The sequence below is a fragment of the Anabaena sp. CA = ATCC 33047 genome (assembly GCF_963870205.1).
Taxonomy (GTDB): domain Bacteria; phylum Cyanobacteriota; class Cyanobacteriia; order Cyanobacteriales; family Nostocaceae; genus Trichormus.
The window spans coordinates 13,339-128,681 of the sequence record NZ_CAWMSA010000047.1 but is presented as its reverse complement, the minus strand read 5'-3'; the positions used below and the strand labels follow the sequence as shown (position 1 = coordinate 128,681).

General features: G+C 41.4%; 111 protein-coding genes and 2 tRNA genes. 59 read left to right on the top strand and 54 right to left on the bottom strand.

Annotated features, from left to right (window positions below; all coding sequences use genetic code 11):
* The first annotated feature begins 289 nt into the window (after positions 1 to 289).
* A complete protein-coding gene (locus AACS98_RS16120) occupies positions 290 to 421 on the top strand; it encodes a hypothetical protein (RefSeq protein WP_255362910.1) in 132 nt (43 codons plus the stop codon).
* Between the two features lie 100 nt (positions 422 to 521).
* On the opposite strand, the gene AACS98_RS16115 is transcribed toward AACS98_RS16120, so the two are convergent.
* From AACS98_RS16115 to AACS98_RS16105, 3 genes are all read right to left on the bottom strand, one after another.
* Positions 522 to 2,132, bottom strand: a complete 1,611-nt coding sequence (locus AACS98_RS16115) for a caspase, EACC1-associated type (RefSeq protein WP_066381639.1) — start codon at positions 2,130 to 2,132, stop codon at positions 522 to 524.
* A complete protein-coding gene (locus tag AACS98_RS16110; protein WP_066381637.1) occupies positions 2,125 to 2,520 on the bottom strand; it encodes a hypothetical protein in 396 nt (131 codons plus the stop codon). The genes AACS98_RS16115 and AACS98_RS16110 overlap by 8 nt, the downstream gene beginning before the upstream one ends.
* Before the next feature lie 289 nt (positions 2,521 to 2,809).
* A complete protein-coding gene (locus AACS98_RS16105; protein WP_066381635.1) occupies positions 2,810 to 4,318 on the bottom strand; it encodes a phytoene desaturase family protein in 1,509 nt (502 codons plus the stop codon).
* Between the two features lie 125 nt (positions 4,319 to 4,443).
* Here AACS98_RS16105 and AACS98_RS16100 point away from each other — a divergent pair, with 125 nt between their 5' ends.
* Positions 4,444 to 5,226: an ABC transporter ATP-binding protein gene (locus tag AACS98_RS16100; RefSeq protein ID WP_066381633.1), complete on the top strand. Its 783-nt coding sequence runs from the start codon at positions 4,444 to 4,446 to the stop codon at positions 5,224 to 5,226.
* 17 nt (positions 5,227 to 5,243) lie between these two features.
* Complete coding sequence (locus tag AACS98_RS16095) at positions 5,244 to 6,662, top strand: MlaD family protein (RefSeq protein WP_066381630.1); 1,419 nt, start codon at positions 5,244 to 5,246, stop codon at positions 6,660 to 6,662.
* 153 nt (positions 6,663 to 6,815) lie between these two features.
* On the opposite strand, the gene AACS98_RS16090 is transcribed toward AACS98_RS16095, so the two are convergent.
* Positions 6,816 to 7,112, bottom strand: coding sequence for a DUF3288 family protein (locus AACS98_RS16090; protein ID WP_066381628.1), 297 nt, complete (start codon positions 7,110 to 7,112; stop codon positions 6,816 to 6,818).
* 230 nt (positions 7,113 to 7,342) lie between these two features.
* On the opposite strand from AACS98_RS16090, the gene AACS98_RS16085 reads away from it, so the two are divergent.
* Both AACS98_RS16085 and AACS98_RS16080 read left to right on the top strand, forming a co-directional pair.
* The gene (locus AACS98_RS16085; RefSeq protein ID WP_066381626.1) at positions 7,343 to 9,793 is read left to right on the top strand and encodes an ATP-dependent Clp protease ATP-binding subunit; all 2,451 of its coding nucleotides are present in this window, start codon (positions 7,343 to 7,345) and stop codon (positions 9,791 to 9,793) included.
* Between the two features lie 492 nt (positions 9,794 to 10,285).
* Positions 10,286 to 10,522: a hypothetical protein gene (locus AACS98_RS16080; protein ID WP_066381624.1), complete on the top strand. Its 237-nt coding sequence runs from the start codon at positions 10,286 to 10,288 to the stop codon at positions 10,520 to 10,522.
* Positions 10,523 to 10,742: 220 nt separating this feature from the next.
* Here the strand turns inward: AACS98_RS16080 and AACS98_RS16075 are convergent, their stop codons facing one another.
* Together AACS98_RS16075 and AACS98_RS16070 are read right to left on the bottom strand one after the other, a co-directional pair.
* Positions 10,743 to 11,639 carry a pentapeptide repeat-containing protein gene (locus AACS98_RS16075; protein ID WP_157087527.1) on the bottom strand — a complete coding sequence of 299 codons (897 nt, stop codon included), beginning with the start codon at positions 11,637 to 11,639 and terminating at the stop codon, positions 10,743 to 10,745.
* Between the two features lie 263 nt (positions 11,640 to 11,902).
* On the bottom strand, positions 11,903 to 12,640 hold the full coding sequence (locus tag AACS98_RS16070; RefSeq protein WP_066381619.1) for a 2-phosphosulfolactate phosphatase family protein: 738 nt from the start codon (positions 12,638 to 12,640) through the stop codon (positions 11,903 to 11,905).
* A 291-nt stretch (positions 12,641 to 12,931) separates the two neighbouring features.
* Between AACS98_RS16070 and AACS98_RS16065 the strand changes: the two genes are divergently transcribed.
* The 4 genes from AACS98_RS16065 to AACS98_RS16050 all read left to right on the top strand — a co-directional run bounded on the left by AACS98_RS16065 (position 12,932) and on the right by AACS98_RS16050 (position 16,051).
* Positions 12,932 to 13,351 carry a BlaI/MecI/CopY family transcriptional regulator gene (locus AACS98_RS16065; protein ID WP_066381618.1) on the top strand — a complete coding sequence of 140 codons (420 nt, stop codon included), beginning with the start codon at positions 12,932 to 12,934 and terminating at the stop codon, positions 13,349 to 13,351.
* The gene (locus AACS98_RS16060) at positions 13,351 to 14,214 is read left to right on the top strand and encodes a M56 family metallopeptidase (protein WP_066381617.1); all 864 of its coding nucleotides are present in this window, start codon (positions 13,351 to 13,353) and stop codon (positions 14,212 to 14,214) included. The genes AACS98_RS16065 and AACS98_RS16060 overlap by 1 nt, the downstream gene beginning before the upstream one ends.
* A gap of 164 nt (positions 14,215 to 14,378) precedes the next feature.
* Positions 14,379 to 15,152 (top strand): MlaE family ABC transporter permease, encoded by a 774-nt coding sequence (locus tag AACS98_RS16055; protein WP_066381616.1) that lies wholly within the window; start codon positions 14,379 to 14,381, stop codon positions 15,150 to 15,152.
* Between the two features lie 113 nt (positions 15,153 to 15,265).
* Positions 15,266 to 16,051, top strand: coding sequence for a hypothetical protein (locus AACS98_RS16050; RefSeq protein WP_066381615.1), 786 nt, complete (start codon positions 15,266 to 15,268; stop codon positions 16,049 to 16,051).
* Here AACS98_RS16050 and AACS98_RS16045 read toward each other — a convergent pair.
* The 6 genes from AACS98_RS16045 to prfC form a co-directional block, all read right to left on the bottom strand.
* Positions 16,041 to 16,400: a hypothetical protein gene (locus AACS98_RS16045; RefSeq protein ID WP_066381609.1), complete on the bottom strand. Its 360-nt coding sequence runs from the start codon at positions 16,398 to 16,400 to the stop codon at positions 16,041 to 16,043. The genes AACS98_RS16050 and AACS98_RS16045 overlap by 11 nt on opposite strands.
* 318 nt (positions 16,401 to 16,718) lie before the next feature.
* Positions 16,719 to 17,900, bottom strand: a complete 1,182-nt coding sequence (locus tag AACS98_RS16040) for an aminotransferase class V-fold PLP-dependent enzyme (RefSeq protein WP_232317160.1) — start codon at positions 17,898 to 17,900, stop codon at positions 16,719 to 16,721.
* A gap of 307 nt (positions 17,901 to 18,207) precedes the next feature.
* On the bottom strand, positions 18,208 to 19,476 hold the full coding sequence (locus AACS98_RS16035) for a glycosyltransferase family 4 protein (protein ID WP_066381606.1): 1,269 nt from the start codon (positions 19,474 to 19,476) through the stop codon (positions 18,208 to 18,210).
* Between the two features lie 1,363 nt (positions 19,477 to 20,839).
* Positions 20,840 to 21,331: an RNA recognition motif domain-containing protein gene (locus AACS98_RS16030; protein ID WP_066381601.1), complete on the bottom strand. Its 492-nt coding sequence runs from the start codon at positions 21,329 to 21,331 to the stop codon at positions 20,840 to 20,842.
* Between the two features lie 637 nt (positions 21,332 to 21,968).
* Positions 21,969 to 24,194, bottom strand: a complete 2,226-nt coding sequence (locus tag AACS98_RS16025; protein WP_066381599.1) for a M48 family metalloprotease — start codon at positions 24,192 to 24,194, stop codon at positions 21,969 to 21,971.
* Between the two features lie 292 nt (positions 24,195 to 24,486).
* Positions 24,487 to 26,115 carry a peptide chain release factor 3 gene (prfC, locus tag AACS98_RS16020; RefSeq protein WP_066381598.1) on the bottom strand — a complete coding sequence of 543 codons (1,629 nt, stop codon included), beginning with the start codon at positions 26,113 to 26,115 and terminating at the stop codon, positions 24,487 to 24,489.
* A 687-nt stretch (positions 26,116 to 26,802) separates the two neighbouring features.
* On the opposite strand from prfC, the gene hemB reads away from it, so the two are divergent.
* From hemB to AACS98_RS15985, 7 genes are all read left to right on the top strand, one after another.
* On the top strand, positions 26,803 to 27,792 hold the full coding sequence (hemB, locus tag AACS98_RS16015) for a porphobilinogen synthase (protein WP_066381596.1): 990 nt from the start codon (positions 26,803 to 26,805) through the stop codon (positions 27,790 to 27,792).
* 345 nt (positions 27,793 to 28,137) lie between these two features.
* A complete protein-coding gene (locus AACS98_RS16010; RefSeq protein ID WP_066381594.1) occupies positions 28,138 to 28,428 on the top strand; it encodes a helix-turn-helix domain-containing protein in 291 nt (96 codons plus the stop codon).
* 194 nt (positions 28,429 to 28,622) lie between these two features.
* The gene (locus tag AACS98_RS16005) at positions 28,623 to 29,606 is read left to right on the top strand and encodes an alpha-ketoacid dehydrogenase subunit beta (RefSeq protein ID WP_066381592.1); all 984 of its coding nucleotides are present in this window, start codon (positions 28,623 to 28,625) and stop codon (positions 29,604 to 29,606) included.
* 164 nt (positions 29,607 to 29,770) lie between these two features.
* On the top strand, positions 29,771 to 31,195 hold the full coding sequence (gene secD, locus AACS98_RS16000) for a protein translocase subunit SecD (RefSeq protein ID WP_066381591.1): 1,425 nt from the start codon (positions 29,771 to 29,773) through the stop codon (positions 31,193 to 31,195).
* A complete protein-coding gene (gene secF, locus AACS98_RS15995; RefSeq protein ID WP_066381590.1) occupies positions 31,192 to 32,175 on the top strand; it encodes a protein translocase subunit SecF in 984 nt (327 codons plus the stop codon). Before secD ends, secF begins: the two co-directional genes overlap by 4 nt.
* A gap of 79 nt (positions 32,176 to 32,254) precedes the next feature.
* Entirely contained in the window at positions 32,255 to 32,656 is a 402-nt protein-coding gene (locus AACS98_RS15990) for a hypothetical protein (RefSeq protein WP_066381589.1), read from the top strand.
* A gap of 175 nt (positions 32,657 to 32,831) precedes the next feature.
* Positions 32,832 to 33,299: a GNAT family N-acetyltransferase gene (locus AACS98_RS15985; RefSeq protein WP_066381587.1), complete on the top strand. Its 468-nt coding sequence runs from the start codon at positions 32,832 to 32,834 to the stop codon at positions 33,297 to 33,299.
* On the opposite strand, the gene AACS98_RS15980 is transcribed toward AACS98_RS15985, so the two are convergent.
* From AACS98_RS15980 to AACS98_RS15955, 6 genes are all read right to left on the bottom strand, one after another.
* On the bottom strand, positions 33,259 to 34,179 hold the full coding sequence (locus AACS98_RS15980; protein WP_066381585.1) for a sensor histidine kinase: 921 nt from the start codon (positions 34,177 to 34,179) through the stop codon (positions 33,259 to 33,261). The genes AACS98_RS15985 and AACS98_RS15980 overlap by 41 nt on opposite strands.
* 143 nt (positions 34,180 to 34,322) lie before the next feature.
* Positions 34,323 to 34,931 carry an L-threonylcarbamoyladenylate synthase gene (locus AACS98_RS15975; protein ID WP_066381581.1) on the bottom strand — a complete coding sequence of 203 codons (609 nt, stop codon included), beginning with the start codon at positions 34,929 to 34,931 and terminating at the stop codon, positions 34,323 to 34,325.
* Between the two features lie 60 nt (positions 34,932 to 34,991).
* Positions 34,992 to 35,915 carry a peptide chain release factor N(5)-glutamine methyltransferase gene (prmC, locus tag AACS98_RS15970; RefSeq protein WP_066381579.1) on the bottom strand — a complete coding sequence of 308 codons (924 nt, stop codon included), beginning with the start codon at positions 35,913 to 35,915 and terminating at the stop codon, positions 34,992 to 34,994.
* A 5-nt stretch (positions 35,916 to 35,920) separates the two neighbouring features.
* Positions 35,921 to 36,748, bottom strand: a complete 828-nt coding sequence (locus AACS98_RS15965) for a Tic22 family protein (protein WP_066381577.1) — start codon at positions 36,746 to 36,748, stop codon at positions 35,921 to 35,923.
* A 679-nt stretch (positions 36,749 to 37,427) separates the two neighbouring features.
* Positions 37,428 to 37,501, bottom strand: a tRNA-Pro gene (locus AACS98_RS15960).
* A 190-nt stretch (positions 37,502 to 37,691) separates the two neighbouring features.
* Complete coding sequence (locus tag AACS98_RS15955) at positions 37,692 to 38,243, bottom strand: GNAT family N-acetyltransferase (protein WP_066381575.1); 552 nt, start codon at positions 38,241 to 38,243, stop codon at positions 37,692 to 37,694.
* A gap of 537 nt (positions 38,244 to 38,780) precedes the next feature.
* Here AACS98_RS15955 and AACS98_RS15950 point away from each other — a divergent pair.
* Together AACS98_RS15950 and AACS98_RS15945 are read left to right on the top strand one after the other, a co-directional pair.
* A complete protein-coding gene (locus AACS98_RS15950) occupies positions 38,781 to 39,500 on the top strand; it encodes a hypothetical protein (RefSeq protein ID WP_066381573.1) in 720 nt (239 codons plus the stop codon).
* A 154-nt stretch (positions 39,501 to 39,654) separates the two neighbouring features.
* The gene (locus tag AACS98_RS15945) at positions 39,655 to 40,587 is read left to right on the top strand and encodes an alpha/beta fold hydrolase (RefSeq protein WP_066381572.1); all 933 of its coding nucleotides are present in this window, start codon (positions 39,655 to 39,657) and stop codon (positions 40,585 to 40,587) included.
* A gap of 99 nt (positions 40,588 to 40,686) precedes the next feature.
* On the opposite strand, the gene tsaD is transcribed toward AACS98_RS15945, so the two are convergent.
* Positions 40,687 to 41,736: a tRNA (adenosine(37)-N6)-threonylcarbamoyltransferase complex transferase subunit TsaD gene (tsaD, locus tag AACS98_RS15940; RefSeq protein ID WP_066381570.1), complete on the bottom strand. Its 1,050-nt coding sequence runs from the start codon at positions 41,734 to 41,736 to the stop codon at positions 40,687 to 40,689.
* Between the two features lie 177 nt (positions 41,737 to 41,913).
* Between tsaD and AACS98_RS15935 the strand changes: the two genes are divergently transcribed.
* From AACS98_RS15935 to AACS98_RS15925, 3 genes are all read left to right on the top strand, one after another.
* Entirely contained in the window at positions 41,914 to 42,408 is a 495-nt protein-coding gene (locus tag AACS98_RS15935) for a Photosystem I reaction center subunit III (protein ID WP_066381568.1), read from the top strand.
* A gap of 38 nt (positions 42,409 to 42,446) precedes the next feature.
* The gene (gene psaJ / locus AACS98_RS15930; protein ID WP_006276004.1) at positions 42,447 to 42,596 is read left to right on the top strand and encodes a photosystem I reaction center subunit IX; all 150 of its coding nucleotides are present in this window, start codon (positions 42,447 to 42,449) and stop codon (positions 42,594 to 42,596) included.
* 271 nt (positions 42,597 to 42,867) lie between these two features.
* The gene (locus AACS98_RS15925; protein WP_066381566.1) at positions 42,868 to 43,386 is read left to right on the top strand and encodes a photosystem I reaction center protein subunit XI; all 519 of its coding nucleotides are present in this window, start codon (positions 42,868 to 42,870) and stop codon (positions 43,384 to 43,386) included.
* A 262-nt stretch (positions 43,387 to 43,648) separates the two neighbouring features.
* Here AACS98_RS15925 and gmk read toward each other — a convergent pair whose 3' ends face one another.
* From gmk to hetZ, 5 genes are all read right to left on the bottom strand, one after another.
* Entirely contained in the window at positions 43,649 to 44,251 is a 603-nt protein-coding gene (gene gmk, locus AACS98_RS15920) for a guanylate kinase (RefSeq protein WP_066381564.1), read from the bottom strand.
* A gap of 168 nt (positions 44,252 to 44,419) precedes the next feature.
* Complete coding sequence (gene remA / locus AACS98_RS15915) at positions 44,420 to 44,686, bottom strand: extracellular matrix/biofilm regulator RemA (protein WP_066381562.1); 267 nt, start codon at positions 44,684 to 44,686, stop codon at positions 44,420 to 44,422.
* Between the two features lie 309 nt (positions 44,687 to 44,995).
* Positions 44,996 to 47,320 carry a transglutaminase TgpA family protein gene (locus AACS98_RS15910; protein ID WP_197480080.1) on the bottom strand — a complete coding sequence of 775 codons (2,325 nt, stop codon included), beginning with the start codon at positions 47,318 to 47,320 and terminating at the stop codon, positions 44,996 to 44,998.
* 256 nt (positions 47,321 to 47,576) lie between these two features.
* On the bottom strand, positions 47,577 to 48,353 hold the full coding sequence (locus tag AACS98_RS15905) for a PatU (RefSeq protein ID WP_066381558.1): 777 nt from the start codon (positions 48,351 to 48,353) through the stop codon (positions 47,577 to 47,579).
* A 193-nt stretch (positions 48,354 to 48,546) separates the two neighbouring features.
* Entirely contained in the window at positions 48,547 to 49,752 is a 1,206-nt protein-coding gene (gene hetZ, locus AACS98_RS15900) for a heterocyst differentiation protein HetZ (protein ID WP_066381556.1), read from the bottom strand.
* A 206-nt stretch (positions 49,753 to 49,958) separates the two neighbouring features.
* On the opposite strand from hetZ, the gene AACS98_RS15895 reads away from it, so the two are divergent.
* Positions 49,959 to 50,432, top strand: coding sequence for a hypothetical protein (locus tag AACS98_RS15895; protein ID WP_066381555.1), 474 nt, complete (start codon positions 49,959 to 49,961; stop codon positions 50,430 to 50,432).
* Positions 50,433 to 50,926: 494 nt separating this feature from the next.
* On the opposite strand, the gene sds is transcribed toward AACS98_RS15895, so the two are convergent.
* On the bottom strand, positions 50,927 to 51,898 hold the full coding sequence (sds, locus tag AACS98_RS15890) for a solanesyl diphosphate synthase (protein WP_066381554.1): 972 nt from the start codon (positions 51,896 to 51,898) through the stop codon (positions 50,927 to 50,929).
* Between the two features lie 1,017 nt (positions 51,899 to 52,915).
* Here sds and AACS98_RS15885 point away from each other — a divergent pair.
* The gene (locus AACS98_RS15885; protein WP_156481554.1) at positions 52,916 to 53,113 is read left to right on the top strand and encodes a hypothetical protein; all 198 of its coding nucleotides are present in this window, start codon (positions 52,916 to 52,918) and stop codon (positions 53,111 to 53,113) included.
* 125 nt (positions 53,114 to 53,238) lie between these two features.
* Here the strand turns inward: AACS98_RS15885 and murI are convergent, their stop codons facing one another.
* From murI to AACS98_RS23635, 4 genes are all read right to left on the bottom strand, one after another.
* Positions 53,239 to 54,102 (bottom strand): glutamate racemase, encoded by an 864-nt coding sequence (gene murI / locus AACS98_RS15880; RefSeq protein ID WP_066381553.1) that lies wholly within the window; start codon positions 54,100 to 54,102, stop codon positions 53,239 to 53,241.
* A gap of 156 nt (positions 54,103 to 54,258) precedes the next feature.
* Positions 54,259 to 56,121 carry an N-acetylmuramoyl-L-alanine amidase gene (locus AACS98_RS15875; RefSeq protein ID WP_066381547.1) on the bottom strand — a complete coding sequence of 621 codons (1,863 nt, stop codon included), beginning with the start codon at positions 56,119 to 56,121 and terminating at the stop codon, positions 54,259 to 54,261.
* 261 nt (positions 56,122 to 56,382) lie between these two features.
* A complete protein-coding gene (locus tag AACS98_RS15870; protein WP_066381545.1) occupies positions 56,383 to 58,227 on the bottom strand; it encodes an N-acetylmuramoyl-L-alanine amidase in 1,845 nt (614 codons plus the stop codon).
* 524 nt (positions 58,228 to 58,751) lie between these two features.
* Positions 58,752 to 59,084: a hypothetical protein gene (locus AACS98_RS23635; RefSeq protein WP_066381543.1), complete on the bottom strand. Its 333-nt coding sequence runs from the start codon at positions 59,082 to 59,084 to the stop codon at positions 58,752 to 58,754.
* 318 nt (positions 59,085 to 59,402) lie between these two features.
* Here AACS98_RS23635 and AACS98_RS15860 point away from each other — a divergent pair, with 318 nt between their 5' ends.
* The gene (locus AACS98_RS15860) at positions 59,403 to 60,149 is read left to right on the top strand and encodes an SIMPL domain-containing protein (RefSeq protein WP_066381541.1); all 747 of its coding nucleotides are present in this window, start codon (positions 59,403 to 59,405) and stop codon (positions 60,147 to 60,149) included.
* Positions 60,150 to 60,203: 54 nt separating this feature from the next.
* Here the strand turns inward: AACS98_RS15860 and AACS98_RS15855 are convergent, their stop codons facing one another.
* Complete coding sequence (locus tag AACS98_RS15855; RefSeq protein ID WP_066381539.1) at positions 60,204 to 60,563, bottom strand: single-stranded DNA-binding protein; 360 nt, start codon at positions 60,561 to 60,563, stop codon at positions 60,204 to 60,206.
* 373 nt (positions 60,564 to 60,936) lie between these two features.
* Here AACS98_RS15855 and AACS98_RS15850 point away from each other — a divergent pair, with 373 nt between their 5' ends.
* The 4 genes from AACS98_RS15850 to ribD all read left to right on the top strand — a co-directional run bounded on the left by AACS98_RS15850 (position 60,937) and on the right by ribD (position 65,031).
* Positions 60,937 to 61,944: a rod shape-determining protein gene (locus AACS98_RS15850; RefSeq protein WP_066381537.1), complete on the top strand. Its 1,008-nt coding sequence runs from the start codon at positions 60,937 to 60,939 to the stop codon at positions 61,942 to 61,944.
* A 92-nt stretch (positions 61,945 to 62,036) separates the two neighbouring features.
* Entirely contained in the window at positions 62,037 to 62,858 is an 822-nt protein-coding gene (mreC, locus tag AACS98_RS15845) for a rod shape-determining protein MreC (protein WP_066381535.1), read from the top strand.
* Positions 62,859 to 62,875: 17 nt separating this feature from the next.
* A complete protein-coding gene (gene mreD / locus AACS98_RS15840) occupies positions 62,876 to 63,481 on the top strand; it encodes a rod shape-determining protein MreD (protein WP_066381533.1) in 606 nt (201 codons plus the stop codon).
* Positions 63,482 to 63,825: 344 nt separating this feature from the next.
* Positions 63,826 to 65,031 carry a bifunctional diaminohydroxyphosphoribosylaminopyrimidine deaminase/5-amino-6-(5-phosphoribosylamino)uracil reductase RibD gene (gene ribD, locus AACS98_RS15835; RefSeq protein WP_066381764.1) on the top strand — a complete coding sequence of 402 codons (1,206 nt, stop codon included), beginning with the start codon at positions 63,826 to 63,828 and terminating at the stop codon, positions 65,029 to 65,031.
* A 69-nt stretch (positions 65,032 to 65,100) separates the two neighbouring features.
* Here the strand turns inward: ribD and AACS98_RS15830 are convergent, their stop codons facing one another.
* The 4 genes from AACS98_RS15830 to AACS98_RS15815 all read right to left on the bottom strand — a co-directional run bounded on the left by AACS98_RS15830 (position 65,101) and on the right by AACS98_RS15815 (position 66,966).
* Positions 65,101 to 65,316, bottom strand: coding sequence for a hypothetical protein (locus AACS98_RS15830; RefSeq protein ID WP_066381529.1), 216 nt, complete (start codon positions 65,314 to 65,316; stop codon positions 65,101 to 65,103).
* Positions 65,317 to 65,841: 525 nt separating this feature from the next.
* Positions 65,842 to 66,228, bottom strand: a complete 387-nt coding sequence (locus AACS98_RS15825) for a 6-pyruvoyl trahydropterin synthase family protein (RefSeq protein WP_066381527.1) — start codon at positions 66,226 to 66,228, stop codon at positions 65,842 to 65,844.
* 475 nt (positions 66,229 to 66,703) lie between these two features.
* Positions 66,704 to 66,919, bottom strand: a complete 216-nt coding sequence (locus AACS98_RS15820; protein WP_339373710.1) for a DUF433 domain-containing protein — start codon at positions 66,917 to 66,919, stop codon at positions 66,704 to 66,706.
* Positions 66,895 to 66,966: transfer RNA gene (locus AACS98_RS15815), tRNA-Gly, on the bottom strand. Before AACS98_RS15815 ends, AACS98_RS15820 begins: the two co-directional genes overlap by 25 nt.
* Positions 66,967 to 67,266: 300 nt before the next feature.
* On the opposite strand from AACS98_RS15815, the gene AACS98_RS15810 reads away from it, so the two are divergent.
* From AACS98_RS15810 to ureG, 11 genes are all read left to right on the top strand, one after another.
* Positions 67,267 to 67,479, top strand: coding sequence for a hypothetical protein (locus tag AACS98_RS15810; protein WP_066423749.1), 213 nt, complete (start codon positions 67,267 to 67,269; stop codon positions 67,477 to 67,479).
* A 137-nt stretch (positions 67,480 to 67,616) separates the two neighbouring features.
* Positions 67,617 to 68,492: an Npun_R2479 family HD domain-containing metalloprotein gene (locus AACS98_RS15805; RefSeq protein ID WP_066381524.1), complete on the top strand. Its 876-nt coding sequence runs from the start codon at positions 67,617 to 67,619 to the stop codon at positions 68,490 to 68,492.
* 122 nt (positions 68,493 to 68,614) lie between these two features.
* Entirely contained in the window at positions 68,615 to 69,733 is a 1,119-nt protein-coding gene (locus AACS98_RS15800; RefSeq protein WP_066381522.1) for an ABC transporter permease, read from the top strand.
* Between the two features lie 270 nt (positions 69,734 to 70,003).
* On the top strand, positions 70,004 to 70,435 hold the full coding sequence (locus AACS98_RS15795; protein ID WP_066381520.1) for an arsenate reductase ArsC: 432 nt from the start codon (positions 70,004 to 70,006) through the stop codon (positions 70,433 to 70,435).
* Between the two features lie 23 nt (positions 70,436 to 70,458).
* Positions 70,459 to 72,267, top strand: coding sequence for a PAS domain-containing sensor histidine kinase (locus AACS98_RS15790; protein WP_066381762.1), 1,809 nt, complete (start codon positions 70,459 to 70,461; stop codon positions 72,265 to 72,267).
* A 105-nt stretch (positions 72,268 to 72,372) separates the two neighbouring features.
* Complete coding sequence (locus AACS98_RS15785) at positions 72,373 to 73,188, top strand: radical SAM protein (protein ID WP_066381512.1); 816 nt, start codon at positions 72,373 to 72,375, stop codon at positions 73,186 to 73,188.
* 26 nt (positions 73,189 to 73,214) lie between these two features.
* Positions 73,215 to 73,838 (top strand): 4Fe-4S single cluster domain-containing protein, encoded by a 624-nt coding sequence (locus AACS98_RS15780; protein WP_066381510.1) that lies wholly within the window; start codon positions 73,215 to 73,217, stop codon positions 73,836 to 73,838.
* A gap of 199 nt (positions 73,839 to 74,037) precedes the next feature.
* Entirely contained in the window at positions 74,038 to 74,481 is a 444-nt protein-coding gene (ureE, locus tag AACS98_RS15775) for an urease accessory protein UreE (protein WP_066381508.1), read from the top strand.
* A complete protein-coding gene (locus tag AACS98_RS15770) occupies positions 74,459 to 75,148 on the top strand; it encodes an urease accessory protein UreF (protein ID WP_066381506.1) in 690 nt (229 codons plus the stop codon). Before ureE ends, AACS98_RS15770 begins: the two co-directional genes overlap by 23 nt.
* A gap of 24 nt (positions 75,149 to 75,172) precedes the next feature.
* Complete coding sequence (locus AACS98_RS23630) at positions 75,173 to 75,259, top strand: DUF6888 family protein (RefSeq protein ID WP_445206786.1); 87 nt, start codon at positions 75,173 to 75,175, stop codon at positions 75,257 to 75,259.
* A gap of 48 nt (positions 75,260 to 75,307) precedes the next feature.
* Positions 75,308 to 75,928, top strand: coding sequence for an urease accessory protein UreG (gene ureG / locus AACS98_RS15765; RefSeq protein WP_066381504.1), 621 nt, complete (start codon positions 75,308 to 75,310; stop codon positions 75,926 to 75,928).
* On the opposite strand, the gene AACS98_RS15760 is transcribed toward ureG, so the two are convergent.
* The 5 genes from AACS98_RS15760 to pstS form a co-directional block, all read right to left on the bottom strand.
* Positions 75,925 to 76,716 carry a phosphate ABC transporter ATP-binding protein gene (locus AACS98_RS15760; protein ID WP_066381502.1) on the bottom strand — a complete coding sequence of 264 codons (792 nt, stop codon included), beginning with the start codon at positions 76,714 to 76,716 and terminating at the stop codon, positions 75,925 to 75,927. The genes ureG and AACS98_RS15760 overlap by 4 nt on opposite strands.
* Positions 76,717 to 77,452: 736 nt before the next feature.
* Positions 77,453 to 78,235 (bottom strand): phosphate ABC transporter ATP-binding protein PstB, encoded by a 783-nt coding sequence (pstB, locus tag AACS98_RS15755; protein WP_197480082.1) that lies wholly within the window; start codon positions 78,233 to 78,235, stop codon positions 77,453 to 77,455.
* 44 nt (positions 78,236 to 78,279) lie between these two features.
* Positions 78,280 to 79,161 carry a phosphate ABC transporter permease PstA gene (pstA, locus tag AACS98_RS15750; RefSeq protein ID WP_066381498.1) on the bottom strand — a complete coding sequence of 294 codons (882 nt, stop codon included), beginning with the start codon at positions 79,159 to 79,161 and terminating at the stop codon, positions 78,280 to 78,282.
* A gap of 59 nt (positions 79,162 to 79,220) precedes the next feature.
* Entirely contained in the window at positions 79,221 to 80,222 is a 1,002-nt protein-coding gene (pstC, locus tag AACS98_RS15745; protein WP_066381759.1) for a phosphate ABC transporter permease subunit PstC, read from the bottom strand.
* Positions 80,223 to 80,318: 96 nt separating this feature from the next.
* Positions 80,319 to 81,362 (bottom strand): phosphate ABC transporter substrate-binding protein PstS, encoded by a 1,044-nt coding sequence (gene pstS / locus AACS98_RS15740; protein ID WP_066381493.1) that lies wholly within the window; start codon positions 81,360 to 81,362, stop codon positions 80,319 to 80,321.
* 1,042 nt (positions 81,363 to 82,404) lie between these two features.
* On the opposite strand from pstS, the gene AACS98_RS15735 reads away from it, so the two are divergent.
* From AACS98_RS15735 to AACS98_RS15690, 10 genes are all read left to right on the top strand, one after another.
* A complete protein-coding gene (locus AACS98_RS15735; RefSeq protein ID WP_066381491.1) occupies positions 82,405 to 83,913 on the top strand; it encodes a UbiD family decarboxylase in 1,509 nt (502 codons plus the stop codon).
* A 338-nt stretch (positions 83,914 to 84,251) separates the two neighbouring features.
* Entirely contained in the window at positions 84,252 to 84,740 is a 489-nt protein-coding gene (locus AACS98_RS15730; protein WP_066381489.1) for a hypothetical protein, read from the top strand.
* 556 nt (positions 84,741 to 85,296) lie between these two features.
* On the top strand, positions 85,297 to 86,319 hold the full coding sequence (locus tag AACS98_RS15725; protein WP_066381488.1) for a DUF2235 domain-containing protein: 1,023 nt from the start codon (positions 85,297 to 85,299) through the stop codon (positions 86,317 to 86,319).
* Between the two features lie 310 nt (positions 86,320 to 86,629).
* Complete coding sequence (locus AACS98_RS15720; RefSeq protein WP_066381486.1) at positions 86,630 to 87,970, top strand: cytochrome P450; 1,341 nt, start codon at positions 86,630 to 86,632, stop codon at positions 87,968 to 87,970.
* A gap of 81 nt (positions 87,971 to 88,051) precedes the next feature.
* On the top strand, positions 88,052 to 90,046 hold the full coding sequence (locus AACS98_RS15715; protein WP_198161143.1) for a lipoxygenase family protein: 1,995 nt from the start codon (positions 88,052 to 88,054) through the stop codon (positions 90,044 to 90,046).
* 182 nt (positions 90,047 to 90,228) lie between these two features.
* Complete coding sequence (locus AACS98_RS15710) at positions 90,229 to 91,440, top strand: hypothetical protein (RefSeq protein WP_156481553.1); 1,212 nt, start codon at positions 90,229 to 90,231, stop codon at positions 91,438 to 91,440.
* 65 nt (positions 91,441 to 91,505) lie between these two features.
* Positions 91,506 to 91,637 carry a hypothetical protein gene (locus AACS98_RS15705; protein WP_255362906.1) on the top strand — a complete coding sequence of 44 codons (132 nt, stop codon included), beginning with the start codon at positions 91,506 to 91,508 and terminating at the stop codon, positions 91,635 to 91,637.
* 383 nt (positions 91,638 to 92,020) lie between these two features.
* Entirely contained in the window at positions 92,021 to 92,203 is a 183-nt protein-coding gene (locus AACS98_RS15700) for a CsbD family protein (protein ID WP_066381483.1), read from the top strand.
* A 296-nt stretch (positions 92,204 to 92,499) separates the two neighbouring features.
* Entirely contained in the window at positions 92,500 to 92,940 is a 441-nt protein-coding gene (locus tag AACS98_RS15695) for a hypothetical protein (RefSeq protein WP_066381481.1), read from the top strand.
* 99 nt (positions 92,941 to 93,039) lie between these two features.
* A complete protein-coding gene (locus AACS98_RS15690) occupies positions 93,040 to 93,561 on the top strand; it encodes a hypothetical protein (protein WP_066381752.1) in 522 nt (173 codons plus the stop codon).
* Positions 93,562 to 93,653: 92 nt separating this feature from the next.
* Here the strand turns inward: AACS98_RS15690 and gatC are convergent, their stop codons facing one another.
* The 3 genes from gatC to AACS98_RS15675 form a co-directional block, all read right to left on the bottom strand.
* Entirely contained in the window at positions 93,654 to 93,944 is a 291-nt protein-coding gene (gatC, locus tag AACS98_RS15685; RefSeq protein WP_066381479.1) for an Asp-tRNA(Asn)/Glu-tRNA(Gln) amidotransferase subunit GatC, read from the bottom strand.
* Positions 93,945 to 94,062: 118 nt separating this feature from the next.
* Positions 94,063 to 94,584: a photosystem I assembly protein Ycf3 gene (locus tag AACS98_RS15680; RefSeq protein ID WP_066381477.1), complete on the bottom strand. Its 522-nt coding sequence runs from the start codon at positions 94,582 to 94,584 to the stop codon at positions 94,063 to 94,065.
* 101 nt (positions 94,585 to 94,685) lie between these two features.
* A complete protein-coding gene (locus tag AACS98_RS15675) occupies positions 94,686 to 95,411 on the bottom strand; it encodes an SOS response-associated peptidase (RefSeq protein ID WP_066381475.1) in 726 nt (241 codons plus the stop codon).
* 199 nt (positions 95,412 to 95,610) lie between these two features.
* Between AACS98_RS15675 and AACS98_RS15670 the strand changes: the two genes are divergently transcribed.
* Positions 95,611 to 96,243 (top strand): glutathione S-transferase family protein, encoded by a 633-nt coding sequence (locus AACS98_RS15670; RefSeq protein ID WP_066381472.1) that lies wholly within the window; start codon positions 95,611 to 95,613, stop codon positions 96,241 to 96,243.
* Between the two features lie 218 nt (positions 96,244 to 96,461).
* Here AACS98_RS15670 and AACS98_RS15665 read toward each other — a convergent pair whose 3' ends face one another.
* From AACS98_RS15665 to AACS98_RS15650, 4 genes are read right to left on the bottom strand one after another with little or no spacing between them, the layout of a single operon-like run.
* On the bottom strand, positions 96,462 to 96,689 hold the full coding sequence (locus tag AACS98_RS15665; protein ID WP_066381470.1) for a DUF167 domain-containing protein: 228 nt from the start codon (positions 96,687 to 96,689) through the stop codon (positions 96,462 to 96,464).
* Positions 96,673 to 97,083, bottom strand: coding sequence for a ribosomal maturation YjgA family protein (locus tag AACS98_RS15660; RefSeq protein WP_066381469.1), 411 nt, complete (start codon positions 97,081 to 97,083; stop codon positions 96,673 to 96,675). Before AACS98_RS15660 ends, AACS98_RS15665 begins: the two co-directional genes overlap by 17 nt.
* A 56-nt stretch (positions 97,084 to 97,139) precedes the next feature.
* A complete protein-coding gene (locus AACS98_RS15655) occupies positions 97,140 to 97,700 on the bottom strand; it encodes a DUF2231 domain-containing protein (RefSeq protein WP_066381751.1) in 561 nt (186 codons plus the stop codon).
* Positions 97,701 to 97,710: 10 nt separating this feature from the next.
* Positions 97,711 to 98,457: an LmeA family phospholipid-binding protein gene (locus AACS98_RS15650; protein ID WP_066381467.1), complete on the bottom strand. Its 747-nt coding sequence runs from the start codon at positions 98,455 to 98,457 to the stop codon at positions 97,711 to 97,713.
* Between the two features lie 257 nt (positions 98,458 to 98,714).
* Between AACS98_RS15650 and AACS98_RS15645 the strand changes: the two genes are divergently transcribed.
* Positions 98,715 to 99,770 carry a hemerythrin domain-containing protein gene (locus AACS98_RS15645; protein ID WP_066381465.1) on the top strand — a complete coding sequence of 352 codons (1,056 nt, stop codon included), beginning with the start codon at positions 98,715 to 98,717 and terminating at the stop codon, positions 99,768 to 99,770.
* Between the two features lie 76 nt (positions 99,771 to 99,846).
* Here the strand turns inward: AACS98_RS15645 and AACS98_RS15640 are convergent, their stop codons facing one another.
* A complete protein-coding gene (locus AACS98_RS15640) occupies positions 99,847 to 100,053 on the bottom strand; it encodes a hypothetical protein (protein ID WP_066381463.1) in 207 nt (68 codons plus the stop codon).
* A 643-nt stretch (positions 100,054 to 100,696) separates the two neighbouring features.
* Between AACS98_RS15640 and mgtE the strand changes: the two genes are divergently transcribed.
* Together mgtE and AACS98_RS15630 are read left to right on the top strand one after the other, a co-directional pair.
* The gene (gene mgtE / locus AACS98_RS15635) at positions 100,697 to 102,049 is read left to right on the top strand and encodes a magnesium transporter (RefSeq protein ID WP_066381461.1); all 1,353 of its coding nucleotides are present in this window, start codon (positions 100,697 to 100,699) and stop codon (positions 102,047 to 102,049) included.
* Positions 102,050 to 102,250: 201 nt separating this feature from the next.
* On the top strand, positions 102,251 to 103,255 hold the full coding sequence (locus AACS98_RS15630) for an aspartate carbamoyltransferase catalytic subunit (protein WP_066381459.1): 1,005 nt from the start codon (positions 102,251 to 102,253) through the stop codon (positions 103,253 to 103,255).
* A 358-nt stretch (positions 103,256 to 103,613) separates the two neighbouring features.
* Here AACS98_RS15630 and AACS98_RS15625 read toward each other — a convergent pair whose 3' ends face one another.
* Entirely contained in the window at positions 103,614 to 104,075 is a 462-nt protein-coding gene (locus tag AACS98_RS15625) for a peroxiredoxin (protein ID WP_066381457.1), read from the bottom strand.
* A 156-nt stretch (positions 104,076 to 104,231) separates the two neighbouring features.
* On the opposite strand from AACS98_RS15625, the gene AACS98_RS15620 reads away from it, so the two are divergent.
* On the top strand, positions 104,232 to 105,359 hold the full coding sequence (locus tag AACS98_RS15620) for an acyltransferase family protein (protein WP_066381455.1): 1,128 nt from the start codon (positions 104,232 to 104,234) through the stop codon (positions 105,357 to 105,359).
* Between the two features lie 169 nt (positions 105,360 to 105,528).
* Here AACS98_RS15620 and obgE read toward each other — a convergent pair whose 3' ends face one another.
* The 3 genes from obgE to AACS98_RS15605 form a co-directional block, all read right to left on the bottom strand.
* Positions 105,529 to 106,557 carry a GTPase ObgE gene (gene obgE, locus AACS98_RS15615; RefSeq protein ID WP_066381453.1) on the bottom strand — a complete coding sequence of 343 codons (1,029 nt, stop codon included), beginning with the start codon at positions 106,555 to 106,557 and terminating at the stop codon, positions 105,529 to 105,531.
* Between the two features lie 204 nt (positions 106,558 to 106,761).
* Positions 106,762 to 107,436 (bottom strand): Mo-dependent nitrogenase C-terminal domain-containing protein, encoded by a 675-nt coding sequence (locus AACS98_RS15610; protein WP_066381451.1) that lies wholly within the window; start codon positions 107,434 to 107,436, stop codon positions 106,762 to 106,764.
* Between the two features lie 100 nt (positions 107,437 to 107,536).
* Positions 107,537 to 108,121, bottom strand: coding sequence for a Uma2 family endonuclease (locus tag AACS98_RS15605; protein WP_066381449.1), 585 nt, complete (start codon positions 108,119 to 108,121; stop codon positions 107,537 to 107,539).
* Positions 108,122 to 108,278: 157 nt separating this feature from the next.
* Here AACS98_RS15605 and AACS98_RS15600 point away from each other — a divergent pair, with 157 nt between their 5' ends.
* Positions 108,279 to 109,607: a hypothetical protein gene (locus AACS98_RS15600; protein ID WP_066381447.1), complete on the top strand. Its 1,329-nt coding sequence runs from the start codon at positions 108,279 to 108,281 to the stop codon at positions 109,605 to 109,607.
* 523 nt (positions 109,608 to 110,130) lie between these two features.
* Here the strand turns inward: AACS98_RS15600 and AACS98_RS15595 are convergent.
* Complete coding sequence (locus tag AACS98_RS15595) at positions 110,131 to 111,495, bottom strand: DUF3370 domain-containing protein (protein WP_066381445.1); 1,365 nt, start codon at positions 111,493 to 111,495, stop codon at positions 110,131 to 110,133.
* A 185-nt stretch (positions 111,496 to 111,680) separates the two neighbouring features.
* Entirely contained in the window at positions 111,681 to 112,193 is a 513-nt protein-coding gene (locus AACS98_RS15590; RefSeq protein ID WP_066381443.1) for a pyroglutamyl-peptidase I family protein, read from the bottom strand.
* 59 nt (positions 112,194 to 112,252) lie between these two features.
* Here AACS98_RS15590 and hisH point away from each other — a divergent pair, with 59 nt between their 5' ends.
* Together hisH and rsmD are read left to right on the top strand one after the other, a co-directional pair.
* Complete coding sequence (hisH, locus tag AACS98_RS15585; protein WP_066381441.1) at positions 112,253 to 112,888, top strand: imidazole glycerol phosphate synthase subunit HisH; 636 nt, start codon at positions 112,253 to 112,255, stop codon at positions 112,886 to 112,888.
* Positions 112,889 to 112,992: 104 nt separating this feature from the next.
* On the top strand, positions 112,993 to 113,547 hold the full coding sequence (rsmD, locus tag AACS98_RS15580; RefSeq protein WP_066381749.1) for a 16S rRNA (guanine(966)-N(2))-methyltransferase RsmD: 555 nt from the start codon (positions 112,993 to 112,995) through the stop codon (positions 113,545 to 113,547).
* A 104-nt stretch (positions 113,548 to 113,651) separates the two neighbouring features.
* On the opposite strand, the gene petG is transcribed toward rsmD, so the two are convergent.
* Positions 113,652 to 113,765: a cytochrome b6-f complex subunit V gene (petG, locus tag AACS98_RS15575; protein ID WP_066381439.1), complete on the bottom strand. Its 114-nt coding sequence runs from the start codon at positions 113,763 to 113,765 to the stop codon at positions 113,652 to 113,654.
* Between the two features lie 209 nt (positions 113,766 to 113,974).
* On the opposite strand from petG, the gene AACS98_RS15570 reads away from it, so the two are divergent.
* Entirely contained in the window at positions 113,975 to 114,349 is a 375-nt protein-coding gene (locus AACS98_RS15570) for a c-type cytochrome (protein ID WP_066381437.1), read from the top strand.
* 342 nt (positions 114,350 to 114,691) lie between these two features.
* A partial coding sequence (locus AACS98_RS15565; protein ID WP_066381436.1) for a peptidylprolyl isomerase occupies positions 114,692 to 115,343 on the top strand: 652 nt, incomplete at its 3' end.

Below are 115,343 nucleotides of genomic sequence, written 5' to 3'. Positions count from 1 at the left end.
CAGCCCCCCTTCCCTACAAGGGAATGGGGATTTTAAAGCCTCTCTCCTTGCAGGGGAGAGGTTTGGAGAGGGGTTTTTGTAGGGGCGGGTTCACAAGTTAATCTGTAGGTAGACCGAATTTTTCATAAACCCGCCCCTACTTTGCGGCTTGACAAATATTCTTTAATAGCACAAGTTTTTGTAAAAAATATCGCCCTCAATCTAAACCAGAAAAGCGCAACCACTGGGGAAGCAAATTATTAGCAGGGTTGAAGAAAAAGGGAAAGGGAAAAAAACTTCACCTGGACAAATGAGACTACCTTGGGATGAGTGGGAAGCGACTAATGAAGAAGTAGAACAAGTAGCATCAAAGTTTATCTTGGCTAACTGTTATAACCCGCAAGTTGCTGGCAGCATACTACAAGAAAAACAACAAGAGTAGAAAAAGCCACAGTGCCAGGTATCGGAAACGTAGAACCCGCAAGACTTCGTAGGAAATGGCTTATTTAGAAATGTTTACAATTTTGTGTAAGCCTTGTATGTTACAGCTTACAAGTCTCGACGCGAGAGAAGAGACTTGACCACCATGACCTACCCTTCCAACCCCGCCGCACCAAAGCGGGGATATTCCCCTGGGGTGCTTTCAGGTTGAATGTCAGATCATTATACATTAACCATTCTTCCTCTTCTCGCCAGCCTACGCGATCGCCGAACTTGCACCAAGTGTCATAATCTGCATAGGGATTGCCTCCGACACTTTCCCAAATACGCTTTTGGACACTAAACCCAAAGCGTCCACTGCTATATTTTACCCACAATTGGTCAATAGTGCGTAGATCAGTGCAGGGAAAGTTTTCGATTGATTTGACATTAAGCCAGCCTTCTTTTTCTCTACCAGCAACTTTTAGCATCACTTGCAGAGTTTCTTGATCTGCTTCTTGCCACTGTCCTGTTTTGAGTAAGTCGCGCAAGCGTGTATAGTCTACACCTTTCTCAGAACTCAGATCATCTGTTTCCGGTGTTGGTGTAGTGGTTGTTTTGTTTGGTTCTTCTCTTTGTTGCTGTATCTGCTGAAGCTGTTGTTGATATTCCGCTTCTCTGACAGATGTAATCTCTTTCTCTATCTCCCTTACATCTTCATCCCTCAGTCCTAAAACATCTTGCTGATAAACCTTCAATAACTTCAAAGTATGCTCATTGAGAGGATATTGTTGCTTAACTGCCTTTTCATAAGCTTGTTTGTAAAGTTCAAGATTTGCCAGCCGCCTACGATAAGGTTCTAGAACTTCGTTTTCTATTTCCTCCGCTTTTTCATCTGTGAGTCCAAATGTTTGGCGTTTTGGCTTCAAGACTAAGTAGGCAAGTTCACTGAGTTCACCATTTTGGGCATATTGTTCAACAAGCTTGCGATACTCTGCTTCTGAACTCTTTGGCGCATTGGCTATGATAATATTAAAGCCTTCCCTATCCAGAATGATGGCTGGTGTCATATTCGGCTTGACTTCTTGAACTTTCGCCTGGGCGTAATCATGCAGTTCTTGAATCAGAATATGACCATTTTTGTCTTTGTCTGCTGCCCCAGTTTCAATTCCCTCAACTAAATATTGCGTGTAAAGCGAAAGGGTTGAGCCTTCTTGCTCAAAAGATTTTTGAGTTGCACTGGAAGAAGTGAGAACAACCCGCCCTACAGCACCTAGTTGTTGTTTAATATCCTCTACACCAACACTTTTTGGCCGCCAAGTTCCAGCGAAAGCACCGCTATAGCAAGCATCGAGAATTACAACTTGCCGTTTAGCATAGCAACTGTTGGATCTTCCTTGGATATAACTTGCGTCTACAGCAGTAGCTTCAAAGTCATCTTTAGCTGTAATCCGAGTTGCTAAATAGAGATGCCCTTCATCATTAGTAATACCATGACCAGAGAAAAATAATAATACTAAATCATCTTTCTTAGCTTCCTTAAACAGCTTGTGAATTGCCTTTCGCATTGCAACTGCATCGGGGTTAAGCAGTTGTTCAACCTGCTCAAACCCCCCCAAGTTTGGGTTTTGCAAAACTCGCTGCATAGCTGCCACATCATTGAGTGCTGCTGAGAGGGGAGGGATACCTTCACCATACTCACTGACTCCAATCAGTAGTGCTATCTTAGCCATTCCCGCCACCCATTTTGTCTAACAATTCTTTGGCTAATCTCTCACTTTCTAGTAGCTCTTGTCGGCTTTTAGCTTTAATGCTGACTTCTTTATCGCCAACTTTTACACTAACTTCCAGGTTCTTATCTTGCAGGCGATCGCCCAAAAAACTCAAAAAGCTTTTAAAATTCTTCATGCTTACCTCAGCCGTAAGCACGCCTATCAAAGTAGCAAACCCTGGCTTACTTCCCGCTTCTGGGTTCAAATCTTCAGCACGATCCGCCTTCTCCACCTCATCCAAATCCCGAATATCCTCCAGCAACTTTATAGCTATTTCTCGCCGTCTTTCATCATCTAATTCTGGGTCATCAATGGCAAAAGTGAATTGAATTATGGGTTCGCCTGTCATTTTAACCTCCAGAGTCCCGTTATCTACACGGCAATAGTCTAAACAGTAAAATTCTTGGATTTACTATCTAAAAAATATAACCTAAAGCCGATATGTAAGTAATTAAATTTCGAGGGTTTTTAAACTCTGCTCAGACAAAAAATATCTGTCATTTTTGCAGAAACTTTTACTAAAAAAATACAGTCGTTTGTCACAAAATGCTCAATATTTACCCAGATTCTAGCCGTCTTTAGTCTAATGAGATAAAAATTTATCTGCGTTTATCTGCGTGCATCTGCGTTTAATTTTGTCACTTGAATAACTCCGCCATCTGCGATAGTGAAACCAAACTATTCGCGCATAAAATACCAGAAGCAGCCACAGCAGGGACACCAATTCCCGGCATAGTGCTATCACCCACACGATACAAACCCTGTATAGGCGTATGTGTACTAGGAAACATCCCCTTACCCGCCGGAATAGCAGGGCCGTAAGTTCCCTGATAACGTCGGAGATAATGAGCATGAGTTAACGGTGTGCCAATCAATTCCAAGACTACACGCCCTCGAATATCAGGTATAATTTTTTCTACAGCACGGTATAAAGATTCTGCTTTTTCTCGCTTCTTCGCCTCATAACCATCATCCCTTACCCATCCCGCGAAAGGTTCAAGGGTGTAAGCATGAACTACATGATGTCCCTCTGGTGCGAGATTTTTATCCCACACACTCGGAATAGATATCATGCAAGTATTCCCTGGTTTACTAATATCTTCGCTAGAGTCATGCACTACCACATGATGTCCGGTTAAATTATCCAACCCCTCAGCCCGAATACCTAAGTGCAAGTGCATGAAACTTTCTACGGCTGGAGTCTGTAAAGCAGTTTGACGGTAAGCCGTCGGTAAATCTTCAGGACGTAGTAACTGATTGTAAGTATCCCACATTGTGGCGTTAGAAATCACAATTGGGGCTGACAAAATCTCACCATTTCGCAACCGCACACCTGTAACTTTGCCAGACTCTACCAAAATTTGCTCAACGTGACATCCTAAACGTAACTTCCCACCCCAACGTTCTAACCCCCGCACCAAAGCGTTGACAATTGCTGCACTTCCCCCCACAGGATACTCAACCCCAGCACGAGAACGTTCACCTAGCATAAATGCTACCTCTGGGGTAATTGTACCTTGTGCTTTTAAGCCAGATAGTAAGAAACATTCTAAGTCAATCAGTCGCCGCACCCAAGGGTCTTTGACAGTAGCATCCATGACATCGCCGACAGAAGACTGTACCAAGGTTAAATAGGGGAGCATTTTCGCCAAAGATGGCAAATAACGTTGCAACAAGACTAAAATTACCTGCCAATCTGCCCTGAGTGCTAGGGTAGGAATATCCTTCATCGCCTCATATAGTCCTAACAGGCGGCGTTCAAATTGCTGGAGTTCCTTTGCACCTTGGGGTGTGATTTTTGCTATTTCCTGACGGTAGCGTTCAGCATTGCTGTAGACTGGAAAATCACCTTCAGGAAAGTGGTAGTGTCCCAGAGGATCATAAGGTATAACTTGGATGGATTCACCTAAAGAATCAAGCACCTGTTTGAGAGGATTTAAACTCTGAGTACCAGTTAAACCGCAATAAAAGGAGGGGCCTGAATCAAATTCAAACCCTCGTCGTCTAAAACTATGGGCTGCACCGCCAGGAATTGTATGACTTTCACAGACAATTACACGCTTACCATAACGCGCCAACAACGCCGACGTACATAAACCACCGATACCGCTACCGATGACGATGATATCTGGGGACTGGGGACACATAAATTCAAAATTCAAAATTCAAAATTCAAAAATGTTTGAGGAATGGGGGTGTAGGGGAGGGGTGCAGAGAAAATTTTACCTCAATCCCCAATGACTAATAACTAATGACTAATAACTAATAACCAATGACTGAACCACTAATTGAACTAAAAGGTGTTTCTAAAGCCTTTGGGAATAATCGGGTTTTAGATAATGTAGATTTGACGATTTATCGGGGTGAAGCTTTAGGCATTATAGGCCCTTCGGGGACGGGTAAATCGACGATTTTACGCATAATTGCTGGGTTACTTAATCCTGATGAGGGGGAAGTTTATGTGCAGGGTGTGAAACGAGAGGGGTTGATTGAAGATGGTGATGACCCGGTTGGTATTAGTATGGTATTTCAACAGGCGGCTTTGTTTGATTCGCTGACTGTAGATGAAAATGTAGGTTTTTTGCTGTATCAGAATTCTAATTTACCGCGATCGCGCATCCGCGATTTAGTCAAAGAAAAATTAGACATGGTTGGTTTACCGGGTATCAGTCATCTCTATCCCTCGGAACTTTCTGGAGGTATGCGTAAACGGGTAAGTTTTGCCCGTGCAATTATGTCTAACCCCGATAACCCAGCAGAGGGGGCTGAAGTTTTACTCTACGATGAACCTACAGCCGGACTTGATCCCATTGCTTCCACTGTCATAGAAGATTTAATCCGTGACTTGCAAAAAACTCAAGGTGTATGCAGTACCTATGCTATTGTCACTCACCAAGACAGTACAATTCGACGCACAACTGATAAACTGGTATTCCTCTATCAAGGTAAAGTACAGTGGCAAGGTACAGTTAGTGAGTTAGACAATACAAACCATCCACTAATCAAACAATTTATGAGTGGAAGTGTACAAGGGCCTATTCAGGTTGTGGGTTAATCGGGTAGACAAACAATATGCGAGATTTCATTACCAGCCGTTTCGCATCGAAGCGAACTTTAAGAGAGGGTTCAGTAGGATTATTAATCTTTTTCGGACTAGGGGCATTTGTCGTTATTATCTTATGGTTAAATAGATTCACTGCGGCTCGCAGTTCCTATAAAGCAATTGTGGAATTTGCCAATGCTGGCGGGATGCAAAGAGGTGCGCCTGTTCGCTATCGAGGTGTGAAAGTTGGTAATATTGCTCGCATTCAACCAGGGCCAAATGCGGTAGAAGTAGAGATTGAAATCCTCCAATCTGATTTAATTATCCCCCGTGATGTGGTGGTGGAAGCTAATCAGAGTGGATTAATTAGCGAAAGTATTATTGATATCACACCAAAAACATCATTACCATCTGGGGAAAATATAGCTAAACCTCTAGATAAAAATTGCAACCCCAGCCTTATAGTTTGTAATGGTTCTCGTCTCAAAGGTCAAATTGGTATCAGTCTAGATGAATTGATTCGTAGCACTACTGAGTTAGCTACTGTTTACAATAATCCCCAATTTTATCAACGGGTAAATAAACTTTTAGAAACCTCATCAGAAGCTGCTACCAGTGTTGCCGCACTCAGCAAAGATATCCGCAGCTTGAGCAGAAGTTTTCAAGGACAGTTAGGTACATTTGCTTCTACTGCTACTTCGGTGCAGAGAGCAACCAATGCACTAACAGCTTCGACTACAAAAACTGTAGACCAATTGGGTGTCACCGCTAGTCAATTCAGCACAACTGCAACTCAAGCTAGTAAATTACTCACTGACTTAGATAACCTTGTCAACACCAATCGTTCTGTACTGGTTGGGACTCTGAATAATATTTCCGAAACCAGTAACCAGCTACGGGTTACAGTCTCTAGTCTATCACCTGCCTTGAATCGGTTAACCCAAGGGGAGTTACTGAAAAATTTAGAAAGTCTTTCGGCAAATGCGGCTCAAGCCTCAGCTAATTTGCGAGATGCTACCAAAGCCTTAAATGATCCTAAAAATGCCGTGCTGTTGCAACAAACCCTAGACTCAGCTAGGGTGACATTTGAAAATACCCAAAAAATAACTTCTGATTTGGATGAGTTAACAGGTGATCCGAATTTCCGGCAAAATTTACGGCAATTAGTCAATGGTTTAAGCAGCTTAGTGTCATCCACAGACCAAATGCAAGAACAAGTCAAAGTAGCTGCCACCTTAGAGTCAGCGAAAGTAGCCATCAAATCAGATGTAGCAATTTCCCCACCACCAACACCAAAACAAAAGGCTCTCACCATTAAGCCTACACCTGTAGTAGTTGAAAGTTCGGTTAACCCCCCTCAAGCATCGGTAAGTCCTTCCCCTGTGAATTCATCTCAAGAGCAACTATTGCAGCAATTACGGGAGTATCGGGAGAGTAGGGACAAGTAAATTCAAAATTCAAAATTCAAAATTCAAAATTCAAAATTGAATAAATTCTGCCCCTACCTTCTTACCTAATCCCCAGTCCCCAATCCCCAATCCCCAGTCCCCAATCCCCAATCCCCAATCCCCAATCCCCAGTCCCCAATCCCCAGTCCCCAACTAATTCCAATCTTGCTCTTCTCGTTTGCCACGACTTTTATAAATTCCTCCCACATCGTGTAACTGGCGGGTTCTTTCAAATAGTTGGGTTTCCGTTAATCCCCATTGTTGCAAAACTTTATCCAAGTCCTGTTGTATGTCCCTTGCGCCTGGGAAGCCTTGATAACGTATTTTCAGCCTGGCTAATTCTGCTAAGTTGTAGTCTGTCGCCTCTTGAGTTAGTAAAATATCAATAAGAGGGCGATCGCGGTTGTAAAGTGGGTGTTGTTGGTCTTTACTACCGTGTTGTTCTGTCATGTTTTATACTTTTTCTAGATGATAAATTCATTTTAAGTCTAGAGCTAAAATCGTCCTAACGCGCGATAATTAAAGATGACGGCAACCACACCTGAGCTAATACGGCTCTCACCACTGTCACTACATAATAAATAAAGATACATTGTCTTTAAGAAAATACAAAAAAGTTAAGAAAAGGGTGAATTTTTAGATCGCCCAAAGTCCAAGCAGCAAGGGAGCAAGAACCCGCTATGTTTGAACACTTCACTTCCGAAGCCATCAAGGTTATCATGCTCGCTCAGGAGGAAGCACGTCGCCTGGGACACAACTTCGTAGGAACTGAACAAATTCTCCTGGGTTTGATGGGAGAAGGAACTGGGGTTGCTGCCAAAGTGCTGACTGAGTTGGGTGTAACTCTCAAAGACGCACGTCGGGAAGTCGAAAAAATTATCGGTCGGGGTACTGGTTTCGTTCCACCAGAAATTCCTTTTACCCCCAAAGTTAAAAGTCTATTTGAGCAGTCATTTAGAGAAGCTCACAGTCTGGGACATAACTATATCAACACAGAACACTTACTTTTAGGTTTAACTGAAGCAGGTGAAGGTGTCGCCGCTAAAGTATTGCAAAATCTGGGAGTTGACCTGAAAACGGTTCGCACAGGTGTAATTCGGCGTATAGGTGAAGACCCGGCGGTGGTTGGTAGTGGTTTTAGCCCCAGACGCAGCCAAAAAACACTAACTACAGAAGAATTTGGCAGAAATCTCACTAAATTAGCCCAAGAAGGTAAACTAGACCCGGTAGTTGGTCGTGAAAAAGAAATTGAGCGAGCAATTCAAATTCTCGGTCGTCGGACTAAGAATAACCCGGTGTTAATTGGTGAACCAGGGGTAGGTAAAACGGCGATCGCTGAAGGTTTGGCACAGCGTATCATAAATCAAGATGTCCCCGAACTGTTGCAAGATAAGCAAGTCATCAGTCTCGATATGGGGTTATTAGTCTCTGGAACACGTTTCCGGGGAGACTTTGAAGAACGCATCAAGAAAATCATTGATGAAGTCCGCAGTGCGGGTAATATCATCCTGGTAATTGATGAAATTCACACCCTAGTCGGTGCTGGTGGTACAGAAGGCGGCTTAGACGCTGCTAACATCCTCAAACCAGCTTTGGCACGGGGTGAACTCCAATGTATTGGTGCTACCACATTAGATGAATATCGTCAACATATCGAACGGGATGCAGCCTTAGAGCGTCGTTTCCAACCGATTTTAGTCGGTGAACCTTCCGTAGAAGAAACCATTGAAATACTTTATGGTTTGCGGGGAGTTTACGAACAGCACCATAAAGTGCTAATTTCCGATGAGGCGGTGGTGGCTGCTGCTGAGTTGTCAGATAGGTATATAAGCGATCGCTTCTTACCAGATAAAGCCATAGACTTGATAGATGAAGCTGGTTCTCGTGTGCGGTTGCGTCACTCCCACATTTCAGCCGATAAAGAACTCAAGCGTAAACTCGCGGGAGTCACCAAAGCCAAAAACGAAGCCGTCAGACTGCAAAACTTTGATACAGCTGGAGAACTGCGCGACCAAGAAATCGCCCTAGAAGCAGAACTACAAGCAGCTTCAGCAGAAAAAGCCATTCACCCCATCGCCGTAGATGAGGAAGACATCGCCCAAATCGTCGCTTCGTGGACAGGCGTACCAGTCAACAAACTCACAGAATCTGAGTCTGAATTACTGCTGCACCTAGAAGACACTCTCCACGAACGACTCATCGGCCAAGAACAAGCAGTTACGGCTGTGTCTCGTGCCATCCGTCGCGCTAGAGTCGGCTTAAAGAACCCCAACCGACCCATAGCCAGCTTTATCTTCTCCGGCCCCACAGGCGTTGGTAAGACCGAATTAGCCAAAGCCTTGGCGACTTACTTCTTCGGTGCGGAAGATGCAATGATTCGGCTGGATATGTCTGAGTACATGGAAAGCCATACAGTATCTAAACTGATTGGTTCGCCTCCTGGTTACGTCGGCTACGACGAAGGCGGACAACTCACCGAAGCCGTGCGCCGCAGACCTTACACCGTGTTGCTATTCGACGAAATCGAAAAAGCACACCCGGATGTCTTCAATATGCTGCTGCAAATTCTCGACGACGGACACCTCACCGATGCTAAAGGTCGGAAAGTGGACTTCAAGAACACCTTGATTATCTTAACCTCGAACATTGGTTCTAAGGTAATTGAAAAAGGTGGTGGCGGTTTAGGCTTTGAATTCGACAACCAACCCGAAGCTAGTTACCAACGCATTCGTAACTTAGTCAACGAAGAACTGAAGAATTACTTCCGTCCTGAGTTCCTCAACCGGGTAGATGAAATTATCGTCTTCAGTCAACTGTCTAAGGATGAAGTCAAGCAAATTGCTGACATCATGCTGCGTGAAGTAGCTAGTCGCCTGACTGAAAAAGGTATTAACTTAGAAGTTACGGAACGGTTCAAAGACTTAGTAGTAACTGAAGGTTATAACCCCAGCTACGGTGCTAGACCATTACGCCGTGCAATTATGCGTCTGTTAGAAGATTCTTTAGCGGAAGCTTTGCTTGCTGGCGAACTCAGCGAAGGTTGCACTGCCGTTGTGGATGTTAATGATGATGGTCAAGTACAGGTACTTCAGTCAGAAAAACGCGAGTTACTTTTGGCGAATGCTGGTTAATGTTGCAGCCGTTTGTCTATTAGTTAATCCTGTGAAATAGGATTGCATAATTTTACCTCTGGTGTATGCTACCAGAGGTTTTTGATTTATGAGGTTTGTGAGATGATAAGCATATCAATACAGGAAACTATAGCGGTTTTCAATGGGAGTGAGAAGAAAAATAATTGAACGCAGATGAACGCAGATGGACGCGGATGAATCTGCATTGTTGACTGGGAGATTCGCTAATGTCTAGTAAATCGCAACAACTCTCTTGAATTTTGGATTATTTTTTAGTTTGCAATGTTAATGCTGGTGAAAGATTTACTCCCTTTCCACCAGAAGAATATCGATTGAATGAACCACGAAGACACGAAGGACACGAAGGAAGAAAAGAAGAAGATAGCTAATCTTACACCGGGAAGGGAGTATATTTAAAAGCATATTTTTACTCACGCAGTAAAAAATAGGTGATATATTTGATTTAGCTAAAAGTTGTTGATTGAAAGAGCTATGACACCTGTAACACCAACAATAAATCCTATTATTGTCCCCGAAAAGCTATCTTTTCTGGAGTCAATATGTTGGCAAACAGCAGATGTCTATCGGTTTACTCCAGAAGAAATGCTCAGTCGTTATGAGCGTGGTTGGCGATATCACAACTTATTTAATAATCTTGAGGGTGAAGAACTGGATTTTCTTAAGCAACTTGCTATAAGGTATAAATCCTGGTTACAAGCTGCGTTATGACCTTCAGGCTAGAACATCATCATAAAATCCTTACAATTCTTGAGTTTTTAGATTCTGAGGTACTAGAGAAGGGTTCTGCTTACTTCTGCTTTTTGTCATATCTTGCACCATTCTCAATAAGCTTAAGGTGGGCATTGCCAACAACTTAAAACTAAGGGTCTTAGCAACTAGCAAGCAATGCCCAACCTACAACTCTAAGGATAACTAAAAATTATCTGTGTTATCTCCAATGTTTGGGTTTTTCAATTTTGTTAGGTAAGGTAGTTTCATTATCACCTTTAGCTAATTCAATTTGTTTTTGTAATTCTTTTTGTTCTGTTTCAAGCTCTAGTATAATCTCGGAGAGTTTGGCCCCTCTAAGGTCGGCTTCTGAAAGGTTTGCTCCTTTAAGGTCGGCTTTTTTAAATTCGGCTTTTCTAAGGTCGGCGTTGAAAAGATTAGCTCCGCTAAGGTTGGCGTTGAAAAGATTAGCTCCTTGAAGGTTGGCGTTTGAAAGATTAGCTTCTTTAAGGTTTGTATTACTAAGAAGAGCGTTTGTAAAATTTGCGTTTGAAAAATTAACTCCTTGAAGGTCAGCTTCGGAAAGATTTAATTTTGAAAAATTAGCTCCTTCAAAGTTTGCTTCTTTTAAATACACCTTGGGTTTATCCTTTTTAATAAGAGAGCAATTATAGAGAACTACTAAAATTGTAGCTTTGCGCCTTTCATCTCCATCTAAATCTTGTAATATTGATAAAGTCATGTTGCGGATCAAATCTAATATATTTGAATAATGTTCAGTAGAATAATTATTTTCTTGATCATTATCAATTGCTTGATTTAGATTTAGTATTGAATTGACTATATACTGTTGATAATTTATCACAGCAGATTCACGTTGTTTCTCTTCAATTTGTTTTTGTGCATATTCTTCTTTCTCTTGTTGTATGTTTTCTTGTATAATCTGAAAAATCAAACCAATAATAGCTAATACAAATGGAGCAATTAATATACCCATCCAATCCCATAAGGTTTTGGCTGGCTCATATTTAGTTGTAGTGCTTGTTGTCACAATTTTACCTTTTATTATTTCTGTAGTTTCTATGGTTTTTAAATATATATCTGAACTTTCAGCCATGCCAAACTTATCGTTTTTAGGTGGTGATAACGTAAGATACAAAACCACAATAGGTATGAGAAAAATTAAAAATATGGATGTGAATATTCGGCGCATGGCTTTTGAGTGTTTAATCTTTTGTTTTTGATGCTGGGTAATTCTGAATTTATTTTTCATAAGCAAAATTTTGAATTTTGAATTAGTATTAGTCCCTTGGCTAGTTTTGCCGAGACGGGGCAAATAAACAAGACAAGGGGAGCTATTCAGCTATTGATTTTGCATATTTAAGTTTGACTTTTAAATACACCTGGTTCTTGCTGTGTGGGCAGGACAGCTAAAATATCGGTTTGGGAACAATATTTCAGGTCTTCATGGCCATCTAGGCGTAACAACCTTTTGCCGTGACTAGCGTGGTGGAATAATCCCAGGAGGTTGTCTTGCCACTGGGAGTATAGCGCGATCGCACTCATAACTTCGTCGTTACCAGCTAATTCTGCGGCTGGTAATTGGGATTTCTCGATCACACTGTGAGCGATCGCACCAGCACAGGCTGTATCCTCTAAAGAAAAACTGCCTTCCCAACCTGAACCCACAATCCACACTGTCTCAGGTTGCTTGTCAATCAAATATTGTACTACTGCGGCTCGGTTAATAAAAGCGGCTGTCATCACCGTGGGTGATTCCTGTACCCGTTTTAAAGCGCGAGTGCCATTAGTGGTACTAATAAACAAGCGTCGCCCATTCACTAATTCGGGTGTACAGTCAAGGGGAGAATTACCTAATTCAAAACCAGCAACTTTTGCACCTCCCCGTTCTCCGGCTCGTAGCCGTTTCTGTTGAGGCCATTTTTCACTGACTTCGATCAGTTGATCTAAATCGCTGAAGACTTGCACAGCTTCGCCACCAGCCGACAACACAGTTGCAATGGTGCTAGTGGCTCGCAAGACATCGACTGCGATCGCGCAGTCTGGAACTTGAACTTCGGGGGTTAATTCCGGGGTGTGATATACAAATAGCTTCACGCGCGGGTTACACCTGCTTTAAATACTACTGCCGAGATTACATTCTAATTGGTGTCAATCACCATAATCACAGGAAAAATTAGAGTATTTCTTATGGTTATGCCAGACTATTTTTTATTGTGTCGGAGTAGCTAGGGGCTAAACGCGAGAGGTTGGAGGCTAGAGAAGAGAGGTTTTCAGCCCATAGTTTCTAGCTAGAGTGTAAATCACGGTAATCTGAAAGAACGTAGGGGTAGAAGGTAGGAAACAACCCCCCAATCCCCAATCCCCAGTCCCTAATCCCCAATTTCTATGGCACCTTTACCCGATTATCGCCCCAAACAATTGTCTGTAGGCCCTTTGGAAGCAGAAATTTTAAATATCGTTTGGGAACTGGGTTCAGCTACAGTTAAAGATGTGCATGATCGCATTCTGGCTGACCCTAACCGCGAATTAGCTTACACCTCTGTCACCACAGTTTTACGTCGCCTGACTGAAAAAGGTTGGCTAGCCTGTGATAAAAAAGGCAAAGCTTTCTATTGGCGACCTTTAATCACAAAGCAGCAAGCCCAAGTTATCAAAGCTCATGACCAATTACAACGGTTTTTAGCCGTAGGTAATCCTGATGTGGTTGCGGCTTTTGCTGATAGTCTGGATGAGGCGGCTAGTGAACAAATCGCAGCGATCGCTAAACGTATTCAAGCAGCACGCCAAGCCAGGGAGGAACAATAATGCACCTATTAATGATTTTGGCTGCTTTGGCAGTTTCTGGAATTTTAAGACAATCTTGGACTCATACCCCAGGTAGTTGGGAACTACGCTGGCAAAGAACCCTGTTTTTCTTTCTCTTTCCACCGTTGCTGTTAATCATGACAGCGATCGCTGTGCTGTGCATGGGTACTCAAGGTCAAATGGTCGGTATGGACACAGGATCATTAAGTTATGTACTAGCTTTAATTATCCTGACTATTTTTTCTTGTTTGTGCTTGCAACTAGCTATCCAAGGTTATCAGTCCCTACAATCAGCCCGCAATTGTCCTCTAGTAAATGTTGAAGGTGAGCGAGTCAGATTACTCAGCACACCAGCCTTATTTGCCGGACAAATTGGTTTTTGGCATCCTGAATTAGTAGTCAGCGAAGGATTGCTACAAACACTCTCCGCAGATCATGTTAAAAGTGTCTTAGCCCACGAACAAGGACATCACCACTACAAAGATACATTTTGGTTTTTCTGGTTGGGTTGGATACGTTCCTGTACAGCTTGGTTGCCCAACACAGAACCATTGTGGCAAGAACTTTTAATCTTGCGAGAACTACGTGCTGACAGTTATGCAGCATCCCAGGTAGACCCCCTATTACTCGCAGAATCACTGTTGTTAGTAGTAAGTAATGCTACAGCATTCACAGACTCAGAAATTTGTTGTGCTGCTCTAGGTTCTAGTGTAGGCGATACCTACAACGGCAAGCTACGCTTAGAACAGAGAATAGAAGCTTTATTAGCACCACCACAACCAATCTCAAAACCTCAATTTCAGTTGTGGAATAGCTTGATATTGGCATTTCTCCCCCTAATCACTATCATATTTCACACCTAATTGTCAAGCTTTCTTTGTATAAATAATCAGTGGTTATTTACAACTTCAACTAATGACTGATTATTCTTATTTCTCAACAATAGATAAATCCAAAATCCTCCTGTAGAGACGCGATAAACCGCGTCTTTTTCATCAGGTTTCTAGAGTATTAAAAGGAGGTAAAATTGCAACAACCAAAAAATTTAGAACATTTATTTACTGTCCGTTGTTTCGCCACAGTGCTACTCTTTGGTCAAGTCTGGCTACATTTCCTACAAGGAAAAACTTACTACCGTAAAATTTTAGAACATACTGTAACTGCGGGGCCTGGTTGTGTCTCTCCAGTTTTGCTTGTGAGTATTTTTTCTGGCATGATTTTTACTATTCAAACCGCTAGAGAATTAATACAATTTGGTGCTGAGAACACCATCGGCGGAGCTTTTGCATTAGCTTTTTGTCGGGAATTAGCTCCTATTTTGACTGCTAGTATTATTGCTGGACAAGTAGGTTCTGCTTTCGCCGCCGAAATCGGTGCAATGCGTGTCACTGAACAAATTGATGCGCTTTATATGCTCAAAACTAACCCTATTGATTATCTAGTGCTTCCCAGAGTCATTGCTTGCTGTTTAATGATGCCCATTATGATGATTTTCGCTTTAGTCATGGGTATCAGTGGCGGAATTTTTGCGGCTGCACAATTTTATCAAATTCCTCCAGAGATATTCTTAGAGTCAGTCAGAAGTTTTTTAGAGACATCAGATGTATTTATTATTTTGTTGAAAGGGTTAATTTTCGGGCTGATAGTATCTATTAATGGCTGTAGTTGGGGACTGACTACTAGAGGTGGTGCCAGAGAAGTAGGAGAATCAGCAACTACCGCAGTTGTCACGACTTGGGTAGCAATTTTTATTATGGATTTTATTCTATCTTTACTATTATTTGAAATTCCCAGTTTTTGACATTATTTTTTTCAATAGATGCGATTAATATATCATCTATAAAAGAGTAGAGATTGGGCGGCGTAAACACCAATTTCATCCTAGGGTTTAAATTCTTATATTTTGTTATAACCATGCAAGTTCGGATTTTAGAAAAAACACCAACTTTCTTAAAACTACAATTCAAACCACAAGCCATTTTTTACTGGCTGTTTGGGGGAATATTCGCCGCAGGTGGTATTTTTTTTATAGCTACACTCGGAAAAGTCACTACTTTTACTTGTAATCGCATTGAAAACCAACCAGCTAGTTGTCAGTTAATTAGCAACAGTTTTTTAAAATCTCAAACTCACACTTGGAATCTCTTAGAGATAAAAGGCGCAAAACTAGATACTAGCACTACTGATGAATGGGGTAGTTATCCTTTTTTACTGCTAACAAATCAAGGTAGTTTTCCTATTAATTTAATAAATGCAGATAGAACTAAAAAAGAAACCTATGCAACCCAAATCAACGATTTTCTGAAAAACTCGCCAGCTACAACTTTAACTATTCAGGAAGATAGCCGCTTTTGGACTTATCCTCTAGGTTTATTACTAATTGCTGCTGGTGGTGGTTGCATTATCTATATGCAAATGAATGCTAAAATTGTCTGTAGTTTCGATAAAGTTCTGGGTAAAGCAACTATTAACCGTCAAGGTTGGTTTAGTCAAGCGGTTACTGAAGTTAAATTAAAAGAAATTTTAGGAATTAATATTGATGCTGCTACTGTAGGGAGAGGAACAAATTACTATGTTCTGCTAAATTTAGACAATGAGGAGCAGATTTATTTGGCTTCTGGCCCCATGTTTACAGCTAAAAGTGCAGCACAAACCGTTGAGGCTATCGCTAGTTTTCTCAAATTACAAACTAATGTATAATCTCACTATCTTGATTCATGAATTTTTGTGAATTATCACTATTAACATCACCGGGAATAACCTGATGATTTTCTAATGGTAATAACTGTTGTTGTACCTGCATGACTTCAGGATTAATTTGCAGTAATTTTTCTGGTAACAGACTATCTTTCATCATTAACACTTTCATTTCATGCTCAAACTGCTCTTGCCCTTCACGGAAAAAGTCTATTCCTCTAGGGTTAATTAAAGCATTAGTAATCTGCTGATTTTCATTAGCAGCTACTGGTACAGTGATTAATAAAGCTGCTAATACCACTGTTGCAGTTATAGCCAGTCTGGAGAATATATTGTATAAAGTATTTTTCATTTTAGCCCCCTTTGCACAGGGCAATTTCTACTCAAACAGCCAGATTAATTGACAGGAATATTGGCTTTTTGGGAGTATTACTGTTATACTAATTTTGACTGTTTTTTTCTATGAGTTTACAGTACATTCCTTGAGATTATGCTCTTATTATATGCGATATTCAGAAATAAGTAGCACGGCGTAAATAAATTAAGGTTTGTAGTAAGGACTTAAGTCCTTACTACGAACTCAACTTTGATTATGTTACATTACTTAATATACTTTGATTTATTTCTGTCTGGAATGGCTGCATAAGTAAAGACTTTTTATGCAATACTTTTAAAGTTCTGTGAGTGCTTTTGCTAAATATTCGTACTGCTCTAGGGTATTGTAAATCTGTGCGGAAATTCTCAGCAACAATCGCGGTGATTCTGTCCAAGGAACTATCTGTACTTGAATGCCATACTGATCAAATAATTGGTCATGCACAGACATGAAATCACGATTTTCTAATCTAGCTGGCATTGGTACAACTGCCATCGCGCCAATCATGTCTTCAGGACAAGGTGGTGACACTTGCAAAGCTTGACAAAGTAACTGTCTGGCAGCTAATATCATTTGATGATTATGCTGGATCAATCCTTGCCAACCGCCGGGTAACAACGAACCCATGAAAGCGATCGCCTCTGGTACACACATATAAGCTGTATAATCATCTGTACCAGTCCAGTCAAATTCTAACTGAAAGCGTGTTTTATCGGTGCGTGGTGAATTTGCACCGTGGCTAATTGTCAAAGGTCGAATTTCTGGCTGTTTATCTCGACGCACATACAAGAATGCCGCACCCTTGGGCGCAGACAGCCATTTATGACAGTTTCCGGTATAGTAAGTTGCGCCAATTTCTCGCAAATTTAAAGGTATCATTCCCGGTGCGTGTGCGCCATCAATTAAGGTATCTACACCCCGTAGTTGTAATTCCTGTATTAATTCCTGAATGGGAAAAATTAACCCAGTTTGGCTAGTCACATGATCTAATAGTGCTAACTTGGTTTTTGATGTGACTTGCTCCAAAACTGCTGTTATTACTTGTTGTGGCGACTTTATCGGAAAGGGAATTTTTGCCACGACTACCCGCGCACCTGTGCGACTGGCGATAAAATCCAGCGCATTGCGACAAGCATTATACTCGTGGTTGGTGGTCAAAATTTCGTCCTCTGCTGTAAAAGTCAGGGAACGCAACACGGAATTTACACCTGTCGTAGCATTGTTAACGAATACCAAATCTTGAACATCAGCGTTCACAAATGCGGCTAGTTTGCTTCTCGCATCATCTAGCAGTGGTTCCCACTCTCTACCAAAAAAGCGTAGCGGTTCTTGTTCTAATTGCGATCGCAATCTTTGCTGTATTGCCAACACTGCTTGTGGACAAGCACCAAATGAACCATGATTGAGAAAAGTTACAGATGGGTCAAGTGTCCACAATTTATGTAATTCCGAAGGATGAGGCATGAAGTCTGACATTCTATCCTTCATACTCTAGTTTTTGCAGCATTTATAATATTTTTTAATATAACTAACCTTTGGCTAAATTATTTTAAATAAATAAGTTATCTCAAAGGGTAAAAAGTAAAAGGGAAAAGGTGAGTATCACCCAATTTTCCTAATGCAGTCAAGCAGAAATATATCTCCGGTTAGTTTAACTCACAAGCAGAGAAAACTCAAGGTTTCTCACTTGTGAATTCTGACGGATGGCTTTAGATACCTTCTTCCTTCTTGCTTCCAAATATTACCAATTCCCTCATACCTATTACCAAGGATGTTGATAGTGTTATTGAGTAACTAATGCCGGTTCTGGAACTTTAGTTGTTAAAATTTGGGTATATAGTTCGCTCAGACGCGCAGCCACACCCAGCCAACTAAAAATAGACTCCATCTGTTTTCTAGCAGTTTGACCTAATTCATCCCGCCATTGTGGATTCATCAAAATTCTATCAATCGCTACAGAAAAAGCAGCTACATCTTTTGGTGGTACTAATAAACCTGTTTTTTCTGAGATGACTGTGAATTGCAACCCACCAACATCACTTGCTACTACTGGTGTACCACAAGCCATCGCTTCAATTGCTACGAGTCCAAAAGGTTCGTAATGACTGGGAACAACACAAACATCAGCCGCAGCGTAGTATGTAGGCAGTATATCTTGGCTGAGGCGACCGGGAAGACTTGTAAAGTCGCTCATACCTAATTCTGCCACAATTCCCGCAATGCGATCGCGCTCTCTGCCGTCGCTGTTACCTGGGGTATAACCACCGCCAATAATTAGTTTGAGTTTACCAGAATCCCGTAACTGTGACTCGTTGACTGCACGCACCAAAGTTTCTATACCTTTGCGCGAATCAAAACGTCCTACATACAAGATGACTTTGGCATCTGGTGCAATTCCTAATTCGGCTCTAGCTGTTTCTCTGTTTACTGAGCCAAACTTGGCGATATCTGTACCACAAGGAATTACATCAATATAACCTTTTGTGGACACGAGCGATCGCATGTGTTGCTGTTCTTGGGGACTTGTCGCCACGATTCTGTCTGCTGTTTCTAATACTTGTTTTTCCACAGCTAACCGCTTAGTGGCAATTAAAGGTATTGTATCTACAGCTTTGTATTTGACTGCGCCTAAAGAGTGATAAGTATGAACTTGTTTGCTGCCTTGGATTGCTTTTAATTGCATTCCTACCCAACTAGACAGCCAGTAGTTTGTATGCACCAACGGATAAATAATTTGGTTTTCTTTTTGGAATTGCAGCAATTGTTGGACAAACTCTGGTAAGTGTTTAAAACCATTATCTCTGGGGACAAATTCCTCTGGCCCTGCTGTTAACCGAATTGTCCGACAAAGTGGGCTGTGCTGAACAATTGTTTCTTGTTCAGGGCTGACTCGGCGGCTAAACATATCAACTTGCCATCCTAATTCGGCTAATGCTTTACCTACTTCACGCACGTAAACATTTTGCCCTCCAGCTTCTTCTTTCCCGATTTCAATTGCTGGATCTCCATGAACTGAAATTAAAGCTATCCGTTTTTCAGTGTTCGAGTTCATAGTTTGTGTGTGTTGCTGATTGTGGTTCAGTCGGCGGAAGTTTCAAGTGTGCTGTCTGCACAATTACTTGAATTTGTGAGTAACTGTGAGTATTTTTTATTTTAATTTAATATGCCAAGATTTTTTATATATTTCTTCCTGATTTTTTGCTGTTTTTATTCATTATTTCTATTTGTTTTTTTTATATCTAATTTGCCATATTTATATCTAATACTTTTAATAGATTTATTTCTATTTTTGACTCTATAAACATACAAAAACACTGGTCGCAATCCAGTAAATAAATCAGGTTATGACCTAAAAATTTACTGGTTTTTGGATCAGTTTTACAATATTTGTATATTTTTAGTAAAACTATTAGCAGCAGTATTTTCACTTAATTCATTTAACTGAATTTTTGTGAATTTACAATTTATTTCAACTACTGAAACAAAAAAAGTAAGTCATTAATTACGTTGAATTAAATTGCTTTACTTTGCTATTAATAAGTAGAGTATTTAATATTACTAATATTGCTATGAAAATTTTGTATCTTATAATACAATACACTTTAGTTAAAGGTAATTTTTGTATACCTTCCAAAAAATACTGTTGAAGATTGATTGAAGATTGTTGACTCTTAAAGAATTTTTACCTTGTCTACCTTGTCTACCTCATTCCCCTCATCTTCCAACCTTCGGGTAGGCTTACACCTCCGTACCCCTCCGAGGAAGCAAGCTACGCTTTAGCGTTGCATAGTAAAGAAAAGCTAACGCTACATCTCCCTCTGCTGCCTCCACTTCCTCTACTTCCCTAGATTCCGTGTTTCTTGAAAGCCTCCAACTAGCGGCTTTAGGGAACACCGAAAAATAAATTATCCAAACTGACTGTTAGTAGGGTGCGTCAGAATGAATATTTTCTTGGTATGGCTAGGGTGTCTCGTACTGACGCACCCTACATTTTGGATGTTTTTTGATCTGGAATCCCTGACAGCCAGCATCCGCCAGCTAGATAAAAAGTCAAAACCCCTTCAGCCTAAATTCAGAGTGTAGTGAGACTGAGGGGTTGAAATATATTTACTTAATACGAATTGTTTCCAGTTGAGAGTGTTTCCTTGCCCTCATCCTGGCGGTTGGGACTCTGGAAGAATCAGACACGCTTAACTTAGATGAATAAGTGCGATCGCAACTCTAGGCAAAACTTTGTTTGACTTCATTGACAATCTATAGCCAATTTGGACAAACACATTCAGTTAATCGGTATATTATACCCAACAGTAGCGATCGCACCGTCAACAATAGCCACAATTAGCTCTTGGGTAAAAATTAAAAATTAAAAATCAACAATTCCTGACTTTTAATTCTTAATCTTTTACCTTTGTGATTTAATTGGTGGTTTGTGCTGCTAGCATTTGCTTGAGCTTTTCTAATTCAGAAGCCCAACGAGGATCAGGACGAATAGCGTCTGTATCGGCTGTAGACGCAGCAGTGTTTTCGCGTCCACCACCACCGCGACGAGATTTCTTAGAACCTTTTTCACGGCGGTTGCTTTCTTTGTTAGCTTTAGGTACAGGCGCACCACCTGCTGGTGTTGCTGCTGCTTGCTCATCACCCTCATCACCTTTAGTACGGGGTAATGCTTTCTCTAACTTAATGGGGGTTTCTTTGAACAATTGACCGTTATACTTTTCAATAATTTGGTCTGCTTGTTCATCATTATTGACTGTCAGAAACCCAAAACCGCGACACTTCCCAGTTTTACGGTCTTTGATCAGCTTAGTCGTCACAGCATCGCCTTCAGCAGCAAACACTGCTTGTAGCTCTTGACGATCTATTTCTTCTTTTGGCAAATTGCCTATATATAGGCGAACGGACATGAACTATACCTCCAGAGTTGAATGAACATGGCCAGGCAAGAAAACAATGGCTTGGCTTTAACTTTTAAATGCTATTGACCAAGACTGCCATAAACCAATTTTTTTACTCCAAACTGTCAACCTATACAATACAGTTTTTGTTGGGATAAAACTTTTTGATTGAAAAAGCGTACAAACCGCTCCACTAATACCACCTTAATTTTAAAGGTTTTAAACTTGTTTTTTGCTGCTTCTTGCTATCAGCATTTTTTTAATGCCTTTGCCCGCAGAAATAAATACCATTCCCTACATTACCACGGTATTTTCTACGTAGCTAGTTCAGCATAGACTTTTCTAGCAATAGTTTTTAGTCATATATTAATCTATCGTAACATAAAATACACATTTATTCAAGTGTAAATATTTGGAAACAAAAACCAGCCTGTGGCTGGTCGATTTACTGCTGTGTTGGGAGGATAAACAAAGATAGATTGGCGCAAGCAGCCACTGGTAGTCACCTAGCTGGAACGCTTGTTATTTCATTTATCTGATATTTTGTAAATAAATGTAACACTTGACGACAACATTTGCAATGTTTGTTTACATTCTGCTGGGTGTAGGGATAAAATCCAATGCCCAATGACTAATGACTAACAAACTAGCCAGTCAAGAAAATATAAGCACCCCAAGCTTGGGCGGCAACTGCTAAGACTGTAGACCAAATGGGATGATGGCTATAGATAGTTTTACCGCTTTGAGTTTGTAAGCTTTGGATGTCAATCCAGGGTGTTGCACCTCGGCGAAACCAACCTGTAACTGTTACTTGTCTACCAATTAAATCTTGATGAGCCATTGATTTTCCCAACCAGGAAACATGATGGAGTTTCACTAAGCCTTGGCTGGATTGTAATATTAAATCTTGGGCTAAAGAATTATTAATACCTTGGCGGCCTAGTAGCTTACCGACAAAACGCACCTTGATGCTATCACTAGGAATGCTTGAGGGATTGGCTAACAGGGAAGGTAACTGTTGTTCAGTTTGTATGTTATGGGCTTTGATATCGGGAAAAAAGGAGTTCATTCGCAACACTATACCAATGCTGATGCAGATGAGTAGGCAACCTGTAACAAATGACCAATCGTCGTAAATCCATTTGAGGTTTAAAATTTTCAAGGCGAAAGCAGTTTGCCACAGTAGCCAAATTAAACCCGCAAACACAAAACCTAAAGGAATCCCTAAAAATGGCGCGATTTGCAGCCAGAAAGTCTGACGAGTCAGATTTAGTATTTGTTGACTCAGGGCTTGTTGGTTAGTAAAGTGCAGTTCGGGGTCTATATGCCAGTGTCGAGCTATCTGGCATAATCGGTGAAGGCGATCGCCCATTAAAGGATGAGTGTTATTCATCGTAAACCAACGTCGATAGGGGTTGACATGATCCCACATCAACATGGATTCAAAGGTGAGATAACCTGCCACACTACCGAAACTAATACTTTGTTGATAACTGACTGGCAGTAAAAGATTTAAACTTTCTAATTGTCCTGTAGTCTGTTCTTGTCTTTGAATATCAGCAGCAATGCCAATAGTGATTTTCAGCAAGGCACGAATTAAGCCGTTGGGATTTCCGGTGATTTCCGCAGCTAGGCGATCGCTATAGTAAAGGCGTATGCGAGAATACAGTAAAGCTGTACCACTCAGGACACACCACAACCCATAGAGCAAACTGGATACAATAGTAAATGGCCAATGCCATATCCCGCGTGATTTCTGATCACCCCAAATTGCTACCTGCTGATAGAGTTGATAAATTGGCAACGTTATTAGCAGCAGTAAAGACATCAGGATAAAATCTCTGTGGGTAATCTCCCCTAGCTGCATGGCATAAATGGTAGCAATTTCATCATCTGCTAGTTGATCTAACAGCCCTTGACTGACTACAATCCGGGCATTGCGGGGTAAGTTGCCATAAGTTAGGGCTATTGGTGCGGCTATTGGTAAAATTCGTAGTTGGGGTGCTGGCCAATGTCGCTGTTGACAATAGCGATGTAGCACCCGCAGCGTTTCCCGACTGTGGTTGTGTAGGACATCTTTAGATAATTCTCGCTGTCCATACAACTGGGCTAACAACCAGTCTAATACCCAAGGTGAGATGGCGATCGCTATCAACAAAACTGTCAACAACGCTGGGGTAGGATCACGATACAACAACTGTACTGGTTGTAAGTAGGGCAATTTCACTAAAGTCCAATTAATTGTACCCATTGTGAACTTCAGGATAGCTTGCAACACCCAAAACAATGCTATGAATGTGCCACCTGCTAACAGTTGTAAGGGTATCCAACTGGGTTTTTGTAAAGGCTGCCAAACTTTGGCGCGTTTTGCTTGTCGCCAATAAATGCCAAATTCCTTAGTTGTGGCGTAACTTGTCACGCCAAATAAATTATGATTCGCTAAATTAGGTCTTTCTATAAATTGTGTTGGCAAACCCACAGAGGGCAACGTGGATGAATAATGAGATTTTGTTTTGGCTACGGCTGGTTTTGATTTGGCAGTAACCTCAGCATTATTTGCCCTGCTATTGGCATAATTTGGTTTTTTTTGGCGTTTTGTCTGATTTTTTGTCAAATGAACTAGCGCAACTTCTGCCCACTCTTTCACCTTTGGGTTTTGGCTGTCAGTGAGAGTTTGACACAGGGCGATCGCCTTACGGACTTCGCCACTGCGTGCATAAGCCATGACTAACCCTACCCTAGCTTGCAAGCTAGCAGTACCATTACCGTGATAGCTGGCTAAGGGTTCTAGTTGCGCGATCGCTGTTTGGTAATTACCCTGCTTGAGGGCAATTAAACCAGCCTCCAAAGACGATTTAGCGTGTGAAGGCATAGAAATTTTAGCACTCCCATCTGTGTAAATTGAGCCACGGTGATACAAAAGCGCGCATCACAAGGGATGCCGTGGACATCAACTTCACCAGTCATCTCCAGCTAGAGTGATATCAATTCGCAATTCGCAATTCGCAATTAACCAAGTCAGATGTTATTTGGGTTTTACGGTTTGCATCTGTGACTGGATTTTAGAGAATTGGTATAATTTGTAATTCCTAATTCTGAATTCAAAAATCCACTCACTCTGAAAGTCTTAATTTTGAATTTTGAATTTTGAATTTTGAATTGTATTACTCCTCAACTGGTTTTTGAGCGGAAAAGACTGGGGCGATCGCGCTTAATTTCAACTCTGGATGATCACCCTGTAACTGTTGACAATTCCATTCATTGCGGAATAGTAAAACTGGACGACCCATATTGTCTTTGACTGTGGTGGTATTAAATATGCGTCCCACCTTGTTCAAAGCTTCCCAGCCACCTTCTACCCACCGGGCAACACTATAAGGTAGTAGTTCTAGCAGGGTTTCTACACCATACTCGTTTTGTAAGCGAAATTGCACCACCTCAAACTGTAACTGACCCACAGCTGCCATAATCGGGTCGCGTTTAGCTTCATCAGTTGAGTACATGATTTGTACTGCACCCTCTTCTCGTAATTCGGAGATGCCTTTTTGGAATTGCTTAAACTTTGAGGGGTTGGGGTTGCGAAGAATCGCAAACAGTTCCGGCGAAAAATACGGAATTCCCTCATATTCCAGCTTCTGCCCTGTGTAAATTGTATCGCCGATAGCAAAAACACCTGGATTATTTAAACCGATGACATCGCCTGGATAAGCTACATCAATCGATTCTCGCTCTTGAGCAAAGAGTTTTTGTGGTCTTGATAACCGGACAACTTTGCCTGTGCGAGCATGATTAACTGTCATATCTTTTTCAAACTTACCAGTGCAGACCCGGACAAAAGCAACGCGATCGCGATGTTTTGGATCCATATTGGCTTGCAGTTTGAAGACAAACCCTGAAAACTCTGGATATGTAGGGGGTACTTCACCGACGCTGCTATGATGAACACCTGGTTTTAGTGCATAGTCAAGGAAGCACTTAAGAAATAACTCTACCCCAAAGTTGGTCATTGCGCTACCAAAGAACACAGGGGTCATTTTGCCTTGATGCACCAAATCTAAATCTAGTTCTGGCCCTACGCCTTCTAACAGTTCTAAATCATTTTTGAGTTGGTAGTACAGGTCTTGTTCTAGGAGTTCTTCAATTCTCGGATCGCCCAAGTCCACAATTGTATCGCGGGCTTCTTTACTGCCGTGGGCGGTACGTTCAAACAGGTGGATTTGTTGCTGCATTCTATCAAATACACCTTTAAAGCGATCGCCCATCCCAATCGGCCAGTTAACCGCATAGGTTTGCAGTCCCAATTCTTGCTCAATCTCGTCCAATAATTCCAAAGCTTCCCTACCCGGACGGTCGAGTTTGTTAACAAATGTAAAAATTGGTAAACCCCGCAATTTACATACCTCAAACAACTTGCGAGTTTGGGGTTCCAAACCTTTAGCAGCATCAATCAACATCACCGCATTATCAGCCGCCGCTAAGGTGCGATAAGTATCTTCACTAAAATCCTGGTGTCCTGGTGTATCAAGTAAATTAATTTGACAGTTTTTGTATTCAAACTGTAACACTGTAGAGGTGATAGAAATACCCCGTTGTTGTTCCATCGCCATCCAGTCGGATGTAGCTTTGCGTTGCGCCCGGCGAGCCTTCACAGCACCAGCTTCGTGAATTGCACCCCCGTAGAGTAGTAGCTTTTCTGTCAGCGTAGTTTTACCAGCATCCGGGTGAGAGATAATTGCAAAGTTGCGGCGACTTTCAACTGCTTGACTAAGTTCTGTCTTCAGTTCAGTTGACATAAACTCTCTTGACTTCCTTGTTACGTAACTTAATTTTTCTACTTTAGCGAGTCCTTTCATCTTAAAACAACGATGCTCGTGATAGGCTCATGCTAGGTAGGTCAAAATTTAAAATGCCAAAAATTGATCACAGACAACCCGATGCTTTGGTGTCTGGATGAAGTTCCTGTGTTTTGTCAATCTACCAGGTATTGATGAACATATATTCAACTATTGGCTGTTGATGTTGATAATTTTTAATAAAAATTATTATAAAAGCATCTCGAAAATTGAGAACTTAGAAATAGATGATGAAGCGTTAATTAATATCTCAGATATTGAGATTTATTCATGAAAAAATTGCTCAGATTTGTCTTTTTTTGTGCTGTAAAGAGAGATCAACTTATTCTAAATTTGGGATGAGCAATCTCAAATCCGCGATCGCCAGTGTAACTGAGCAAGGTGAGTCAGGGCTAGAGTCATCAAAAAAATTGCGGCAGAGTACCGTCAGCAACCAGAAAAGTCTTTCGCCCCTGCCCCTTGTCCCCTGCCTCCTGTAGAATACAAAATTGCCCCACAGCTTGAGCAGGAGTAGGGCAAAGGACAGTTAAGCACTGTCTTTAGTGTCACTGAAAATAGCGAAGTTTCGTCCTACTTTTGTGACGCTTTGTTTTTTGTCCATTTTATTGTATTTATTGACGAAAGTTTATGTACCCCAATCATCGCCCTCGTCGTTTGCGTACTCATCCCCAACTGCGGCGGATGGTACGAGAAACAGTCTTAACCACTAATGATTTAATTTATCCATTGTTCGCCGTACCTGGTGAGGGTGTTGCCAATGAAGTTAAATCTATGCCTGGAGTCTACCAACTTTCGGTAGATAAAATTGTCGAAGAGGCGAAAGAGGTTTATGATTTAGGCATTCCGGCAATTATTTTGTTTGGGATTCCTGAAGATAAAGATGCAGATGCTACCGGTGCTTGGCATGATTGCGGTATTGTACAAAAAGCAGCAACGGCTGTGAAAGCAGCATTACCGGATTTGATTGTGATTGCCGACACTTGTTTATGTGAGTATACCAGTCACGGTCACTGTGGTTATTTAGAAATTGGTGACTTAACAGGGCGAGTTCTCAATGATCCTACCTTGGAACTATTGAAGAAAACCGCCGTATCTCAAGCTCAAGCCGGTGCGGATATCATCGCGCCTTCTGGGATGATGGATGGTTTTGTGCAGGCAATTCGTACAGCTTTGGATGAAGCTGGATTTCAAGACACGCCGATTTTATCTTATGCTGCTAAGTATGCTTCAGCTTACTATGGCCCATTCCGGGATGCAGCCGAGTCTACACCCCAATTTGGTGACAGAAGAACTTACCAAATGGATCCAGGTAACGCCCGTGAAGCCATCAAAGAGATTGAGTTAGATATTGCTGAGGGGGCTGATATGCTCATGGTCAAGCCAGCTTTAGCATACATGGATATCATCTGGCGTGTCAAGGAAGCCAGTAACTTACCTGTGGCTGCTTATAACGTCTCTGGTGAGTATTCAATGGTGAAAGCTGCGGCGTTGAATGGCTGGATTGATGAAGAGCGTGTAGTCATGGAAACTTTAACCAGTTTTAAACGTGCTGGTGCAGACTTAATTTTAACCTATCATGCTAAAGATGCGGCTAGATGGTTGCAAAAATCTGCATGATGTGGAGACATCACCAAAAATATTAGAGAGACGTAGTAATGTTACGTCTCTTTTTTGGTTTGATGTTGCACAGTCTTGTAGGGTGCGTCAGACTGCTTAAATGCTGTCAATAAACAGATGGTTGATATCTGACGCACCCTACTATGATGCCAGTTGCGTAAGTCCTGTTGATGTTGCATAGAAGATTTTGTATGGGATGTTACAGAAATTAGTAGCTACATTTGCCAAAGAGGGAGGCGATCGCGATAAAATAGTATAGATAACAAACTTTTAATCACCGTTATTGACATCTAATGTCAATTGATTTAATAAAAAAGTCAACATTTTTCCACAGGAGCATGAAATATGGATATGCAAGTCCTGAGAGAACGAGCAGGCCTCAGCCGTGCAGAAGTTGCCTTCAGGCTTGCAATCAGTGAAACCAGCGTTCGCAATTGGGAGGCTGGGCGCACTGAACCGACAATGACACCGAAAAAATATTTGGCAGCTTTACACCTCTTCCAATGTACACCGGAAGAACTGGCAAATGCCAGCGAAAAGTCGGTTAATCAGCGACATAAACGCAAGCCAGGAAGACCAAGAAGGTTTCCAGACAATCAGGTAACGCAGGTGACTGATTCGCCAGTTTGCAGCTGATACCCTGACTAGATAAAAATTCATAATTACTCATGCAAGGCAACAATCAAGCGATTACCCATCAAAGACAAAAACAGCGCACAAAGCAGGTGGAAATTTTTAATTTCCTGTGGTGGTAGTAGTGCGATCGCTCACGGTATTGGTGACACTAGCGCGATAAGATTCTAAAACGATAGTCGTAAAAAAAGGTCTAAATGGCAGAAACACTATTCTTCAACGCTCTGCGGGAAGCCATTGATGAAGAAATGGCTCGTGATTCCAGTGTATTTGTTCTTGGTGAAGACGTAGGACACTATGGCGGTTCTTATAAAGTCACCAAAGACCTATACAAAAAATATGGTGATTTGAGAGTCTTAGATACTCCCATCGCTGAAAACAGCTTTACTGGTATAGCAGTAGGCGCAGCAATGACTGGATTGCGGCCAATCATAGAAGGTATGAATATGGGCTTTTTGCTCCTCGCCTTCAACCAAATCTCTAACAACGCTGGGATGTTACGTTACACCTCCGGCGGTAACTTTAAAATTCCAATGGTAATTCGTGGGCCTGGTGGTGTAGGTAGACAACTAGGTGCAGAACACTCACAACGCCTAGAAGCTTACTTCCAAGCCGTACCAGGATTGAAGATTGTCGCCTGCTCCACCCCTTACAACGCCAAAGGACTGCTAAAATCTGCTATCCGTGATGATAATCCAGTATTGTTCTTTGAACACGTTTTACTTTACAATTTAAAAGAAAATCTGCCAGAGGAAGAATACATACTACCCTTGGATAAAGCAGAAGTTGTGCGTCGCGGGAAAGATGTCACAATTTTGACCTACTCACGGATGCGTCACCATGTTATGCAAGCCGTCAAAGCTTTAGAAAAACAAGGTTACGACCCAGAAGTAATTGATTTAATATCCCTAAAACCATTAGATTTTGATACTATTGGTGCATCCGTGCGTAAAACCCATCGCGTGATTATAGTAGAAGAATGTATGCGAACTGGGGGTATTGGTGCAGAATTAACCGCTTCGATAAACGATCGCCTGTTTGATGAATTAGACGCACCAGTGCTAAGGCTATCATCTCAAGATATTCCCACACCATACAACGGCACTCTAGAACGCCTGACAATCGTACAGCCAGAGCAAATTGTGGAAGCTGTACAGAAAATGGTGGCGATGAGAGTCTAGGGACTGGAAGGGACTCTTGACTGGGGAGGATGAGGGGGATGAGGTAGAAATTCTTGAACAGTCAACAATCAACAGTCAACAATCTTGATTTGTCCCCAATCCCCATTGACTCAAAACTGATGCAAAGAGCGTTATTATAGCCTTTGTCAGTTGCGAGTGATGGTATGCAGAGACAGCGATCGCTATTAGCTTTAATTTTTGTATTGGTAATCGCCGCCATTGCGACGATTGCCTTAATTCCCATCCCCTTGGGGCTAGACTTACGAGGCGGATCACAACTTACAATTCAGGTGAACACCACAGCAGAGATTAAGCAAATCACCGAACGTGAATTAGATGCGGTGAAAAAAGTTGTGGAAGGCCGAATTAATGGGCTTGGTGTTTCCGAACCAGTCATCCAAACTGTCGGTACAGATAAAATCCTTGTGCAGTTACCAGGGGTGAATGATCCAGAACAAGCAGAACGAGTCTTGGGTGGTACAGCACAGCTAGAATTTCGCCTACAAAAACCCAATACAGAAACTCAATTATTTGCTTTTCAAGCATCAAGGGCAGAACTAAAAGCCAAGCAAGACGAATTCAGAAAAAGTAACGATCAAGCCGCAATTAATCAAAATTTAGAAGAATTACAAAAAAATAATCAAGCGATCGCTGAATTATTTGAAAGCACCAACCCACCGCTTGATGGTAAATATCTTCAAGATGCCTATGGCGAACCCACCCAACAAGGTGGTAACTGGAATGTTGCCATTCGTTTCGATCAAAAAGGTGGAGAACTATTTGCCGTACTCACCAAAAACCTCGCAGGTACAGGACGCAGCATCGGTATATTTCTAGATAATGAACTCATCAGTTCACCCGTGGTTGGGCCAGAATTCGCCGCAACCGGAATTACAGGTGGTTCTGCAATCATTACAGGTAGGTTTACCGCACAACAAGCCAATGATTTAGGCGTACAACTGCGCGGTGGTGCTTTACCCGTACCAGTGGAAATTGCTGAAATCCGCACCGTTGGCGCAACCTTGGGTAAAGACAGTATCACCAGCAGCATCTATGCTGGTATGGGTGGTCTGATTTTAGTATTAATCTTTATGGTGGTGTACTATAGACTACCAGGATTAATTGCGGATTTAGCTTTAATCGTCTACGCCATCTTGACTTGGGCTACCTTTGCTCTACTAGGTGTAACTCTCACCTTGCCGGGAATCGCTGGTTTTATTCTCAGTATCGGTATGGCAGTAGACGCAAACGTACTAATTTTTGAACGCACCAGAGAAGAGTTAAGAGCCGGTAAATCGCTGTATCGTTCTGTAGAATCTGGTTTTTATCGCGCCTTTTCTAGTATCCTAGACGGCAACTTGACAACATTGATTGCCTGTGCCGCCCTATTTTGGCTCGGTGCTGGTTTAGTCAAAGGCTTTGCTTTAACTCTGGCTTTGGGTGTAGCTGTGAGTATGTTTACCGCTATTACCTGTAGTCGCAGTTTAATGTTTGTTGCAATTTCCATTCCCTCACTACGGAAAGCAGAACTGTTTTGTCCAAACCTGCCAGCATCAGGTGCATCTAATAAGGCAGAGGTAGCTAAATGAAACTCAGTATTAACAAATCGCGATCGCTGTGGTGGACTATTTCTAGTGCCATTATCTTGGTTGGTATCATCTCAATGGTGATTTCTTGGCAAAACCCCAACATTCGCGCCCCCCTACGTCCAAGTTTGGATTTCGTCGGTGGCACAAGATTACAATTGGAACGAGATTGTACTCAACCCGGAAACTGTGATCAGCCCATAGATATTAACGAGGTGCGCGAAGTCGCTAAAGCACAGGGACTTGGTGATAGCAGCATCCAAATCATCGCTGACAAAGAAACACGCCAAGAAAATGGTATCTTAATTCGCACAAAAAATTTAGATCGTGAACAGCGTATTCAATTACAAACGGCTTTAAGCGAAAAAGTCGGTACTTTTGACGAGCAAAAAAATCAAATTGACACCGTAGGGCCTACCTTGGGGCGAGAATTGTTTACCTCTGGTATCATTGCTCTGATTGTGTCTTTTTTGGGCATCGTTCTTTATTTAACCTTCAGGTTTCAGCTAGACTATGCCATCTTCGCAATTATTGCCCTGTTTCACGATGTACTCGTCACCCTAGGAATTTTCTCAATTTTCGGTCTGGTGTTCGGTACAGAAGTAGATAGTCTGTTTATTGTGGCTCTACTGACAATTACAGGTTTCTCCGTCAACGATACAGTAGTAATTTATGACCGCATTCGCGAAACATTAAAAGCAACTCCCAACCGACGGGTTACTGAAATTGTTGATGATGCCGTTAATCAAACTTTAGGCAGATCAATCAATACAACTCTCACTACTATGCTGCCATTGTTAGCTATCTTTATATTTGGTGGCGAAACCCTGAAAAACTTTGCTTTAGCCCTGATTTTTGGCTTTCTAGCAGGAGCTTATTCTAGTATTTTTGTTGCTAGCACCCTCTTAACTTGGTGGCGAGAACGAACAGGTCAATCTACAGTAGTAGCAAGTGCTGGAGTAGCTGATACATCTGTTGAGTAGTCATTAGTCATTAGTCATTAGTCATTAGTCATTAGTCATTAGTCAACAATCAACACTCAACAATTAACACTATTGCATAATGGCTCAATCCGAAGAACCTAACATTTATACCAATGACCAATCTTTAGCTCAACAAGTTCAAAGGCTACACCAGTTGACTGTATATGGGCGTTGGCTGTTTGTTGGCTTTTTGTGGTTGACAATTGCGCCTATCTGTGTATGGAATATGCGGGGGGAAATTGCACTATGGCAACAATACTTTACTTGGGTAGCAGTGCGCTATGGACTGTTCTACCACCCCCTGTCTGCCATCGGTTTAGCATTTTGTATAGGTATGACTGCTAGTGTTTTAGTGTGGCAAAGTCGCAACATTTTGCTGGGCTTGCCACAGCATGAAAAGCAACGTTTAGAAAAACAAGTATTTCAAATCCGTAAACAAGGCAGCACTCACCCCTTATGGAAGTGGGTGATTAACAATTAACAGGGAACGGGGAACAGGGAACAGGGAACGGGGAACAGGGAACAGGGAACAGGGAATGAGGAAAGAGCCGATTATTTTTTTTAATGAGTTGCGTATAGATACACTAATTCAGTAATTTCATGCACAATTATGATTAAAAGACAGTAACAATGCTGCCACATCGGAGTGCCTATACATGAACCAGCCTCAGATTCAATTTTGTCATCACCAGTCTAAAGTAGACCTTCACCAACTCCAAGAACTATTTAATCTTGCAGCATTCTGGGCAAAAGGACGCAGTATTGAGGATTTGAGTACAGCTATTGCTAATAGTGATCCGGTAATTTCTGTATGGGATGGAGAAAGATTGATTGGTTTTGCTAGAGCAACTTCTGATGGTATATATCGAGGTACAATCTGGGATGTTGTGATTCACCCAGATTATCGTGGCACAGGATTAGGAAGCAAATTAGTAGAAACTGTTTTGAGTCATCCCCGGATGCAGGTTGAGCGCGTATATTTGATGACTACCCATCAACAAAGTTTCTACGAAAAAATTGGTTTCCAAGCTAATTACACTACAACTATGGTGTTATGCAACCAATCAGAAATTAGCACTCTGACTACTGGGGAAGTTCAGCTTCAAGAGTCGCTAGGGGCATAGATACCTGTAATCTCGTCAACTGCTCTGTTTCTCCAGAATTGGGTGATGGTAGGATTTCTAGTTTACCTCCCATCACTGCTAACAGATTTTGATTGAGTAATAGCTTCATTCCTGGAGACAGAGCAGTTTTCTCTGGCTCAATCTCCACAGATTTGTGTTCTGATTTGAGTAAATCTATTGACTCATGGCTGAGTAATGCGTGAGTTGGGACATCTAGCCAAATATTGACAAAATCACTTGTTGATGCTCTGCCAGTGGAAATATAAATACTGCCTTCTTTCATTTGAGAAAGTGCAGTATCTACTAAATTTAGTAATATTTGACGTAACCACTTTTGATCTGCCAAAACATAAATCTCTGACTCTGGCGGTAATATTCGCAACTTGAAATTGCGATCTACCGCCAACATATAAATTAAATTATGAACTTCCTGTAAAACATTAGCTAAAGGCTGGGGCTGAATATCTAATTTATTAGTGCCGTGTTCTGTCTTGGCGACAGTGAGAATTTCATCCATCAGATGTAAAAGCTTTAAAGCACGCTCGTGAGCTTGGGCTATAAATTCGCGCTCTTCTGCCGGATTTTCACACAAATCTGACAAAATTAGCTGATGTAAGCCAATCAGTCCATTTAGAGGCGATCGCAATTCATGGGTAGTCCGCGCCAAAAAACCGGCTTTAAACTGGCTCATTTCCTCAGCCATCTGATACGCCAGTTGTGTGTTTTTTAACTCTTCTAATATTTGTGGTGTGTGCTGTGGCTGTGTCAACTCTACTGGGGATTGGTTGGAGTTAGCCTTTGCAGTTCTCGCCCATAACCAACGAGAACTTATCCCCATTACCAATCCGGTTCCTAGATATATCCAGTTACTCCAATTCATAATTTCGCAGCTATCAACTTGTTAATTATGCACAAAGCTGTCAAATCAGTTTTCCAAATTCCCTAGTTCATTGGTTATCTGTAAGTATGTCACTAAAATTACAGGAAGTCACTGCTATATTAGTAATAACACCATTTGCTGCTCTAGCTTCCCGCCTGTAAATCTAAATTTACTCCCCCTTGCCGTAAGATTTGCCAATTTATCCCTGTCCATTTAGCAACAGTTGAAGGGAGACTAATTTCAGTATTGTCACCAAAAGAGTTGATAGCGGTGGGTTCTAATGTCAGAACTTCGGGGAATTGAGCATCAATTTCTGCCATTGTTTGTAAAGGTGGCTGTCCTGAAAAATTTGCGCTAGTGGTGGCAAGCGGCCCTGTTTGCGCCAAAATAGTTTGAGCGATCGCACTGTTCGGGACTCGAATCCCAATAGTTGTGGGATCAGTGGGATTCATCGCTGGTGGAATGCGATCGCTAGCAGGTAACACCAATGTTAATGCTCCCGGCCAATACTGAGTTACGACTTGTTGCCAAATCTTATACTCTTGTTCACTACCTTGGACATAAGGCCATAAATCCTCTGCACTAGCCCCCATCAAAATCAAAGGCTTGTCTTGACTGCGCTTTTTAGCAGCAAAAATCAACGCCGCTTGTGCTGGCAAAGCTGCTAATGCGGGAACGGTATCAGTAGGAAAACTAACTACAGCACCAGCACGAACACCAGCTATTAAACCCTCTAATGAAACTTTGGTCATACTTACAGTTATGAGTTCTTTGAATGATCACTTCACTACTCATAACTCAAAACTCCGCACTCAGCACTCATCTTTGATATAAGCTAAGGCAAAACGTTCAATACCCTCTAAATCAGTATGAATTTGAATATTGCTATAGCTACCTTGTTGGTGTAAAAGCGTTGCCACTGTCTGGGCTTGTCCTGCCATCATTTCAATTAGCCACACGCCACCAGGACGCAAATAGCTAGGTGAGATTGCTATCAACTGGCGAATGTCATCTAAGCCATCAAAGCCACCATCTAAAGCTAAATGTGGTTCATGCTTGACTACTTCTGGTTGCAGTGTCGGCAAAATGTGACTAGGAATATAAGGCGGGTTAGATACCATACCGCTAAACTGGCCTTTGAGGGCAGTTAATGGCTGCCACCATGAACCCTGATAAAATCGCATCCGGTCGGCTAAACCTAAATTCTGGGCGTTTTCTTGAGCGATCGCCAAAGCTTCTAAACTGTAATCCACAGCATGAATTGTGGCCTTGGGAAAGGCATCTGTCAATCCCAAGGCGATCGCACCACTCCCAGTCCCTAAGTCTACCCAATGTCCTTGTTCTAGCTGTGTTGCTAATGGACTTTTAGCAGCAGCAGCCACAGCTAAATCAATCAAGCACTCTGTTTCAGGTCTGGGTATTAAAACTGCGCTGGACACCTTTAGCTGAAAATTTCGCCAAGGTGTAGTTCCCGCAATGTATTGTACTGGTAAGCGTTCATTTAAGCGTCTTTGCCACCAATGTTCTAAGTCTTCTAAAGACAAACTCATGGCAATCTCAGCTTGGTTTTTAAAAGATGCCAAACGCAAGGACAAGCGGTCTAAGCCAGCTATTTCTTGCAGCAGCCAATCAACTTCCGCTACTGAAATCTGATGAGCGATCGCCCCTTCAATAGCTCTGTTGCGCCATTGCCAAACTTGTAAACCAGAAACTACATTTAGCTTATTATTCGCCATCCTTGTTAATTGGACTTTTTCGCCGGACTGGCGTTGTTATTTCGATTCGCCGGAGATTTAGCCCCATTTTCTTTTGGTAGTGTTCTAATATATTCTCTTGATTCTGGGGATGGGATCAAGACAACTTGGTTGAGCCAAGGGTCATTTTTCTCCTGTAGTGTCTTGATAACTCCATCTACATCTATTACCTGAATATCAGCTTTAGGAAACTTTGGCTTAACTTGGTTTAATAAACCTAGTGCATCTCGTTTACTAAAAAACAAAGGTACAACTTGTTCTTTTTCAGAACCTAGTTGAATTGGTACATAACCTTGATCTGGCGCAAATCTCACAGCAAAAATCGGTACACTCGTAAATTGATCTACCTTCTGCCCGCTTTGACGCAATAAATCCATCGCCCCCTTAATTTCCTGATCTACAGGTTTAAATGCAAATAAAAGACGATTTGGATCTGATTTAGTTTGTTGTAATTGCTGATAAATTACCCCCAAAGGTACGGGTGTCACTTGTAGGCTTTTGACAATTTCTGCCATTTTTGGGTCTTTACCTTGGGCATTCCGCAAATCGTTAATAAAAGCTTGCGCCTCTTGCCGACTTAAATAAGCCCCTGTCACCGAACCACCGGGTTTTTGTCCGTTTTGTCCTGCTGGTAAAGGACGGCTCAAAGGTAAACCCTTGTCATTTGTAACTAGATATACAGGTATAACATCTAATTTTTCTTTAATTTGTTGTTCTGACAATGCCAATACTGGGATATTTCCTACAAAAACTGATCCCAGCAATGTACTTCCAACTAAACCCAATGTTGCGCCCCAGCGAACCAATGCTTTCATGATGACTCCTTAAGTCAATATGTCAATTCAGTTTAGACAAATAGTTTGATCTGCACAGCACCAATTTGGTACCAACTTTTATCAGTTATATAGCAATCCATTTGAGATGGGAAAAACTGATGAGCATAGTTTCATCTTCACAATCTACTCTTCAAACATGATATTTTCCCATCCATCAGGATTCCATTGATGACATTGTTACCTGTTGACACTACTAGAGTGAGATTTTTTTCGGCTGACTTGTATTATTCACTACGCATTAATGTAGATGCTGATTATATCTAGCTTATTTTTGAGTTCGCCAATGCCATTCTATTGTCCTTACTCGATTTTGAGTGACGTTATGCAGTCGAAAATCGTTCCACCTAGTTTGGAGATGTTAAATAATTCCTGTTCTACACAAAATTTATCTGCTGTGTATTGTTCTTTCAAGAAAAATTTTTTTCTTATTGACATAAATTAAACTATGCTGCTGAACAAATAATTAGTATCTTACGCAAAAACACAGTTTAATTTAGTATTTTTTTGATAAATTTAATTTTCCGTGCTACTTAGCCGTAATTTGAATAATCACCTCCAAGTCAAAATGTCCTCATCTATGATTCGACTGCTACACCTGCCTATAGAAAAACCCCATATCTTTTAACAGATTGGGGTTTTTTCAATTCAGATTTTAATATCGGGATGACAGGATTTGAACCTGCGGCATCCTGCTCCCAAAGCAGGCGCGCTACCAAGCTGCGCTACATCCCGATGAATAGGTTAATCTTGACTTATTTTAACACAAAAACTACTAATTGCTAGATGAAAGCATTTAATTGTAGTTTTTTCTAAAATTGACAAGCATTCTAGCTTAAACTTAACCGGAAATTAATCTAGGTTAAACACATCATATCTATTATAGCTGACTTTTTTGTAGTCAGCTATATTTTTTTTGGGAAATTTAATGAGGATACCAAAACATCCCTTTGATACCTTCGGGATCTGGCATAAAGCCCATAGAGCGATAGAAATCAACCACATGAGGGTCGGCAAAAAGAGTTACATTACTAATCTCTTCGCTTCTAAGTTTTTTGAGTACATATTTCATCAATGCCTTACCCAGTCCTTTACCTTGAAAGTCTGGGTGAACAACCACATCCCAAATAGTGGCATTAAAAGCATGATCTGAGGTAGCACGGGCGAAGCCAATGAGCCGTCTGTGGTTTCCTCGCACCTGCCACATTGAGGCCACAAGAAAACTATGTTCAATAGCTTTCTTGACTTTTCTCAAAGGACGACGCGACCAACCAACAGCATCACACAGTTCTTCTAGTTCATACAGATCGATGTCTCGCTCTGTGCTGAAAACAATACGTTCTGTAATCCTTGTAGAACCGGAGTTATCGCTATTAGCGTTAGAGTTGCCCGTAGCGTCTAGGGTATCCTCTCCAAAAGAGGAGTTTCTACTAGTCGCAGATTCAGAAGCACTAAACCAAGTTTTCCAAAAACCCATGCCAACGTGGTTCGGGTAGTATAACTGAATTGATTTCCACTTTGACATTCCCACGGCTAGCAGCGCGTGGGATTCTTCAGAGGAGTTGAAAAGTGTTAATTTACGTCTGACAGTGCAGTACCATTTTTTTAGCCTTACCCTCAAAATTATGGGGGTGTTTTCGGAATGATCAATAGTAACAGGCAGTGAAGACGTGTTTCACACAAATCCTTGTCAAAAAAATTAGTAATAATAGCAAATAACTAATAATTACTAATCTGAATCGGTCGTGTCTCCAGGTTTATGACCTTTTACCGTACCAATGGCATTGTACCATAAACTCGGTATTTTGCTTACCTTACCTCAACTGCGTTATAGCTAGGGACTGCGCTCAACATTTTTGTTCAACTTATCCCTTATCCCTTATAAATGAAGGGATTAGTTAATGGGTAGTTGGGCATGGTGAAATTACTGAGTTGCCATTGACAACAGCCCCACAGGGAATGATCAGTTCCCCAGTATTCAGGAAACAAAAGCAAGTGAGTCTTACCCCCAACGATGGCTTCTGGTTTAAAATCTTCCACACTGGAACTTCTCAAACGCTTTAATCGAGCGTTTCCCCAGTTTTATGAGCAATTTGTCAGCAGTGAGATTCAGCTGCAAAATTTGCGGCTAGCCTATCGCCTTTATAAAACCAAGCGTGCCGTAATTGAGTTGAAGCCGGAAGGTAGTAAAAGTGCCTTACATTTTGCCTACCGCAATCAATCATTTCTCCTGAGTGATATTTTTGGTGTGTTGGCTGCTTATGGTCTGACTATCCACAGTCTGAGTCTCTACGGACAGATTCGCCCACCAATGTTAGTATTTATCAAACTGTTGGTTTCTCGTGGTAGCAAAGCTTTGACAGAGAAAACCGCAGAAAATGTCTGTCGTGCCATTCGTGAGGCTTTGGGAGGACGGTTTGAGGTAGAAGAAATGCTGGCAGTAGAATTTAACCTGGATGTAGGTATAGAACAGGTACAAACTGAGTTCTATGTTGATCCGGTGTTTCATCTCCCGGCTTTAGTGATTGAGGCTGATAATCAAGCGGGATTATTTTATAAAGTTATGTATGCCATTTGGCAAGAAGACCTTTTGGTTGTCAATGCCAATTTGTTGGTTTGGCGGGGACGTACACGGTTAATTCTTTACTTGTTGGGGCCTAACGAAAGTTTGATTCCTGAGTACCTAGGACACAAAATTGCTGAAGGAATGCGTCAGAGATTGTTGGGTAATTAGTCAATTACTCATGAAAATTCACAGAAGATCGGTAATTGTGTAGGCATCGAACCCTCTTGCCCCATTCCCGATTTTCACCACAAATTGTGAATTTTTCACAGCTCTGTCTGGGTTTGTATTTGGTCGCACCCACCCTTGAGGGTACGATATAAATATGGCAACTATTGAAATCTTGGGCGTTCCACACGCATACCAGCTAACAGCTCCCACATCCTGTCCCGATGCGTTAGTTTTCATCCACGGTTGGCTCAATAGTCGTGGATACTGGCAACCTGTAATTTCCCGCTTGTCAGGTGATTTGCAGTGTCTGTCTTATGATTTACGAGGCTTTGGCGAGTCTCAGTCGCCGCTAGAAACTGACTCTAGTCAAGCTGAACGTTCTGTCAGTTTGTCTGCGAATTCAATTCGGGCAATGAGTTCATCGTTGGAGTCTCTCCACACACCAGCTGCCTATGCTCAGGATTTAACAATTCTTTTGCAACAACTAAATATCAATAGTGCTTGGCTAGTTGGTCACTCTTTGGGAGGAACGATCGCTCTCTGGGCAGCTGCTCAAATGCCGGCAATTGTCAAGGGTGTCATCTGTATCAATGCTGGTGGCGGTATTTACCTCAAAGAAGCTTTTGAGCAGTTTCGTACCGCAGGACAGCGATTTTTACAAGTCCGTCCCCGTTGGTTATCCCAAGTACCTTTGATTGATTTATTATTCACCAGAGCTACTGTCTCTCAACCTTTAGATCGTTATTGGGCGCGTCAGCGAGTGATTGATTTTGTCGTGGCTGATCCCGAAGCGGCTTTGGGAGCATTGTTAGAGTCTACCACTGAGGAAGAAGTCAACCGTTTACCCAAGTTAGTCTCTCAGTTACAACAGCCAGTGTATTTTTTAGCTGGTGCTGATGATAAGGTGATGGAACCTAAATATGTTCGTCATTTAGCTAGTTTCCATAAGCTTTTTCAATACTGTGGCTACAATGTGATTGAAATTCCTAATTGTGGACATCTGGCAATGCTGGAACAGCCTGATGCGGTTGCTAATCATATTCGGGCGATTGTGACACAACAGGAATTAGTGGGTAATAGTCATTAGTCATTAGTCATTGGTCATTAGTCATTGGTCATTAGTCATTGGTCATTGGTCATTAGTTTTTCTCCCCTGCTCCTCTGCTCCGAAAGCTCTCCTGTTTCCTTAAGACTCTGGTTGATATAACTTCATAACTTGAGTCAATGGTAGCCGCGACTCTACGCCTAAGTTTAGGGGGGATGTGTGACCACGAGATAAGTGATCGGCGGCGGCGCAGGCAATCATCGCGGCGTTATCGGTACAAAATTTTAAGGGGGGAAACAGCACTTGCAGGTTATGTTGAGTCCCTGCGGCTTGTAGGTGTTTTCTTAAGCCACTGTTTGCTGCTACTCCACCACCGACAGCAATTGTATCTAAGCCGTGATCGATAGCACAGGCGATCGCTCTTTTGGTTAAGGCTCTGGCTACGGTTTCCTGAAAACTCGCCGCTACGTTTTCTACTGGTACTTGTCCCTGCTCTTTTTCTAGTTGCTGTACTAAACGCAGTACCGCCGTCTTTAACCCGCTAAAACTCGCATCATAAGGGTGAAATCCACCCTGCGGTAAGGAGACTTTCCCTTCTGGCAATGTAAAAGCTTGGGGATCACCCATTTGCGCCAGTTGATCAATGATTGGCCCACCAGGATAACCCAATTTTAACAGCCTAGCCACTTTATCATAGGCTTCCCCGGCAGCATCATCACGAGTTTCGCCCAAGGTTTCGTATCTACCACAATCTTTAACATAAATCAAGCTTGTATGTCCCCCGGAAACCAGTAAGCTAAGAAAAGGGGGATCTAAAGTTGGCTCACTCAAATAAGTGGCGTAAATGTGACCTTCGAGGTGATGAACTCCCAAAAATGGTTTATTGTACAAGATTGCCAAAGTTTTGGCGGCGGTTAATCCCACTAATAAAGCTCCCACCAGTCCAGGGGCGCAAGTGGCGGCGATGCCATCAATGTTTTCCCAATCTAATTGGGCTTGCTCTAAGGCTTGAGCGATCGCTCGATTTATTGTTTCCAAATGTTGACGCGAGGCTACTTCAGGTACTACCCCACCATACTGCTGATGTACTGGGATTTGCGAGGCGATGACGCTGCTGCAAACTTGACGATTCTTAACAATTGCCACGGCAGTTTCATCACAGCTAGTTTCTATTGCTAAAACAGTTGCCATTTCCGGGGTCTACCACAAACGAGACTTGTTTGAGAAGCTTTAACTTTTATTTACTTTAACTTTACTCGATTCCCGGCCAAGAGTATGATGACTTGCTAGTTAAGCAAATAAAGACTGTACAAGCCGCTTCGTTTTGTACAAGTAACTTTTTCTTTTGTAATAAAAGGAAACATATCCATGCAAAGATTGTTTGCTTTGATTTTAGTGATTTGTCTTTCATTCAGTTTCGCCCCTCCTGCGAAAGCCCTAGGAGCGAACCTCACCCCCTGTAAAGACAATCCTGCATTTCAAGCATTGGCACAAAATGCCCGTAATACTACAGCCGATCCCGAATCTGGTAAAAAGCGTTTTGAACGTTATTCTCAGGCACTATGCGGCCCCGAAGGCTATCCTCACTTGATTGTGGATGGTCGTTTAGACCGGGCTGGCGACTTCCTGATTCCTAGCATTCTGTTCTTGTACATTGCTGGTTGGATTGGCTGGGTAGGTCGCGCTTACTTACAAGCTATCCAAAAAGCATCTGACACCGAGCAGAAAGAAATCCAAATCGATTTGGGTTTAGCACTGCCTATCATTGCTACAGGCTTTGCTTGGCCAGCCGCAGCAGTCAAAGAGTTGCTGTCTGGCGAGTTAACTGCTAAAGACTCAGAAATCACTGTTTCTCCCCGTTAATTCAGCTTAGTTCACTCACTTGTTTTGGAGGCTCAATCATGGCGGATAAATCTGACCAAAGCAGCTATTTGATTAAATTCATTTCCACCGCACCTGTTGCAGCTACTATCTGGCTGACAATCACAGCAGGCATTTTAATTGAATTTAATCGCTTTTTCCCTGACTTACTTTTCCATCCCCTACCATAGTTTCAAACCGGGATTTTAAAACAGTTTAATCTGTTGCTTTATGCCTAAAACTGTGTGGTTAATTTGCTTAATCTCATTAAGTAAATAATCGCTCAGATAGGCAGCAAAATTAGTTTTTTCAACCTCGTAATGCTGTTACAGCTTACGAGTTTTATATTTTTTCAATTATTAAATTAAGTTTTCTAAACTTGCCTAGCAAAAAACATCTTTGGCTACAATGATTATTAATATAAAAATGCCAACATTCTAATTTGAGAGGCAAACAGAAAATATGGTGCAAGCAGTAGACGCATCCAAAAATCTTGCTAGCGATCCTCGAAATCGGGAAGTTGTTTTTCCCGCCGGACGCGATCCACAAATTGGGAACCTGGAAACTCCAGTTAATGCTTATCCCTTAGTTAAGTGGTTCATTAACAACTTACCTGCCTATCGCCCTGGTTTAACTCCTTTTAGACGCGGACTGGAAGTTGGGATGGCTCATGGCTACCTGCTGTTTGGCCCCTTCGCTAAATTAGGCCCACTGCGTAATGCCACTAATGCGAACTTAGCTGGATTGCTGGCATCGATTGGCTTGGTGGTAATTCTCACAGCTTGTCTATCTCTATATGCCAACAGCAACCCCCCCAAAGCACTTGCTAGTGTAACAGTACCCAATCCTCCAGACGCTTTTAGCTCCAAAGAAGGCTGGAACAACTTCGCCAGTGCTTTCTTAATTGGTGGTATTGGTGGTGCAGTAGTAGCTTACTTCTTAACCAGCAATTTAGCGATTATTCAAGGTTTCTTAGGCTAAGAAGTTGTTAGTAATTGGGCATTGGTGATTGTCTCTCATTTTTGACTAATACCGATGCCTGATTACTAAACTTTTTCAGTATCTCCCTTCTCTACCAGAGGCTGCGCTCACAGGTTTGCAGTTCTGACAGCTTTGGCAACATTCGCAACGAACTGCTGAGGGTGTCTGTGTCGTCCAAAATCGCTTCGGAAACACAAAGACACAAGATTCATGCTCTCAGAGATTTGGCAGTCAAAATGCTGGGCTGTGATTGTCAACAGCTCTATGATCCAAAAACTGCCGTTTCAATGGCATGGAGAGCAGTTTCAAAATCGTCATTGACGATTTGGATATCAAATTCATCAGCCGCTTGAATTTCTGCGTGGGCGCGTTGTAGACGACGGGCGATCGCTTCTTCCGAGTCTTGTCCCCGTCCCCGGATGCGTTTCTCTAACTCCTCAAAGGAAGGCGGCAAAATAAAAATGCTCAAAGCTTCCGGGAAAGAAGCACGAATTTGTCTTGCTCCTTCTAGTTCAATCTCTAGTACCACTTTTTGGCCGGACTGAACTTGATTCAGCACTGCCTCACGGGGAGTACCGTAGTAGTTACCAGCAAATTCTGCCCATTCTAAGAATTCGCTTTGAGCAACTAATTGTTCAAACTTACTACGACTAATGAAGTAATAATTTTTGCCATCAGTCTCCCCTGGACGGGGGGCGCGAGTTGTCGCGGATACAGAGTAATACAGTTCCGGATGACGCTGTAAGAGCGATCGCATTAAAGTTCCTTTACCTACCCCACTAGGCCCAGTGATCACAATTAACTTGCCTGACAACGGTGTTTCTTTGGTAGTAGCACAACTCTGGATTGGTAAAACTTGCATCATCCGATCAACCTGTGAATTAATCAAAAAACATCATTCGTAAATTAGTAATTTAATCTGGTGTGGGTTGCCAGAGCAATCCTTAACTGACGAATTTGTAGCAGGAGTGACAGAAACCTGATCTAATTCACATGGTACTGCTGATGAGGTGTCAATAGAGAAGACACCTGATCAATTCTCTACCGTATGATGATCCCGCGAAATCACGAAGCGATTCGCTACCGTTTCTGGTTGAATCGCTGACAAAATTACGTGACTGGAATCGGTGATGATCACAGCCCTGGTGCGGCGACCATAGGTCGCATCAACTAGCTGTCCTCTGTCCCTGGCATCGGTAATAATCCGCTTAATCGGGGCAGACTCTGGACTAACAATGGCAACGACTCGATTGGCTGAGACAATGTTACCAAACCCAATGTTAATTAACTGTACATCCATAAAAAAACTGACACCCTATGTGGTGTACTAAGCTAGTAAGGAATTTATTCCCATGTTATCCCTAAAAAATGGCAGTTACAACGCATTCCATCTAGCTAGATTGAGTTTTTTAATAAGAGCCGCTTTTTTTAAGAGTTTCTACTTTAAATAGCCGCAAAATATGTCTTAAGAGACAGGAAAAACTATACCAATTAGCGGTAGTGCTACGTTGAATTACTAATAGTATCAAAAAGTTATTTGCTCTTAGCGTCATCTTCCCCAAGATATGAATATTTTGGGGAAGTTTATCAGCATGATTTAATCAAGTTATTATCTATGATTGTCGCGAGACTTTTTCATCTGCTGCCATTTTTGCCACAGTTGATCTAAGTTCGGAGTATGACCGCCATAACGCCAACTAACGTAAGCTTGGCAAATCTCATTGATTACCTGAGCATTTGCCGGGGTATGATGCTGTGATGATATTTGGGCATACTCTAAAGGTGTCTGTGCTGGATGCTTACCTAGACCTTTTTGATCTGCCCATTGCAGCATTTGTTGATAGAGACGTTCCATTGGGGGTAATTTACGCCAGCGACGACGATTTACTGACTCTCGCCACTGTACCCAACCTAGCCAACCTAAAAAAGCGGTGCTAGTGGACAAAATTAAGCCTGTTAAGATACCTACCCAACCTTGAGTAAATAACGCGAAAAACCAAGCGATCGCTTTACCAAACCAGCTAAATATTGTGCCAAATACGGTGTTAAGAAAACCTGTCACCGGTGAAGGTAGCCACCCCGCCACCCAATGCCAAAATTGACGTAATACACTAAAAGTCTGAGTTTCTTCAATTGATGGCGGTATCAGGGGATGATTGGGAATCGGGTCAAAGGTAAACCAGCCATATTTGGGGAAATAAACTTCTGTCATGGCGTAAGCGTCTGTATTCTTCACCACATACATCCCTGTAAACGGATTAAATTCCCCTGCACCAAACCCAGCTACTAGCCGCGCCGGGATACCAATGGAACGCAGCATGACTGTGAGAACTGTTGAGAAGTGGTCTGGATAGCCGCCTTTATGTTTGAATAAAAACGCTGTTACCAAGTCTTCGTCTTCTGCCAAATACGGTAAATCTAAAGGATTGTCAGGGATGGAATAATTTTGCTTGATGTATTGAGCTAAATACAAAGCTTTTTCGTAGGTTGAATCTAAGGATTTCTCTGATTTTCCGACTCGTTCCCGATTGTAGTTAGCTAAAATTTCTTCGGTGCGCTGCTTAACTTTGGCGGCAATTTCTGGGGGAATTTGCAGGTAATACTTTTCGATATTGCGAGGATAATTTGTCCCGGCTTTTCCTAATAATGTGCGATCGCGGTATGGTACGTCAGAAATGACTGTATAAGTCAAGTCTTCTGATAATCCCACAGGCGATCGCAAGCCATTTTCCTTGTCAACGGCGATCATCGGTGTGGGAAAATAAATCTCCCTGGGATACGACATCGCCGGAATCAGGTTAGGTAAGTCTGATACTATAGTGTATGTTTGTACTACTTCCCTGGATTTACCAGAAATCGGTGGCGGTGATAAATAAATTTGATAAGACCAAGGCGATCGCCTGATGGTGGTGACATCATCATTGCGGGACACCTCCCAACCTTTACCTGTATAGCGGTCAAAAGCCAACACCCGCCAAAATCCCTCAGCTTGCGATCGCACCCGCATCACCACCTTGGGTGTCATTTCTCCCCGCAGGTTTTGGTTAATCTTGCTATTAAAACCGTAATAAAAGCCGCTATCTACTTGTCCTGGCTGACCATTGTCACTTGCTTCTCCACTATTACCATTACCTTGATTGTCAGCATTACCTTGGCGGACATAACCAGGATTAATAATCGTGCGACCAGTAAAACCGCCTTTTACCTCAATCGGAGAACTTACCGGAAAAGTCCGCAGTTGATAGCCAGGGAAACGGGGTAAAAACGCAAATACTACCAACCCCAACCCCAAAACTACGGTAAACAGTAACAAATAAGCAGGTAAACGTGAAGATAATTGAAATTTGCTTGACTTTTGGCGTTTGACCTTTACCTGTTCTAAGCCTAACTGTGAACGGTAATTAACAACTAAAGTCGGGAGAGCGATCGCTAAAAATAATAATAATATGGGTGCGAATGCTAACGTTTGACTCAGCGTTGCCGCCACACCCAATAAAATTAAACCAATAATTATGGAATAGCCCAAGTTTCTGCGTCGAGGCGCATCAAAACTATGGAGGATTTGCAATTGAATTAACAACTCCGCCAAAGCCAAGCGCGTATCATTTAATTCCCCAAATAACCGTCCAAAGAAAGCACCCAAGGCCATTAACATCCCAATGGCAATGCAAAACTTGACGGTGACATTAGGTTGACGACGACGGTAATAACTCCAAGCTGCCCCCAAAAAACTCAGTGGTACTGCCCACAGACTAAATGAAGTATCGGCGGCGACATCCATCGCCAAAATACCTGTGATTACCAACGCTAGCACTAATACCCGCAAGGAAATAGAGTCTTCCACTTCCTCCAACGGCGAACCCTGGTAATAACGTCGCCAGTTCAAACTTACAGGTAGATGCCAAAATCGATTCAACCTGGTGAAATTAAACATTTCCAATGACAGTAAAGCGATAGAGTAGATGCTTATACAGACAAACTTTCGGGAAGTTCCTATGAGAAAACAGGAACTCCCCGAAAGCAGCCTTTGGGAGTAATAGATTGCTTGTTAATTTTCATTCTCGTTGCGGGTAATTATTGTAGAAGCCCTAATGACCGCTTGTTGAGAAAAATTTCAGATGCAAAACCAAGATAATTTTCTTATCTATTGGCGTTGATCAATCATCTTGTGCTAGCGATGGTAATCTCAGCTAGACTTGAGGATTAATCACGAACAACAAGGGTAGCGGATCGATGTCTGGACACTCAACTTCTAAAGTATAAGTTGGGTGTAGTTGCTTGCAGGATATTTCTACACTCAAGCTACCAGGATTTAATGACTGTGCCATTGCAATAGAATCATTACCCCGCAGTGTCAAGATTCCTTGAGCAGGTAAATCACCATGAACACGCAACTGTGTCATGTCACCTTGGGAGTAGTGTTCCACTCTCAAAGTTAAAGCACCTGCGCTGGTCAGCCAAATTCTTTCTACTACTGGATTAATTGGTGAGACTGTGAGGGTGAGATTATCTAGTATTTGTTTAGCAGCCATTAAGGACAACGCCATTTGTTGACGCGACCCTAAGTCTGAATAATCACTCTGAATATTGGGCATGGTATCCAGAGTAGACACAGACCTATAGCTGCTGCGTAACACCAGACCAGCGATATCGTTGAGTGTGTGGGATTCGTTGGGAAACAAACCTTCCACCACTTGGACTAATTTTACCCCTGTTGGTAGCGAAGATGCCACTATTTGTTGACATCTGGCTAATAATTCTTGAAATACTTTCTCTGGTAGGGGAATAGGCAGATTCAGCTTTGATTGCTGTGCCATCCACCCCCAGTTAGGGGTAATAGCCAGTGATGGCTCATCAAAAGTATCTGGGTAGTCTACTATTTGTGTTTCCCAAGGGAACAAAGGTGGGTGATTTTCGATGTGAATTTTTAACCGTTGTTTGATCACGGTTTGAAAACGTTCTTGCACAGTAGGAATTTCTCCCTATAAAAAGGTTTGGGGTTGCCTTTTCAACATTTGGCTTGCCACCTTTTACTGTGGAGCTTGGTTGAAAAGGATTTATCCCTCGTAGACTGCCTCATAATCTACCAAATAAGTCTCATGTTTATTCACACGATTGGCAAATAAACCGAGTAGGTAGCACAGTAAGCATTCTGAGTTACTATTCATGAGTAGATGCACTTGATCCGGACACTAAAGAATTACGTATTTCCCAAGCTTGTTCTAAAATTTTAAACCAACGTTTTTGTAGTTGTGCCATTGATAGACCTAAAGTTTTAGCAATTTTGTCGTCGGGTTGTCCTTGCTGCTTCAACTGTAGTAAAGCCCTTTGTTTCTCATCTAATTGGGCGTTGTAGGCTTGCCATTGCTGAGGAGTTAAGCCTAAATTTGTTTGCAGCGAAGCTTCCAGCCACTCATGTACTAATTCCCAACGGTGTAGTAAAGCAAACCGAATCAAATGATACTTAAAGCGTTGTTGTAAATAGTCTCGCTGACGTGGTGTTAAACCTAGAGCATTTTCAATTTCCTGGGCTGACATATCTTGGAGGCGCAACGAAAAGTAGTCAGCACAGTCTGATTGTTGCCGTTGTTCTAGGTAGCTCATTAATTCTGTAATCACTACAGACCGTAGAGTGTCTTCTTCTGGTTCGGGTTCGGGTTGGGTAGCCATTGCGGAACGCAACTGCTGTACTGCTGGTTCTTCCCAAGAACCATCGCCTTCATTGCTGCTACCTTCTGCTGCTTGCTCAATGTCTACGCTAGTTTCTGGGGGTTGCTGTTGAGAGAAGGTTTGAGCGCGCAGAATAATCAACTGTTGTTGACGACCTGGCAGGGGAATCCGGCGTTTTGCGTAACGTTCTGTGAATGCCATATATTCCGCCAGTTCCAGCAGAGTTTGAGGACGATAGGTGGGGCCGAGTTGGTTTTCGCGACGGAAGGCGTTTAAGGCTTCTAAATAAAAACTTTGTAGGAAATCTTCAATGATAGTCAGCCGCCCTTGATAACTTAATTGGCGTTGGGGAGGATTAATGTAACGATAAATAATTGCACTTAGTGTACTATGTAATTCAACCCGACCTCGGTTGGAACCTAACTGATAGTATCTCAAACACTGTTGTAGTCGGTGTTTAGCCAGGTTCATCGCCGAACTTTCCACAGCCCCGGAAGCTTGAATACGTTTACTTTCGTGGCAAATCCGGTATACTTCGGTGGTGATGCGTCCTGCTACATCGCGGCAATTCTGATCTGAAGCCTTGGTGAATTGTTGAAATTCGTTATAGGCAAGTTGAAAGATTGCCTCGACACCGATAGAGTTTTCTCCCAGAAAGTTTGCGGTTGGAATAGTTGCTGTTGCGGCTGAATTCATAGTCTTGGTACTCAAAAGACCCTATAGATAAGTTAAATAGAAGCGGCGACAACTGTGGGTATTGGCTGTGTGGTTTTGCGTATAAGCTAAACGCATACCCATCCTTGGTTAAGGATATGGTGGATTTGATTATTCCCGAATTAAATGGGATTAATTATTTGCGATAAATGTTGTTGCCATTACCCAACAGACGTTAACAAGTCATGATGGATTTAGAAGCACAAATTCAATTGCTGATTAACAATGCACCCAAAGATGGTGTAACACCAAATCTTATTGCAGCAATTGCTCCTACGCTTGTGGCGATCGCTCAACGATTACGCTACTCCCAATACTATATTCTCCAAAATTCGGAGGGTAGTTGGGTGTTAACTACATTGAGCCATCGTGCCAACCCCGGAATTGAAAAGCGTATTGTTTATGCTTTTCCTACCATACAAGATGTCACCCTAATCTCACCTGCTGGGCTAGACCCTCACATCACCCCCAAAATTGTCCCTGTGACCCATATTTTGTTCCAATTGGTGGCATTAGAACCCGTAGATAGTATCGTTTTTTTGGAAACGCCGGGTACGACCACTCACTCCTATGAAGTACAGCGTTCTGAGTTCCAAAAACTCATACAAAAACAGTTGCAACAGCAGCGTCCCAGTAAAAACATACCCCCTAATATTGCTTAAAAAAATTTTGGATGTTGGATTTTTTCAATACATTCCAACATCCAAAATTTTCCGTCTCCAAAATTTCCGAAATTTTTGACTGCAAATCGCAAATTTTAAGATTACCACACAAATGGGTTGAAAGCCCTCTCCTATAAGGAGGGTTGTTTATGTTATGATATTTTCCCGCCGATAGCAATAGTCACGCCGAACTAAATTCCAAGTTTGATTGCACTGGCGAAAAATAATTGAACTATTGACGTTAAAAAATCCCTGTCAATGAGAACCCACTTTTATTAGTACGGGTTGATCTTCGACAGAGATGGCAATGCTGCTACTAATATCTTGAATTTAGCCTGAAGTACCGTAGGGCATACGAGAAATTGGAACTGTGATCCGAACGCTACGGAAGATGCAACCGTTGATTAACCTCTACTTTGTCTGAAGGAATCCTGTCAAAGCCAGTAGGGTTGATGAGCGAAGCATCCCCTAGCCTTGAGCCAGGGGAGGGTCAACTAATATAACCGGCTCAGTGCATATTCAGCGATATTGATCAACGCCTGGTGAGATTCTGAGGGCGGGAGAACAGCTAGATTGTCAATTGCTAGCTTAGTATGATGAGCTGCTAAATCCCGCGCTTGCTGTATTCCTTGACTATCTTCAACCAAGGACAAGGCTTGTTCTATATCTCCTTCTTGAGCGAATTCTCGCTCTATCAGCACCTCTAGGTGTGGTTTTTCCCCTAGGGCAAACAATACAGGTGCCGTGAGATTACCGCTTTTTAAATCCGATCCTACTGGTTTACCCAAGGTGTCGGCGGTGCTAGTGAAATCCAAAATGTCATCGACAATCTGAAAGGCTATACCCAAATGACGACCATAGGCATACAAATGTTCGGCAACTTCTGAGGAAACTTCACTCAGTATTCCCGCCGCTTTTGAGCTGTTGGCAATCAGCGAGGCGGTTTTGTAATAGCTTTTCTGGAGATAGGTATCCAGTGAGATGCTAGTGTCAAAGCGATTCATTCCTTGCTGAATCTCTCCAGTAGCCAGATCCATAATCACTTCTGAAAGTAGTTTGACTACTTCCAAGTTGTCTAGGTTCGCTAAGTACCAGGAAGATTGAGCAAACAGAAAATCTCCGGCTAAGATGGCAATGCGATTGCCAAACAAGCTATGCACCGTAGGCACGCCTCGCCGGACTTCTGATTCATCTACTACATCGTCATGTACTAAACTGGCAGTGTGAATCATTTCTGTAATTTCTGCCAGGCGGCGGTGACGTTGTGTAATCTCTTGATCTAACATTGTCGCCCGCGATATCAACAGCACGATTGCTGGTCTGATACGCTTTCCCCCAGCCCCGAATAAATGTTCGGCGGCTGCAAACAGAATGGGGTGGCGATTTCCAACTAGCTGTTTGAGGTTATCTGCTAGTATTTGCAGGTCTCCTTCCACAGGGGTAAACAGGGAGGTGGCTGGGGTCATGGATGGGCGGACTCTGACTTTAGTTACGAAAATTTACATATTCTAATAATCATTTTAAAATAACGCCGTGCCAGCGCAAAGTTTTGCTCATCAGAATACTCTCGAATTTAAGCCATAAAATGCTCACTCTTGCACGAGGGTGTAAGGGTATCAGGGTATAGGAGTGTCAGGTTTTTGAACACTCCACCCGAAAGATAAGTATTTTATATGTATTTGTCCGTCTTTTGCAGCTAATTCACTGCCAGTCTGATGATGAATATGTTTTAAATTTCAAAAATAACAAACGTAAATATGATCGGCAGTTTTCTGATATCGAAGGTTATTGTCGAATGAGCGAGTATTTTGTCAAGTTACTTACTATTTTTTATACTCAATTAATAAGAAAAATTTATTTTATTTTTTGAAAAATCACATATTAATTATTTTTATGAAATAATTCAGTTTTTTGTTTTTGTGTCACCCTCTAGAAAATTGGAAATTTTGCCTCAAAATTGGCTTGGTTGTGTTAGGCTATAACCTAGGAATTTAAAAATTTTCAGGTATTCACCCCACAACAGTAGTCGCTCTCTTTTTGAGTGACATGACTATTTTGGTGTTGTGAGCCATAAATATCATTCGTCAAAGCCAAATTTCAGCAAGTATTTTCTGGAATCTGCCCCAGGACGAAAAAATCTTAGTTAGGAGCTTGGCGATTTTCTTGAGAAAATTTGCCATTAAACTTCATATTGCGTTGAGCGTGAGTATGGCTCCTAGTGTCAAGATGTCAACAAAAATCAAGCAGACTAGGTAGGCTGCTGAGGAGTGCGGTATTGAGTTGCTGTTTAGCAATTTAATACCTGTCATCGGATGTATGGTCTGCAAATAATCCCATAGGAAATTCTTTGTCATTAGAGAATTATATCTCTATGGCAGAGTTTGGCGTAGAAAAGTATAGCCACCAAGATGGTATTTGGTTGGTTGACTTTTTGCTAATTTTATGCAATTTGATTATGGATTTAAAAGGGTGCTGGTGGAACAATGACTTACGGGAATATGCCTATGATGATTTTTATTTTAGCGGCGGGTTATTTGTTCACTGTCTACCTATTATTGGGTTTAGCCAAACGCATCGGCAAAAAACCTGTTCATGAGAATGTTTCTCCAGTGCCTTTAGAAAAAGAACCAGAGGAATTACCCCTAACGCCAACAGTGACAGAAATAGTTAATAGTCAGTAGAGACGCGATCAGAAGTGGAAGAACGAGCGTAATAGCGTCTGTACAATCGTTATTATCCATCATTCGTGATGGACTTTGGACTGTTGACCATTAACTATTAACTAATTTTCAGCTAAAAAATCTTGCTAGAGTTGGGAAACTGGAACACTAGCCCAGTTTACCGACTCAACCATTGGGGTACAACCTAGCCACTGCACTCCAGATTGAGCAAACTGTTGGGGACAGCCACTCACGACAAAGCGAGTGGGTAGGGGGGGGTGAGTGTTGCTTAAACCTAGTAGGTCTAATTCTTGGCTACAGGCTGTGACGACATGAACAGCCGGATCAATAATTTTAACTTGGGAAGGAACAAGCGATCGCACCACAGGCGCGAGCAAGGGATAATGGGTACAGCCGTAAACCAAAGTATCAATGTCTTGTTGCAGCAGAGGTTCTAGATAAGACCTAGCTACCTCAGTAGTGTAGGGATCGTCAATCCGATTTTGCTCAATCAGTGGTACAAACTCAGGACAGCCGACTTGCCACACTTCCACATCCGGGTTAATTTCTAAGATAGCGTGCTTATAGGCATTACTTTTAGCTGTGGCTGGAGTGGCGATTACACCAATACGCTTACCTTGTTGTGTGGCTGCTTTCGCACCAGGAAGAATGACTCCGAGAATCGGAATCTTGTATTCTTCCCGGACTATTTCTAGTGCGAGAGCAGAACTGGTGTTACAAGCCATGATTACCATTTTGACGCGTTGCTGTTGCATCCAGTCCAGAATTTCGCGGACAAACTGTAAAATGTCTGCTTGCGAACGAATGCCGTAGGGTAGCCTAGCGGTATCGCCAAAGTAAATGATTGATTCGTGAGGTAATTGCCGATAGAGTTGACGCAATACCGTCAACCCACCCACACCACTATCAAAAACACCAATAGGAGCGCGTTGAGGCTCTTGGTCTAAAAAATTGTAAAGATTACCTTCAAAGCCGGAAGATGAATACACAGGCAAATACTGATGGAAATTTGGGGATTTAAAATACAGAATTTAGCAGACATTTTGCTAAATGACTATTAAATTCTGTATGCACACCAATTTATGATTTGTACTATGTTCTTACATTTTGACATCCTCAAACCCAATTTTTTGGTAATGAGATTTTTAGCCTCTCTTTAAATATTGCAAAATACCACGAGCGATCGCCTCTGCCATTCGATTCTGATATTCCGGTGAACCCAATCTAGGATTATCTTCCCGACCTGACATATAGCCTGTTTCTACTAAAATCGATGGCATAGAACTCTTTCTGAGGACGTAAAATCTAGCTTTGCGTGTACCTCGGTCTTTAATAGTGCCTATACTTTGCAGAATACTCTTGCGGACTGATTCAGCTAGAGCATAACCACTTTCGTAATAATAGACTTCTAAACCATTGACATTAGGGCGATTTTCTACAGAATTACCATGAACGCTGACAAATACTGTGGCATTAGCTCGTTCAGCGATGTCTACTCTACCCTGGAGTTCTACAAAGAAGTCAGCATTCCGTGTTAAGACAGTTTGCACTCCATTCTGCTCCAGAATCTCAGCAATTCTGCGGCCAATCGGTAACACTACATCTTTTTCTAATAACCCACCCAAACCAGGCGCGCCTGAGTCTTTACCGCCATGACCGGGGTCAATCACTACCACAACTTTACCTCTGGGAACAGAGGGACTGGGTACTGGCTGAGATATGGTTGGAGGATTATCTATATTTGGCTGTGGTAATTGAGCTTGGGAAGTTGATGATAAAGGTGGTACAACTACAACTTGTCGTGAGCCTTGTAACTCTAGTGCTAACAGTTGATTGCTGAGTTGATTGAGTTCTCCAATTTGTACTCCTGCGGCTGGTTGTACCAACAGCACCACTGTATTCGGTGCTTGGGATTGCAGTCTTACCCGAAGAATGGGACTATTGGCTGTAAATTCTGGGCCTTTGACTTTGGCAGCTAACTTAGCATTGTTAATTGTGATGCGAAACAATCCAGAGGTTCTATCCCAACCACTTTGAGTAGTTACAGGTTGGTCAGAGCGAATCAACAATTGCGTACCGTTATTAGCTAGTTCTACCGCTTGAATGGTAGCGGGTGAGTTGGTGGTAGATAATATGAGGTTTGGGCTATGCTCGTTTGGTAATCTGACCTGAGTTCTATGAGGCAGAACCACAAATCCACCGACACTACTGGTGCTTACCCGCCAATCTGGACTGTTTTGATCCACCTGCATTGTCAGGCGTACAGATTGGGGTTTGTTTTGTAGCTGGGTAAATTGAATCCGACTCACACCATAACGATTGATCGTCAAATCCTGCTGACTGAGAGTAGGTGATAAAGATGCGCCAGCAACATCTATAGTAATCGCCTTTTTATCCTCAGTCCGATTGACTTGAATTTGCGGATTACCGCCACGAGTGCGGATGAAAAAACCATCTGCTGTCACTTGTAAGTTTTCAATTTCAGTGACAGAGGCGACGGTGTTGACCTCTGTTGCTGGAAGATGGGGTGTAACAGAGTAAATATTTCTGTAAATATTTTTCTCAGGAGAGTTAGAGGGTAGTTGCTGGGCAATTTCTGGGGTATCTATGACGTTTTCAGCTACGGGTGTGGGTAACTGTACCGTCCATCGATTAGCAGTCACACCAACAAATTTTACTTCTTGGGGGTTGAGGGTGTAACCAGGAGCCAACTCCACAACGATTCGTGTGGTTTGTGGGTCAAACTGGCCTACCCGGACAGCGCGAATGGCACCACCTATCGGTTGCGTGGACTGTGGTCGCCCAAATGTTACCCCAGGCAAATCAATCACTAAACGTGTGGGGTTGAAAATCAGTTGTGCTTGGGGTTGAACTGCGCCTGTGGTGTTAATTTGCAACCGGTTGTGCTGGGCATCAAACCGCCAAGAATCCAACCGCGCCGCTAATGCTGGCGACGATAGTAACATCACAGTTCCAACTGTACCGGATAGTAGCCAGTGTAATTTCACAATTCTTGCTCCTGATTCGCATGATTAATCTCTCAAAACATTTGCAAATCCTCACACCGTCACACCGTCATCGTTCTCACTTTTATAGGTGGCAAACAAATTTTGTGCTGGTATAAAACGCATCTAACTAATGGCGTTAAATTATAGCAGGCTCTCTAATTTTTGCCATTGTATTCTCTACATAATTTTTCCTGTCTGTGATTTGTCAGTAAATTCGGATGTTTTCAGTGGTTTTACTATCCTTATCCGTTTTAATTACACTTATCGTTTTAAGTAGTTAAGAATACCACGAGCGATCGCCTCTGCCATTTGATTTTGATAAGCTGAAGTTCTCAACTTAGCGGCATCCTCTCGACCAGTCACAAAACCTGTTTCCACCAAAATAGAGGGCATAGAACTTTTTCTGAGGACATAAAATCTAGCTCGTCGTACTCCCCGATCTCTGACATTGACACTTTGGAGAATGCTCTGATGAACTGCACGCGCTAAACCCAGACCACTGTCGTAATAATATGTTTCCAAACCATTAACTTCTGTTCGTCCGCCGCCGATGGCATTGGCGTGGATACTGACAAACACATCAGCATTAGCTCGTTCGGCCATTTGGACTCGTCCTGGTAGACTAACGAAGTAGTCAGAATCTCTGGTCATCACTACCTGCACGCCGTTTTGTTGCAAAATCTGAGCAATGCGTTGGCCAATGGGTAAGATGACATCTTTTTCACGTAATCCACCAATACCAATTGCACCTGGGTCTTTACCACCATGTCCAGGATCAATTAGCACTATGACTTTACCTCTAGGAAGTGGACGGGTATTTGGTTGGGGTACAGGTATAGGATTTCTCGCATCTGGTAGTTGTTCGGGGATGGGAGGTAAAGGTGGTGTGGCGATCGTCCGACGCGAACCTTGTAATTCCAAAGCCAAAAATTGACTACCGACTTGATTGAGTGCGCCAATTTGCACTCCTGCGGCTGGTTGGACTAAAACAACTACAGTATTGGGGTTTTGGGTTTGTAACCGGACGCGCAGAATCGGACTATTAGCTTTAAAAGTCGGGCCTTTAACGTTAGAAGCTAACTTCGCGTTAGGAATAGTGATGCGGAAAAGACCGGTTGTTCTATCCCATCCACTGGTAGCAGATGTCGCTTGATCAGCGCGAATCAGTAATCGATTATCTACTAAGTCAATAGATTGAATCGTAGCTGGTGCTTTATTTGCAACTGGTCTGCTGGGTAAAGTAATATTGTCGGAATTGTCAGAATTATCATTATTATCATTTCCTGACAATCTCACCACGCGACTGGGGAGAACTACCAACCCGCCAGCACTACTCTTGGTAACACGCCAGTCAGGACTATTTTTGTCTACCCGCAAAGCCATGCGAACAGAGGGGGTGCGGGTTTGGAGTTGAATAAGTTCTACTCGGCTCACACCATGCTTGTTGACGGTAATATTACGCTGGGTGAGACGGGATGATAACCTGGCATCAGGGATATCGATAAAAATTGTAGCGCGATCGCGGCTGCGAATCATCTGAATATCAGGATTCCCGCCACTGGTACGGACAAAAAAACCATCCCCAGTTACTTGTAAATTGTCGATTTGAGTTTTCCCGCCGACTGCACTGACAACATTATTAGAAAACTCTGGTTTAGTCTCAGATTCTAGAGTGACTCTATTGTAAACATTTTCAGAGGTAGACTCGGCTTGCTCCCTTGTGGGAGTGGGTAACTGGACTGTCCATCGATTAGCAGTTACACCCACGAATTTTACCTGTTGGGGGTCGAGGTTGTAACCAGGAGCCAACTCTACAACGATTCGTGTGGTTTGTGGGTCAAATTGCCCTACCCGAACAGCGCGAATGGCACCACCTATCGGTTGTGTGGACTGTGGTCGCCCAAATACTACCCCAGGCAAATCAATCACTAAACGTGTGGGGTTGAAAATCAGTTGTGCTTTGGGTTGAACTGCGCCTGTGGTGTTAATTTGCAAACGGTTCTGCTGGGCATCAAACCGCCAAGAATCCAACCGCGCCGCTAATGCTGGCGACGAAAGTAACATGACAGTTCCAACAGTACCAGATAGTAGCCAGTGTAATTTCACAATCCTTTCTCCTGATTCACATTCATGAGAGTCATCAATATCTCAACATATTGGTAAGTTGTCACACCTTCACCACCTAATTTTGAGTCTTGATACCTTCTCTGACTGGGGTGCTAGTATAAAAAAAGCAAATTAATAGCTTATCCTCACAGTATTCCCGCAACTTTTGCCTGAATATCAGGACTTATAATTTACCCTACAAAGCATCAGATGTAACACTGAGTTGGCCAGAGATGAAGATTGACTGAATTGATTGTTAGTAATTGGGTTTTTTAGATTAAAACTCCAAGTTGTGTTAGCTGATATGACAAGATTTGCAGTTATTATCTTTTACTTGCTGAATAAACATCTAGATTAGGACTGAGAAGTGAGACAAAACTGGCAACAAATAACATTCCAAATGATAGTAGCAATGGGACAACAAATAAAATAAACAATTTCAGGGGACGGAGTATAGAGTACAGAAGTTTCCGCCGGATTGGGGAAGTAGGGAACTGGGAAAGCAGGAGACTGGGGACTAAAAATCAATGAGATGCTTGTGGTTGCCTATTCCCTACTCCTCTAGAATGAGTTGCTTTGAATCTTTTGCCATGTTGTGTGATTTTGCAAGACAAGAGGAACTTAGCCGGGGAAGGGCTAATCAGGTTGTGAGAATAACCGTGATCAATCATTGCCACCCCTATTAGTTTAGAGAGTACGTCACTGGTAGCAGGGACACCAGAAAATACCAATTCGACTTCCCCCTTAAGTATTATGCCCACACCAGTCGCTAGGCGGTTGATTTGGGACTGACCAAAGACGCTGAAGCCTGTGATCACTTTACCGAAAATTGCTACGACAATCAGGAAAATTGCCACAAGTGAACCTTTGCTGCTGGTATTCCTCAGCCGCTTTGTGTTGTGAGTGCATCAGCTATGTAGGATGCGTTAGGTTAGCGTTACCCATCGCACCTTTGTCAAGTAGTGCTTTAAGGATTTTTTTTGGTTGCTAAAAATGTAACCGTTTCAGTTTTTGACTATAACGGTGTCAAAGTTGGAACAGAAAAATCGTATTGCGTCATGCTATGAGTTTTATACAAATCTCATGGGGGATGTTGACTATTAAAAATTAATGGAAAACTAATAAATACGGTGGAAGTATCCGTAAAGATTCTGGATAGGAGTAAAAATAATTGTATGCTTAGAGTCGCTTTGTTGCGTTCTCGGTTGTTTGCTGGGAAATTTTGGCAAACTTTACCGCTAACGTTGTTCATCTTTGTGACTTTTGTGCAGCCTGGAATAGCGCAAGAAAAAGAAAAAGTCTGGCGGACTTTAACTGTGACAGGCCGCGGTGAAGAATCAATTCCCACAACTTTGGCACAAGTCAGTCTGGGGGTAGAAATTCAAGGTAAAACGGCTCAAGAGGTACAGCAAGAAGCAGCACGTAGGTCTGCGGCGGTGGTGGCTTTACTGAAAAACCGGAATGTGGCAAAATTACAAACTACTGGTATTCGCCTCAACCCAGTTTATAGTTACACCAATAATGTGCAGCGCATTACTGGTTATGCTGCCAGTAATACTGTGAGTTTTCGAGTTCCTAATGACAAGGCTGGGACATTGTTAGATGATGCGGTGAAAGCAGGTGCAACCCAAATTAATGGTATTCGTTTTGTGGCTACTGATGAAGCGATCGCATCTGCTAGACAACAAGCTTTAAAAGAAGCTACCCAAGACGCTCAACAACAAGCTAATGCTGTTTTGAGCAGTCTAGGTTTTCAAGCTAAAGAAATAGTAAGTGTTCAAGTAGGTGGTGCAACTGCGCCTCCACCCCCAATGTTATATCGCGCTGAGGCTGCTAAGTTAGCTAACGCCGACGCTTCCACACCTGTAATTGCTGGTGAACAAGAAGTTGAAGCATCGGTAACGTTGCAAATTAGTTATTAGTTATTAGTCATTAGTCATTAGTCAATACTTGGGACTATTGACTAATGACTCTTGTTAAAAATGTTCTGGGGAGTAGTCTCCACCTGCGTCTCTATCTTGCTTGGAACCTAACAACTCTAATTGGTCTACTTGTATAACTGGTGTAGAACGTAACATTCCAGTTTGAGCGTCATTCCAAGTATTGAACTTTAAGGAACCTTTGACAGCAATTTGCTTACCCTTTCGGACGTAATTACCTGCTATCTCTGCTGTTTTTCCCCATAGTTCTAAATTGAACCAGTCAGGCTCATCACTATTACGGCTTCTACGGTCAACTGCTAGTGTTAATCTACACTTGACGCTGCCCGACTCAAAATATTTCAGGTCTGGGTCAGTACCTACCCGACCAACTAGGGTGACTATATTAATATTCATTTGATTGATTTACCTTTTAGTACGCACGTACCTGTTTGTCTTGAATTTGATCATAGCGAATTGTCATTCTCTTGCAAAGCGTTAAAAAAATCACAAAAAAATTAGGTATAAAAATCAGCAAAATTCTTGGGAGAAACTGAAAAAATATACGGATATACCTAATTAGTCCCAGAATATCAAAGACATAAACGCCTACGATTAAGTAGGTGTTAGCACAACTGTTCATAAAACAGTGCATTGGACTGGACTCTGACACCAAAAAAATAATAGAATCCAGCTCGATTCGCTCTAACAGTTGTAGTCTAGAATTATCGCAAATTAGGGGGCGTAGACACGCGTGGGTCTGTTTAGGAACTTTCGCTCATCGTGGGATATGGGTATCGACCTCGGTACTGCCAATACTCTCGTTTATGTATCTGGTAAAGGTATTGTACTCCAAGAACCTTCTGTAGTGGCAATTGATCAAAATGAAAAGGTAGCCATAGCAGTAGGTGAAGAAGCTAAAAAAATGCTGGGTCGTACACCTGGAAATGTGATTGCAATGCGACCTTTGCGAGATGGGGTGATTGCTGACTTTGATACGGCTGAGTTGATGCTGAAAAGTTTTATTCAGCGAGTCCATGAGGGACGGTCGTTGATATTACCTCGGATTGTCATTGGGATACCCAGTGGTGTCACGGGTGTAGAAAGACGAGCCGTGATGGATGCAGCAGCTCAAGCAGGGGCAAGAGAAGTATATTTAATTGATGAACCAGTAGCCGCCGCAATTGGTGCGGGATTACCAGTGGCTGAACCGACTGGGAACATGATTATTGATATTGGTGGTGGTACTACAGAAGTTGCCGTTCTCAGTCTCCAAGGGACTGTATTAAGCGAATCAGTACGCGTTGCTGGTGATGAATTAACCGAGTCGATCATCATGTATCTCAAAAAAGTGCATAACTTGGTGATTGGAGAACGGACTGCGGAAGACATCAAAATTCGCATTGGTTCTGCCTACCCCACCCATGATGATGATGACGCAATCATGGAAGTCCGAGGTTTACACCTGCTATCTGGTTTACCCAGAACTGTCACCATCAAAGGGGCAGAAATCCGTGAAAGTATGCTAGAACCTCTATCTGTGATTATCGAAGCGGTGAAGCGGACACTAGAACGCACGCCGCCGGAACTGGCAGCAGATATTATTGACAGAGGTATCATGTTGGCAGGGGGTGGAGCATTGCTTAAAGGCCTTGATACCCTGATTAGCCATGAAACAGGAATTGTCACCCATATTGCCCACGATCCTCTGAGTTGCGTTGTCTTGGGAACAGGTAGGGTGTTAGAAAACTTCAAACAGCTAGAACGCGTGTTTAGTGGACGCTCTCGCAATATGTAACTCAAAAAAGTTTGGATATTGGGTTCTATTGAGCTGTAATTTGGGTTCTATCAAAATAGAATCCAGTATCTTTTGAATTTATAGAAACAGATATGGTAACAGTACGTCGTTGGTGGGATCATAAAGCTTTACAGGTGAGTTTACTAGCTTTAGCTTTGGGTGGAGCTTGGATACTGCGTCAAACTCAGGGCGAGTTTTTAATGGAAGCATATCAAGTTATTAGCAGTCCGTTACAGATGTTGTCTCCAGGCATGACTCCAGAAGAACGTCAAGCAGAACTGCTGCGGGATGCTCAATTTATGGAGTTACAAACCCGCATTACCGAATTGGAAAGTCAAAACAAAAAACTGCAAGATTTATTAGGTTACGTTGCAAAAGAACCTCTGGCATCAAGACCAATTCCTGCTAGAGTTATAGGGCGCAGTGCTGATCATTGGTGGCAACAAGTTACTCTCAACCGTGGCTCAACATCTGGGATTCAACCAGGTTATATTGTTAAGGCTGAGGGTGGATTAGTCGGTCTAGTAGAAAGTGTCACTGCCAACACTAGCCGTATTTTGTTAATTAGTGACCTGAAAAGTCAAGTAGGTGTAACAATTAGTCGCACTTCTACTAAGGGGGTGCTACGGGGAGACTCTTCCGCCGAAGCTGTGTTGGAGTTTTATGAAAAAGTCCCAAGTGTGAAAGTGGGGGATTTAGTTTCTACATCTACGTATAGTCAGAGATTCCCGGCTGGGGTACCAATTGGGCGCATCAAGTCTTTAGATTTGAAAAAACTACCTGCTTCTATCGCTAGGGTTGAACTGTTTCCACCCATCAGAACCCTAGATTGGGTAGCTGTATATCCCAAACCGCAAAACCTAGATTTGGAAAACCAGCAGTCAGCAACCCAAAAAACGCACAAGTCTAATTAAATAAGTTTCCCAAAATGATGAAGTTACCTTCATTGAATGGTAAGTCAAAACAGCCAAAACGCAGACCCAAAAAGCGAAAAAGGTCTTTAGCGGATTGGCCTCCTGGTTTGTTGCATCTGCTAGATTGGGCAATAACATTTGCATCTGTAGTTTTATGTTTGTTATTGTTACCAACCCGACTTCCAGGGATGGAATTATTAGGGATTGGGCCTAATTGGTTGTTAATCTGGGTGGTAGCTTGGAGTATTAACCGCTCAGTTTGGGCGGGAACCTTGGCAGGGATTATTTTAGGTTTACTTCAGGATGCTATGACATCGCCAGAGCCTTCCCATGCCATCACTTTGGGGCTGGTGGGATTGATAACTGGGATGCTTCAAAAGCAGCGATTTATCCAAGAAGATTTTATTTCGATTGCCTTGATTGTGTTTGTGATGGTAATTGTGGCAGATGCTGTTTTTGGGTTGCTGTTAACTATAGCAGGCGATCGCTCCACAGAATACATCTGGGCATATTATCAGCGTGTCACCTTGGCTTCTGCTATTCTCAGTAGTTTGTGGGCTCCTGTGCTGTATTATCCCCTGAATCGTTGGTGGCAACGGCTGAAAATGGTTAATAGTCATTAGTTATTAGTTATTGGTTATTAGTCATTAGTCATTAGTTATTAGGGACTGCCAGATCAAAAAATATCTAAAATGTAGGGTGCGTCAGTACGAGAAACCCTAGCTATACCAAGCAAATATTCATCCTGACGCACCCTACTAACAGTCGATTTGGATAATTTATTTTTTGGTGTTCCCTTAGTTATTAGTTATTAGTCATTAGCTGTTCTCTCCCTGCTGCCCTGCTTCCTCCGCTTCCTCTGCTTCCTGCCCGAACCTATCCCCAATCTTAGCCTGGGGATATTACTGTGTCAGTATCGCCATAAGAGCATTTAGGGTGCAGAATATTTACAGTAATGCCCAAAATTATGGATAACTTGCCAGTGGTTGCTCAAGCAGGTGCATACCAACCTCAAAATAATCAGGAACAAGAAGTTTTAGTGCGATCGCCTGTCGATTCCGATTCATCAACACAGCAACAGGTAGGAAGCGACTTTGACCGTGCTATGATGCAACGGTGTTTGGAACTTGCCCGTCGTGCTTTGGGACGCACTTCACCGAATCCGTTAGTGGGGGCAGTGGTTGTTAAAGATGGGAAGATTGTCGGGGAAGGTTTTCATCCCCGTGCAGGTGAACCTCATGCCGAAGTTTTTGCCCTCAGAGCAGCTGGAGAATTGGCTCGTGGTGCTACTGTATATGTGAATCTTGAGCCTTGCAATCACTACGGACGTACTCCCCCTTGTTCGGAGGGTTTAATTCAGGCTGGTGTAGCTAAGGTAGTGGTGGGGATGGTTGATCCTAACCCTTTGGTTGCTGGTGGTGGTATTGCGCGGTTACGGGCGGCAGGAATCGAGGTGTTGGTGGGGGTAGAAACGGTAGCCTGTCAGCAACTCAATGAGGCTTTTGTTTACCGGATTCTTCACAAACAACCTTTAGGGATTTTAAAATATGCCATGACTTTAGATGGTAAGATTGCCACTACTTCCGGTCACAGTGCATGGGTAACAAATCAGGCGGCTAGGAGCGAAGTTCACCAACTGCGAGCTGCTTGTGATGCGGTGATTGTGGGTGGTAATACCGTCCGTCAAGATAATCCTTATTTAACTAGCCATCAGCAGGGGGCGCACAATCCTTTACGGGTGGTGATGAGTCGGCAACTGAATTTGCCAGCAGATGCCCGTTTGTGGCAAACTGCTGAGGCTCCGACTTTGGTATTAACAGAAGTAGGTGCTAATCCCGATTTCCAAAAACTGTTGCTCAATTATGGCGTGGAGGTGTTAGAGTTACCATCGCTCACACCACAAGCCGCAATGAATTATTTATATGAGCGAGGTTTTTGTAGTGTGCTATGGGAATGTGGTGGTAAATTATCCGCTAGTGCGATCGCTCAAGGGGCAGTACAAAAAATCTTAGCTTTTATTGCTCCCAAAATTATTGGCGGTAATCATGCACCCACACCTGTAGGTGACTTAGGTTTGACTACTATGACTGAGGCACTGCTTTTAGAACGTGTCCGTTGGCGCGTAGTTGGTTGTGATTGTTTAGTGGAAGGTTATTTGCCGCCACAGCATTAATCAGTCAGTCGTTCATAGTTAATCGTGATCACGATTAACTATGGACTATTTATCATAGTTCTGTTATTATTAACACTGTCTTTCATAAGCAATATCACGGATGAGAGATAGCCGAGATTGAATGTAGTCCACTAAAAAATCAGTTTCGTGGGCATCTAACAAAGCTTGTGTTGTAATTTGGTTTGCCAACCATTGCACCAAGCTAGCATCATCCATCTGCAAGAGGATCTTGCTTTGGGAGTTTTCCACTATAGCCCAGAGCTGACGCAGAATTTTAGGAGTCATCAGACCTCAATTTAATCATTAGTCTAGCTGTTTTCAGATTACACAATTACAACCGCAAACCACGCCATTTACCTACAAGTTGAGACAACTATTATTAAAAACTTAATATAGAGTTTTAAAACTTGATTAAGTTTAAGCATAAGGCTACTACACTACATAGTTTACACAACTTCACAAAAATCCGAGATTCATGGTTGAATAATCAAATCTGAAAGTACATTCTTCAGGATGGATAGGCTTTGAGCCATGAAAACAAAAAAATGTGTGCAATTAGTATTCATGGACATAGATAACAGGTGACAGAAAAACTATTTGTTTAATTCTGTCTGAGGAATTAGAAAGTAAATTTGCCATATAGAAATACTAGCATCATATAACCAATGAATTGTGATTAAAATTTAGTAGGTTGCGTCAGTAGGAATAATCTTTTTTCATGTCGGGAAATTACTGACGCGCCCTGCATCTGGAAAATTTTATTATGTGGAAATTCCTGATGCACAATCAGCCAAAATGATTTGCACTACATCAATCTTCGTATTCTACCCAGCTATTAGGTGTTTCAGAAACATGAACTTTTAACTGTACATCTGGGGGTAGTCGCTTTTTAGTTTCATCATAGATATACTTGGCGATCATCTCTGCCGTTGTTTCATATTCAGGAGGCATGACTTCGTTAAGCACACCATGATCAAGCCCTCCTTTTGTGATATCTTGTTTAGCCCAACGTAGCGTTCTAAAATCAGCTACCATCACCGGATGTGGGCAGTATTGGGAAGCGTGGAGTTGTGTAGATGTAGCTTCAATGCGGACTTGATAATTATGCCCGTGCATCCGACCACAGGGGCCATTATAATCTTTGATGTAGTGAGCAGCATTAAAAGCAAATTCTGTGACTACTTTCCATTTAGGCATTTTAATATTCACCTCTGAGTTATGATTAAATTAATTATGATTTCACCTTATCTGATTAGCGGTATGAATCGAATATCTACAAGTATTACTTAATACTGGGTTGGCTGGTGTAAGAGCGATCGCTTGCAACCATTACACAGTATTTAGTTAAGCTTGTGCCGTTAACAATCAAGCAATATTAGCTCTATATCTACCATGATGTGGTTTTGATTGATTGCCAACATCCAAGCTCAGGTAGAAACTTTTGTCAACCACTCTGTAGCTGCCATCATACTTAATTATAAAGGGTAGGTTTAAAACCTGTGTTAAACCTACCTTTCATTAATCAAGACGATTCAATTAAGAAAATATAATATTAGCTTTTGCTTGTTTGTAGTGGGGGCTGGTTCACGGGGAACCGTGTTAATAATTGATGATATCTATCTATTGGGTAAACCTGCTCTTTAGCTAATCATGCTGCATACATTAATGATTGCTAAATATCCTCTGGTTCCAAATAAGGATAGTCTTGGATAATTTCCCCTACAGTTTTACCATTCGCGACCAAATTTAAAATTAAAGCAACTGGGACACGCATACCACGAATACAAGCTTGTCCCGCTATAATGTGAGGGTCAAACGTAAATTTGTCAATGCGGACAAATAATTTGGCAATCGACATCAAAAAGCGGGCGATGGGACTCGAACCCACGACGTTCACCTTGGGAAGGTGACATTCTACCACTGAATTACGCCCGCAAAATTATTCAGCTAAATTATAGCATAATTACCCGACTATTAACTGAAAAAACTAGAATTTACATTTGCTATTAAACTTTTAGTAGCATTAAAGGCTGGATTTAACTTATGTAACACCATAGAATTGTATCATCTTAAATTGAAGTATACTTAATTGGATAATTGATGAGCATAAATAATGATTAATTCAATTGAAGTAAATATAAATCTTTATTAAAGTGGGTAAATGAATCCCCATCTTGTAACGGTGAAGCACAGGAAAATCGTGATTTTGTATCATCATCGCTCAATCACACATTCATGGTATTTAGATCACCGCCATCCAGTGAAAAAAAGTGGAAGATGGAGAGTGTGGAGATATATGGAAATTTTAACTGTTTTTGGTTGATGTGTCTGATTTTATTGCAACTGCTTACTGGGTTTGATGTCGGCAAAATCTTACTGTCGCCAACACCTCACGCATTAACTGACTGTGATTGGGGGGGTGCAGCACCAGAGGCGATCGCAGTATAAACATAACTAGCACGTACCGTCATCCGTGAGTTAAAAAAGATCAATCTGCATTTTGTTAAACTCCATTGAGAGAAATTGTAAATGTAGATTGTTGTTAATACCCTATCAATAATTTCTATCCCACCTGAGCCGCAACTATGTTCAACGCCACTGAGATTTTAATTGATGCGTTTGTCAAACAACTGAGAGAGGGCTACAGCCGTACTTATGGCTGTCTAAAAAATGATTATCAAGACATCATCGCTTGGGCTGGTAATATGGCGTTGGAAAACATAGCCAACAGTGATGCACTCTATCACAATGTCGAACACTCCATATTAGTTACCCTTGTCGGTCAGGAAATTCTACGCGGTAAACATATCCGTGAAGGTGGTGTTTCCAGTGAAGACTGGTTACATTTTATTATTTCCTTATTATGTCACGATATTGGTTATGTTAAAGGAGTTTGCCGACAAGACCAAGAACATGAAAACTTGTATGCCACAGGTAAAAATGGTGAAATGATTACTCTGCCGCCTGGGGCTTCTGATGCTAGTCTGACACCTTATCATGTAGACAGAGCCAAACTGTTTATTGATGAGCGTTTTGGCGGACATAAGCTGATTGATGTGGAGGTAATTAAAAGGAATATTGAGTTAACAAGGTTTCCAGTACCTAGTGCGGAAGATCATCAAGATACAACTAGCTTTGCCGGATTGGTACGTGCTGCTGATTTAATTGGACAATTAAGCGATCCACGTTACTTAAAGAAAATCACTTCTTTATTCTATGAGTTTGAGGAAACCGGAGTTAGCAAAGATTTAGGCTATAAAACGCCTGCGGATTTACGGAAAAATTACGCCAAATTTTATTGGAATTGCGTTTATCCCTATATTCAAGCTGGGCTGAGATATTTATCTCTGACACAGCAAGGACAACAAATTATTGCCAATCTCTACTCAAATGTATTTGTGGTTGAACATGAGAAAAACCTAGAAGAACAAAAATACTTAGTTAAGGAATTACAAGCGTAATCAAGGCAGTGGGGGAGCAGGGAGACAAGGGAGACAAGGGAGAATTTATTCTTCAACCCAGTCAACCGTCAACCTTCCCCAATGACTAATGACTAATAACTAATGACTAATGACTAATAATTATGAATTGGTGGCAAAGACTTCAAAAAAATCCATTGGCGCGATTTGGGGCAATTTTGCTATTAGTTTTCTATATAGCGGTAATTGCTGCTGATTTCGTCGCCCCTTATAACCCTTATGCGTCACAGCCTAATGGTTCACTATTACCACCAACTAAAATTTATTGGGTTGCACCACAATCGGGTAAGTTTATCGGCCCTCATATTTATCCTACAACTCAGGGAGACACCGACTTACAGACAGGCGATCGCAAACTAATTGTAGACTTCACCCAGCCCTCGCCAGTGCGGTTGTTTGTCTCAGGGCCAGAATACCGACTGTTTCAACTCAGTTTACCACTACCTCCTAAATGGCAGGAAGTCACTATTATCCCAGGTATTCCCTTAAACTTGCATTTGTTTGGCGCAGAGGGTAAGGCTAAATTAAATATCCTAGGAACTGACGAACAAGGACGGGATCAATTTAGTCGCTTGCTGTATGGGGGGCGCATTAGTCTGTTTATCGGTATTGTGGGAGTTTTGTTTACCTTTCCCCTGGGCTTGCTCATAGGTGGTATTTCTGGTTACTTTGGTGGTTGGGCAGATAGCGTCATCATGCGCGTGTCAGAAGTGCTAATGACTTTCCCCAGCATTTATCTGTTAGTTACCCTAAGCGCGGTTTTACCAGCCGGATTATCCAGCAGTCAACGCTTCTTACTTGTTGTATTAATTACTTCGGTAATAAGTTGGGCAGGATTAGCTAGAGTAATTCGCGGACAGGTACTATCAATTAAAGAGCGGGAATTTGTCCAAGCAGCCAGAGCAATGGGCGGAAAACCAATTTATATCATTGTGCGCCACGTTTTACCGCAAACTGCTACTTATGTAATTATCTCTGCTACCTTAGCCGTTCCCAGTTTTATCGGTGCGGAAGCCGTCTTAAGTCTCATTGGTTTGGGTATTCAACAACCTGACCCATCTTGGGGTAATATGCTGTCTCTAGCCAGTAATGCTTCTATTTTAGTTCTACAACCTTGGTTAATTTGGCCGCCAGCCGTGCTAATTATTCTCACAGTCTTAGCTTTTAACTTACTCGGTGATGGGTTAAGAGATGCTCTCGATCCTCGTAGTATTAAAAGATAGACACGGCATATTTTGCGGAACTCAGATCCCCGACTTCTTTGAGAAGTCGGGGATCTATTTCATCGTCATTTTATCTTTAATTAAGTTATTTCACATAACATAATTGAATTTCGTAATAGTAATCTTTCTGTTAAATCAAGGTTAAGATAACATTATTAATTCCCTATTTATTCCCCATATTTACTGAGATTTATGTGCTTTCCCGGAAGACTATGATTTTTGATTTGACTTAAAATTTATCGAGCATGATAAAATTTATGAAATTCAAATATGCAAAAACCATTGTTACTTATACTCTGCACAGGTAATTCTTGCCGGAGTCAAATAGCAGAAGGAATTTTAAATGAATTAGCAGATGATTTATTAACAGTACATAGTGCAGGGATGAATCCAGCCGAAAAAGTTCACCCTTTAGCTGTGAAAGTAATGCAAGAAATTGGTATAGATATTTCTCAAAACTATTGTAAACATATCAACCAATTTTTAGACCAAAAAATTGATACTGTGATTACAGTGTGCGATCACGCTGATCAAAGTTGTCCTTCTTTACCTTCAGCAGTCAAACGTCATCATTTTGCCTTTCCTGATCCAGCAGACGCAACGGGAACGGAAACCGAAAAGCTGCAAGTATTCCGACAGGTGCGGGATGATATCAGCAAGTTACTTTTAGCATACATAGCAGGAAGACGTGATGCTCTATAATACTCTGAGCCGGAGTGATGGGTATGTTAGATGACTCACTCAAGTTACCATTAACTATGTTTACTGCTTTGTCAGAACGCTCAGATTTATTGATGGCATTGACGGATAGAACCGGGCGAATTGAATGGGTGAATCAAGCATTTATTGAATACACTGGTTTAGCGATTGATTTGCTTATAGGAAAGAAATTTTTTACTGTCTTAGCTGCTAACTCACCAGAGAATTTTCAACAAGCTTATATTCGGGAACAAATGATAAAAGGAGAAAGCTTTAAATTTGAGATTTCTTATTTATCGCCGGAGCAAAAAGAGCGGTGGTTATTAGTAGATGGAGAACCCATACAAGATGCAGAAGGGATAACAAATAAATATGCTGTTATGTCTAGTGATATTACTGTGCGGAAGCTGACAGAAATAGATTTAGAACAAACTAGACAAAGACTGAAGCGATTAGTAGAAGGTGTGAAATTAGTTCCTTGGGAAGCAGTAGATATAAATCGTAAGTTTACTTATGTAGGGCCGCAAGCTATAGAATTATTTGGTTATGAGTTAGTACAGTGGTATAAGCCAAACTTTTGGTATTCACACATTCATCCTGAAGATTTGCCAGAAGTTGTTTCTCATCACCAGGATGTACTATTAAATCAGGATGATTATATAGTTGAGTATCGGTTTTTAACTGCTGATGGGCGGTGGGTATGGGTAAAAGATATTGTTACGGTGGCGCGATCGCCTGAAAATGTGACACAATTATTTGGCTTCTTACTAGATATTAGTCAACGCAAACAAGCAGAAATATCTTTACAAGCTGCGCTCAAACAATTAGCACAGACAAATCAAGAATTAGAATTTCGGGTACAGCAACGCACTTTAGCTTTACATCAAGAAAAGGAAAAATTAAAACAAACTTTAGAGCAGTTGCAGAAAATCCAAATTAAACTAATTCAGAGCGAAAAAATGTCTAGCCTCGGTCAACTTGTAGCGGGTATTGCTCACGAAATCAATAACCCAGTTAATTTTATCTACGGCAATATCTGTTATGCTACTGAATATACTCAAGACCTGCTGCACCTATTGCAATGCTATCAACAACATTATCCTCATCCAGCACCAACATTAAAAGCAGAACTTGAGTCAGTGGAACTGGATTTTATTATCGAAGATTTACCCAAGTTGTTATCTTCGATGAATGTAGGTGCGGAACGAATTCGAGAAATTGTCTTATCTTTGCGTAATTTCTCCCGCTTGGATGAAGCCGAATTCAAAGCGGTAGATATTCATCAAGGTATTGAAAGTACCTTGATGATTTTGCATAATCGCCTCAAACCTAAACCAGATTGTTCAGAAATTCAAGTAATTAAAGAGTACGGTAAATTACCCCTGGTAGAATGTTATGCGGGGCAACTGAATCAAGTATTTATGAATTTGATAGCTAATGCTATTGATGCTTTAGAAGAAGTAGTGATTAACAACCCTAAATTTCATCATAAACCACAAATTTATATTTCTACAGAAATCACCCATCAGCAGCAAGTAGTGATTCGCATTGCAGATAACGGCCCAGGAATGAGCGAGGAAATCATCAGTCGTGTTTTTGATCCATTTTTCACCACCAAACCTATAGGAAAAGGAACTGGTTTAGGATTATCTATTAGTTATCAAATTATCGTAGAAAAACACCAAGGTCAATTAAAATGCTCGTCTTTACTCGGTCAAGGTACAGAATTGATTATTTCTATTCCAGTCAAACACATCAATAGTCCTGAGCAGGGAGCGGAGGGAGCAGAGGAGCAAGGGAGAATAACTGTTACCCAGTCAACAGTCAACAATTAACCATCAACAGTTAACACTTCCCAGTCCTTCACAAGTTCCTCAACTTTTAGTTCTACATTTTTGGTAGTCAAATTTAAACGATCGCCTCACTAGCGGTCAAACAAAATGAACGCCATAGAATCTACACAAAATCCCCGCAGTTCCTTTGTCTACGGGCCTGTGAAATCCTGGCGATTTGGGCGATCGCTCGGTATAGACCCGATTGGTGCGGTGTCTACCTGTTCTTTTAATTGTGTTTATTGTCAATTAGGGGTAATACAAGATTATACCACACAGCGTCAGATTTTTGTACCAACATCTGACATACTCAGTGATTTGCAAGCACTATCCACTGATGAACAGATAGATGTGATAACTCTCAGTGGCAGTGGTGAACCAACCTTAGCATTAAATTTAGCGGAAATTTTAGCGATCGCCAAGCAGGAAATCAAAAGACCTACGGTAGTATTGACTAACAGCACATTACTAGGCGATCGCATGGTACGCCGTGCGTTACAACTAGCGGATATTGTTGCTGTCAAATTAGATGCAATTTCGTCAAATCAATTGCAGCGCATCAATCAGCCAACAGAGACAATCAATCTACCGCATATCCTGGCTGGTATCGAGCAATTTAGAGGGGAATATCCAGGACAATTGGCTATCCAAACCATGTTGTTATCACCCTGGACAACAGAAATGATTGAAGATTATATCCAACTCCTCCAGCGTCTTCATCCAGATGAGATTCAACTCAACGTTCCGGCTCGTCCTCGTGTTTTGGTTCGCCAATTAGATGCTAGGGGAAATCATGCGGTTGAATCGTCTAACGGCGCATTTCGCAAAATCAAATGTATCAGTGCTAACGTCCTCAAAACTGTAGCTGATGCTATTTACGATGCAACCAGCATTCCGGTGCGTTGCGCCCCGATAGCTTTGTGATCATTCACCATTCAAAGGAGAAACCAATGCAAACCAAGCCAACCAACCTATCTTTTTCAGTCCCAGAAATTCCCTCTGGCTACCTGAACATTATGGGTTACATTGATGAATCAGAAGTGAATGGCCCCGGTTGTCGTGCTGTCGTCTGGGTTCAAGGTTGTCCCCGTGAATGTGCTGGCTGCTTTAATCCTGACTCTTGGACATTTGAAATTAACCAATTAGTCAGCGTTGATAGTCTTGTTGAGCAAATTTTAAGCAAACCGCAAAATCAAGGCGTAACATTCTCCGGTGGTGAACCCTTTTGGCAAGCACCAGCATTAGCAGAACTAGCGCGAAAACTCAAAGCTGCTGGTTTAAATGTCATGTCCTTTAGTGGTTTCACCCTCAAAGAACTGCAATCTGAATCTGCACCTCCAGGTTCTCAAGCCTTGTTAGAACAACTAGATATTTTAATTGATGGGCCGTTTGTCCAGTCTTTAGCAATAAATTCTCCAGATTCCCCGGTTTCCTCTCGGAATCAACGAGTTCATGTCTTCAATCCGGCTTTTGCTGATAAAATTACTTGGGCTAGCGACCAGATAGAAGTTCACATCCTCAAAGATGGTAATCGGATTGTCACCGGTTATCAAGGTTGGCTGGAGTGGACGTAGAGGGGGCTGGAAATCAATTCAAAATTCAAAATACCCTACGGGAAGGCAAGCCTACAAAATTCAAAATTGTTGACTGGGGATTGAGTAAAAGTTAGTAGGGTGCGTCAGTACGAATCATTTCTGGGAAGCTTAAGAGTTTCTCTGACTGACGCACCCTACATAGACTGTACAATTCTCCCAGAGGCAATTGTGATTGATCATGCTGACGTTAACCCAACGTAAACCACCAAACCCTGATGCTGTAGTCGCTTTCACCTTAGCGTTAACAGCCGAAGAACGTACTCGTAGCCGTCACCGCTTTGACACAGCAGATGGTAAGGTAGTATTTTTGCGTTTACCTAGGGGAACGGTGTTGAGAGATGGGGATATTCTCCAAGATGAATCTCACAGCAGTTTGATTAGAATTGCGGCTAAACCAGAGCCAGTTTTAACCGTTGTGGCTTCCACTCCACTATTATTAATGCGGGCTGCATACCATTTAGGCAATCGTCATGTACCTGTAGAAATTACCACCAACTATTTACGTCTCTCGCCAGATCCAGTATTATGCAAGCTGTTACAACAAATGGGGTTAGAAATTACTGAGGAAATTTCACCCTTTCAGCCAGAATTGGGCGCGTATGGACACCATCACCCTCACTGATAGCCATTTCTTGCATATCTTACAACTAGCTAGCTCGGCTTTACCTGTGGGAGCATATAGCTATTCGGAAGGTTTAGAAACTTTAGTAGAAAATGGCATAATTACTAATCAAGTCAGCTTGCAAGCATGGTTAGAGTCGGAATTGCGTTATGGGGCGATTCGTTTAGAAGCGGCGGTGATGCTTAGAGCTAGTGAGGCGACTGTCAGGGGTGATGTAGAAGGTTTGCGTTATTGGAATATGTGGTTATCTGCTGCTAGGGAAACTCAAGAGTTACGTAATTCTAGCTTGCAAATGGGGCGATCGCTCATGCAGTTACTTGCTAAAATACAACCACAAGTTTTACCCTTGGTCAATGCTGTAGGTAATCCTAGCAATTATGCGATCGCTTTTGGCTTGGCGACTGCACATTGGCAAATTGATCATCAAGCCGCTTTGCTTGCATATCTGCACAGTTGGGGAACTAATCTAATTACTGCTGGGATTAAACTCATCCCCCTAGGACAAACAGCCGGACAAGAAATGTTACTACAGTTGCAACCATTAATTAGTCATGCCACAGTAGAAATTATCTCTTTAGCAGATGATGACTTGGGCTGTTGTAGCTGGGGTTTGTCTTTGGCTAGTATGCAGCATGAAACCCAGTATACCAGGTTGTTTAGAAGTTGAGGAGTAAATGCCAACCCGCGAGCGATCGCTGCTGTTTATCTTTGCCCATCTCTCTCAGATATATTACAACCCATACACTTATTTAGATATGATGCGTTGTGGGGATTGTAATTTTGAATTTTGAATTTTGAATTTTGAATTCCCCAAAGGGGTTGACTTATGAATGCTTTTCGTGTAGGTGTAGCGGGGCCGGTTGGTTCGGGGAAGACAGCTTTAGTTGATGCGATGTGTAAAGCTTTGCGCGATCGCTATCAACTTGCGGTGGTGACAAATGACATATATACTCAAGAAGACGCGCAGTTTTTAGTGCGTTCTCAAGCCTTAGCGAGCGATCGCATTCTCGGCGTAGAAACTGGCGGTTGTCCCCACACTGCAATTCGTGAAGATGCTTCCATGAATTTGGCAGCAATTGAACAACTAGAACAGCATTTTACTAACTTAGATTTAGTGTTTTTAGAAAGCGGTGGCGATAATTTAGCCGCTACCTTTAGCCCTGAATTAGTAGACTTAACAATTTATGTAATTGATGTCGCTGCTGGTGATAAAATTCCCCGCAAAGGCGGCCCCGGTATTACTAAATCTGATTTATTGGTAATTAATAAAACAGATTTAGCTCCCTATGTAGGTGCAGATTTAAGCGTTATGGAACGGGACGCTAAAAAAATGCGCGGTGATAAACCCTTTGTTTTTACTAATTTAAAAACTCAATCAGGACTCAGAGAAGTGATTGACTTTGTTTGCAAATACAGCACTTTGCAAGTAAATAAAGTACACATTTAATATGACCCAATTCGAGTTAAAACGTATTCACGAGTACGAGCATCAAAAGGACTGCTAAAAATTTTATTGGTAGTACCAAATTCAACCAATTGCCCAATCCGATGTTCATTGAGGTTAAAGTAGGCTGTAAAATCCGATATCCGGCTGACTTGCGGTAAATTGTGACTAACTATGATCATTGTTAATTCAGAGCGCAAACGTAAACTCTGAATTAAATTCTCTACTTTCATGCTAGCAACAGGATCAAGACCAAAACAAGGCTCATCCATAATAATCACTTTTGGCTTAACAGCTAAAGCACGAGCAATACAAAGTCTTTGTTGTTGCCCACCAGAAAGTTCTAAAGCTGATCGATGCAATTTATTTTTCACTTCATCCCATAAATCAGCATCTTTCAGGGCATTTTCGACAATTTCATCAATTTCAAATTTAGGTCGCCATCCTACCAATTTTACCCCATAGGCAATATTATCATAAACACTCATGGGAAAAAGATTTGGTTTGGGAAGCACCATACTCACTTGGCGACGTAACCGATTTAAATTAATTCGACGCTCATAAATATTTTGGTTAAAAAATTCTACCCTACCTTCAACCTGTACCTCTGTTTCTAATTCTTTCATGCGATTGAGACATTTAACGAAGGTAGACTTTCCACAACCGCTAGGGCCAATAATTGCCGTAACTTTACTTTCATGAAAATCTATAGACACACCTTCCAGTATTTTTTGATTGTCACAATAAAAGCTAAGATTTTTGACTCTGATGGCTGGAATTACTTTATTCATCCTGGTACAACTTGTGCAATAAATATTGACTCAACAAATCAGGAAAAATCAGTGCTGTTGTTTCACTATTTGCAAAGCCAATATGGACTCGCTATGATTCTCTAAACAGAAAAATAAGGTTCATGTATAGCTAAATCACAGCATTGAGCAGAAGCAAATCAATAACAAGATTATTGGCTGGGATAAAATATTTCTAACCTCATTTAATTATGTGGTAAGTAAACAAAACAAAACATTATGTAATTCTTGTATATTCATGGTTTTCAATCACTGATAAATTTCTTAGTTTTCAATCATCATCTGAATTATGTCATGTCTGTAGGCTAATCTCAGAAAATCTATTAATTTAATAGGCTATAGAGAAAAAACAACAGTAAATTTACTGATTGGTTTAACATTTATCCTTGATAAAACCTGAGAAGGATTAACATTAACGCTAAACTTGACAGACAGGTGCATCAAGTATCAGCTTACATCAGCAGTTTGAGCTACTTTTAGGATTAATTTTACAAAAAAACTAATTACTATATACAAAAAAAAATAAAAAATATTCATAAATTCTTATGAATTTTGATTTCGTAGTCAGGGCTTTATTCCTGCCACAATCGAGGAGTAAAGTCTCCACTATCAACAAACTGTTTACCGTAAAAACTTTATTAAATATATATCAATTTATATAAACGTAACTTTTAGGGTAATGATACAGCTTAAAACTATATCACTCCCTCACTAAAATTTAACCAAAACGTCCTGAAACGTAGTCACGGGTACGAGGATCGAGAGGATTACTAAAAATTTGAGTTGTTGCCCCAAACTCGACCATCTGACCAATACGACTTTCATCAGTGCTAAAAAAAGCAGTAAAATCAGAGACGCGAGTCGCTTGTTGCATATTGTGAGTGACAATGGCAATAGTGAGTTCAGAACGTAAACTGTGAATCAGTTCTTCAACTTTCATGGTAGCGATGGGATCAAGTGCTGAACAAGGCTCATCCATCAATAAAACTTTTGGTTTAACAGCTAAAGCACGAGCAATACAAAGTCTTTGTTGTTGTCCTCCAGAAAGTCCTAAAGCTGATTGATATAACTTATCTTTCACTTCGTTCCAGAGTGCAGCACCTTTGAGTGCAGATTCAACAATTTCATCTAATTCTGTTTGAGGAAGTCTACTTGTTATTCTCACACCATAGGCAACATTTTCATAGATGCTCATGGGAAAAGGATTTGGTCTTTGAAACACCATCCCTATTTGGCGGCGTAATCTATTAATATTAATTTTTGGGTCGTAAATATTTTGACCAAAAAATTCTACACTTCCTTCTACTTTTACGGGCCCTTCTAACTCACTAATGCGATTGAGGGTTTTAATAAAAGTTGATTTACCGCATCCACTAGGGCCAATAATCGCAGTAACATGGTTTTGGTAAATGTCCATAGACACCCCTTCAATTGCTTTAGAGGTGTTGTAGTAAAAGCTGAGGTTTTTAACTTTGATAGAAGGGTTTAGTTGACTCATAATTAAGGTTTTAAATGCTGACTCCTGAGTTCTAAATTGTGAACTTGTTAGTTAATTTTTTTCTTCCTGGTAACTAGGCGAGAAATCACGCTCACACACAAAACTAAGCCAAGTAAAACTATGGAAGTAGTCCAAACCAGTCGGTTTCTTTCTGGGTCGGGGTCGTTGTAGAGGTTAAAAATTAATACTGGTAAGGAAGCGGTAGGACTAAATAATCCCGGCGACCAATCTAAACTAAATAAAGCTGTGAAAATTAGAGGTGCTGTTTCTCCAGCCGCACGCGCTACAGCTAGTAAGACTCCTGTAGTGATGGCGGGTAGTGCAGCTTTAACGATGACACGAAAAGTAGTTTGTAAGCGTGTACCGCCTAAAGCCGCAGAGGCGAGACGTTGGTCTATGGGAATCAGTTTTAAAGCTTCCTCTGTAGTTAGTACAATAATAGGTAGCATGATTGTAGCTAGAGCAAAACCACCGGCGATCGCACTAAATTTTTTAGTCCATAAAACAATCACACCATAAGCAAATATTCCCACCACAATCGAAGGAACACCAGTCATGATACTGGTAATAAAACGAACGAAACGAGCTATAGCATTAGTTTTCCCAAATTCCGCGAGAAATATCCCTGTAAATAAACCGATGGGAAGACTGAATACACAGCCAACGATGACAACTGTGATTGTTCCTAAAATGGCATTAGCAAAGCCGTTGTCAATCACTGTTTTGACAAACATTTCTGTGCTGAGTCCACTAATACCTCGCACAATAATTTCCCACAGGATAGATATGAGAGGAATTAAAGCTAAAACCGAAAATGTGAACGCCACTGCATTCATGAAATAAGTGAATAACAGTCTGTCTTTGGGTAGCGGTTTGTATAATTCTGCTGCTAATAATTTATCTATTTCTGACGGTTGATAATTACTCATTTCGGGAAAATTTGTTAATTAACTCAAGATATATCAAGATGTGTTGATGGATGAAAAATTTATTTATTTTTTCTCCCTACCCACTGCACTAATAACCGTGCGCCAATATTTACAACAAGAGTTAAAGCAAATAAAATTAACCCCAAATAACTTAAAGCCCCAATATGTAAACCTGGGGTAGCTTCGGCAAATTCATTAGCTAATACAGAAGGAATTGTATAGGCTGGATCAAGCAAAGATAAGCTAATTTGAGCCGAGTTACCAATTACCATAGTCACGGCCATAGTTTCACCCAAAGCACGCCCTAAAGCCAGCATGGCTGCGCTGACAATTCCAGAGAACCCCGCAGGTAACAACACCCGAAAAATTGTTTCCCAACGAGTACCACCCAAAGCCATAGAAGCAGTACGTAATTGTTGGGGAATAGCCAGTAAAACATCACGGGTAATTGCTGCCATTGTTGGTAAAATCATAATGGCTAAAATTATCCCTGCTGTTAACATATTTGTGCCGACAGGGAAATCTGATTTAAATATTGGTATCCATTTCAGGTTATTGGCTAACCATTGTTGTAAGGGTTCGATCACCGGAATAAATATAAAAATTCCCCATAAACCAACAATGACGCTGGGGATGGCTGCAATTAATTCCACCACAAATGCTAATGTGGTTTGTACAGATGGCAGTAAGAAATTTTCGCTCGTGACTAAGGCAACTGCTAGACCTACAGGAAAGGCTAAAAAAATGGCGATCGCACTACTGACCAGAGTACCATAAATATAAGGTAAAGCTCCAAAAATCTCATTACCTACATCCCAATCTTTACCCCATATAAACCCAATGCCAAATTGTGCAATTGCTGGTTTAGCTTCTTGAAAAATAATCCAACTCATCACAAACAATACTGTCACTGTGATGGCAGAAAATAGATATACTAGCCTTGTAAATCCCTGTTCTAGCCAAAAATTTACCCCATCATTAGCTGTTAAGTTAAAATTTTCATTACCTAAATTGGCTTGACTTGATGAATGCTCATCAGATGGTTGAGATAAATTCGCCATAAAGTCTTTTTCAACTAGATAATCAGATGATTTGATATTCATGAGGGTGGACAAATCGCCCACCCAAAATTCATAAACAATTAGTTAGATTGCCAATTAAGGCTTAACATTGCTATTTACTTTTTGTAGTACCCGGTTTGCGACTTCCGCAGGAATTCGGGTATAGTTAAGGTCATCATTAAATTGTTGACCATCTCTTAATACCCAGTTAATCCATTTTCTGACAGCTTCAGCTTTAGCAGCAGTTGGATACTGTCTATAAACCATCATCCAAGTCAATCCAACAATGGGATAACCTTGTGCTGGATCACCGACAAAAGTACGGAAGTTATCAGGGAAGCTGACGGCTGCTAAAGCGGCGTTTGCTGTTTGTAAAGAAGGAGCCACAAATTCCCCTCTTCTATTTTGTATCTGCGCTGATCTGATGTTATTTTTGACAGCGTAGGAATATTCTACATATCCAATAGAGCCAGGAGTGCGCGCTACTAAAGCCGCTACCCCAGGATTACCTTTACCTCTGAGGACGTTTGGTAAAGTCCATTTAGGAGCAGTATTAGCACCAATTCTGCCCTTAAAATAACCATTAATGCTGCTCAAGTGGTTAGTAAAAATGAAAGTTGTACCACTACTATCAGCACGAACTACAAATCGAATTGGTTGATTTGGCAGGTTCACACCAGGGTTATCAGCTCTAATTTTTGCATCATTCCAATTGGTGATTTGACCAGAAAAAATAGCTGGTAATGTAGTACGAGACAATCTGAGATTATTGACACCAGGAACGTTGTAAACAACAGAAACAGCACCACCGGCGGTGGGAACTAAAATCACACCTCTTTTAACTTTAGCCATGTCACTATCTGTCATTGCCGCATCGCTACCGCCAAAGTCAACTGTTCCAGCTATCGTTTGACGAATCCCACCACCGCTACCAATCCCTTGGTAGTTAATTTTTAACTCTGGATGTTTCTTTCTCACTTCACGCGCATATCTTTCATATAGTGGAGCCGGGAAAGTTGCTCCAGCACCGTTGAGAGTTTGCGCTTGAGCCGTAGCTGTAAAAATAGGAGTAAGTGTCACAGCAGATGCTACAACTGCTGTGCTAAATACACGCTGAAAAACGGTGGGTGAAGAAATCATATTGCCTCGTATTTAAAGGAATACTAGCTGCATTTAATAAAGCCGTAATTAAAGTACATTTTTTAGTTTTAATTCAGGTTAAGGGTAAGTGAAGAGATATTTAAACTGTGTTTAAAAAAAGTTTTATTTTAGCCTTGTTTCTGGCTGATTAAACTTACAGCAGTTTTGGGGTAAATGAGGTACAAATTTTAGGAACAAAACCTGATGCTCAGAGACTTTCAAACCGGTTCCCTGATCCTTCCTGTTCCCTGTTAAGAGTTCCCTGCTGTAATTTTCAATAAAAAAATTTGATAATCAAGCAATATGCTGCATTGTACCAATACTTAAATTCATGCAGAAATGTTGCACCAATTTCATAAAATTTTGGCATTCTTAGACCACCACCAGAGAGTGATGAGTCATATTATGTCCGGCTAATTACTTATGATAAGTTTTCGATGCTGATCTTTTCCCTTTTCCCTTTTCTCTTTTCTTGTTCCCTGTTCCCTGTTAAGAGTTCCCTACCCCAACAGATATGATAACTATTCAAACGGACATGATATCATTAATTTCCCGATGGGAGGGCGATCGCAATTGCAGATATCTAAAAAAATAAACCTGGCAGAGTCTATGTCACCAGACTGACTGCCAGGATGGCACGGTATTTTTGAGCCATGTTTGATGCGGGTAGTGCTTATTTATAGGAAATAATGCCTATCCATAATTAAGATAACTGAAATTAATGCTGTTAGGGGTTAAGGAAAGTCAGCCTCATGGTTAATTTATAGTTAACGTCATTAGTCATTAGTCATTAGTCATTAGTCATTGGTTATTAGTCATTAGTCATTAGTCATTAGTTTTTCTCCCCCTGCTTCCCCTGCCTCCCCTGCCTCCCCTGCTTCCCCTGCCTCCCCTGCCTCCCCTGCTTCCCCTGCCTCCCCTGCCTCCCCTGCCTCCCCACTCCCCACTCCCCACTCCCTATTTTCAATCCACGACAGCAAGCGATCGCTAATAATATAAGAAGTCTGTTTACACTTCTTAAATATTTAGCTTGACTAGAACTATGGCCAGAGATTTGCGGGGATTCATTAAAATTTTAGAAGAAAAAGGTCAATTGCGGCGAATTTCTGCCTTAGTTGACCCAGATTTAGAAATTGCTGAGATTTCCAACCGGATGCTACAACAAGGTGGCCCTGGCTTGTTATTTGAAAACGTCAAAGGCTCATCCTTCCCGGTAGCTGTGAATTTGATGGGAACCGTGGAACGGATATGCTGGGCTATGAATATGCAGCATCCCCAAGAGTTAGAGACTCTGGGTAAAAAGCTGAGTATGCTGCAACAACCAAAACCGCCAAAAAAGATTTCTCAGGCTATAGATTTTGGGAAAGTGCTGTTTGATGTACTGAAGGCGAAACCAGGACGGGACTTTTTTCCCGCTTGTCAGCAAGTGGTAATTCAAGGCGATGATTTAGATTTAAACCAATTACCTTTGATTCGTCCTTACCCTGGTGATGCTGGCAAGATTATCACATTAGGACTGGTAATTACTAAAGATTGTGAGACAGGTACGCCGAATGTCGGTGTATATCGCTTGCAACTGCAATCTAAAAATACCATGACAGTTCACTGGTTATCGGTGCGGGGTGGGGCGAGACATTTACGCAAAGCTGCCGAAAATGGCAAAAAATTAGAAGTAGCGATCGCACTTGGTGTAGATCCTTTAATTATCATGGCTGCTGCTACCCCTATCCCTGTCGATTTATCTGAATGGTTATTTGCTGGATTATATGGCGGTTCGGGAGTGCAGTTAGCAAAGTGTAAAACCGTAGATTTAGAAGTACCCGCCGATGCAGAGTTTGTTTTAGAAGGGACAATTACACCAGGGGAAGTTTTACCAGATGGGCCTTTTGGCGACCACATGGGTTACTACGGTGGTGTAGAAGATTCGCCTTTAATTCGCTTTCAGTGTATGACCCACCGCCAAGACCCAATTTATTTAACCACATTTAGCGGTCGTCCACCGAAAGAAGAAGCGATGATGGCGATCGCCCTCAATAGAATTTATACTCCTATTCTACGGCAACAAGTCTCAGAAATAGTTGATTTCTTCCTACCAATGGAAGCTTTGAGTTACAAAGCCGCAATTATTTCCATTGATAAAGCATATCCTGGACAAGCCAGACGAGCAGCTTTAGCATTTTGGAGTGCATTACCCCAATTCACTTACACCAAATTTGTGATTGTTGTCGATAAAGACATTAATATCCGTGACCCCCGTCAGGTAGTCTGGGCTATTAGTTCCAAAGTTGACCCCACACGCGACGTATTCATTTTACCAAATACACCCTTTGATACTTTAGATTTTGCCAGCGAGAAAATCGGCTTAGGTGGACGCATGGGTATTGATGCAACCACCAAAATTCCCCCAGAAACAGACCACGAATGGGGCGCGCCTTTAGAGTCTGACTCCGACATAGCCGCAATGGTAGAGAGAAGATGGTCTGAGTATGGTTTGGCTGATTTACAACTAGGTGAAGTTAACCCGAATTTGTTTGGTTACGACATTAAATAAATCTCCCATCATTGTTGACAGTTGACAGTTGACGGTTAACAGTTCAAAGATAGTCATGAGTGGGGGTTTAGCAATGCTAAACCCCTATTTTCCAAGATATCATGTAATAAATCACACCTCACAAGCATGATAATTTGCTTACCCTACTTCCCAGTTCCTCTTATCAATTAGCTATCTAACTTTACAAAAATTCGCAGTTTAAATTTACTTATGTATCAGTTTTGAAGATACTTATATCTATGCAAGGTTATTTAAGGTTACACTCTCTTGTATAGGAAATTAACTAATTTTTCCTTAAATATTGTAAAGTTCAGTTAATAAACCAGAGGTGTCTAGTTATGACCATCAGCAGTAATGGCAAAACGGTCAGCCCTCGGCAAAGACGCGCCAAACTTAAAGGAGAAACAACAGTGGAAGTTGACAACAATCAAGGTCATAGCTTGAATCAAGAACAAGTCACAGAAGGTGCTAATTTAGCAGTGCAGGGAGAAAATTCCGATAAAAAAGAGGTAGTGGGAACACTAGCTGTTGCTGGAGTCCGTCCCATCGCCGGAAGTGACTTGCACGTAGCTGAAACAATGTCAGTAGCTGGGTTGCGTCCCATTGGTACGAGTAGTTTGCAAGTAGTTGAGACAATGAATGTGATGGGAATTCGTCCCATTGCGGCTAATACAATACAAGTTGTTGACAGCATTAATCTTTCGGGAATTCGTCCCATTGCTTCTAGTTCGTTAGTAATTTCTAGCAACTACTCGATCATGGGGAACCGTCCGGTAGCTTCAAATATTATTGATGATTCTGATAGCCTCATGGGTTTTATAGATTAAGCTAAAGATTAATCTCAGTCCTCGCAATAATCACATTAACCCAGTTCCTACATAGAACTGGGTTTTTGAGTATTTATCGGGCGGGTTAACCGAAATTACAGCACCATTTTTCAGACTTCGGTGCCGTACTTTCACCTAATAGCAAATTGCAGTCAAAGACAGTAGGGCTTTAGCAGTCCTAAACCCCTACACAAGCAGGATTATACGTCTTTCTTGATTTCTAAATATTATTTTTTAACTCAACTTAGTATAACTACGTATCTGTTCACAAATCAAACTGGATCAGGGCTTACGCACAACATCATGAAAGTAGGGGGAATACCTGCCGAAAGGCTTCGCCTAAATGAATTCACCCTACGCAATAATCAGGTTTTCGGTCAAATCTTGCGTAAGTCCTATGGATACTGAGAAAGCTCATTATGTTACCAAAGTTCATAAATTGACCAAAATCTGTAATTTAAGACTTATTTTAGAAAAAATACGGTTTTTTGTCAGTATTATCTATGTCAGAATTTATTTTGTTTTATTTAGTTAAAATTATCAACCACAATAAACTATGAAGCGTCTAGTGGTTTGCTGTGATGGAACTTGGCAAAAATTAGCTAGTCCTTGCCCTAGTAACGTAGTCAAACTGAGTCAATCAGTCAAACGAACTGCCAATGATGGGATATCACAAATCCTGTTTTATGACCAAGGCATTGGTACAGAAAATTACAAGATTTTAGGCGGTGCTACGGGACTAGGTATAGACCAGAACATCCAAGAAGCCTACAGATTTCTCTGTCTCAACTATGAAGATGGTGATGAAATATACTTATTTGGCTTTAGCCGTGGTGCATACACAGTCAGGAGTCTAGCAGGGATGATCTATTGCTCAGGTCTTCTCCAACGCAAATATATTACTGAAGCACCTCAAGCCTACGAGCTTTATCGTAACAGAAATATCAAACCGAGTGGTGAAGAAGCTGTTAACTACCGTAAAACATACGGAAAAAACGAAGGAAAACCCGTCCCCATTACTTTGTTAGGTTGTTTTGATACTGTAGGTGCGCTAGGTATTCCCGTTGTACCCCTATTCAGAAACTTAAAACCTTTGCTTCACCGTCGTTACAAATTCTACGACACAACACTAAACAAATATATCCAAAATGCGCTGCACGCTATGGCTATCGACGAAATCCGCGAGGTATTTGATGTAACTCGCATGATCAAACACCCTGATGCAGAAAATCAACGGGTAATGGAAAAGTGGTTTCCGGGTGATCATGGTTGCGTTGGTGGTGGCACTAAAGAAACCAGTCCCTTATCAGATGCTGCCTTAATGTGGATGGTAGAGTCAATAAAAGATTTGGGATTGGGACTGGATTTTGATCAAAACTTATTAACAGACTGCCAAATAGACTATAGATGCAAGTTTACTAACGATCCTGGCTTCTTTAAACTGGCAGGAATTAAATTGCGTGATGTTGGTGATGCAATTGACGGTCTTCATGAAACTGCTATCGAACGTTTGAAAACTTGTCAAGACTATCGACCCAAAAATCTAGCAAAAATTATTTCCCAACTCAATCTGAAATAATGACATCACTTGTAATTTATGCAGTGTCTCCCGCTATCAGTGAAAATGTTTTCCCTGGTACTAACTAGCCAAAAGCTACATCCTCAAAATCATTAGTAGCCCAGGATATGATGATGCCAAAGTAAAAATTAACTATTAGGGTAATCTACCTGTCCGTTTTGTGGTTGCTGATGACCAGTAACATTAGGGATTTTGTCAATAGTTAAAACCAGCAAATTCATCCTGATCAATCTGTAGGTACTAAGGTGAACAAGGAGATAGCATGGTAGACATACTGCACCAACTTTTCAAATTAATACATGGGTCGAAAATGGAACCCTTTGAGGGTATTCCAGGGCCGATTCCACGCTTTCCCTTTGGCAATGCTCTCGACTTTAAAAATAGTCTACCCTGGGAACTCTGCGCCAAGTATGGGGAAACCTATGGTGGGATAACACAAGTTTGGTTATTGGGAAAACCTGCCTTAGTTCTCAATGATCCGGAATTAATTGAACAGGTTCTGATTTCCAAACAAGAATCCTTTTATAAGGATAAGCTCCGACAAGCAGCGCGGCCGATGATGACCGATGATAGTCTTTTTCTCTTTCCTAACCAAGATCAAGACTGGAGCTTTATTCGGCGGAATCATCCTTTAAGTATGACTTATGTTCAGCAGTGGTTAGCTGAACAAGTATCCATTCTCAAGCATCAGTTCACAGAAGATATTCAAAGACTGGTTGATCGCTCAAAGTCAGGATCGTTTCCTTTCTTCCCAGCGATGAAAAGGTTTATCTTCGATGGGTTTGCTCGCGCCACTGTGGGACGAGTCTTAGGAAATCAAGCCTTTGAGGATTACTTGGTGATGGCTGAGATAGCGGATAAACGTCTTCAAGCTCGCGGTTCTTATCCCGAAGAACCCACAGAACTCAAGTATCAACAGGCTAGTCAACGTTGGTTTAGGTTGTTTGCCAATATTGTCAGTGAAGCCAAGAAAAATCCCACTGGTCAGGATCTACTGTGTCTGATGATTCGGGAAGGAGGGTCAGAATTATCGGAACAAGCATTGGGTCATGTGTTTGCAGAAATCTATTTTAGTGCCAATTTTTCCACTCCTGGGGGTCTGACCAATACGCTATATCTCCTCGATCAAAATCCTGAGTGGCGATCGCGTCTGGAAAATGAACTCAGTAGTATTTCTATGGATACTCTGACACTTGAAGATTTACAACAATGTTTACTTTTAGAACAATGCGTTCTTGAATCTTTAAGGATACTACCCCCTGTAGCGTTTTTTGGCCGTAATACCCATAGGGAAAAGACAATTTCTTTTGCAGGATATCAGATACCACCAAATACACCATTATTGATTAGTAACTGGTATCTACATCGTCATCCCACTCATTGGCCTAATCCTTTGGTTTATAATCCTGCACGTTGGGATGAAGCCACCCGTACTGCTAACCCTCTCGATAGCGACTACTTCTTTCCTTTTGGTCGGGGGGAGAGAATTTGCATTGGTCGATATTTTGGGTTATTCATCATCAAATTAGCTTTGGCAACTTTTGTCTCTCAAGTCCAGACTAAATTCGATTCCGAACCTCCCTATAAAGCATCCTTCCAATTAGGTACAAGGTCGCCTGAAATTTTAAATGGCTTTTGTGTTCCCTTGTAAGGTTCAGTTGTGCCTCATGCCTGAGAAAGAACAGCTTTTTTCAGATTTCCAACTATCAAATCTATGTGACAAGGAGTGATTATGTCCAAGCTCAAAACAATTCTCGATGAAATTAAACAAGTTATTGGCATTAAAGTAGCTGATAGCGATTTAGGTAAAAGCAAAACAGAAAAGAAAGCGAAAAAAAGCATTGTCGAAGTTCGTGAACAGAACTTTGATAAACCTCTGGAACAGTTGCATAAAGCTACAGGTAAGTTAGTTTTTAGTGACACCAACAAGCCACTACACAATATTCTCTTAGAATTGTGGGACAGAGATATCGGTACACCTGGGGATTACTTAGGTACAGGAATTACGGATTATGATGGTCGATTTACCATCTATTATGATCCGGCAAAAGCAGGTTTTCTCGACACACCCGATTTAGAATTAAGATTGTTAGATAATCGCATTAGTTTTGATAACGATAATCAGCCTGTTTCTACCTATCGCATTGCTTACACCATCAAAGGTGATAATAATGTCAGCCAAAAAGAATATGACTTTGGCACTTGTACCGTTCCTTACTGGATTTATAAACCAGATAGCCACTTTGCAAGGTTGTTTTTTAGTGAGTTGGAAGGAACTCCAGATGATTATTCAGTCGGTCGTACACTCCAAGGTTATGATGCTGCTAGTAGTTTAGTTCCGATTAAAGCCAAGCACGTCATTACTCATACTCTCAATCCTGATCAGCCTACTCTTCCAGAAATTCAAGCTGCTTATCCTCCGAATTTAACGATTAAATTAGATCGGAAAAATCCCGGTTATAGCAGAAGTGATGAATACTTTGTTGATCGGGTTCTCAATGGCATGAATCCCTGTTTGTTACAGCGTCATAAAAACAACCCCAATCAATTAAAAGTAACATTTAATTGGGACGATTACGAAAAAGATGATGACCACGATCTCAATAATGTAGAAGCATTTTTTGAATTAAAAGATAACAAATTGGTAGCCACTGCAATTACAGTACAAAGTCGTTATCCTGATTCTATAGCACCTCATTCTCCTCTCAAAGATCCTGTCACCTATACACCTAATGATGGGGAAAAATGGCTACAAGCTAAACGCATTTTCCGCACTAACAGCTTTTTTGCCGCAGAAATGATTGAGCATTATATTAAGGCTCATTTACAGATGGAGCAATATACCATTGCTGCTTTCCGTAACTTACGTAAAAATCCTGTGCGGTTGATGTTATATCCTCATCTAAAAAGCTTAGTGAATATCAACCAACGTGCTGATGAAGTATTGGTATCGCCAACTGTGGGTTTAGTTACCACCAATGGGCCTTTAACTCCTGGTTCAGTGGTGCAAATATGTAAGGAAAGAATGGCTAGTTATGATTGGAAAGGTTGGAAACCTCGTCAACCACTTTGTGAAGCTCATAACTTTGCTAAGATAGCTAATCTTTACTGGCAAGTTTTAACAGAATATATTGATAATTTCTTCCAAAAATATCAGGAAGAAATTGTTAAAGAATGGGCAGAAATTCACCGTTTCTCAGATGATATTATCGAGCATAGTGTAGCTTATCAACCATTACCAAAACTCACTGGTGATTATGATTGGTACGATGACAACGAGCTTGATAAACCGGAAATTCCCAGACCAACAGTCAATGGTACAGTGAAAGCAACTCGCGCCATTACTACTGCTGATCAACCCAGTGATGCAGACATCGCCAACTTGAAAGAGTTCTGTCGTTATGTCATCTTCCACATTACTCTATGGCATTCTTGGGTAAATGATCAGCAAGCTGATGAAGGTGGGGAGATATTCTATAATTCATTGGCTTTACGTGGTGGTAGTTTTGGTAGTGAAGATGATCCGGCGATCGCACCTAATATTTTAGAATCCACCAATCTCATCTACATGGTTAATGTTCTCACTGCCATTCAATACGGCTATATTCTCAAGAATGAAGATGACGACATTCCTGAAGAATTAAGAACCACATTAGCAGCTTACAAAGAAAAATTTGCTGCTTTGAGCTACGATATTGGCAACATCAGAACTTTGATCAATATTTAAACCAAGCTCAGTAGCTACAAATTGCTAGGACTTACGTTCAGACGCTATTAATAGAGGCGTTGCGTAAGTCCGAAAACTTATGCACTTGTGCATTTTTGTTACAACCAACAAAAAACGGGTAATCGATGAATCTGAGTAACTTCCTATCAAAGCTCTTGCAGAGAACTCTAGTATTTGCAATTGTGACAATTAGTGTCATTTTCACAACCATATCTCAACCAGCTTTTGCTATTACTTCGGCTGATGTCAATCAGCAAATTGATGAGGTTGCTCAATCTCCCCTTTTTCTGGAAGGAAAAGCCTGTGACAAGTTGGATACCCTTTGGTCAGCCATCTATGCAAGTAGGGAGTCAGCTGATAACCTCGTTCCCTTCCAAACAGATCAGGTAAAAGCTTTTTTAGCAGGAACGTCCACAAGGTTCTGGAAAAGCTTCGGTGACAGTCCAGAGATCAAGCCGGAGAATTATCTTCGTTTGACTCATAGACATGGTGTATTTGCCCAAGCACGTTTAGTCATCGAACCAGAATTTCAGAACCGTTATACTGGACTACTCAAAAAAGGGTCTGATTGTGTGCTAGTCCGATTTTCCTCAGCAGTTAGTCCTGCAACTAGCTGGAATCGCTTCACCCCTGGCTTTGCGGCTAAATTCTTTATTGATGGTAAGCATAGTAGTGAAAATCTGATCGTTCAGCATTCGATTGCCGGTCAAGGTAATAATATCAACTACTACGAGTATCCCCTCTCCAACAAACTGAAATTTATTGAGAATCAACCAGCTGGTTTTGCTGCTTTCTCCCGTTTCTTCAACGCAACTCAAGACTATCTCAAAAACGAGAGCAATCTGAAGATGGTTGATCCCCGTGAATTGTCTATCCAACACCTTGCCAGCATTAATGCTAAAGGGAAAACGGTTGATAACCCTGAATCCCCACGCTTTATCTTTCTGGTTCCCCCAGAAGGACGAGCTTTTTCCCAGGAACAACATGATTTTCGACAAGATTTCCTGGCACTGAATCAAGGTATTCCTGCGAATGACAAGGGACAGGTTAAGAAAGACCAAGGTGTGCGATTATTCGATGTCTATGTGGCTGACCAGTTTACCGATAATCCCAAAGCAGAAGCTCAACGTATTGGCTATTTTGAGTCTAAATCTCATTTTGCTGTGTCAGACACGGCTGATATTCGTGTCTCTTTCCGGCACTCCATTACACCGCGAGAAACTCAAGATTATCCTGGAGAATATCCCAAGTCTTTATTCAATGATGAGAGTTTTACATCTGAATGTGCGACTTTTGGGGCTTCATTAGCAGATATGCAGCCTAATCCACAAGATGCTTCTGGTAACACCAGTATTTACTTCCAGAACTATCTCAAACGTGGCTGTAAACCCTGATATTACGCGGTGGTAGTTTCGGTAGTGAAGATGATCCGATTATCGAATTTACCAATCTCATCTACATGGTTAATGTTCTCACTGCCATCAAATACGGCTATATTCTCAAGAATGAAGATGAAGACGTTCCTGAAGAATTAAGAAGCATATTGGCGCGTTATGAAATTGGTAACACCAGAACTCTGATCAATATTTAACATTTTTCGTATCTATCGTGGGGAGAAAACAGTTGCGGACGGCAACCGTTTTCTCCCTTTCATATTTAGGACTTACGCCAGTGTCATACTAAATATCTATATGTAGGGTGCGTCAGCCTGCATAAATCCTGCCAATAAACTTATATTTGCCATCTGACGCACCCTACCAATGTGCCAGTTGCGTAATTGATGATATTGTATATTTTCTTTGTTGGAATTTCCATCTGCCTTGAGTTTTTATCACTTTTTGTATAGGAACTAATACATCTTGTGGCAGAAGTCTTTAAGAAAATTATTAAGCTAATTTGTAAGAGTAATCACAAATAATTCAAAGTTACTTTATAGCTTTGAAACTAATTTACTATAAACAATAGGAGTGTAAAATGAGTTTAGAAGAACGGGCAAAAGCTACAGCTAAAAATATTGAAGGTAAAGCCCAAGAAGCAGCAGGACAAGTGACTGGCGACCCAGAAGATAAAGCTGAAGGAAAAGCCAAGCAAGCCGAAAGCGAAGTACGTCATGCGGTTGAAGATGTCAAAGATAACGTCAAGAAAAAGCTCGATTAAGTCTCAGTTGTAACTTTGCAAGGTAAATGATTGATTGCATAGTTATTTATTGTAGAGGCGTGTGCATCATGTCTCTACATCTCTGGAAAATATCTATTAGGATAGAGAAAATTTTTGCAGTTAAAAATATTATAGAGTCAGGGTTGGTCAATGTTAAAACCTTACAGTAAGTATGGTTGATGAATATGACTCATTCCCAAATTTCCCATTTATAAATATTATTTTTGGATGCAATTAAGTATTAAGACAGCCACATAAATTATGTGTTGTTACCTGTATTTGATAGGAGGAAAAATATGATTTTGCTCCAGCAGAGTCGCAAAATTTTGACGACTTTTGTCTTAATTGCAGTGTTGATGATAACTACTGCTTGCGGCGGTGGAACATATACACAAAGCGATCGCGCAACTGCACCGCCAGCAATTGGTAGAAGCGTCACCTATTCGGAGTTAGAGCGAGGTAATACCCCAACAGGACAAAGTTTTGGTAACTGGGTAGTGCAAACATCCAGAGGCTTAGTTCAAGATGCGTATGTACGCGATAACAACAAATTAGGTATTGTGATTGCGCCACAAGTGCGTCCGAATGAAGTGCGACCTTTAGCAAAATCTCTGGTGCAAGGTTTTCACAAAAACTTTCCTAATCAAGATTTAACTGTTTTGGTTTACGGCCCTGATAAAAAGTTGATTTTGACTGCAAATTACGATGTGCAGACCAGTCAAATTCAGTATAGCTAGTTGATGATGCAAATTATCGAACTAGAAAAGTAACTCAGCTAACGAGATTTATTGATGGCGATTTTGAATGAAAGAATTTTGAATTCGGAGCGAAGCGACGTGACAAGCAGCGAAGAATATAGACGGCAAATCATGAGGGATTTGGCTGAGGGGAATATTGAGTATCTGGATGATACAACCACCGATGTTGATACTCAATACGAAACCTTCGATGATTTCGCTCAACGGACAACACCAGATCAACGGCGTAATTTGTTCAGTCGTTCTTTACATCCAGAACGGATACCTCCCAGCCAAATGGAGCCAGAATTGCAAAGAGCGATCGCACAAATTAAACCCAATGAAAGAGATGATGTTGCACGCGCCTTTTTCAAACACTTGAAGCAAAGAGGACTAGACGAGCGACATCTAGAGCAACAACTAGGACTTTCCACACACCATGCTAGCCGCATGAATGCTGATGATGTCAGCAGACTTGCATCCTTCGCCTATCACAACCACCCTGATATTTTCCGGGAAGTGCTGGCGGAACAGCCGGGTATTATCAAGTTTCTCAGCAATCCCATTGTGGCAGGGATTATTGGAATTGCAGCAGCAAAGTGGTTAAGTAGCCGCAGATAACTAAGTCAACATCATTAAACATCAAATGATTATGGGACAGATCCTCGACTTCTTTGAGAAGTCGGGGATCTGGATATTACCCATCTTTTTTATTAATCAGCATTTAAAATTTTTGGCACTTTAAAGAAATCGCCTTCTTGTTCCGGCGCACTATTGAGGATGCCTTCTCTATCAGGATAAGGCTGTAGTTCATCTTCTCTGGTGACATTGCTGAGGTCAATCGCTCGTGTGGTAGGAGGTACATTGCTGACATCTAACTCACTCAGCTGCTCCACATAATCTAAAATACTGCCTAACTGAGTAGTAAATTGTTCCTCCTCTTCTGGAGTTAATTCTAAACGAGCTAATAGAGCTACTTTATGAACTTGTTCGCGATCAATCATGGTTTATTTATGAGTCAATATTCAATAGTCAATAGTCAATGGTCAATAGTCAATAGTCAATAGTCAACAGTTAATTATTTGTACTCTGGACTAATGACTAAAGACTACTGAATCATGACTAAAAGAATACGTCTATTTGCATTCTTCCGGTGGTTTTGAGCCAGTTTTGGGCTTCAATGTAGTTATTGGGAGCCATGCGAATGGCTCGCACCCAGTAGTCTGCGGCTTGATCGAATAGTGCTTCGCCGCCGTCACTATCCCCGGCTTCCTTAGCTTTTTCGCCTTGGTAGTGGTAAATTACAGCAATGTTATTTAAAGCTTGGGGTAGACGAGGATTTTGTTCAATGGCTTGGTGATAGAGTTCTAACGCTTTAGCATGGTCGCCATTGCTGGCGTAGATTAAACCCATATTGTAGAGAATATAACCGCGATCGTTTGCGTCTTCCTCTAGGGTAAGGGCTTCCTCATAATATTCTAAAGCTTCAGCATACTCACCTTCTGCCTGGGCGGACATCCCATCTCGGTAATAAACAAATGCTTCTTTAGCTTTTTTATTGGTTGGCAGCATCTTCAAGATAATATCTGCCATGACAGTAAAGGATTTGTCAATAAAGTTATCGTTTTTCTGCGTTCTTGGCATAATCGCTGATTGTTTGGGGATTGAGGATTGGGGATTGGGGATTGGGTAAAAGTAATTATTTACCTAGTCCCTAGTCCCTAGTCCCTTACTACACTCATTAGCTAATTTAACTGATTTGGGTGGGTACTCTGCTCGTTAAGTGGGATGATACACTCTGGGCTGTTATGTTTTGGGCTATTCACCAGTTTGCTGACTGGGTAGGCGGTCATAGCTGTGGCAGGATAGGGAGATAATAAGGACTGTAGAGCTTGGGGCGATCGCCTCTGGCGGGGCGTAGCCCATCGCACTTGTGGATCTAGCCATACATCATAATCTTTCGGGTCAATAATCACTGGCATCCGCTCATGGATGGGTTGCAGTAATTCATTGGCTGCTGTTGTCAAAATTGTACAAGATATGATTTCTTCTTGAGCAGGGGATTGCCATCTTTCCCATAAACCAGCAAAAGCAAAGGGTTTTCCGTCTTGCAGACGAAAATAAAAGGGCTGTTTGGTGTCTTGCTGTTTTTGCCACTCATAAAAGCCATCAGCTACCACTAAACAGCGTCGATGCTTGAAAGCAGAACGAAAAGCGGGTTTTTCTGCCACAGTTTCGGCTTTGGCATTAATTAATTTTGACCCAATGCTAGAGTCTTTAGACCATGAAGGAATTAGTCCCCAGCGTAACTGTTGCAATTGACGTTGGTTGCTTTCAGGATGATGTAACACTGTCACCACCATTTGCGTAGGTGCAATGTTATATTGTGCAGTCAAATTGGGGATTGCTTGAACATGAAAAATTTCCGCTAATGCCTCTGCTGACTGGGTTAAAGTAAACCTTCCACACATATTTTTTTTATTTTTGCATCAAATTAAACATTAAATTGGTATAAATAAATCTTACTATTAATTTTATTTTTTCAGATAATTAATATCTACTGTTTAGGTAAATAAATTATTGTAAATATCCTGTTTTGCTAAAATATTTTAGTAAATTATTGTATTTTAGTCTCTACATCGTCAACACATTCTGCACTATATTTTGTATATGGAAAATATAATATTGTACGATTTTTTACCGTCAGGTAATGGCTACAAGATACGCCTGTTACTAACACAAATGGGTATACCTTTTGAGAGAGTAGAGGTTAATATTTTGCAAGGAGAGAGCCGCACAGCAGAGTTTTTAAGTAAAAATCCTAACGGTAAGATACCAGTCTTAGAAATTGAGCCAGGAAAATATTTGTCAGAATCAAATGCTATATTGTTGTACTTGAGCGAGTATACAGAATTTTTGCCTTATGACCGTTATTTAAAAGCCCAGGTGATGCAATGGTTATTTTTTGAACAATATAGCCACGAGCCATACATTGCCACATCAAGATTTTGGCTTTCTATTTTAGGGAAAGGTGAAGAATATCGCGCCAAATTAGAACAAAAGCAAGAACAAGGTTATGCAGCCCTGAAACTTATGGAAAATCATTTAAAACACCATAGTTTCTTTGTAGATGAGCGTTACACTATTGCTGATATTGCTTTATTTGCTTACACTCATGTCGCTGATGAAGGTGGGTTTGATTTAACACAATTTTCTGCTATTCAAGCTTGGCTAGAACGTGTTAAAGGCCAACCTGGATATATAAGTATTACTCATGAGCCACAATTATGCTTTGATTGGTAATACTTTGGTGTTGCTGAACAGGATTTTTAAAAGCTCACGCAGAGTCACAGAGGCACAGAGGAGAGAGCAAAAATTACAGCAAGTTGCACATCAATCAGGTACAAACATATATGATAAAATTCTTGTGGTGCGGGCATCTTGCCCGCTACTGGCGTACCTTGAGCAGATGAAATATGCTGTATTAGTAAAAAATACTAGCCTCAGTGTCTCTGATGAGACTAAACATCAGTATCAATCTCAATCAATTTCTGTCGTGAAGATACACCTGATTTAATTCTGATATGAGATTTGGGTACATCGAATTGATCCGCTAGTAGTTTAATTAATTCCTCGTTAGCTTTTCCGTCTACAGGTGGGGATTTTAAATATACAGTCAGGCTACCATCGGGTTGTTCTGCAATTTTTTGCTGTTTTGTGTTGGGTTTAACTTTAACTTTTTTTTGCATAACCTGTAATCTGTAATTTTTGCAGCCAAAACCAGCCGAGAATACAACCGAGTGCATAATGAGGAAAATCCCACCAAGCAAAGGTAGTACCCAACAAGAGTTTACCTATGAATGTAGCGCGAACTTGATTTAACAGTGGTGGATGCCAAAGTTGGAGAACTTCTAGAATGCAGGTAATGATCAAAACCCATATAGGAATTTGTTTGATAGCGGCTTGACTTCTAAAAAACCAAAATGCTAAGAGACACCAAAATATTTCATAAAATATTGCTGCCCCATAATTATTTAACCATTGATGACCAATACCAGGGTAATATTTAAACAAAAAGCCCATCGCTACCACGATGAGCAAAGATAAAATAATTAATTTTGATTGGGTGCGATTATTTAACATTTTGTCAAGGCTAAAAACTATGCACGATTTTAGCCTTCAGAAGAGGGAGTTAAGTATTAAGGGTATCTTCTACTACCAGCACCAACTACACCAATTTTATGACGGTAGGAAAGTTCTGCACCAAACCAGCCGGAAATGCTGGTGAGAGTACCGACGATTAACGAAAGTAACAGTCCCCAAGGTATGATTCTGGCTTCAGCGTCGCCTAGTCGCAGTAGAAAGTTGACTCCTGTTAAGGCTAATAGAGAAACGTTGAGAATCAGATGCGCCCAACCTGCTTGACGCTTGCGGACTCGTTCAATTTGTAAAAAGTCGCTTAAACCGATGATGGCGGCAATCACACCGGTAGCTAATCCCAATCCGATTAACCACAGGGAAGCCCTAGCCCAGAAAAAATCGCGGGTTAACCAGTAGCCGAAGTCACTGCCCAAGGCGGCGGCTAAAAAGGCGATGGGAAAGATTATACTTAAGGGATGTAAGGGATGTCCTGCGATCGCTACTGTACTGGGTACGCCCGAATCACGATATTCGCGATCGTCACTTTCAATCACTGGGGGAATATGGGGAAATGGTGTGGAATTTGTGGAAGTTGTAGAAGTGGTTTCTGTGGTTTCCATAATATCCATCCTAGTTTTCAGCAAAGGGAATTTTTTCAACGTCAGCTTCTGCTTGTAGCGTGAGTTTACCTGTGTCTACCTCTAGTTGTTTAATTCGCAAACTCATTCCTTCTAAATCGAAATTATTCAAGTTCAAAATCTCACTTGTTTGTGCGATTAAAGCCTTAGTTAACTCTGGTGAAATTTCTTCGCCTTCACAGTAGGTGACATTTTCCAGCGTGACAGTTGTACCATGAGCATTTATACGAGGTACTGCTGTAAACGCAACTTGATGAGTTTCGCCATTTTCTACTAACAAAATCTTGGCGTTGAGTGTCACCTTACCCTCACCTGATAGGCGAAAATCTACTTGTTGAGGTGCAACTGTTTTGAGTTCACCATTGATATTTATTTTCTGACTTTGGATTTGTGCGCGGATATATTCCGAGTTAAAAGCGCGGTTGATATCTACTTCTGTTAACACTACCCACGCCTTCCCTGCTGTTGGTTTTGTGAGTTCTATTTTACCCAAAGCTGCTTTTAAAGGATTGATAGCCACACGATTAATCTGCATTTCCATTACCTCCACCCGGAGGTTTTGCTGCATGACTAAACCTTCACCTGCAATCTGAACTGATTCAACCTCTCCCTGCACCAGTTTGAAAGGTTCAGCTTTCACATTTACATCTAAGTTTTCTACTTCATCTAGCTGACTGGATAAACCAATTTCTGCGGCTTTATTCAGTGCCTCCTCCCCTATTCCAGAGTCCTCTGGCATTATTAATTAATCTCCCAGCTTTTCAATATCTTTGAGTCAATTTATAAAACTAGCATCAAAATTTTATCTACCTAGCGATGGAGTCAATGTTTAAATCCTATCTATCTAGCAGAAGAAGTATAACTTGATATCAAGAAAATCAGTATTTTCTATCTTGAGTTACGAGTTAATCGTTCAAAAGAAAGAGGAATATTGATAATTAATATGTCAATTTACTAATTAGTAAGAATACGAGTATTTTTTGAGGAGAATCCCTAATGGTATCCACATTAGATGATACAAAACGTAATGCTATTGCTGTTAAATTGGCAGATATGAAATCAATTCAACAGTTGCTCATAGATAATGAGCAATTGTTTTTGAGAGAATGCACTGATAATGACATTTGCGATCGCTTGCGGAGTATGCTTGATGATGATCGCAAAAATCAAGGCATTCTCGAAACCGTCAATGTGCAGTATGGCATCCAAAAAGAGCCATGCAATACAGTCAGAGAAATGGTTGACAAAATTCGTCAATTAATGCAGGGCAATCAATTGAGTTTATATGAAAAAGTATTTCAGCACGAATTATTGAAGCATCAACAAGTAATGAGTGGGATTACCATTCATAAAGCGGCACAAAAAGTTGGTGCTGATGTCATGGCGGCAATTGGCCCTTTAAACACCGTTAACTTTGAAAACCGCGCTCACCAAGAACAACTTAAAGGTATTTTAGAAGTGCTGGGAGTGCGTGAACTGACTGGACAAGAAGTAGACCAAGGTATTTGGGGACGAGTTCAAGATGCGATGGCAGCTTTGAGTGGTGCGGTTGGTAGTGCTGTCACCCAAGGTACTGACAAGCGGGATATGAATATCCAAGATGTGATTCGCTTAGATCACAATAAGGTAAATATCCTGTTTACCGAATTACTACAAAGCAATGATCCTCAAAAAATCCAAGAATATTTCGGTCAAATTTACAAAGATTTAACTGCTCATGCTGAAGCAGAGGAAGAAGTAGTTTATCCTAGAGTACGTTCTTTCTATGGTGATAGTGAAACCCAAGAATTGTATGATGAACAATCTGAAATGAAGCGGTTGTTAGATACAATCCGCAACACTAATCCATCTACATCTGAATTCAAAGATAGAGTTAGACATTTGATGGATATTGTGGGTGATCATATTCGTCAAGAAGAAAGTACCATGTTTGCGTCTATTCGCAACAACCTGAGTTCAGAGCAAAGTGAGCAATTAGCTACACAATTTAAAGCAGCTAAAAGCCGTATTCAAGAAAGATTAGGCGGTCAAACCACCAGAGCAAATGTTTAATTGTTAGAGATGTTGTCACTCAACGTCTCCTCAAACTGAATTAATCCCCAAAATTTTAGGATGGAAATTTTCCATCCTAAATTATTAATCGTGATTTCGCTCTTTCATGTCCATCTGGGGCATTCAGTCGCAACATATAAGCGCGATCACGCTTACCTAGAGTTAGTGTATTTCTCACCGTTAATTCTGATACATAATTATCTTTTTCATCCGTGAATATAATGTGAGTGGCAGCAGCAATATAGGCAGATAGTTGAAAGACATTTATTTGGATTTTAGCCACCTGCTAACTTTTCCCACATCCTCTGAGGTGTAAATGTTTGGTTTGACGTAACCAATCATCTGAAAATATACGCCTCACACGCCCTAAAATTTATGTGGACTGCGTAATTTTGTAGCAATATAGTCAAAAATAAAAGTTGTTTCCTCACAAAATAAATAAAATCTTATGGTTATCAGAATCTAGTTGATAATACAGCAAACAGCATGGCAATTTGACGCATCTCCTGATTTTGTTGTTAAATCAAGGGTATTGTTATATCTTGCATCATTCTCAATAAGCCGAAGGCGATGCACACCTAACAACGTAAAACTAAAGCTGTCAATAAGTTGCCTCTAGCAAGTTGACTGAGTTATTCTCAGATTAACTTGACAGAGATTTTGATAGTAGTACAATCTACAACTAGGCAAAACACAGGGAATAAAGCAAACTTGTGGGAAAACTCCCAAATTTTGCAGATTTTACCCCAACACCAATTCGGAGAAGTAAATTCCGAGTTAGGATAGTTGTTTAGCAATACCTTGATTCTATATCGAGTTCAATTTTTGAAATTTTATGGACAAAAGTCCACAAGACGGCAGTATTATCCTCCTCTAAGCTGGTGAGCTAGTCTCTCAGCGTGGGGGAGACTATAGGAGGTAGTATCATGCTCACACAGGATCTTCGCAATTTCACTATCGATATTGCTGATTTGAATCAGCTGAAATGGGATTTAAATCAGCTGCCACCTGTGGATGTGGGAGAATATATTGCACAATTGCCCAAAAAACAACGGGCGATCGCTTTTCGGGTGTTGAACAAACATCAGGCAATTGATGTATTTGAATATTTACCAAAAGAAATTCAGGAAGAACTAATCAACTCCCTGCAAGATACCCAAGTGGTACAACTTGTAGAAGCGATGAGTCCTGATGAACGGGCAGAATTATTTGATGAACTCCCGGCTTTAGTGATTAAACGGCTATTAAAAGAACTCAGTCCCGAACAAAGACAAGCAACTGCAACTATTCTTGGTTATCCCGAAGGTACAGCTGGGAGAATCATGACTACAGAATATGTGCGGTTGCGGGAAGGATTAACTGTAGGCGAAGCACTCCGCAAAATTCGCCTTCAAGATGAAGACAAAGAAACAATTTATTATGCCTACGTCACAGACGATAACCGCAAACTGGTGCGGGTGGTATCACTCAGACAGTTATTGTTTACCTTTCCAGAAGTTTTGATTCGTGATATTGCCAGCGATCGCGTGATTAAAGTCAGAACGGATACATTGCAAGAAGAAGTTGCCCAAGTCATGAAACGCTATGACTTAATCGCTATCCCTGTAGTTGACAGAGAAGAACGATTAGTTGGGATTATTACCATAGATGATGTAGTTGATGTTTTAGAAGAAGAAGCCACAGAAGACTTTCAAAGATTAGCAGGTGGTAGCGGCGATGAAGCGGCTTTGTCACCGCCGATTGTAACGATTCGTAAGCGGTTGCCTTGGCTTTTAGGGATTATGGCATTGTATATTGGTGCAGCCAGTGCGATCGCGCCCTTTCAATCTGTAATTGCTGCCGTGCCAGTGTTAGCAGTCATTATGCCCATATTTTCTAACACAGGTGGCACAGTGGGCATTCAAGCCTTAACAGTCACTATCCGCAGCTTGGGCGTAGGTGAAGTCACACCCAAAGACACTTTCAAAATTCTCCGCAAAGAAATACTGGCAGGTTTAGGCACAGCCGTAGTTTTAGCCTTAACCATGTTTGCACTATCTCTAATTTGGGCAAAACCTCAAGAAAGATGGGTAGCCTTGATTGCCGGGGTGGTCATGGCAACTAATACAATAGTGGCTGTAACTCTGGGTACTTTACTACCCATGGCCTTAAAACGGCTGAAGTTAGATCCTGCCCTGATGAGTGGCCCCTTAGTCACCACCATGCTAGATACAATTGGGTTTCTGACTTTCCTAAGTATGATTTCTATCGCTTTGAAAGTTTTTAATTTACCCACTTAGAGACGGCAGGAGGCAGGGAAGCGGAAAAAGCGGAGGAAGTGGAGGGGATGAGGTAGACAAGATAGACAAGGTAAAAATTCTTGAAGAGTCAACAGTCAACAGTGCATCAATTCCCAATGCCCATTTCCCCAGAATTCTTTAATTTTGTAGGCGTAAGCCCTGCCGCAAGCTATTTTGAATGAGAGAATTTTGAATTGATTTATGCCTACTTCCACTTGGAATCGTCATCATGTTCTTTCCCTAGCTGACTTTACGGCTGGTGAATACGATACTGTTTTACAAACAGCTGCTAGTTTTCAGGAGGTATTATCACGACGGACTAAGAAAGTTCCCGCATTGCAAGGACAGGTAGTAGCGAATTTATTTTTTGAACCATCTACCCGTACCCGTAGCAGTTTTGAAATTGCCGCCAAACGTCTCAGTGCAGATACGCTGAACTTTGCCGCCGCTACTTCTTCCATGACTAAAGGCGAGACAATTCTCGACACGGCGAAAACCTATTTGGCGATGGGAACTGATATTATGGTGATTCGCCATAAAGAAGCCGGAGTTCCAAATGCGATCGCTCAAGAAATGGATCGTTTAGGTGTAAAAGTTAGTGTCCTCAACGCTGGCGATGGACAACATGAACATCCTTCCCAAGCACTACTAGATTTATTTACAATTTGTAGTCTAATTGACCCAGTTAACCCCCGACTAGAATTGTTAAATGGGAAAAAAATCGCCATTGTCGGCGATATTTTACATTCTCGTGTGGCACGTTCTAATATATGGAGTTTAATCGCCAGTGGCGCAGAAGTCCACCTAGCCGCACCACCGACATTGTTACCCAAATTATTTGGTGATTATATCCGTGAGGAAGGCACAGAAGTACCTCCAGGTAAACTGTTTATTCATTGGCAGTTAGAACCAGCCTTAGAAAATGCGGATTTTGTCATGACATTACGCTTGCAAAAAGAACGCATGACAGCCCATTTATTACCCAGTTTGCGAGAATATCATCAGTTATTTGGCATTACCCGCGCCAAGTTGCAACTGTGCCAACCTCACGTGAAAGTTTTACATCCAGGGCCAGTTAACCGGGGTGTAGAAATCAGTTCGGATTTAATGGATGATCCAGAATTTAGCTTGATTCAATCACAAGTAACAAGTGGCGTAGCCGTGCGGATGGCACTATTGTATTTATTAGGTAGTGGCAAAACCTGAAAATTCCCAACTTAAAAAAGAAAAAGAAAAAAGGTTTGGCTCATCACCAAACCTCTCTTTAAATCCAGTGCATAACAACATCCCGGATTAATTTACCTATTATTCCTATACTTTCGCATCTCCCCAAGGGATGTATGCAAATGTTCAAAAAACTGATATAACATTATTTCAGTATTAATGTATACATTCATTCATCCTCTCAAAGATAGTAGCTTGTCACGAAAATTTTAGTTTGTAGTGAGGACTTTAGTCCTCTCTTAGATACCCTACCCAACAAGTATCAGGACTAAAGTCCAGACTACAAACTGAAAATACAAAAGGGCAAAAGAAAAATTCTTTTGCCTCTAGACTTTTCAACTTATTTTGCTGCAAGCTGTTGCAAAGTTTTCAATGCTTCCTCAACGTGACCATTAAAGTTAAGCATTGAGTCAAATACAAAGCGCACAACTCCCTGTTGGTCAATCACGTAGGTAACACGACCGGGGAACAAACCAAACGCTGCTGTTGCGCCGTATTGCTTGCGTACTTTGTCGCCTTTATCGCTTAATAGTGTAAAAGGCAGATTGTACTTAGCTGTAAAACGTTGGTGAGACTCGCTAGAGTCACCACTCACACCGATGACTTCCGCGCCAGCACTTTGAAAAACTTCATACTGATCACGAAAAGCGCAAGATTCTGCTGTACATCCGGGGGTGTCATCTTTGGGGTAAAAATACAGCACCACAGCCTTCTTACCACGAAACTCACTCAGGCTCACCGATGAACCATTTTGAGCAGGTAGGGTAAAATCAGGGGCAGTGTCTCCAACTTTAACTGGCATAGACGCTAAATAAAATTTGTGTACATTTATTAATTATTTGTCAAAGTGTCGTTACTCTGACTTTATATATTTGTTCGGTAATTTGTAAATCTTAATGCTTGACGAACATTAGGCAGGATAGTTTATATACTCATTCACATACACATAGTTCTATCCATGCGCCTGACTTCACTTGATGTATTTCGCGGTATCACCATTGCGGGGATGATTCTGGTTAATATGGCGGGAGTCGCTAATGATGTCTATCTTCCCTTAACTCATGCTGATTGGCATGGTTGCACACCGACTGATTTAGTTTTTCCTTTCTTTTTGTTCATTGTCGGTGTAGCAATGACTTTTTCGTTATCCAAATACACCGAAGACAACAAACCCACCTCGGCTGTTTATGGGCGGATATTGCGCCGGGCGGCGATTCTGTTTATTTTGGGTTTGTTTCTCAATGGCTTTTGGAATCAAGGCGTTTGGACTTTTGACTTGAGTAGCATCCGCATTATGGGGGTGTTGCAGCGTATCAGCCTGAGCTACCTGCTAGCTTCTGTGATAGTCCTAAAATTACCACGCAAAGGACAATGGATACTAGCGGCTGTCTTACTCATTGGCTATTGGCTAGCAATGATGTATATTCCAGTACCAGATTATGGTGCAGGTGTGTTGTCTAGAGAAGGCAATTTTGGCGCGTATATTGACAGGTTGATTATCCCGAAAGCCCATCTATATAAGGGCGATGGCTTTAACTTCATGGGAGATCCAGAAGGATTATTTAGTACGATTCCTGCTATTGTGAGTGTTTTGGCTGGTTACTTTACTGGCGATTGGATACGTAAACAGCCAGTACAAACACGGACGAGTATCGGATTAGCATTATTTGGCGTGGGTTGCTTAATTATTGGTTGGGCGTGGGGTGGGGTATTCCCGATAAATAAAAAATTATGGACAAGTTCCTATGTGGTGTTGACTAGCGGTTGGGCGTTGTTGCTACTGGCAGCTTGTTATGAATTAATTGAAGTCAGATTAATTCGACGCTGGGGTAAACCTTTTGAAATTATGGGACTAAATGCGATCGCTCTGTTTGTCCTATCAGTATTACTAATCAAAATCCTCGCCAGAACCAAAATCGGCACAGGCGAAACCGCCATCAGCACCTACAACTGGATATATCAAAACATCTTCGCATCCTGGGCAGGAACTTACAACGGTTCACTACTATTCGCCCTAGCCACCGTCATCTTCTGGTGGTTAGTCGCCCTCCTCATGTACCGCCAACGCTGGTTTCTCAAAGTCTAACCTCTTCCTCTCCCTCTCTGCGCCTCTGCGTCTCTGCGTGAGGCAAATTCCCCCTACTCCTCCACACTAAAATCCACACTACAAAACTTAATCAGCGTCAGGTGGGCATTGCTAACAACATAAAATTTATGGTTTGAGCAAATCTCAAGCAATGCCCACCCTACAAAACTTAAGTAAACACTTCTACTTCTTCCATTGCGTTGATTTGGTCGAGAATATGCCAAACTTCTTGTAACATTGGCTCTAAACCAGTACGAGTCACCGCAGAAATCAAGAAAACTGGCGCGTGAGACAGATGATTTAATTGCGTCGCCAGTGCTTCTAAATCAACACTTTCCCTGTCAACGGCATCAATTTTATTTAATGCCAAAATTTGCATTCTTTCATTTAAACCTCGTCCATAAGCGGCTAATTCTTGCTGAATTGTGTTATAATCCCCTATAACATCATCACTGGTTGCGTCGATTAAATGCAGTAATACCCTTGTGCGTTCAATGTGGCGTAAGAAATCATGTCCTAAACCTGCACCTTCGGCTGCACCTTCAATTAGTCCGGGGATATCGGCGAACACAGTACCGTCACCCGTGGGTTTTCTGACTACACCTAAATTTGGCACTAGGGTTGTAAAGGGATAGTCAGCAATTTTGGGACGGGCTGCTGATAATGATGAGATTAAGGTAGATTTACCAGCGTTGGGTAAACCAATAATTCCTACTTCCGCTAACAGTTTTAATTCTAAGTGTAGGAGTTTTCTTTCTCCTGGTAGTCCTGGGAGGGCGTATTCTGGGGCGCGGTTACGGTTGCTTAAGAAGTGTTGATTTCCTAACCCTCCTTTACCACCTTCTGCTATCAATAGCTTTTGGTTAGGTTCGGTTAAATCTCCGATTAAATCGCCTGTTTCTGCATCATAAATTGCTGTGCCACAAGGAACTTCGATAATTAAATCTTTCCCGGATGCGCCTGTGCAGTTATTGGGGCCGCCACGTCCGCCATTTTCGCCTTTAAATATGTGTTGATATCGAAAGTCTAACAAGGTTTGTAGATTTTCCACTGCTACGAAAAAGACTGAACCACCTCGCCCACCGTTTCCACCAGAAGGGCCGCCAGCTGGTACATATTTTTCTCGCCGGAAGGCAACAATACCATCGCCACCTTTACCAGCTTCTACTTCAATCTCTGCTTGGTCGATAAATTGCATAGTTAGTTATTAGTCATTAGTCATTAGTCATTAGTCATTAGTCATTAGTCATTAGTCATTAGTTATTATTTATGAGCTTGCTGAAGATGATAATGGTGCGTCATTTTATGAACGCACCTTAGACATTGTATGTTGTTTGAGTAGTTTTTTTGTCTGAGAGCTTCTAATTGCCATTATGCCAAATTATTGACTAATGACTATTGACTAAATATATGGTGTCACATCTTCGTTACATTCATCTGCTAAATAGGAGAGGGCGCGGAAGCGTAAACCTACGAGTTGTTCATACAGTGGGTTAATTTTACATAATGGCGGAATATGTACTATTTTACGTCCGAATAAGGTGACATCTCGCTCAAAGGGACATTGGGAAGGTATCATTTTACATAAAAACCGGGCAACTCTGGGGTCTTTGACATCTAACTCATCCAGCCAGTGGCGTAGGGGTTGGAGTGCATCAGGTGAGGGGTGGGTGGGTATGGCTGGGGTAGAATTGACTGGTGCATCTTGTTCTTCTATGGTGTGGCGTAGGGCTGTGAGTATGTCTTCTGGTTCGCCGAGGGCTTGACAAAATTGATGCAGGACTTGATCTTCGCTGGGGGAATATGTACCATCTGCGATCGCTACCATGACAGCTGTACGCAAAAAATTCTCCGCAGCTGGTGTATGCTTCCCCAAAACCGTCGCTAATTCTTCTGGTGTAATGACTTCCAGTGACTCCCATTCTAGACAAGGGGCTAATTCATCCTTGGTGAGACTCGCAATTAATTGCTGTTCTTGTTCGTCAAAGTTACCATCAGCCCAAGCTATTGTTAGCAGTCCCCGCAACCAAGCGGCTATCTGTTCGCTACTGTAGGGAGATTTAACAACACTTGTCATAAATTTACACCTCTTTGTTTTCTGAGTCCATGATAAGCTACTAAAATGGGGCTAATCTGTGACCAAGCTGACTCAGCAACTCTGAAGATTTGTTTTCTGTTTATGTTTGAGGTTGCGGCAATTCAAAAGTAACATCTTCATATACGTCTGTTACCGCACACCGAAAATCTATACTAGCTAAATGTATCTCATCTCCTTGTCCATAAGGATAAAGTACCCATTGCCCATCTTGGTTACGGCGAAAACAATCAACACTCATCCGATTTTGACTGACTAAGACATATTCTTGCAGTGTTTCTATGTGTCGGTAGTCAGCAAATTTATCACCTCTATCAAAGGCTTCTGTCGATGGTGATAAAACTTCTATAATTAGGCAAGGATAGCGGATAAAATTATCAAAAGCTCTATCTCTTTGGTCACAACTAACAATTACATCAGGATAGTAGTAAGTGTTAAGTGATTCAATGTGAACTTTGGTGTCTGATATGTAAGCTTGACATCCTTTTCCGCGTAAGTGGTTTCTCAGGCTGGAAGCAATATTTAGAGAAATTACCACATGAGTATTACTAGCCCCAGCCATTGCATAAACGTCTCCTTGGCGGTATTCGTGCTTAATGGGACTATTTTCTTCACCTTTGAGATAGTTTTCTGGGGCAATATAGTTATAACTGGGATTTGCAATCATTTTTTATAACCTTGTTTGATGCTTTGTGTTTATTTTAAACTAAGTAATTCGTCAACTTGCTCAATATATATTTTGATAAATCTAGCTATTGTTAGATGCTGTGATTTGCTCGTCACCCTTAATCTATAGTTATGGCATCAAGAGATAGAGTATACCTGTGGATTTGATATTAGAGCGATCGCACTTCCTGAAACAAGCTTTAGTAGATTTCGTTTTAGATGCAGAAGGAGAACTAGCACAAGCTTTAGAAACCTATGCAGCCGAACAGTATCGCCGTGGTAGTGGTGATAGTAAACAGCAAGATTTAATTATTGACAGTTTTATTGTAGAAGGGAAAATTGGGGATAAGTCTCCCATAGATTTATTTATTGCCAGTCAACCAGATTTAACCGAGAGTGATCGCCAGCTTCTTTTAAGTTGGTATCATAGTTTTATGGGTTTATTTGCCATTACCCAAATAGAGAGCGATCGCCTAAAATTGAGAAACTGGTTAACTGATAAATACTATCTTGTAAAACCCAACAACCCCCAAACCCTACAAGCAATTTCTCGCTTAAAACTAGGCGAAATCTTATTAACTCGCATAGCCCCAGTCACCGATAATTACTGGACATTTTTTGGACAATACACAATATTAGGTAAACTGGGTAAACCAAAACTCGCTGTAGCCATTGGCAATTTCAAAGACAATTATAAAAACTATCTTTATAGTGACGCACCAGATTTATTACAAGCTGCTTGGGAGTCAGTAGCCCAATATCACGAAGATTTTATTGATTTTTTTGGGAGTGATGAAATCACATTACCTGGATATCAACTTAACCAAAAAATTAGAGAATTCCAAGAATTAACCGCCGAGAAACGCTTGGCAGCTTTAGGAATTGATCAAAATAAATCTCTCAGTGACTTAGCCGCCGAAGCCGGAGTATCAGAAGCAGAAATTACAGAAGCAGCAAAAGAAGCTGGTGCTGATAGCAAATTAGTAGCGCAGATATTTAACAACAAAAATGGCAACAGTAAAATGGTAATGCCAAAAGTTGATTTACCTGCGGAACTGAAAAAAGCAGAACAAGTCACCGCTATTTCTCATCCCCGTTGGGGACAGATGTTTTTACCAACATACAGCCAATTTCAAGCACTATTAACAGCAGAAAATTGGCAAAGTATCGAAGGTGCTGATAAACTAATTCGTCATTACCTGGAAGATAAAAATATTAATGCGTTTATTTGGCATCGTTTAGCCCAAAATTACCCCAAATCATTAGAAAAAGTCCTACAAGATTATTTACAACGTCCAGAATTTAACCTTAAAGATGACTTAGATAAACTATTGCAAGAATTTGATAAACCCCTGCAACCAGACTTACCAGAAATTGCCAGTGTACCGCTACATCTGCATGAATTATTTCAAGAAGCTGTAGTAGAAGTTCACAAGTCTAAACCTAAAGGAAAGGGGAAACAAAAACCAGCCAAGGGTTTTCAATAAATAAATTGTAGTGGGGTGGCAAGGCTAAAGTAGTGCAAAAATATAGTTCTTGTGGTGTGGGCTTCTAGCCCGCACCGGACGGGCTAGAAGCCCATCCCACAAGAGAGTTTTAATGCAACATTTAAGGCTTGCCACGCCACTACTTAACTAGGCTAAGTAGTATATTAAGTAACATTTTAAATTGAAGTCATATTTAAGTAGCATATTTGGTGTATACTCACCAGAATGGATGAAAATAAAAAAAATTTATGCGTGAGATCAAGCCTTGGACTACTACAGTAGTAGTTATAATATCTATTATTGCAACTTATATGGGTGTTTACAATCTTGAGTGGTTTTTAAATACTATATGTGTAATAAATAGTATGCCTAACATGAGTAAACACTGTCAGCGTTAATAAAAAATAAATTGTAGGGTGTGTTAGGTGGAAAGTACGACACCAAATAAGGAAAATGTAGAGACGTTGCATGCAACGTCTCTACATATTTGCACATACCACTAGCAAAAGTTTGTCCTTTTCCCCTATTGTTGAGCCTGGGTAGCTACCGTTAAAACCTGCGGTGGTGAAGCATCGGGAGGATAAAGAAAGTCTACTTCTACTAAAGAGCGATCGCCTGATTTCAGGTTTAATAAAGCTAAAGGTTCTCCAGGCTGGCCTCTCCTCTGCACTAAATGGATAAAATTAGTTTTAGGCTGGCCATTCTCATCTTTATGTCGTATTCTCACACTACCCCGAAAGAAAACTTGACGGGCGGGAGTAGTAAAAAAGCGCAGTCCTGGTTTTGTCAGTCTGTCTTCTTTAATTGGGGTTTGGATCGAGATACTCACAGTTTGGGAATTAGGAGTATTGTTATATAACGGCAACCTCAAACTATATTGAATACCGTAATTTCCATGTGCGCGATAAGCGGTGTCAGGATAACGTACCAAAAGCGGTGCGCTTTGAATTTGTTCTGTTCCCAAAGTACCACCATGCAGACTGCTAAGAGGATAAGAAAATGCTGCACCGGGTTGGGGAATAGTTAAATACTTGGCTTTCGGACTATCAGCAATCAAAGCCCGCCAATGTACGCCACGCGCTACCCCAGCTACTCGTCCATAAATGCGCGGTTTACCAGTTTCTTCTAAGGGTGTAGGTACTTTATCACGGGGGCCAGATACATCACTATTTTTTAATAAATCTTGCCATTCTTCTAATGTCGGCGCACGTTCACTACCATCAGCATTAGTTTTGGCAAACATCGCCAAACTAGCTGCATAAACAGTACCATTACTTCGCAGTCGTGCCAAAGTTGAACGCCCATTCAGGGGTGGGGTGAGTCCTCTTACCGGAATAGGTTGGTTAAGTAACATTTGACTTTCCCCTGGTGGGATGACAATTTGAGCGGGGAAAATATCTTGTCGTCGTCCTCGGAGTATATCTAACATAACGCGATCGCCCGGCCCCGCGAACACATTACCCAACAAATTCGGACTAAACGAGGGTAACTGAATAAATGGCGCATCCGGTTGACTTAAATAACTCGCACCTTGCAACACATTCACAGTTACTGGTTGGGCAGTGGGATTATGTAAAATTACCCCTACATATAATGAGCGTAAATCTTCCGGTGGTTCAGCCCTAGCAACGTGATGAGCAAACACATCAAATCTACCGCGAAAGGGAAAATTCAAATGGGCAGATGGAACTTTTTTCCCCTCCGGTGGAAAAGTCGAAAGTAAAATACCCTCTTTTAAAACTAATTCTGGACTATTGCTATTAAATGTTGGTATTGTATCCAACTGTCCTGGTAACGGACGCACCTGTTGCGGTTGTACCACTTCTGCCGGTGGTGGTGTCGCAGGAGTTGATTGAGCCACTAAAAAACCAAGTAAAAACGGTAACATATTCTGAATTAATTTATTTTCCTTGATAACAAAGACTGGAAGGTATTAGGGACTGGGTATTGGGGACTGGGGACTGGGAAAGAATTTCTCCCTTATCCTCCTCATCTCCCTCATCTCCCTCATCTCCCTCATCTCCCTCATCTCCCTCATCTCCCTCATCCCCCACCCTTCGGACGGTGATAACTTTACAAAAGTGCCAAATTGTTAATAATTAATAAGAAATTAGCCATAATCACAATCAAATTTTCTTGATTCAAAACTGGGACATGGACAAATATACACTGTGCTTTCAGTTGATTTTGCCTTAAGTAGTCCAGTACAGAATAATAAAGTCCCTCGCATACAAATTTACCGCAGTCTTCACTAATATCTGTGACTTTTGCTCCTGCTACTAATTGTTTGACATCAATTGTGGTGTGTAAAAAAGTTTCTCCACGACTAGCACGAACTTCTAGACTTAATTTTTGCCGACTGGATGCCATGCCACAACAAACGATGTAATCTGGTTGGTATTCCTGGATTTTTGCTATCACCTGCTCACTAGCAAGGTCGATGTCAACAGGTAACAGGCGCAAAAATTTTAAATCTAATGGGAGTGAGTCAAGTTTGAGCAGTTCAAGTAATAGATCATCAGAGGAATTTGACTGTTGATCTGCAAGCCAAGTGTCAAAAGAAGTTAATAGAATTCTTTTCTTCATCAGAAATATTCTTTAGAATATAAAAAAACCTCCATAAATAATTTACAAGGAACAGGCCAATGCCAGTGATTGCGGTTGTAGACTATGACATGGGAAATTTGCATTCTGTTTGTAAAGGTTTAGAAAAAGCTGGAGCTACGCCTAAAATTACTGATTGCCCCAAGGAATTAGCTAAAGCAGATGCGGTGGTTTTGCCAGGTGTGGGCGCATTTGATCCCGCAATGCAGCATATCCGCGAGCGAGATTTAGAACAACCGATTAAAGATATAATCGCATCTGGCAAACCCTTCTTAGGCATTTGTTTAGGACTACAAATTTTATTTGAATCCAGTGCCGAAGGAACTCAACCAGGGCTAGGAATTGTTAAGGGAAAAGTGCGGCGGTTTGTTCATGAACCTGGGATTACAATTCCTCACATGGGTTGGAATCAGTTGCAATTAACTCAACCAAAAAGTATTTTGTGGGAGCATTTACCCCCGCAACCTTGGGTTTACTTTGTGCATTCCTATTATGTTGACCCCGTAGAAGCGCAAGTTCGCGCTGCAACTGTTACTCACGGTACGCAAACCATTACAGCAGCGATCGCCCATGAAAACCTGATGGCGGTACAATTTCACCCAGAAAAATCTTCTAACATCGGCTTGCAAATCCTGTCTAATTTTGTCTCGCAAGTACGGGAAAAAATCGCGGCATAATATTAAGTGGAAGTTTGAGGGTTTGTCATTTGTCCTTTGTCCTTTGTCATTAGCTTTGCGACAAACTAATGACTAATGACCAGTGACTAATGACTATCGACACAATGAGTCTAAGAATTTACGGGAATCGTCAGATTAAAACCTTACCAGGACAAGAAACCCGACCCACGAGTGCGCGGGTGCGGGAAGCAGTGTTTAATATTTGGCAGGGTGAAATAGCGGGTTGTCGCTGGCTAGATTTATGCACCGGTAGCGGTTCAATGGGTGCAGAAGCTTTGTGTAGAGAAGCTAGCCTAGTAATTGGAATTGAAAAATCAAGTCGAGCCTGTGCTGTGATTCAACAGAACTGGCAAAAAGTCGCACAGCAAAATCAAAAATGGCAAGTATTACGTGGTGATGTCATCCAGCAGCTAAAGAACTTATCAGGGCAGCAGTTTGATAGAATTTATTTTGACCCACCTTATGCTAGTGGATTATATCAACCAGTATTAGAGGCGATCGCACAATATCAATTATTAGATGCTCAGGGTGAAATCGCCGTTGAGCATAATCCCCACGGTTGGACAGATATCATCATTCCTCACTGGGAAATTTGCCGCCAAAAAGTCTACGGTAACACAGCCATAACTTTCTACAGAATTGGGGAATTAGAGGAGTAGAGAATAGAGAGTGGGGAGTGGGGAAGGAAAATCAGAATTACTTGATCATCATCCCCTATCCCCTACTCAAAAATATGTAAAGATGCGATGAAATGCGTCTCTACTTAACCACCCAACTCAGTGGGGCGTTTGTATTGCTTGTAGGCAGCGTAAAATAGCCCACCAAGGGTAACAACAATCAAACCAAGCACAATGCCAGAAAGCAGGGGTTCAACCACTTTTAATCTCCTGTTTACGATTCTTGAATATTCATTTCCCGCTTTTGATTTTACCAAATTGCGGATGAATCCCGCTTGCTACAAAGATTTTAGCAATAGTTACTCATCAGCCCAGCCCTGGATGTGCTTGCAGACAACATCAAGAACTTTTAAGCTATGTGTAGGAAATGAAAATTTTGCAAATCAACTAGACCTTAACAGCAAACCGTTTGGATAACCAACTTACTAAACCTGAAAATCTGATTCAGCAGATCGTTTTATTGGCTCTAGCGATACTGCTAGTAGTGATTTTGGGCGTTTTTGGTGTTCAGATGGTACAAGCCTCTGACCCATACGTCAAGGGTGTTCTGGCGTTGCAAGGAGACCCAATACAAGGACACGCTATTTTTCAAATCAATTGCTCTGGCTGTCATGGTTTAGAAGCTGATGGACGAGTAGGCCCTAGCTTACAAGGCGTTTCTAAACGTAAGTCCAGGTATGGACTAATCAATCAAGTCATTAGTGGGAAAACTCCACCAATGCCAAAATTTCAGCCCAGCACCCAAGAAATGGCAGACCTTTTAAGTTATTTAGAGAGTTTGTAATTGGCATCTTTACCAAAATTAACAGTAGGTGGGTAACTTTTGATTGTCCACTTACTGCTAATTTTTATACATTTGTGTAGTTTAGCTCCCCAACTTCTCAAAGAATTCGGGGATCTGAATCACTATATAGGATTTATGCAAGTGTCACATTACAGAAGACTGTTTAAATGCTGTCAATAAACGTATTTTTGATATCTGACGCACCCTACTAATATGCCAGTTGCGTCAGTCCTGCGTATAGTTGTAGAAAAAACTTTACATTAGTAATCAATTACTGTATTAAAATCTTAAAGCTGTAGAAACTCAGCATTGATTACCCAAGAGTGCCAAACTAAAAGCATCATGACTGAAGTGCTGCAAATCGGCAACCGTACCATCCCAGCTAGTGAGCTTCTTCCCTTACTGGCAAATTATCAACTGCTACCGCAATTAATCCGCGAGATAATTATTGATGAAGCCATAGCCCCCATAGAATGCAATGCTGAAGAAGTAGCCCAAGCTAAACAGCGTTTTTACGCCGAAAGACAGCTAACACAACCTGCCGATATTCAAGCATGGATGGCGCAACAAGGTTTAAGTGCTGACCAGTTAGACAATATGATTGCTCGGAAATTAAAATTAGAAAAATTTAAGCAAGTCACTTGGGGTAATAAACTGGAATCTTATTTTTTCCAGTTGAAGACGAAATTAGATAAAGTAATTTATTCCCTACTGCGAACTCAAGACGCTGGACTAGCTCAAGAACTCTACTTTCGCCTTCAAGCGAAAGAACAGTCTTTTACAGAAGTCGCGCAGAAATATTCACAAGGGCCAGAGGCTCAAACAGGAGGCTTAGTCGGGCCTGTGGAACTAAATACACTTCATCCGACAATGGCACAACTACTTACCAGTTGTCAACCCGGTCAAATTTCCACCCCGGCGCGCATTGCTGAATGGTTCGTAATTGTGCGTGTAGAGAAGTTAGTCCCCGCCCAACTAGATGAACCCATGAAAG

Excerpts from the sequence above, each read along its gene's own strand:
- AACS98_RS16120 (WP_255362910.1), top strand. The coding sequence starts at position 290 with ATGAGACTACCTTGGGATGAGTGGGAAGCGACTAATGAAGAAGTAGAA.
- AACS98_RS16115 (WP_066381639.1), bottom strand. The coding sequence starts at position 2,132 with ATGGCTAAGATAGCACTACTGATTGGAGTCAGTGAGTATGGTGAAGGT.
- AACS98_RS16110 (WP_066381637.1), bottom strand. The coding sequence starts at position 2,520 with ATGACAGGCGAACCCATAATTCAATTCACTTTTGCCATTGATGACCCA.
- AACS98_RS16105 (WP_066381635.1), bottom strand. The coding sequence starts at position 4,318 with ATGTGTCCCCAGTCCCCAGATATCATCGTCATCGGTAGCGGTATCGGT.
- AACS98_RS16100 (WP_066381633.1), top strand. The coding sequence starts at position 4,444 with ATGACTGAACCACTAATTGAACTAAAAGGTGTTTCTAAAGCCTTTGGG.
- AACS98_RS16095 (WP_066381630.1), top strand. The coding sequence starts at position 5,244 with ATGCGAGATTTCATTACCAGCCGTTTCGCATCGAAGCGAACTTTAAGA.
- AACS98_RS16090 (WP_066381628.1), bottom strand. The coding sequence starts at position 7,112 with ATGACAGAACAACACGGTAGTAAAGACCAACAACACCCACTTTACAAC.
- AACS98_RS16085 (WP_066381626.1), top strand. The coding sequence starts at position 7,343 with ATGTTTGAACACTTCACTTCCGAAGCCATCAAGGTTATCATGCTCGCT.
- AACS98_RS16080 (WP_066381624.1), top strand. The coding sequence starts at position 10,286 with ATGACACCTGTAACACCAACAATAAATCCTATTATTGTCCCCGAAAAG.
- AACS98_RS16075 (WP_157087527.1), bottom strand. The coding sequence starts at position 11,639 with ATGGCTGAAAGTTCAGATATATATTTAAAAACCATAGAAACTACAGAA.
- AACS98_RS16065 (WP_066381618.1), top strand. The coding sequence starts at position 12,932 with ATGGCACCTTTACCCGATTATCGCCCCAAACAATTGTCTGTAGGCCCT.
- AACS98_RS16060 (WP_066381617.1), top strand. The coding sequence starts at position 13,351 with ATGCACCTATTAATGATTTTGGCTGCTTTGGCAGTTTCTGGAATTTTA.
- AACS98_RS16050 (WP_066381615.1), top strand. The coding sequence starts at position 15,266 with ATGCAAGTTCGGATTTTAGAAAAAACACCAACTTTCTTAAAACTACAA.
- AACS98_RS16045 (WP_066381609.1), bottom strand. The coding sequence starts at position 16,400 with ATGAAAAATACTTTATACAATATATTCTCCAGACTGGCTATAACTGCA.
- AACS98_RS16040 (WP_232317160.1), bottom strand. The coding sequence starts at position 17,900 with ATGTCAGACTTCATGCCTCATCCTTCGGAATTACATAAATTGTGGACA.
- AACS98_RS16035 (WP_066381606.1), bottom strand. The coding sequence starts at position 19,476 with ATGAACTCGAACACTGAAAAACGGATAGCTTTAATTTCAGTTCATGGA.
- AACS98_RS16030 (WP_066381601.1), bottom strand. The coding sequence starts at position 21,331 with ATGTCCGTTCGCCTATATATAGGCAATTTGCCAAAAGAAGAAATAGAT.
- AACS98_RS16025 (WP_066381599.1), bottom strand. The coding sequence starts at position 24,194 with ATGCCTTCACACGCTAAATCGTCTTTGGAGGCTGGTTTAATTGCCCTC.
- prfC (WP_066381598.1), bottom strand. The coding sequence starts at position 26,115 with ATGTCAACTGAACTGAAGACAGAACTTAGTCAAGCAGTTGAAAGTCGC.
- hemB (WP_066381596.1), top strand. The coding sequence starts at position 26,803 with ATGTACCCCAATCATCGCCCTCGTCGTTTGCGTACTCATCCCCAACTG.
- AACS98_RS16010 (WP_066381594.1), top strand. The coding sequence starts at position 28,138 with ATGGATATGCAAGTCCTGAGAGAACGAGCAGGCCTCAGCCGTGCAGAA.
- AACS98_RS16005 (WP_066381592.1), top strand. The coding sequence starts at position 28,623 with ATGGCAGAAACACTATTCTTCAACGCTCTGCGGGAAGCCATTGATGAA.
- secD (WP_066381591.1), top strand. The coding sequence starts at position 29,771 with ATGCAGAGACAGCGATCGCTATTAGCTTTAATTTTTGTATTGGTAATC.
- secF (WP_066381590.1), top strand. The coding sequence starts at position 31,192 with ATGAAACTCAGTATTAACAAATCGCGATCGCTGTGGTGGACTATTTCT.
- AACS98_RS15990 (WP_066381589.1), top strand. The coding sequence starts at position 32,255 with ATGGCTCAATCCGAAGAACCTAACATTTATACCAATGACCAATCTTTA.
- AACS98_RS15985 (WP_066381587.1), top strand. The coding sequence starts at position 32,832 with ATGAACCAGCCTCAGATTCAATTTTGTCATCACCAGTCTAAAGTAGAC.
- AACS98_RS15980 (WP_066381585.1), bottom strand. The coding sequence starts at position 34,179 with ATGAATTGGAGTAACTGGATATATCTAGGAACCGGATTGGTAATGGGG.
- AACS98_RS15975 (WP_066381581.1), bottom strand. The coding sequence starts at position 34,931 with ATGACCAAAGTTTCATTAGAGGGTTTAATAGCTGGTGTTCGTGCTGGT.
- prmC (WP_066381579.1), bottom strand. The coding sequence starts at position 35,915 with ATGGCGAATAATAAGCTAAATGTAGTTTCTGGTTTACAAGTTTGGCAA.
- AACS98_RS15965 (WP_066381577.1), bottom strand. The coding sequence starts at position 36,748 with ATGAAAGCATTGGTTCGCTGGGGCGCAACATTGGGTTTAGTTGGAAGT.
- AACS98_RS15955 (WP_066381575.1), bottom strand. The coding sequence starts at position 38,243 with ATGGGTTTTTGGAAAACTTGGTTTAGTGCTTCTGAATCTGCGACTAGT.
- AACS98_RS15950 (WP_066381573.1), top strand. The coding sequence starts at position 38,781 with ATGGCTTCTGGTTTAAAATCTTCCACACTGGAACTTCTCAAACGCTTT.
- AACS98_RS15945 (WP_066381572.1), top strand. The coding sequence starts at position 39,655 with ATGGCAACTATTGAAATCTTGGGCGTTCCACACGCATACCAGCTAACA.
- tsaD (WP_066381570.1), bottom strand. The coding sequence starts at position 41,736 with ATGGCAACTGTTTTAGCAATAGAAACTAGCTGTGATGAAACTGCCGTG.
- AACS98_RS15935 (WP_066381568.1), top strand. The coding sequence starts at position 41,914 with ATGCAAAGATTGTTTGCTTTGATTTTAGTGATTTGTCTTTCATTCAGT.
- psaJ (WP_006276004.1), top strand. The coding sequence starts at position 42,447 with ATGGCGGATAAATCTGACCAAAGCAGCTATTTGATTAAATTCATTTCC.
- AACS98_RS15925 (WP_066381566.1), top strand. The coding sequence starts at position 42,868 with ATGGTGCAAGCAGTAGACGCATCCAAAAATCTTGCTAGCGATCCTCGA.
- gmk (WP_066381564.1), bottom strand. The coding sequence starts at position 44,251 with ATGATGCAAGTTTTACCAATCCAGAGTTGTGCTACTACCAAAGAAACA.
- remA (WP_066381562.1), bottom strand. The coding sequence starts at position 44,686 with ATGGATGTACAGTTAATTAACATTGGGTTTGGTAACATTGTCTCAGCC.
- AACS98_RS15910 (WP_197480080.1), bottom strand. The coding sequence starts at position 47,320 with ATGTTTAATTTCACCAGGTTGAATCGATTTTGGCATCTACCTGTAAGT.
- hetZ (WP_066381556.1), bottom strand. The coding sequence starts at position 49,752 with ATGAATTCAGCCGCAACAGCAACTATTCCAACCGCAAACTTTCTGGGA.
- AACS98_RS15895 (WP_066381555.1), top strand. The coding sequence starts at position 49,959 with ATGGATTTAGAAGCACAAATTCAATTGCTGATTAACAATGCACCCAAA.
- sds (WP_066381554.1), bottom strand. The coding sequence starts at position 51,898 with ATGACCCCAGCCACCTCCCTGTTTACCCCTGTGGAAGGAGACCTGCAA.
- AACS98_RS15885 (WP_156481554.1), top strand. The coding sequence starts at position 52,916 with ATGACTTACGGGAATATGCCTATGATGATTTTTATTTTAGCGGCGGGT.
- AACS98_RS15860 (WP_066381541.1), top strand. The coding sequence starts at position 59,403 with ATGCTTAGAGTCGCTTTGTTGCGTTCTCGGTTGTTTGCTGGGAAATTT.
- AACS98_RS15855 (WP_066381539.1), bottom strand. The coding sequence starts at position 60,563 with ATGAATATTAATATAGTCACCCTAGTTGGTCGGGTAGGTACTGACCCA.
- AACS98_RS15850 (WP_066381537.1), top strand. The coding sequence starts at position 60,937 with ATGGGTATCGACCTCGGTACTGCCAATACTCTCGTTTATGTATCTGGT.
- mreC (WP_066381535.1), top strand. The coding sequence starts at position 62,037 with ATGGTAACAGTACGTCGTTGGTGGGATCATAAAGCTTTACAGGTGAGT.
- mreD (WP_066381533.1), top strand. The coding sequence starts at position 62,876 with ATGAAGTTACCTTCATTGAATGGTAAGTCAAAACAGCCAAAACGCAGA.
- ribD (WP_066381764.1), top strand. The coding sequence starts at position 63,826 with ATGGATAACTTGCCAGTGGTTGCTCAAGCAGGTGCATACCAACCTCAA.
- AACS98_RS15830 (WP_066381529.1), bottom strand. The coding sequence starts at position 65,316 with ATGACTCCTAAAATTCTGCGTCAGCTCTGGGCTATAGTGGAAAACTCC.
- AACS98_RS15825 (WP_066381527.1), bottom strand. The coding sequence starts at position 66,228 with ATGCCTAAATGGAAAGTAGTCACAGAATTTGCTTTTAATGCTGCTCAC.
- AACS98_RS15810 (WP_066423749.1), top strand. The coding sequence starts at position 67,267 with ATGGTATTTAGATCACCGCCATCCAGTGAAAAAAAGTGGAAGATGGAG.
- AACS98_RS15805 (WP_066381524.1), top strand. The coding sequence starts at position 67,617 with ATGTTCAACGCCACTGAGATTTTAATTGATGCGTTTGTCAAACAACTG.
- AACS98_RS15800 (WP_066381522.1), top strand. The coding sequence starts at position 68,615 with ATGAATTGGTGGCAAAGACTTCAAAAAAATCCATTGGCGCGATTTGGG.
- AACS98_RS15795 (WP_066381520.1), top strand. The coding sequence starts at position 70,004 with ATGCAAAAACCATTGTTACTTATACTCTGCACAGGTAATTCTTGCCGG.
- AACS98_RS15790 (WP_066381762.1), top strand. The coding sequence starts at position 70,459 with ATGTTAGATGACTCACTCAAGTTACCATTAACTATGTTTACTGCTTTG.
- AACS98_RS15785 (WP_066381512.1), top strand. The coding sequence starts at position 72,373 with ATGAACGCCATAGAATCTACACAAAATCCCCGCAGTTCCTTTGTCTAC.
- AACS98_RS15780 (WP_066381510.1), top strand. The coding sequence starts at position 73,215 with ATGCAAACCAAGCCAACCAACCTATCTTTTTCAGTCCCAGAAATTCCC.
- ureE (WP_066381508.1), top strand. The coding sequence starts at position 74,038 with ATGCTGACGTTAACCCAACGTAAACCACCAAACCCTGATGCTGTAGTC.
- AACS98_RS15770 (WP_066381506.1), top strand. The coding sequence starts at position 74,459 with ATGGACACCATCACCCTCACTGATAGCCATTTCTTGCATATCTTACAA.
- ureG (WP_066381504.1), top strand. The coding sequence starts at position 75,308 with ATGAATGCTTTTCGTGTAGGTGTAGCGGGGCCGGTTGGTTCGGGGAAG.
- AACS98_RS15760 (WP_066381502.1), bottom strand. The coding sequence starts at position 76,716 with ATGAATAAAGTAATTCCAGCCATCAGAGTCAAAAATCTTAGCTTTTAT.
- pstA (WP_066381498.1), bottom strand. The coding sequence starts at position 79,161 with ATGAGTAATTATCAACCGTCAGAAATAGATAAATTATTAGCAGCAGAA.
- pstC (WP_066381759.1), bottom strand. The coding sequence starts at position 80,222 with ATGGCGAATTTATCTCAACCATCTGATGAGCATTCATCAAGTCAAGCC.
- pstS (WP_066381493.1), bottom strand. The coding sequence starts at position 81,362 with ATGATTTCTTCACCCACCGTTTTTCAGCGTGTATTTAGCACAGCAGTT.
- AACS98_RS15735 (WP_066381491.1), top strand. The coding sequence starts at position 82,405 with ATGGCCAGAGATTTGCGGGGATTCATTAAAATTTTAGAAGAAAAAGGT.
- AACS98_RS15730 (WP_066381489.1), top strand. The coding sequence starts at position 84,252 with ATGACCATCAGCAGTAATGGCAAAACGGTCAGCCCTCGGCAAAGACGC.
- AACS98_RS15725 (WP_066381488.1), top strand. The coding sequence starts at position 85,297 with ATGAAGCGTCTAGTGGTTTGCTGTGATGGAACTTGGCAAAAATTAGCT.
- AACS98_RS15720 (WP_066381486.1), top strand. The coding sequence starts at position 86,630 with ATGGAACCCTTTGAGGGTATTCCAGGGCCGATTCCACGCTTTCCCTTT.
- AACS98_RS15715 (WP_198161143.1), top strand. The coding sequence starts at position 88,052 with ATGTCCAAGCTCAAAACAATTCTCGATGAAATTAAACAAGTTATTGGC.
- AACS98_RS15705 (WP_255362906.1), top strand. The coding sequence starts at position 91,506 with ATGGTTAATGTTCTCACTGCCATCAAATACGGCTATATTCTCAAGAAT.
- AACS98_RS15700 (WP_066381483.1), top strand. The coding sequence starts at position 92,021 with ATGAGTTTAGAAGAACGGGCAAAAGCTACAGCTAAAAATATTGAAGGT.
- AACS98_RS15695 (WP_066381481.1), top strand. The coding sequence starts at position 92,500 with ATGATTTTGCTCCAGCAGAGTCGCAAAATTTTGACGACTTTTGTCTTA.
- gatC (WP_066381479.1), bottom strand. The coding sequence starts at position 93,944 with ATGATTGATCGCGAACAAGTTCATAAAGTAGCTCTATTAGCTCGTTTA.
- AACS98_RS15680 (WP_066381477.1), bottom strand. The coding sequence starts at position 94,584 with ATGCCAAGAACGCAGAAAAACGATAACTTTATTGACAAATCCTTTACT.
- AACS98_RS15675 (WP_066381475.1), bottom strand. The coding sequence starts at position 95,411 with ATGTGTGGAAGGTTTACTTTAACCCAGTCAGCAGAGGCATTAGCGGAA.
- AACS98_RS15670 (WP_066381472.1), top strand. The coding sequence starts at position 95,611 with ATGGAAAATATAATATTGTACGATTTTTTACCGTCAGGTAATGGCTAC.
- AACS98_RS15665 (WP_066381470.1), bottom strand. The coding sequence starts at position 96,689 with ATGCAAAAAAAAGTTAAAGTTAAACCCAACACAAAACAGCAAAAAATT.
- AACS98_RS15660 (WP_066381469.1), bottom strand. The coding sequence starts at position 97,083 with ATGTTAAATAATCGCACCCAATCAAAATTAATTATTTTATCTTTGCTC.
- AACS98_RS15655 (WP_066381751.1), bottom strand. The coding sequence starts at position 97,700 with ATGGAAACCACAGAAACCACTTCTACAACTTCCACAAATTCCACACCA.
- AACS98_RS15650 (WP_066381467.1), bottom strand. The coding sequence starts at position 98,457 with ATGCCAGAGGACTCTGGAATAGGGGAGGAGGCACTGAATAAAGCCGCA.
- AACS98_RS15645 (WP_066381465.1), top strand. The coding sequence starts at position 98,715 with ATGGTATCCACATTAGATGATACAAAACGTAATGCTATTGCTGTTAAA.
- mgtE (WP_066381461.1), top strand. The coding sequence starts at position 100,697 with ATGCTCACACAGGATCTTCGCAATTTCACTATCGATATTGCTGATTTG.
- AACS98_RS15630 (WP_066381459.1), top strand. The coding sequence starts at position 102,251 with ATGCCTACTTCCACTTGGAATCGTCATCATGTTCTTTCCCTAGCTGAC.
- AACS98_RS15625 (WP_066381457.1), bottom strand. The coding sequence starts at position 104,075 with ATGCCAGTTAAAGTTGGAGACACTGCCCCTGATTTTACCCTACCTGCT.
- AACS98_RS15620 (WP_066381455.1), top strand. The coding sequence starts at position 104,232 with ATGCGCCTGACTTCACTTGATGTATTTCGCGGTATCACCATTGCGGGG.
- obgE (WP_066381453.1), bottom strand. The coding sequence starts at position 106,557 with ATGCAATTTATCGACCAAGCAGAGATTGAAGTAGAAGCTGGTAAAGGT.
- AACS98_RS15610 (WP_066381451.1), bottom strand. The coding sequence starts at position 107,436 with ATGACAAGTGTTGTTAAATCTCCCTACAGTAGCGAACAGATAGCCGCT.
- AACS98_RS15605 (WP_066381449.1), bottom strand. The coding sequence starts at position 108,121 with ATGATTGCAAATCCCAGTTATAACTATATTGCCCCAGAAAACTATCTC.
- AACS98_RS15595 (WP_066381445.1), bottom strand. The coding sequence starts at position 111,495 with ATGTTACCGTTTTTACTTGGTTTTTTAGTGGCTCAATCAACTCCTGCG.
- AACS98_RS15590 (WP_066381443.1), bottom strand. The coding sequence starts at position 112,193 with ATGAAGAAAAGAATTCTATTAACTTCTTTTGACACTTGGCTTGCAGAT.
- hisH (WP_066381441.1), top strand. The coding sequence starts at position 112,253 with ATGCCAGTGATTGCGGTTGTAGACTATGACATGGGAAATTTGCATTCT.
- rsmD (WP_066381749.1), top strand. The coding sequence starts at position 112,993 with ATGAGTCTAAGAATTTACGGGAATCGTCAGATTAAAACCTTACCAGGA.